This window comes from Bacillus sp. FSL K6-1033, from assembly GCF_038630765.1.
Classification (GTDB): Bacteria; Bacillota; Bacilli; order Bacillales; family Bacillaceae; genus Bacillus; species Bacillus altitudinis.
Genome location: NZ_CP152041.1, coordinates 1,342,663 through 1,458,005 on the forward strand (window position 1 = coordinate 1,342,663; position 115,343 = coordinate 1,458,005).

General features: G+C 40.6%; 123 protein-coding genes (2 of these 123 only partly in view). 99 read left to right on the top strand and 24 right to left on the bottom strand.

Annotated elements, in window-relative coordinates; genetic code table 11:
* From MHH31_RS06790 to MHH31_RS06855, 14 genes are all read left to right on the top strand, one after another.
* Positions 1-161, top strand: the 3' end of a protein-coding gene (locus tag MHH31_RS06790) for an EAL-associated domain-containing protein (RefSeq protein ID WP_268373881.1). 1,060 nt of this gene lie to the left of the window's left edge; the window shows 161 of its 1,221 coding nt (coding positions 1,061-1,221); its start codon lies off the left edge, out of view; the stop codon is at positions 159-161.
* A 262-nt stretch (positions 162-423) separates the two neighbouring features.
* Positions 424-1,320, top strand: a complete 897-nt coding sequence (locus tag MHH31_RS06795) for a manganese catalase family protein (RefSeq protein WP_019743902.1) — start codon at positions 424-426, stop codon at positions 1,318-1,320.
* Positions 1,321-1,504: 184 nt separating this feature from the next.
* Positions 1,505-1,747 (top strand): DUF1797 family protein, encoded by a 243-nt coding sequence (locus tag MHH31_RS06800; protein WP_003212254.1) that lies wholly within the window; start codon positions 1,505-1,507, stop codon positions 1,745-1,747.
* Between the two features lie 139 nt (positions 1,748-1,886).
* Positions 1,887-2,402 (top strand): ribonuclease H-like YkuK family protein, encoded by a 516-nt coding sequence (locus MHH31_RS06805; RefSeq protein ID WP_024719568.1) that lies wholly within the window; start codon positions 1,887-1,889, stop codon positions 2,400-2,402.
* A gap of 149 nt (positions 2,403-2,551) precedes the next feature.
* A complete protein-coding gene (abbA, locus tag MHH31_RS06810; protein ID WP_008347999.1) occupies positions 2,552-2,743 on the top strand; it encodes an antirepressor AbbA in 192 nt (63 codons plus the stop codon).
* A gap of 146 nt (positions 2,744-2,889) precedes the next feature.
* Complete coding sequence (gene cbpB / locus MHH31_RS06815; RefSeq protein ID WP_007498671.1) at positions 2,890-3,333, top strand: cyclic-di-AMP-binding protein CbpB; 444 nt, start codon at positions 2,890-2,892, stop codon at positions 3,331-3,333.
* 96 nt (positions 3,334-3,429) lie between these two features.
* Positions 3,430-4,311 (top strand): LysR family transcriptional regulator, encoded by an 882-nt coding sequence (locus MHH31_RS06820; RefSeq protein WP_039168691.1) that lies wholly within the window; start codon positions 3,430-3,432, stop codon positions 4,309-4,311.
* A gap of 95 nt (positions 4,312-4,406) precedes the next feature.
* Positions 4,407-4,814: a DUF4275 family protein gene (locus tag MHH31_RS06825; RefSeq protein ID WP_342495403.1), complete on the top strand. Its 408-nt coding sequence runs from the start codon at positions 4,407-4,409 to the stop codon at positions 4,812-4,814.
* 190 nt (positions 4,815-5,004) lie between these two features.
* The gene (locus MHH31_RS06830; protein ID WP_072367699.1) at positions 5,005-5,481 is read left to right on the top strand and encodes a flavodoxin; all 477 of its coding nucleotides are present in this window, start codon (positions 5,005-5,007) and stop codon (positions 5,479-5,481) included.
* Positions 5,471-6,364, top strand: coding sequence for a hypothetical protein (locus MHH31_RS06835; protein WP_045034210.1), 894 nt, complete (start codon positions 5,471-5,473; stop codon positions 6,362-6,364). Before MHH31_RS06830 ends, MHH31_RS06835 begins: the two co-directional genes overlap by 11 nt.
* Positions 6,365-6,380: 16 nt before the next feature.
* Positions 6,381-6,839 (top strand): flavodoxin, encoded by a 459-nt coding sequence (locus tag MHH31_RS06840; RefSeq protein ID WP_008347989.1) that lies wholly within the window; start codon positions 6,381-6,383, stop codon positions 6,837-6,839.
* Positions 6,840-6,948: 109 nt separating this feature from the next.
* On the top strand, positions 6,949-7,659 hold the full coding sequence (gene dapD, locus MHH31_RS06845; protein WP_008347987.1) for a 2,3,4,5-tetrahydropyridine-2,6-dicarboxylate N-acetyltransferase: 711 nt from the start codon (positions 6,949-6,951) through the stop codon (positions 7,657-7,659).
* A 34-nt stretch (positions 7,660-7,693) separates the two neighbouring features.
* Positions 7,694-8,872: an N-acetyldiaminopimelate deacetylase gene (locus MHH31_RS06850; RefSeq protein WP_144665315.1), complete on the top strand. Its 1,179-nt coding sequence runs from the start codon at positions 7,694-7,696 to the stop codon at positions 8,870-8,872.
* A gap of 50 nt (positions 8,873-8,922) precedes the next feature.
* Positions 8,923-9,165, top strand: a complete 243-nt coding sequence (locus MHH31_RS06855; RefSeq protein ID WP_024424725.1) for a YkuS family protein — start codon at positions 8,923-8,925, stop codon at positions 9,163-9,165.
* A 22-nt stretch (positions 9,166-9,187) separates the two neighbouring features.
* On the opposite strand, the gene MHH31_RS06860 is transcribed toward MHH31_RS06855, so the two are convergent.
* Entirely contained in the window at positions 9,188-9,997 is an 810-nt protein-coding gene (locus MHH31_RS06860; protein ID WP_058337402.1) for a mechanosensitive ion channel family protein, read from the bottom strand.
* Positions 9,998-10,268: 271 nt separating this feature from the next.
* On the opposite strand from MHH31_RS06860, the gene ahpA reads away from it, so the two are divergent.
* The 3 genes from ahpA (at position 10,269) to MHH31_RS06875 (ending at position 12,609) form a co-directional block, all read left to right on the top strand.
* Entirely contained in the window at positions 10,269-10,811 is a 543-nt protein-coding gene (ahpA, locus tag MHH31_RS06865; RefSeq protein WP_007498654.1) for a biofilm-specific peroxidase AhpA, read from the top strand.
* Between the two features lie 275 nt (positions 10,812-11,086).
* On the top strand, positions 11,087-11,545 hold the full coding sequence (locus tag MHH31_RS06870; protein ID WP_008345174.1) for a TlpA disulfide reductase family protein: 459 nt from the start codon (positions 11,087-11,089) through the stop codon (positions 11,543-11,545).
* A gap of 482 nt (positions 11,546-12,027) precedes the next feature.
* Positions 12,028-12,609 carry a hypothetical protein gene (locus MHH31_RS06875; protein WP_007498648.1) on the top strand — a complete coding sequence of 194 codons (582 nt, stop codon included), beginning with the start codon at positions 12,028-12,030 and terminating at the stop codon, positions 12,607-12,609.
* A gap of 62 nt (positions 12,610-12,671) precedes the next feature.
* On the opposite strand, the gene MHH31_RS06880 is transcribed toward MHH31_RS06875, so the two are convergent.
* Positions 12,672-13,589, bottom strand: a complete 918-nt coding sequence (locus tag MHH31_RS06880) for a sigmaE regulated sporulation protein (protein WP_342495404.1) — start codon at positions 13,587-13,589, stop codon at positions 12,672-12,674.
* Positions 13,590-13,672: 83 nt separating this feature from the next.
* On the opposite strand from MHH31_RS06880, the gene MHH31_RS06885 reads away from it, so the two are divergent.
* From MHH31_RS06885 to moaD, 6 genes are read left to right on the top strand one after another with little or no spacing between them, the layout of a single operon-like run.
* On the top strand, positions 13,673-14,254 hold the full coding sequence (locus MHH31_RS06885) for a molybdenum cofactor guanylyltransferase (protein WP_172793300.1): 582 nt from the start codon (positions 13,673-13,675) through the stop codon (positions 14,252-14,254).
* Between the two features lie 29 nt (positions 14,255-14,283).
* Positions 14,284-15,300, top strand: coding sequence for a thiazole biosynthesis adenylyltransferase ThiF (locus MHH31_RS06890; protein ID WP_138278466.1), 1,017 nt, complete (start codon positions 14,284-14,286; stop codon positions 15,298-15,300).
* A 9-nt stretch (positions 15,301-15,309) separates the two neighbouring features.
* Positions 15,310-16,584: a gephyrin-like molybdotransferase Glp gene (gene glp / locus MHH31_RS06895; protein WP_342495405.1), complete on the top strand. Its 1,275-nt coding sequence runs from the start codon at positions 15,310-15,312 to the stop codon at positions 16,582-16,584.
* The gene (gene mobB, locus MHH31_RS06900; protein WP_024719560.1) at positions 16,566-17,093 is read left to right on the top strand and encodes a molybdopterin-guanine dinucleotide biosynthesis protein B; all 528 of its coding nucleotides are present in this window, start codon (positions 16,566-16,568) and stop codon (positions 17,091-17,093) included. The genes glp and mobB overlap by 19 nt, the downstream gene beginning before the upstream one ends.
* A complete protein-coding gene (locus MHH31_RS06905) occupies positions 17,086-17,577 on the top strand; it encodes a molybdenum cofactor biosynthesis protein MoaE (RefSeq protein WP_008345161.1) in 492 nt (163 codons plus the stop codon). The genes mobB and MHH31_RS06905 overlap by 8 nt, the downstream gene beginning before the upstream one ends.
* Positions 17,570-17,803 (top strand): molybdopterin converting factor subunit 1, encoded by a 234-nt coding sequence (gene moaD / locus MHH31_RS06910; protein WP_008345159.1) that lies wholly within the window; start codon positions 17,570-17,572, stop codon positions 17,801-17,803. Before MHH31_RS06905 ends, moaD begins: the two co-directional genes overlap by 8 nt.
* Before the next feature lie 47 nt (positions 17,804-17,850).
* Here the strand turns inward: moaD and MHH31_RS06915 are convergent, their stop codons facing one another.
* Positions 17,851-18,228, bottom strand: a complete 378-nt coding sequence (locus tag MHH31_RS06915) for a hypothetical protein (protein WP_008345156.1) — start codon at positions 18,226-18,228, stop codon at positions 17,851-17,853.
* 517 nt (positions 18,229-18,745) lie between these two features.
* Here MHH31_RS06915 and MHH31_RS06920 point away from each other — a divergent pair.
* The 8 genes from MHH31_RS06920 (at position 18,746) to lepB (ending at position 27,058) form a co-directional block, all read left to right on the top strand.
* Positions 18,746-19,366 carry a YIP1 family protein gene (locus MHH31_RS06920; protein WP_100324943.1) on the top strand — a complete coding sequence of 207 codons (621 nt, stop codon included), beginning with the start codon at positions 18,746-18,748 and terminating at the stop codon, positions 19,364-19,366.
* Between the two features lie 20 nt (positions 19,367-19,386).
* Positions 19,387-20,493, top strand: coding sequence for an efflux RND transporter periplasmic adaptor subunit (locus tag MHH31_RS06925; protein WP_342495406.1), 1,107 nt, complete (start codon positions 19,387-19,389; stop codon positions 20,491-20,493).
* On the top strand, positions 20,490-21,176 hold the full coding sequence (locus MHH31_RS06930; RefSeq protein ID WP_045034218.1) for an ABC transporter ATP-binding protein: 687 nt from the start codon (positions 20,490-20,492) through the stop codon (positions 21,174-21,176). Before MHH31_RS06925 ends, MHH31_RS06930 begins: the two co-directional genes overlap by 4 nt.
* A complete protein-coding gene (locus MHH31_RS06935) occupies positions 21,177-22,370 on the top strand; it encodes an ABC transporter permease (protein WP_058337396.1) in 1,194 nt (397 codons plus the stop codon).
* A gap of 335 nt (positions 22,371-22,705) precedes the next feature.
* Positions 22,706-23,461, top strand: a complete 756-nt coding sequence (locus MHH31_RS06940) for a DeoR/GlpR family DNA-binding transcription regulator (protein WP_342495407.1) — start codon at positions 22,706-22,708, stop codon at positions 23,459-23,461.
* Entirely contained in the window at positions 23,458-24,369 is a 912-nt protein-coding gene (gene pfkB, locus MHH31_RS06945) for a 1-phosphofructokinase (protein WP_017359406.1), read from the top strand. The genes MHH31_RS06940 and pfkB overlap by 4 nt, the downstream gene beginning before the upstream one ends.
* Positions 24,370-24,382: 13 nt before the next feature.
* Positions 24,383-26,275: a PTS fructose transporter subunit IIABC gene (locus tag MHH31_RS06950; RefSeq protein ID WP_008345139.1), complete on the top strand. Its 1,893-nt coding sequence runs from the start codon at positions 24,383-24,385 to the stop codon at positions 26,273-26,275.
* A 210-nt stretch (positions 26,276-26,485) separates the two neighbouring features.
* Positions 26,486-27,058: a signal peptidase I gene (gene lepB, locus MHH31_RS06955; protein WP_034647709.1), complete on the top strand. Its 573-nt coding sequence runs from the start codon at positions 26,486-26,488 to the stop codon at positions 27,056-27,058.
* 63 nt (positions 27,059-27,121) lie between these two features.
* Here the strand turns inward: lepB and MHH31_RS06960 are convergent, their stop codons facing one another.
* Entirely contained in the window at positions 27,122-27,397 is a 276-nt protein-coding gene (locus tag MHH31_RS06960) for a hypothetical protein (RefSeq protein WP_008345136.1), read from the bottom strand.
* Positions 27,398-27,541: 144 nt separating this feature from the next.
* On the opposite strand from MHH31_RS06960, the gene MHH31_RS06965 reads away from it, so the two are divergent.
* A complete protein-coding gene (locus MHH31_RS06965; protein WP_007498620.1) occupies positions 27,542-29,161 on the top strand; it encodes an ATP-binding cassette domain-containing protein in 1,620 nt (539 codons plus the stop codon).
* 40 nt (positions 29,162-29,201) lie between these two features.
* On the opposite strand, the gene MHH31_RS06970 is transcribed toward MHH31_RS06965, so the two are convergent.
* From MHH31_RS06970 to mreBH, 3 genes are all read right to left on the bottom strand, one after another.
* Positions 29,202-30,434: an aminopeptidase gene (locus MHH31_RS06970; RefSeq protein ID WP_342495408.1), complete on the bottom strand. Its 1,233-nt coding sequence runs from the start codon at positions 30,432-30,434 to the stop codon at positions 29,202-29,204.
* Positions 30,435-30,541: 107 nt separating this feature from the next.
* Positions 30,542-30,673 (bottom strand): protein YkpC, encoded by a 132-nt coding sequence (locus MHH31_RS06975; RefSeq protein ID WP_003210922.1) that lies wholly within the window; start codon positions 30,671-30,673, stop codon positions 30,542-30,544.
* Positions 30,674-30,747: 74 nt separating this feature from the next.
* Complete coding sequence (mreBH, locus tag MHH31_RS06980; protein WP_017359401.1) at positions 30,748-31,755, bottom strand: rod-share determining protein MreBH; 1,008 nt, start codon at positions 31,753-31,755, stop codon at positions 30,748-30,750.
* Between the two features lie 275 nt (positions 31,756-32,030).
* Here mreBH and MHH31_RS06985 point away from each other — a divergent pair, with 275 nt between their 5' ends.
* The 5 genes from MHH31_RS06985 to ade all read left to right on the top strand — a co-directional run bounded on the left by MHH31_RS06985 (position 32,031) and on the right by ade (position 37,313).
* Positions 32,031-32,309, top strand: a complete 279-nt coding sequence (locus tag MHH31_RS06985) for an AbrB/MazE/SpoVT family DNA-binding domain-containing protein (RefSeq protein WP_017359400.1) — start codon at positions 32,031-32,033, stop codon at positions 32,307-32,309.
* Between the two features lie 144 nt (positions 32,310-32,453).
* Positions 32,454-33,743, top strand: a complete 1,290-nt coding sequence (locus MHH31_RS06990; protein WP_024719547.1) for an ATP-binding protein — start codon at positions 32,454-32,456, stop codon at positions 33,741-33,743.
* Between the two features lie 27 nt (positions 33,744-33,770).
* The gene (locus MHH31_RS06995; RefSeq protein ID WP_047946864.1) at positions 33,771-34,613 is read left to right on the top strand and encodes a gamma-glutamylcyclotransferase family protein; all 843 of its coding nucleotides are present in this window, start codon (positions 33,771-33,773) and stop codon (positions 34,611-34,613) included.
* Between the two features lie 37 nt (positions 34,614-34,650).
* Positions 34,651-35,319 carry a TrkA family potassium uptake protein gene (locus MHH31_RS07000; RefSeq protein WP_008345123.1) on the top strand — a complete coding sequence of 223 codons (669 nt, stop codon included), beginning with the start codon at positions 34,651-34,653 and terminating at the stop codon, positions 35,317-35,319.
* A gap of 263 nt (positions 35,320-35,582) precedes the next feature.
* Positions 35,583-37,313: an adenine deaminase gene (gene ade / locus MHH31_RS07005; protein WP_342495409.1), complete on the top strand. Its 1,731-nt coding sequence runs from the start codon at positions 35,583-35,585 to the stop codon at positions 37,311-37,313.
* A gap of 98 nt (positions 37,314-37,411) precedes the next feature.
* Here the strand turns inward: ade and rnjA are convergent, their stop codons facing one another.
* Together rnjA and MHH31_RS07015 are read right to left on the bottom strand one after the other, a co-directional pair.
* On the bottom strand, positions 37,412-39,079 hold the full coding sequence (gene rnjA, locus MHH31_RS07010; RefSeq protein WP_012009818.1) for a ribonuclease J1: 1,668 nt from the start codon (positions 39,077-39,079) through the stop codon (positions 37,412-37,414).
* A 5-nt stretch (positions 39,080-39,084) separates the two neighbouring features.
* Positions 39,085-39,294: a DNA-directed RNA polymerase subunit epsilon gene (locus MHH31_RS07015; RefSeq protein WP_008345114.1), complete on the bottom strand. Its 210-nt coding sequence runs from the start codon at positions 39,292-39,294 to the stop codon at positions 39,085-39,087.
* 394 nt (positions 39,295-39,688) lie between these two features.
* Between MHH31_RS07015 and MHH31_RS07020 the strand changes: the two genes are divergently transcribed.
* Entirely contained in the window at positions 39,689-40,468 is a 780-nt protein-coding gene (locus MHH31_RS07020) for a Cof-type HAD-IIB family hydrolase (protein ID WP_047946859.1), read from the top strand.
* A gap of 38 nt (positions 40,469-40,506) precedes the next feature.
* On the opposite strand, the gene def is transcribed toward MHH31_RS07020, so the two are convergent.
* Entirely contained in the window at positions 40,507-41,064 is a 558-nt protein-coding gene (gene def, locus MHH31_RS07025; protein ID WP_039963315.1) for a peptide deformylase, read from the bottom strand.
* Positions 41,065-41,176: 112 nt separating this feature from the next.
* Entirely contained in the window at positions 41,177-41,356 is a 180-nt protein-coding gene (locus MHH31_RS07030) for a YjcZ family sporulation protein (protein ID WP_026050085.1), read from the bottom strand.
* 235 nt (positions 41,357-41,591) lie between these two features.
* On the opposite strand from MHH31_RS07030, the gene MHH31_RS07035 reads away from it, so the two are divergent.
* From MHH31_RS07035 to lpdA, 5 genes are all read left to right on the top strand, one after another.
* Positions 41,592-42,260: a YkyA family protein gene (locus MHH31_RS07035; protein WP_338704979.1), complete on the top strand. Its 669-nt coding sequence runs from the start codon at positions 41,592-41,594 to the stop codon at positions 42,258-42,260.
* A 567-nt stretch (positions 42,261-42,827) separates the two neighbouring features.
* Positions 42,828-43,943, top strand: a complete 1,116-nt coding sequence (gene pdhA, locus MHH31_RS07040; RefSeq protein WP_007498599.1) for a pyruvate dehydrogenase (acetyl-transferring) E1 component subunit alpha — start codon at positions 42,828-42,830, stop codon at positions 43,941-43,943.
* 3 nt (positions 43,944-43,946) lie between these two features.
* Entirely contained in the window at positions 43,947-44,924 is a 978-nt protein-coding gene (pdhB, locus tag MHH31_RS07045; RefSeq protein ID WP_007498597.1) for a pyruvate dehydrogenase complex E1 component subunit beta, read from the top strand.
* A gap of 108 nt (positions 44,925-45,032) precedes the next feature.
* Entirely contained in the window at positions 45,033-46,376 is a 1,344-nt protein-coding gene (locus tag MHH31_RS07050) for a dihydrolipoamide acetyltransferase family protein (protein ID WP_327878361.1), read from the top strand.
* A 4-nt stretch (positions 46,377-46,380) separates the two neighbouring features.
* A complete protein-coding gene (gene lpdA, locus MHH31_RS07055; protein ID WP_003211097.1) occupies positions 46,381-47,793 on the top strand; it encodes a dihydrolipoyl dehydrogenase in 1,413 nt (470 codons plus the stop codon).
* Between the two features lie 326 nt (positions 47,794-48,119).
* Here lpdA and MHH31_RS07060 read toward each other — a convergent pair whose 3' ends face one another.
* Complete coding sequence (locus tag MHH31_RS07060; protein WP_223255627.1) at positions 48,120-48,500, bottom strand: hypothetical protein; 381 nt, start codon at positions 48,498-48,500, stop codon at positions 48,120-48,122.
* Positions 48,501-48,816: 316 nt separating this feature from the next.
* Here MHH31_RS07060 and MHH31_RS07065 point away from each other — a divergent pair, with 316 nt between their 5' ends.
* The gene (locus MHH31_RS07065) at positions 48,817-48,936 is read left to right on the top strand and encodes a GapA-binding peptide SR1P (RefSeq protein ID WP_003212464.1); all 120 of its coding nucleotides are present in this window, start codon (positions 48,817-48,819) and stop codon (positions 48,934-48,936) included.
* Positions 48,937-48,979: 43 nt separating this feature from the next.
* Here MHH31_RS07065 and MHH31_RS07070 read toward each other — a convergent pair whose 3' ends face one another.
* Positions 48,980-50,452, bottom strand: coding sequence for an aminotransferase class I/II-fold pyridoxal phosphate-dependent enzyme (locus MHH31_RS07070; protein ID WP_138278475.1), 1,473 nt, complete (start codon positions 50,450-50,452; stop codon positions 48,980-48,982).
* Positions 50,453-50,642: 190 nt separating this feature from the next.
* Between MHH31_RS07070 and MHH31_RS07075 the strand changes: the two genes are divergently transcribed.
* Complete coding sequence (locus tag MHH31_RS07075) at positions 50,643-50,912, top strand: UPF0223 family protein (protein ID WP_008345089.1); 270 nt, start codon at positions 50,643-50,645, stop codon at positions 50,910-50,912.
* Between the two features lie 226 nt (positions 50,913-51,138).
* Here MHH31_RS07075 and MHH31_RS07080 read toward each other — a convergent pair whose 3' ends face one another.
* Positions 51,139-51,774, bottom strand: a complete 636-nt coding sequence (locus MHH31_RS07080) for a DUF1054 domain-containing protein (protein WP_045034227.1) — start codon at positions 51,772-51,774, stop codon at positions 51,139-51,141.
* A 286-nt stretch (positions 51,775-52,060) separates the two neighbouring features.
* Here MHH31_RS07080 and MHH31_RS07085 point away from each other — a divergent pair, with 286 nt between their 5' ends.
* The 6 genes from MHH31_RS07085 to MHH31_RS07110 all read left to right on the top strand — a co-directional run bounded on the left by MHH31_RS07085 (position 52,061) and on the right by MHH31_RS07110 (position 56,287).
* Positions 52,061-52,249: a hypothetical protein gene (locus MHH31_RS07085; RefSeq protein ID WP_008345085.1), complete on the top strand. Its 189-nt coding sequence runs from the start codon at positions 52,061-52,063 to the stop codon at positions 52,247-52,249.
* A 133-nt stretch (positions 52,250-52,382) separates the two neighbouring features.
* A complete protein-coding gene (locus MHH31_RS07090) occupies positions 52,383-53,189 on the top strand; it encodes an inositol monophosphatase family protein (protein ID WP_039168628.1) in 807 nt (268 codons plus the stop codon).
* A gap of 183 nt (positions 53,190-53,372) precedes the next feature.
* The gene (locus MHH31_RS07095; protein WP_342495410.1) at positions 53,373-55,226 is read left to right on the top strand and encodes a hypothetical protein; all 1,854 of its coding nucleotides are present in this window, start codon (positions 53,373-53,375) and stop codon (positions 55,224-55,226) included.
* Positions 55,216-55,479 carry a hypothetical protein gene (locus MHH31_RS07100; RefSeq protein WP_047946851.1) on the top strand — a complete coding sequence of 88 codons (264 nt, stop codon included), beginning with the start codon at positions 55,216-55,218 and terminating at the stop codon, positions 55,477-55,479. The genes MHH31_RS07095 and MHH31_RS07100 overlap by 11 nt, the downstream gene beginning before the upstream one ends.
* A complete protein-coding gene (locus MHH31_RS07105) occupies positions 55,479-55,997 on the top strand; it encodes a sigma-70 family RNA polymerase sigma factor (RefSeq protein WP_342495490.1) in 519 nt (172 codons plus the stop codon). The genes MHH31_RS07100 and MHH31_RS07105 overlap by 1 nt, the downstream gene beginning before the upstream one ends.
* Positions 55,994-56,287 carry a zf-HC2 domain-containing protein gene (locus MHH31_RS07110; RefSeq protein ID WP_025207277.1) on the top strand — a complete coding sequence of 98 codons (294 nt, stop codon included), beginning with the start codon at positions 55,994-55,996 and terminating at the stop codon, positions 56,285-56,287. The genes MHH31_RS07105 and MHH31_RS07110 overlap by 4 nt, the downstream gene beginning before the upstream one ends.
* A gap of 43 nt (positions 56,288-56,330) precedes the next feature.
* Here MHH31_RS07110 and MHH31_RS07115 read toward each other — a convergent pair whose 3' ends face one another.
* Positions 56,331-56,966, bottom strand: a complete 636-nt coding sequence (locus MHH31_RS07115) for a hypothetical protein (RefSeq protein ID WP_047946848.1) — start codon at positions 56,964-56,966, stop codon at positions 56,331-56,333.
* 273 nt (positions 56,967-57,239) lie between these two features.
* Positions 57,240-57,419, bottom strand: a complete 180-nt coding sequence (locus MHH31_RS07120; RefSeq protein WP_003211596.1) for a DUF5325 family protein — start codon at positions 57,417-57,419, stop codon at positions 57,240-57,242.
* 113 nt (positions 57,420-57,532) lie between these two features.
* On the opposite strand from MHH31_RS07120, the gene typA reads away from it, so the two are divergent.
* Positions 57,533-59,371, top strand: a complete 1,839-nt coding sequence (typA, locus tag MHH31_RS07125) for a translational GTPase TypA (RefSeq protein WP_012009833.1) — start codon at positions 57,533-57,535, stop codon at positions 59,369-59,371.
* 54 nt (positions 59,372-59,425) lie between these two features.
* Complete coding sequence (locus tag MHH31_RS07130) at positions 59,426-59,749, top strand: YlaH-like family protein (protein ID WP_007499841.1); 324 nt, start codon at positions 59,426-59,428, stop codon at positions 59,747-59,749.
* A 29-nt stretch (positions 59,750-59,778) separates the two neighbouring features.
* Here MHH31_RS07130 and MHH31_RS07135 read toward each other — a convergent pair whose 3' ends face one another.
* The gene (locus MHH31_RS07135; RefSeq protein ID WP_096881360.1) at positions 59,779-60,009 is read right to left on the bottom strand and encodes a YlaI family protein; all 231 of its coding nucleotides are present in this window, start codon (positions 60,007-60,009) and stop codon (positions 59,779-59,781) included.
* 310 nt (positions 60,010-60,319) lie between these two features.
* The gene (locus tag MHH31_RS07140; protein ID WP_342495411.1) at positions 60,320-60,937 is read right to left on the bottom strand and encodes a YhcN/YlaJ family sporulation lipoprotein; all 618 of its coding nucleotides are present in this window, start codon (positions 60,935-60,937) and stop codon (positions 60,320-60,322) included.
* A 140-nt stretch (positions 60,938-61,077) separates the two neighbouring features.
* On the opposite strand from MHH31_RS07140, the gene MHH31_RS07145 reads away from it, so the two are divergent.
* Positions 61,078-62,400 (top strand): PhoH family protein, encoded by a 1,323-nt coding sequence (locus MHH31_RS07145; protein WP_025207279.1) that lies wholly within the window; start codon positions 61,078-61,080, stop codon positions 62,398-62,400.
* Positions 62,401-62,415: 15 nt separating this feature from the next.
* Here the strand turns inward: MHH31_RS07145 and MHH31_RS07150 are convergent, their stop codons facing one another.
* Positions 62,416-62,898, bottom strand: a complete 483-nt coding sequence (locus MHH31_RS07150) for a hypothetical protein (protein ID WP_008345056.1) — start codon at positions 62,896-62,898, stop codon at positions 62,416-62,418.
* Between the two features lie 120 nt (positions 62,899-63,018).
* Here MHH31_RS07150 and glsA point away from each other — a divergent pair, with 120 nt between their 5' ends.
* From glsA to MHH31_RS07175, 5 genes are all read left to right on the top strand, one after another.
* Entirely contained in the window at positions 63,019-63,948 is a 930-nt protein-coding gene (gene glsA, locus MHH31_RS07155; RefSeq protein ID WP_019743436.1) for a glutaminase A, read from the top strand.
* Positions 63,949-64,070: 122 nt separating this feature from the next.
* The gene (locus MHH31_RS07160; RefSeq protein WP_003212509.1) at positions 64,071-64,352 is read left to right on the top strand and encodes a YlaN family protein; all 282 of its coding nucleotides are present in this window, start codon (positions 64,071-64,073) and stop codon (positions 64,350-64,352) included.
* 210 nt (positions 64,353-64,562) lie between these two features.
* Entirely contained in the window at positions 64,563-65,774 is a 1,212-nt protein-coding gene (gene ftsW / locus MHH31_RS07165; RefSeq protein WP_326241511.1) for a putative lipid II flippase FtsW, read from the top strand.
* A gap of 79 nt (positions 65,775-65,853) precedes the next feature.
* The gene (pyc, locus tag MHH31_RS07170) at positions 65,854-69,300 is read left to right on the top strand and encodes a pyruvate carboxylase (RefSeq protein ID WP_041092203.1); all 3,447 of its coding nucleotides are present in this window, start codon (positions 65,854-65,856) and stop codon (positions 69,298-69,300) included.
* Between the two features lie 300 nt (positions 69,301-69,600).
* Positions 69,601-71,034 carry a deoxyribodipyrimidine photo-lyase gene (locus tag MHH31_RS07175; protein ID WP_342495412.1) on the top strand — a complete coding sequence of 478 codons (1,434 nt, stop codon included), beginning with the start codon at positions 69,601-69,603 and terminating at the stop codon, positions 71,032-71,034.
* A 39-nt stretch (positions 71,035-71,073) separates the two neighbouring features.
* On the opposite strand, the gene MHH31_RS07180 is transcribed toward MHH31_RS07175, so the two are convergent.
* Positions 71,074-71,997, bottom strand: a complete 924-nt coding sequence (locus MHH31_RS07180; RefSeq protein ID WP_342495413.1) for a heme A synthase — start codon at positions 71,995-71,997, stop codon at positions 71,074-71,076.
* Between the two features lie 389 nt (positions 71,998-72,386).
* On the opposite strand from MHH31_RS07180, the gene cyoE reads away from it, so the two are divergent.
* The 6 genes from cyoE (at position 72,387) to ctaG (ending at position 78,571) form a co-directional block, all read left to right on the top strand.
* Positions 72,387-73,304: a heme o synthase gene (gene cyoE, locus MHH31_RS07185; RefSeq protein WP_007499825.1), complete on the top strand. Its 918-nt coding sequence runs from the start codon at positions 72,387-72,389 to the stop codon at positions 73,302-73,304.
* Between the two features lie 278 nt (positions 73,305-73,582).
* Positions 73,583-74,650 carry a cytochrome c oxidase subunit II gene (gene coxB, locus MHH31_RS07190; RefSeq protein ID WP_024720297.1) on the top strand — a complete coding sequence of 356 codons (1,068 nt, stop codon included), beginning with the start codon at positions 73,583-73,585 and terminating at the stop codon, positions 74,648-74,650.
* Between the two features lie 188 nt (positions 74,651-74,838).
* Complete coding sequence (gene ctaD / locus MHH31_RS07195) at positions 74,839-76,710, top strand: cytochrome c oxidase subunit I (protein ID WP_007499823.1); 1,872 nt, start codon at positions 74,839-74,841, stop codon at positions 76,708-76,710.
* On the top strand, positions 76,707-77,330 hold the full coding sequence (gene ctaE, locus MHH31_RS07200; RefSeq protein ID WP_096881364.1) for a cytochrome c oxidase subunit III: 624 nt from the start codon (positions 76,707-76,709) through the stop codon (positions 77,328-77,330). Before ctaD ends, ctaE begins: the two co-directional genes overlap by 4 nt.
* Before the next feature lie 2 nt (positions 77,331-77,332).
* Positions 77,333-77,662 carry a cytochrome c oxidase subunit IVB gene (gene ctaF / locus MHH31_RS07205; RefSeq protein ID WP_003211520.1) on the top strand — a complete coding sequence of 110 codons (330 nt, stop codon included), beginning with the start codon at positions 77,333-77,335 and terminating at the stop codon, positions 77,660-77,662.
* A 30-nt stretch (positions 77,663-77,692) separates the two neighbouring features.
* Positions 77,693-78,571 carry a cytochrome c oxidase assembly factor CtaG gene (gene ctaG, locus MHH31_RS07210; RefSeq protein WP_017367183.1) on the top strand — a complete coding sequence of 293 codons (879 nt, stop codon included), beginning with the start codon at positions 77,693-77,695 and terminating at the stop codon, positions 78,569-78,571.
* Positions 78,572-78,601: 30 nt separating this feature from the next.
* Here the strand turns inward: ctaG and MHH31_RS07215 are convergent, their stop codons facing one another.
* Positions 78,602-78,967, bottom strand: a complete 366-nt coding sequence (locus MHH31_RS07215; RefSeq protein WP_008345035.1) for a YugN family protein — start codon at positions 78,965-78,967, stop codon at positions 78,602-78,604.
* 161 nt (positions 78,968-79,128) lie between these two features.
* On the opposite strand from MHH31_RS07215, the gene MHH31_RS07220 reads away from it, so the two are divergent.
* The 9 genes from MHH31_RS07220 (at position 79,129) to coaD (ending at position 84,190) form a co-directional block, all read left to right on the top strand.
* Complete coding sequence (locus tag MHH31_RS07220) at positions 79,129-79,551, top strand: CBS domain-containing protein (RefSeq protein WP_045034299.1); 423 nt, start codon at positions 79,129-79,131, stop codon at positions 79,549-79,551.
* Between the two features lie 122 nt (positions 79,552-79,673).
* The gene (locus MHH31_RS07225) at positions 79,674-80,717 is read left to right on the top strand and encodes a CAP domain-containing protein (RefSeq protein WP_058337381.1); all 1,044 of its coding nucleotides are present in this window, start codon (positions 79,674-79,676) and stop codon (positions 80,715-80,717) included.
* A gap of 109 nt (positions 80,718-80,826) precedes the next feature.
* Positions 80,827-81,240, top strand: coding sequence for a YlbD family protein (locus MHH31_RS07230; RefSeq protein WP_024720298.1), 414 nt, complete (start codon positions 80,827-80,829; stop codon positions 81,238-81,240).
* Between the two features lie 19 nt (positions 81,241-81,259).
* Positions 81,260-81,508 (top strand): YlbE-like family protein, encoded by a 249-nt coding sequence (locus tag MHH31_RS07235; protein WP_017359376.1) that lies wholly within the window; start codon positions 81,260-81,262, stop codon positions 81,506-81,508.
* Positions 81,509-81,581: 73 nt separating this feature from the next.
* The gene (locus tag MHH31_RS07240; protein ID WP_007499810.1) at positions 81,582-81,989 is read left to right on the top strand and encodes a hypothetical protein; all 408 of its coding nucleotides are present in this window, start codon (positions 81,582-81,584) and stop codon (positions 81,987-81,989) included.
* A 57-nt stretch (positions 81,990-82,046) separates the two neighbouring features.
* Positions 82,047-82,496, top strand: coding sequence for a YlbF family regulator (locus MHH31_RS07245; RefSeq protein ID WP_017359375.1), 450 nt, complete (start codon positions 82,047-82,049; stop codon positions 82,494-82,496).
* Between the two features lie 65 nt (positions 82,497-82,561).
* Positions 82,562-82,834 (top strand): YlbG family protein, encoded by a 273-nt coding sequence (locus tag MHH31_RS07250; RefSeq protein WP_008345023.1) that lies wholly within the window; start codon positions 82,562-82,564, stop codon positions 82,832-82,834.
* Between the two features lie 312 nt (positions 82,835-83,146).
* Positions 83,147-83,704, top strand: a complete 558-nt coding sequence (gene rsmD / locus MHH31_RS07255) for a 16S rRNA (guanine(966)-N(2))-methyltransferase RsmD (protein ID WP_007499805.1) — start codon at positions 83,147-83,149, stop codon at positions 83,702-83,704.
* Between the two features lie 3 nt (positions 83,705-83,707).
* A complete protein-coding gene (gene coaD, locus MHH31_RS07260) occupies positions 83,708-84,190 on the top strand; it encodes a pantetheine-phosphate adenylyltransferase (protein WP_007499803.1) in 483 nt (160 codons plus the stop codon).
* A gap of 13 nt (positions 84,191-84,203) precedes the next feature.
* On the opposite strand, the gene ylbJ is transcribed toward coaD, so the two are convergent.
* Complete coding sequence (ylbJ, locus tag MHH31_RS07265; RefSeq protein WP_342495414.1) at positions 84,204-85,412, bottom strand: sporulation integral membrane protein YlbJ; 1,209 nt, start codon at positions 85,410-85,412, stop codon at positions 84,204-84,206.
* A 156-nt stretch (positions 85,413-85,568) separates the two neighbouring features.
* Between ylbJ and MHH31_RS07270 the strand changes: the two genes are divergently transcribed.
* Both MHH31_RS07270 and MHH31_RS07275 read left to right on the top strand, forming a co-directional pair.
* A complete protein-coding gene (locus tag MHH31_RS07270; protein WP_007499796.1) occupies positions 85,569-86,348 on the top strand; it encodes a patatin-like phospholipase family protein in 780 nt (259 codons plus the stop codon).
* A gap of 4 nt (positions 86,349-86,352) precedes the next feature.
* Positions 86,353-87,381, top strand: coding sequence for a SepM family pheromone-processing serine protease (locus MHH31_RS07275; RefSeq protein ID WP_017359372.1), 1,029 nt, complete (start codon positions 86,353-86,355; stop codon positions 87,379-87,381).
* A 34-nt stretch (positions 87,382-87,415) separates the two neighbouring features.
* Here MHH31_RS07275 and MHH31_RS07280 read toward each other — a convergent pair whose 3' ends face one another.
* Positions 87,416-88,843: a nucleotidyltransferase gene (locus MHH31_RS07280; protein ID WP_034647877.1), complete on the bottom strand. Its 1,428-nt coding sequence runs from the start codon at positions 88,841-88,843 to the stop codon at positions 87,416-87,418.
* A gap of 26 nt (positions 88,844-88,869) precedes the next feature.
* Here MHH31_RS07280 and MHH31_RS07285 point away from each other — a divergent pair, with 26 nt between their 5' ends.
* From MHH31_RS07285 to gerR, 3 genes are all read left to right on the top strand, one after another.
* Positions 88,870-89,388, top strand: a complete 519-nt coding sequence (locus tag MHH31_RS07285) for a DUF177 domain-containing protein (protein WP_024720301.1) — start codon at positions 88,870-88,872, stop codon at positions 89,386-89,388.
* 21 nt (positions 89,389-89,409) lie between these two features.
* A complete protein-coding gene (gene rpmF / locus MHH31_RS07290; RefSeq protein WP_008354700.1) occupies positions 89,410-89,583 on the top strand; it encodes a 50S ribosomal protein L32 in 174 nt (57 codons plus the stop codon).
* Positions 89,584-89,721: 138 nt separating this feature from the next.
* The gene (gene gerR, locus MHH31_RS07295) at positions 89,722-90,261 is read left to right on the top strand and encodes a sporulation-specific transcriptional regulator GerR (RefSeq protein ID WP_017359370.1); all 540 of its coding nucleotides are present in this window, start codon (positions 89,722-89,724) and stop codon (positions 90,259-90,261) included.
* 53 nt (positions 90,262-90,314) lie between these two features.
* Here the strand turns inward: gerR and MHH31_RS07300 are convergent, their stop codons facing one another.
* Positions 90,315-90,794 (bottom strand): N-acetyltransferase, encoded by a 480-nt coding sequence (locus MHH31_RS07300; protein WP_007499784.1) that lies wholly within the window; start codon positions 90,792-90,794, stop codon positions 90,315-90,317.
* Between the two features lie 210 nt (positions 90,795-91,004).
* Here MHH31_RS07300 and MHH31_RS07305 point away from each other — a divergent pair, with 210 nt between their 5' ends.
* The 20 genes from MHH31_RS07305 to MHH31_RS07400 all read left to right on the top strand — a co-directional run.
* A complete protein-coding gene (locus MHH31_RS07305; protein WP_073413397.1) occupies positions 91,005-91,898 on the top strand; it encodes a 2-dehydropantoate 2-reductase in 894 nt (297 codons plus the stop codon).
* A 65-nt stretch (positions 91,899-91,963) separates the two neighbouring features.
* Complete coding sequence (bshC, locus tag MHH31_RS07310; RefSeq protein ID WP_342495415.1) at positions 91,964-93,583, top strand: bacillithiol biosynthesis cysteine-adding enzyme BshC; 1,620 nt, start codon at positions 91,964-91,966, stop codon at positions 93,581-93,583.
* A gap of 128 nt (positions 93,584-93,711) precedes the next feature.
* Positions 93,712-94,143 carry a division/cell wall cluster transcriptional repressor MraZ gene (gene mraZ / locus MHH31_RS07315; protein ID WP_003211163.1) on the top strand — a complete coding sequence of 144 codons (432 nt, stop codon included), beginning with the start codon at positions 93,712-93,714 and terminating at the stop codon, positions 94,141-94,143.
* A gap of 66 nt (positions 94,144-94,209) precedes the next feature.
* The gene (rsmH, locus tag MHH31_RS07320) at positions 94,210-95,142 is read left to right on the top strand and encodes a 16S rRNA (cytosine(1402)-N(4))-methyltransferase RsmH (protein ID WP_007499781.1); all 933 of its coding nucleotides are present in this window, start codon (positions 94,210-94,212) and stop codon (positions 95,140-95,142) included.
* Positions 95,143-95,178: 36 nt separating this feature from the next.
* Entirely contained in the window at positions 95,179-95,526 is a 348-nt protein-coding gene (gene ftsL / locus MHH31_RS07325; protein ID WP_058337375.1) for a cell division protein FtsL, read from the top strand.
* A 7-nt stretch (positions 95,527-95,533) separates the two neighbouring features.
* Positions 95,534-97,684, top strand: coding sequence for a penicillin-binding protein (locus MHH31_RS07330; RefSeq protein ID WP_045034300.1), 2,151 nt, complete (start codon positions 95,534-95,536; stop codon positions 97,682-97,684).
* Between the two features lie 125 nt (positions 97,685-97,809).
* Positions 97,810-99,729, top strand: a complete 1,920-nt coding sequence (locus tag MHH31_RS07335; RefSeq protein ID WP_342495416.1) for a stage V sporulation protein D — start codon at positions 97,810-97,812, stop codon at positions 99,727-99,729.
* 211 nt (positions 99,730-99,940) lie between these two features.
* Positions 99,941-101,416, top strand: coding sequence for a UDP-N-acetylmuramoyl-L-alanyl-D-glutamate--2,6-diaminopimelate ligase (locus MHH31_RS07340; RefSeq protein WP_039166804.1), 1,476 nt, complete (start codon positions 99,941-99,943; stop codon positions 101,414-101,416).
* A 136-nt stretch (positions 101,417-101,552) separates the two neighbouring features.
* On the top strand, positions 101,553-102,527 hold the full coding sequence (gene mraY / locus MHH31_RS07345; protein WP_007499771.1) for a phospho-N-acetylmuramoyl-pentapeptide-transferase: 975 nt from the start codon (positions 101,553-101,555) through the stop codon (positions 102,525-102,527).
* The gene (gene murD, locus MHH31_RS07350; protein WP_058337373.1) at positions 102,528-103,883 is read left to right on the top strand and encodes a UDP-N-acetylmuramoyl-L-alanine--D-glutamate ligase; all 1,356 of its coding nucleotides are present in this window, start codon (positions 102,528-102,530) and stop codon (positions 103,881-103,883) included.
* Between the two features lie 59 nt (positions 103,884-103,942).
* On the top strand, positions 103,943-105,043 hold the full coding sequence (gene spoVE, locus MHH31_RS07355) for a stage V sporulation protein E (protein WP_039166797.1): 1,101 nt from the start codon (positions 103,943-103,945) through the stop codon (positions 105,041-105,043).
* A gap of 198 nt (positions 105,044-105,241) precedes the next feature.
* Entirely contained in the window at positions 105,242-106,336 is a 1,095-nt protein-coding gene (murG, locus tag MHH31_RS07360; RefSeq protein WP_056704707.1) for an undecaprenyldiphospho-muramoylpentapeptide beta-N-acetylglucosaminyltransferase, read from the top strand.
* 30 nt (positions 106,337-106,366) lie between these two features.
* Positions 106,367-107,278: a UDP-N-acetylmuramate dehydrogenase gene (gene murB, locus MHH31_RS07365; protein WP_007499764.1), complete on the top strand. Its 912-nt coding sequence runs from the start codon at positions 106,367-106,369 to the stop codon at positions 107,276-107,278.
* A gap of 136 nt (positions 107,279-107,414) precedes the next feature.
* Positions 107,415-108,194 carry a cell division protein FtsQ/DivIB gene (locus MHH31_RS07370; protein ID WP_135008931.1) on the top strand — a complete coding sequence of 260 codons (780 nt, stop codon included), beginning with the start codon at positions 107,415-107,417 and terminating at the stop codon, positions 108,192-108,194.
* Positions 108,191-108,880, top strand: a complete 690-nt coding sequence (locus tag MHH31_RS07375) for a DUF881 domain-containing protein (protein WP_342495417.1) — start codon at positions 108,191-108,193, stop codon at positions 108,878-108,880. The genes MHH31_RS07370 and MHH31_RS07375 overlap by 4 nt, the downstream gene beginning before the upstream one ends.
* A 20-nt stretch (positions 108,881-108,900) precedes the next feature.
* The gene (locus MHH31_RS07380; RefSeq protein WP_007499758.1) at positions 108,901-109,626 is read left to right on the top strand and encodes a DUF881 domain-containing protein; all 726 of its coding nucleotides are present in this window, start codon (positions 108,901-108,903) and stop codon (positions 109,624-109,626) included.
* Positions 109,626-109,994 (top strand): small basic family protein, encoded by a 369-nt coding sequence (locus MHH31_RS07385; protein WP_003210988.1) that lies wholly within the window; start codon positions 109,626-109,628, stop codon positions 109,992-109,994. Before MHH31_RS07380 ends, MHH31_RS07385 begins: the two co-directional genes overlap by 1 nt.
* Before the next feature lie 159 nt (positions 109,995-110,153).
* A complete protein-coding gene (ftsA, locus tag MHH31_RS07390; protein ID WP_007499754.1) occupies positions 110,154-111,476 on the top strand; it encodes a cell division protein FtsA in 1,323 nt (440 codons plus the stop codon).
* Between the two features lie 33 nt (positions 111,477-111,509).
* Positions 111,510-112,655, top strand: a complete 1,146-nt coding sequence (gene ftsZ / locus MHH31_RS07395; protein ID WP_007499752.1) for a cell division protein FtsZ — start codon at positions 111,510-111,512, stop codon at positions 112,653-112,655.
* A 306-nt stretch (positions 112,656-112,961) separates the two neighbouring features.
* On the top strand, positions 112,962-115,343 hold the 5' portion of the coding sequence (locus MHH31_RS07400) for a S8 family serine peptidase (protein WP_342495491.1). Its footprint extends 1,932 nt past the window's final position; 2,382 of the gene's 4,314 nt are visible here — the first part of the coding sequence; it begins with the start codon at positions 112,962-112,964; its stop codon lies off the right edge, out of view.

Sequence of the window (115,343 nt, forward strand, 5' to 3'; positions counted from 1 at the left end):
TTCAAATGAGAATTAGCGGAAAAGGATTTTTTAGCGATATCTACAGTGATTTAGAAACTGGAGAACGAATACGTACGTTTTCTTATCCGCTAGAGGGAGACGTGTATTTGTTTGTAGATCTTCCGTATGCTTATCTATATGAGCAGGAAGGATTAATTTAAAAGCAGCCGTCATGGCTGTTTTTTTTATTAGAAAAAAGATAGAAAAAATGGTTGACAATGAAACTGATAATCATTATCATTTAGTTATAGAGAGAAGCTACTCTCTGTTCCCCAACCCCTCTATCAGATCAAGATCCAAAAAACTTGGCGCTACCCCCGCCAAGTTTTTTTTTGTGCGCCAATCATTCCCTTCATGCATAGGACATCCCAATTCATCCATACACCTTAAATGATGATAGTTAGACAGTAGGAGGGAAAAGTCATGATCAAACGTGACAAGCGGCTGCTGATTGATTTACCAATGCCAGATCACCCAGATGCAAATGGTGCAGCGGCTGTGCAAGAATTACTCGGCGGAAAATTTGGTGAAATGTCCACATTAAACAACTACATGTTTCAATCGTTTAACTTTAGAGGGAAACGAAAGCTCAAACCATTTTATGATCTTGTATCAAGTATTACAGCTGAAGAATTCGGTCATGTAGAGCTTGTGACAACTGCAGTCAATCTCATGATTACGGGAACCACCCATGGGGGCGATCCAGATACGACCCCGATGAAAGCGGCTGTTGATAAACGAAATACGCAGCATTTTATCCAAACGGCACAAACAGGCTATCCGTTTGACTCCATGGCAAAGCCGTGGACGGGTGAGAATGTGTTCTCAAGTGGTAATCTGATTCTGGATCTTCTTCATAACTTCTTCCTAGAGTGCGGAGCTCGCACGCATAAAATGCGTGTATATGAAATGACGGATCACCCTACGGCAAGAGAAATGATCGGTTATTTACTTGTCAGAGGCGGCGTTCATGTTGTGGCGTATGCAAAAGCCCTTGAGGTAGCGACAGGGGTAGATGTTGGGAAGATGCTGCCAATTCCAAATCTCGACAATAAATACTTTGACTCTGCAAGAAAGTTTGAAGATCAGAATATTCATACAAAACTGTATACATTTAGTGATACGGATTATAAGGATATCAATCAAATTTGGAAAGGAAACCATCCGATTGATGGAAAGCCGCTGACAGTTATTGAGGGCACGCCAAAAGGTGCACCCGTGCCAGATTATAGAGATTTGCCGGAAGAGTTTGCTCCAGGTATTTCGAAAGAAGATTTTGACGAAATTGCAAAACGCCTGATGAGATCGGCCGGTTTATAAAAAACAAGATGCATGAGAAAAGAAAAAAGACTCAAAATAAAAAAACAGATTCTTTTTCTTTTTTTGAATTCAAGAGGAAAAATATCATCTGAGAACACTTTATGGTATGATGCTTTGTAGGACTTGTGTATAATCAATACGGGTTCATCTTGAGTTGTTTTTTTGAAAGGAGTCTTTTTTTAGAATGTCACAATTAATGGGTATCATTACAAGGCTGCAAAGTCTTCAAGAGACAGCAGAAGCTGCAAACGAGCCGGCACAGCGTTATTTCGAAGTGAACGGTGAGAAAATCTGTAGTGTTAAGTATTTCGAAAAGAATCAAACGTTTGAATTGACTGTTTTTCAACAAGGGGATAAGCCAAACACTTTCCCATTTGACAACATTGATATGATTTCGATTGAGATTTTTGAGCTTCTACAATCCTAAGCTGAATCGTATGAAATGTTTTTTCTAAGAATTCCTTCGTTGATTGCGGAAGCATACACTTCATAAGTGATGAACAAATGGAAGATGATCATTCAGTGCAATATTCGGATAAGAGACCATTGAAAAGGAGTTCCTTTCTGTGAGTGATTCTTTTTTCTTTAATCTTTCTGAAGAGCATTTAGCGTTTTCTGATGTTGTCATGAGAATGAAAGACTTTATTCAGAAAGACCCGAGATCTGTTTATGTACTATCAATTGGTACGGACTCTCAGGTCAATCAGAATGTCACAAGATTTATGACTGCAATTCATCTTCACCGGATCGGCAAAGGAGCTTGGGGCTGTCTCACGCAGCAAGTGTTGAATCGGCCTGTACAAAGTCTTAGAGAAAAAATTTCATTAGAGACAGCGTTTAGCCAAAAGGTATGTGCAGACATCCTTGAGGGACCTTTAACAGAACTGATGGATTTGCTTCTTCCGTTTGCTGAGGAAGGGGCAGACCTTCGTTTTGAAGTCCATCTAGATATTGGCAAAAAAGGAAGTACAAAAGAGCTGATCCAGGAAATGACCGGAATGATCACAGCCATGGGAATTGAAGCAAAAATAAAACCCGACTCATACGCAGCATTTTGCTACGCCAATCGATACACAAAATAAATTCCGTCATTTTTCTCCAAACGTTGTCGAAACGTGCGGTTGACGATTCGATTCTAGTTCCTTATTCTAGCTGTATAGAGAGGAAGCAGACATTCAAACGCCTGCTAATCAATATAAAAGCATATATGAAACAGGGGGCCTGATGTTGAATGAGCGTCATCGAAAATCGTTTTAATGAAGAAGAGAAAAAGCTATTATTAAACGTATTACTGAATCAGGAATATGCTGTCGAATTACTAAGCAGTGAGATCAATGATATAGAATGTGGAACAAAAAATGTCGACGACAATACGTATAAGAAATTGATCACATTGTATGACAGAGTAAGGTTTGAGAATTAATATCGATTGAACATTCTATTAGATACTCTACGCTGAGTATCTTTTTTATGCAGAAAAAAATCTTTCGACAAAATTCGTTTTAGTTTATGCTTAATGTTAAAGGGGAATGTATGATTGATGATTGAGAGAAAAGGGGTCGAAGAAACATGATAGAGATAGAACCGGCTCAATTACTTGAGTCAACAGTAGCTGAGCATATGATTGATGCAGATAAAGTGGCACACGTTCAAATTGGAAATAATCTTGAGCACGCCCTATTGGTCCTGACAAAAACAGGATATACAGCCATACCTGTTCTGGATGCTTCTTATCACCTTCATGGGTTAATTGGAACAAATATGATCATGGATAAAATCTTTGGCTTAGAACGAATTGAATTTGAAAAGCTCGACCAATTGAAGGTAGAAGAGGTCATGCTATCAGATATTCCAAGACTGAAAACGACGGATCCTGTTTTAAAAGGCGTTCACGCTGTGACGAATAATGGATTTGTTTGTGTGGAAAATGAAGAGCAAGTATTCGAAGGAATTTTCACTCGGCGTGTTGTATTAAAGCGCTTAAATGAAGTCATTCATTCCGCAAAAAAATGAGCTGTAGCCCAGCTTATTTTTTTTGCCTTCATAAGCTATTATTTATATAATGACTATATAAAATAAGAAAAACTTATCAAGAGAAGGAGGGCGTTCATGCAGCTTCAAGAGTTACATATGCTTGTTGTACTTAGTGAGGAATTGAATATGAGAAAGGCTTCAGAGCGGCTCTTTGTCTCTCAGCCTGCCTTATCTCAAAGGCTGCAAACGATTGAAAAAGAGTGGGGAACCAAAATCTTTTTTCGTTCACAAAAAGGCTTGACAGTCACTTCAGCTGGCGAACAGATTATTCAATTCGCCAAAGAGGTCACGACTGAGCAGGATCGAGTGCGAGAGAGAATTGACGAGCTTGAAGGAGAAATTCACGGTACACTCAAGCTTGCAGTTGCGTCCATTATTGGTCAGCACTGGCTGCCAAAGGTGCTGAAGCGGTATGTCGAGAAATACCCAAATGCCAAAGTATCTCTTGTGACAGGCTGGAGTAGTGAGATGCTTAAAAGTCTGTATGAAGACCATGTCCACATTGGCATCATTCGCGGGAATCCTGATTGGAAGGGCACAAAGGAATACTTAATGACCGATCATTTATATTTAGTCGATTCTGTCATCAAGGACGTGGATGAGTTAATTGAGACAGAACGCCCGTTTATTCAATTTAAAAGTGATAGCACCTATTATCAAGAAATTCAGCACTGGTGGCATCAAAAGTTTAAAGTGTCGCCAAAACAGACGATTCTTGTGGACCAGATTGAGACATGTAAACAAATGGCCTATCACGGTATCGGCTACGCCATTTTGCCTTCGGTCACCTTATATGATCATGAGAAAAGTGTACACAAAACCCCGCTCGTAGACGCAAATGGAGAGCAAATCGGACGTGACACATGGCTGTTAGGATATGAAGCCTCTTTTCAGTTAAAACAAGTTCAAGCATTTGTTGGTGTGGTGAAAGAAATGCTTGAAAGTGAGGCAGTGTAAGTACTTCTGGAAGAGGAGGTGCTTTTTAGGATAAGTGATTTGATTCGGTTTCTAATAGATTTATCTACTGAAAAAGCAGAAAGCTGGAAGAAATGATGAGAAATCAACAAAAAAAGAAGATGGATATACCGAAGTGGGGAACTTATTTACGCGAGAGATGGCGTGGACGTTTTGCAAGTCATCTTTCTTTAGAAGAACAAAAAGAGATTGGGATGGATGGCTTCCTATGGCACTTATGTAGCTGGAGAAAAGTTGAATGCCTTGAAAAAGAGGCAGCGATAAACGCCTTTCATCAGCAATCAAAGCATACATGTACTATTTTTTATCAATTTGCTCAAGAAGCGTATCTGTTTGAAAACGCCGCTGACCTGTCAGTGAAGGAATTGCCATATACAGACGGACACATGGACTATAGCGATCTGTATGTCATGGATTGGGAAGAAAATTGGACATTTGTGATGACGCACGAATCCGATTGCGGTCCATATTTTATTCAGAAATAAAAAAACGAGTGACATAGGGTCACGATCAATTAGAGCCGCCTTCCAATTGGAATGAGCGGTTTTTTGATGTACGTCATGTTTATTTTGAACAGCACCTTTTCATAAAACATTTGACAATGAAAATCATTATCATTTAAAGTGTACATATAATAATTGAAAATGATTATCATTTAGATGAGGTGACCAATAGATGAAAGCACTAATTGCATTTGCGAGTATGTCTGGCAATACGGAAGATATGGCAGCGATCTTAAAACAAACGCTTGAAGGAAAAGGGATAGAGACAGAGATGATGGAATTTGACGACACAAGTGCAGAAGATCTTTCTTCATACGATTATGTCATGATCGGCTCTTACACATGGGGGGACGGTGATCTCCCTTATGAAGCTGAAGATTTTTATGAAGAGGTCTCAGCACTTGAACTTAGTCACATCAAAGCGGCGGTATTTGGATCAGGCGATTACAGTTATCCGAAGTTTTGCGAGGCTGTTCATACCTTTCATGACATGCTGAAATCGACAGGTGCATCCGTATTTCCTGAAACATTGAAAATGGAACTTGCACCAGAAACAGATGAAGATGTGGCGTGCTGTGAGGAGTTTGCAACAAGCTTTTTAACGTGGGCATCATTGTCTGAGAAAAGAGTTGAAAATCATGTTTCATAAAGGTGCGACAGCTGTTGCTGCGTCTAAAAGTGGCGGCTACTTTGTTGCTGTCAAACGAGAAGGTATTTTTCATTACAGTGTGGAGGGCGGATGGCAGCAGCTTTTTAAGCTCAAGCATAAAATCCACGCTATCAGTTATATTGGTCCGTATTTGTTCGGAGTTGGTGAAAATGGAACTGTCATACGATCAGGAGATGAGGGCCACACATGGGCGCTATCATCTTTTCCAACAAATGCAGTTGTTTGGTCTATTACAGGACGCAAAGATGGGTTTGTATGCGCACATGGAAAGCATAGTATTTATGTGTCAACCGATTTCGGAATTTCCTGGGAAATTATGAAGCCGTTTGCTCATGTGAATCAGCCCCCTGTGATTCGTTCATTATGTGTAGCCGGTGATTATCTTTATATTGGAACGCAGATTCATGAGGTGCATGGAGGAATATGGGTGTATGACTTGCAAAGTGAACAGATTTTTCTCCTAAACAGAGAAGAGCACCGAATGACTGCTTCTATGCTGCTTTGCAGGGAACACCTCCTTGTCTGTGCGTTGGGCTCTAAAAAAGGGAAAAGAGGGTCTGTTCAAATTTTAGACTTACATACAAATATGCTGCATGATATTCAATCACAAGCTTTTGCGCGAGAGGAATCATTTTTGGATGTGTCAGAGGATAACGGCATTGTGTACGTGACCACCTCACAGGACGAGCATGGATTTTCTAAGGTGTATCAGCTTGATATAGAGCAAAAAGAGCTCAAGTGGTTTGATACGATCAAAGGGCACGGTTTTCGTGTCGCCAATCAAAAGGAGAATTTTTTCTGTGCGGGTTTATATGAAAGTAAGTTTGTCAGGCCTTATGAGGAACCTGCACTGATTCATTAATAAGGAGGAAGAAAAAGTGACGAAAAAAGTTTTATTGGTGTATGCCACAATGTCAGGAAATACAGAAGCAATGGCTGATTTAATCGAAAAAGGATTAAAGGAAGCTGGGGCTAGCGTGGACCGGCATGAAGCGATGGATATTGATGCTGAACTTCTTCATGATTACTCGCACATTCTGTTAGGTGCATATACTTGGGGAGATGGTGATCTTCCAGATGATTTTATTGATCTATATGAGGAAATGGAAGAGCTTGATTTGACGGGTAAAGCATTTGCTGTATTCGGTTCTGGAGATACATCTTATGAACATTTTTGTGGAGCTGTGGATTTAATTGAAGAAAAAGTGAAGGAGCTGGGCGGTGATATCGTCCTACCATCCATCAAAATTGAGCTGAATCCAGAAGGAAACGAGGAAGAGGAATTGATTTCTTTTGGTAGACAATTTGTTCATCTTCACCAGCAAGAAGCGGGATAAATAGGCCCGCTTGTTTTATTTGCCAAGGCGCAGACAATTCTTTCACTTGTCATTAAAACTCTCCTTTGGTACAGTAATGAAGTATAAATTAAGAGGAGGACATACATACATGAAACAAATGGACGCTAATGAAATTATTTCATTTATTCAAAATAGTACAAAATCAACACCTGTTAAAGTCTACATTAAAGGGGACTTAGAAGGTATTGAATTTGGTGAACATGCAAAAACATTTATCACAGGTAATACTGGTGTTGTCTTCGGTGAGTGGAGCGAAATTCAAGAAGCTCTAGCATCAAACAAAGACAAAATTGAAGATGTTGTCGTGGAAAATGACCGTCGTAACTCTGCGATTCCTATGTTGGATTTGAAAAACATCAAAGCACGTATTGAGCCAGGTGCAATCATTCGTGATCAAGTGGAAATTGGCGATAATGCAGTCATCATGATGGGTGCTTCTATTAATATCGGTTCAGTCATCGGTGAAGGTACGATGATTGATATGAACGTTGTTCTTGGCGGCCGTGCGACAGTAGGTAAGAACTGTCATATCGGTGCGGGATCTGTTCTTGCAGGTGTTATTGAGCCGCCTTCTGCTAAGCCAGTTGTAGTAGAAGATGATGTTGTCATCGGTGCAAACGCTGTTGTTTTAGAAGGTGTGACAATTGGGAAAGGTGCAGTTGTAGCAGCTGGAGCGATCGTTGTGAACGATGTCGAGCCTTACACGGTTGTAGCAGGTACACCTGCAAAGAAAATCAAAGACATTGATGAAAAAACAAAAGGTAAAACTGAAATCAAACAAGAACTGCGTCAGCTTTAATTGACACAATTCTCAGCTGAAGACATAGACGTGGATGATATATCCACGTCTTATTCGTATAGAGGAAAGGAAGCGAGTTCACTTGTTAAATCGTGAGCAATTAATATCCATTCGAAGAGATTTGCACCAAATTCCTGAGCTTGGTTTTAAGGAATTTAAAACACAAGCTTACCTCATCAAGCATCTCGAATCGTACCCAACAGATCGAATCGAGATGGAAACATGGCGGACTGGACTTTTTGTGAAAGTAAAAGGGACAAATCCTACGCGCGTCTTTGCGTATCGTGCAGATATGGACGGATTATCTATCCCTGAAGAAACGGGCTACCCATTTCAATCGGTACATGAGGGCAACATGCATGCATGTGGACATGATCTTCATATGACCATTGCTCTTGGTATCATTGATCATTTCGTGCATCAGCCAATCAAAGAAGATCTGCTATTTATTTTCCAACCGGCAGAAGAAGGGCCAGGCGGAGCTGAACCAATGCTTGCAAGTGATGTTCTAAAAAAGTGGACGCCAGACTTTATTACAGCGCTGCATATTGCACCTGAATATCCAGTCGGCACGATTGCAACAAAGCCGGGCCTATTATTTGCTAATACGAGTGAGCTTGTGATCGATCTTGAAGGAAAAGGCGGGCATGCCGCATACCCTCATTTAGCAAATGATATGGTAGTGGCTGCAAGTGCATTAGTAGGGCAGCTGCAATCGGTGATTTCACGTAATGTGGACCCTCTTGATAGTGCCGTCATTACAGTTGGGACGATTACAGGTGGCACTGCTCAAAATATCATTGCGCAGCACGCAAAGCTGGATGGAACCATTCGCACGCTCTCGCCAGAGTCTATGGAAAAGGTGAGAAAACGAATTGAAGCACTGGCAAAGGGAATTGAAATTGGCTACGAATGCAAGGCGACAGTTCGATACCCTTCATCTTATTACGAAGTGGACAATTCAAAGGATTTGACAGAGGAATTTATGTCATATGTAGCCGAAGAAGGGCTTGCGAATGTCATTGAATGCAGAGAAGCGATGACAGGAGAAGATTTCGGCTACATGCTAAAAAAATACCCTGGGTTCATGTTTTGGTTAGGGGTAGATTCAGAATATGGTCTGCACCACGCCAAGCTGACTCCTGACGAAAATGCGATTGAAACAGCTGTGAACGTCATGACGGCTTATTTTAAAAAGCAAGCAGGTGAATGAATAATCAAATGGTCTCCTGTACACCTTATGAACAGGAGGTGTTCTTGATTATGACAAGAATTGGTGTAGAACAATCTTTATCCGATGTAGAAGAGCTTTTGAAGCAAAAAGGGTATGATGTCGTACGTATTCAAAATGAACAGCAAATGGATCAGTGTGACTGCTATGTGGTTACAGGGTTAGATTCAAATGTTCTTGGCATTTCAGACACAACGACAAAGGCATCTGTCATTACAGCGTCAGGTATGACGGCTGATGAAATTTGTCAAGAAGTAGAACAGCGTGTTCAATAAAACAAACAAAAGAACCAGGATTTTATGATCCTGGTTCTTTTTGCTCTTTTTCTAGATCAAGTGCTTCTTTCATTTTTTTGCGCAGAATTCGTTCGACACGCCACTGCTCCATCGTTTCAGTTTTTGCAATGATACGAAGGACGAGGGATGAGGAGCCAAATGATTCCACTCCAACGACTTGAGGACCTTCGATGATTTGCGGCATGCTCTCACGAACTTCATCACAGGCTGCTTGCAAAGTGGTGATCATCTGATCCACATTTTCATCTGGGGATAATTCGATATCAACGAGTGCCTGCATCGTCCCTCGTGAATGATTGCTTACATTAAGTATACTTCGGTTCGGAATGAAATGAAGAGTGCCGTCAAAGCTTCTAAGCTGTGTTGTTCTCAGTCCAATTTGTTCAACGATTCCATCGAAACCAGCAACCGTTATATACTCGCCGACATCAAATTGTTTTTCCAGCAGTATGAAGAAGCCTGTCACAATATCACTCACTAATCCCTGAGCGCCAAATCCAATGGCAAGTCCTACAACACCTGCCCCAGCCAGCAAGGCGGTTGGGTTATAATGAAATAAGTCGAGGATCATCACAACTAGAATAAAAATCAGCAAGTAGGCGAAAATATTTAAGGTAAGACTTTGCAGCGTCTGAGCTCGTGATAAAGAGACATCATGCTTTTCAGAGAATGCTGAATAGGCACGCTTAATCATCTTGTTTCCAATCGCTCTAATGATAAAATAAATCACAAAAATAGCGATTAGTTTTAACAAAATTATACTGCTGTTCATGATGATGGAAACCCAATCTACTTGTTCAAGTGCTTTCATGATCTTCAAAACCTTTCTATGTATGTGCGAAATGAGAAGCTAATCATTTGTTCCCTTATGCAAGTCATGTTAAACTTTTAATAGTTGGAGCGAGAGATTGTGACAAATCGTTAATTAAATTTATTATTAATTAATATTGACTAAAAATCGCTTAAGTATTATAATTATATTTGTGAAGTTATTAACTAAATGAGAATTTAACCTATTGATTCTCATTTTATATACAGCTAAGAAGTCTGTATAAAGATATTATTTTTGGAGGGATTTACATATGGCAGAGCGTTTTGTAGGAAAACAAGCTCCACGTTTTGAAATGGAAGCAGTACTTGCTAATAAGGAATTTGGTAAAGTGAGTTTAGAGGAAAACATCAAGAATGACAAATGGACAGTTCTTTTCTTCTATCCAATGGATTTCACTTTTGTTTGTCCAACTGAAATTACAGCAATGAGCGATCGTTATGATGAGTTTGAAGATTTAGATGCAGAAATCATCGGTGTATCTACTGATACAATCCATACGCATCTTGCTTGGATCAACACAGATCGTAAAGACAATGGTCTTGGAGAATTAAAATACCCACTAGCTGCTGACACAAACCACACAGTATCTAGAGAATACGGTGTTTTAATTGAAGAAGAAGGAATTGCACTTCGTGGTCTATTCATCATTAACCCAGAAGGCGAACTTCAATATCAAACAGTATTCCACAACAATATCGGTCGTGATGTAGATGAGACACTACGTGTTCTTCAAGCATTACAAACTGGTGGACTTTGCCCAGCGAACTGGAAGCCTGGTCAAAAAACACTTTAATTGATAGTTGAAGAAACAGTCTAACTGATGTTAGACCTTCAGATTGTTGACAAAGGGCTAAAATGTTGTTTATTTTAGTCCTTTGTCTTCTTTTCAGCGTGATAGAAAACCTTTGCAGTCTAGGAAGGACAAGTACGGGCGCGGAGCGAATGTGACATTCGTGAGCACCAGCACGCAGGACTGACAAAGAATGCGAGGGTTTGTCTACACGCTGGGGTCTAACTGATGTTAGACCTTTTTGTTTCGAGACATACAATGGATGGAGGCGCTTCAAAATGAAATTACGTCAACCAATGCCAGAACTAACTGGTGCAAAAGAATGGTTAAATGGAGAAGTAACAAGAGAAGAATTAATCGGTGATAAACCAACATTGATCCACTTCTGGTCAGTTAGCTGTCACCTTTGTAAAGAGGCGATGCCGCAAGTGAACCAATTCCGTGATGAATACAAGGATCAACTAAACGTGATCGCAGTTCATATGCCACGTTCAGAGGATGACCTAGATCTAGAAAAAATCAAAGAGGTTGCAAATGAGCATGAAATCACACAGCCAATCTTTGTAGACAGCGACCATAAATTAACAGAAGCATTTGAGAACGAATATGTACCAGCTTACTATGTATTCGATAAAACAGGTGCTTTACGCCACTTCCAAGCTGGCGGAAGCGGTATGAAAATGCTTGAAAAACGTGTCAATCGTGTTCTTTCTGAGTCTGAAAAGGCTGCAGAATAGGCTTTCCCCCCCATGAATGGGGGTTTTTTCATGGGGAAAAATAGGAGACATATTGCACTGGATGAATATGATTGTAGGTGGAATGCCTAAGAAAAGAGAAAATGAGGGATTGCATTAAAAAAATTTCCTGAAACAAAAAGGTATTATGGCCTATTTACATTTTTATTTTGAAATGAAAATGTAAAGATTTTAACTTTTTACTATTCAGAACGTTTTTGCACAAAAGAAATTTCAGTTTGGTAAATAACTATATAAATCAAGTAGTATAAGCATTTATTCAAAATTTTTACAATATTTTAAAGGTGGTCAAAAGCCTATAGTGGCAATGAAATGGGTGCCGATTTTTCTTCTTTGGCAAAATTTTAGTTGGAAATACCTATCTGATAGCAAACTGTAAAATGATAAAAAAATAGTTGATAAAATTAGTTTTCTAATCTAATATTTACTATAGAATATTTTTTATATGATGAGGGGGAAATCCATTGTTTAATGAGAGGGAAGCGTTACGTTTACGATTGGAACAATTAAACGAAGCAGAAGTAAAGGTCATCCGTGAATATCAAATTGAACGAGATGCGATTTACGCAAAACTAAGAGAATTAGACCGTCAAGGTACAGGTCTCGTCACAGATACAAAAAAAGAAGTGCGTACAGAGAGAAAAACGGATTCATTGCCTGTATTAGCTGAGCTGGCTGCACAAGAAATGAGAAGCTACAATCAGCCTGCGCAAACGCAGTCAAACGTTACATCATCTTTAGGAACAGGTCAGCTAAATGGTGCACCTGTAGGTATTCCTGAAGGATCTACAAGACGCAGAAGAGGCACAGCTAGACCTGGATCAAAGGCAGCTAAGCTTCGTGAAGCTGCAATCAAAACATTAAAGCGTCATAATGCGGCAATTAAAAGCTCTGAGCTTCAAAAAGAGATTGAAAAAGAAAGCGGTCTTGAAATTCCAAATATGACAACGTTTATGCAAAGCTTAATTAAAATGTACCCAGAAGTGAAGAAACCTTATCGCGGACAGTATATTTTAGAAGGCGACATTCAAACAGAAGACGAATAAATAAAAAAGAAACTGCTGGGCGTAAATGCCAGCAGTTTTTTCTTGCGTACGTGATGAACTGATCACTTTTTTTGATCAACTGTATAGACAATCTTTCGTTCTTTGGGCATGTTGTCGCGCTGTTTTTTAAATCCATCGATCTTCACTGTCATGACCTCTCCACTCCGCTGCACCGCATCAACTTTTGCCTGGAGCGTTTCTACTTGTTCGTTTAGTTTCTTCAAAATCGGTCCTATTTCTTCGGTTGTTTGCAAAATAGGCTCTTGTGAGAACGGCTCGGCATTTGTTTGGGCTGACTGGTCGATATCAGCAAAATGAGAAGCGATCCATTCCTCGCTTTCGGCTAACTGTTTTTGGTAGCTCGTGAGCGTTTCATAAAAAATGGCTTCTTTTGCTTTTTCGATTTGCAGTAATTTTTCTTGTGTTTCATAAAAACGCTCTTGTAGATGCCGCACGCCTTCTTGTAATAAAAGAAGCTCTGCGTTTTTATCGCCTAGAGTTTGCTGCAGTTTTTCAATCACAACGGATAAAGTATTTCCTTTTTTCTCCTCTTTTGCAAGCTGTTTATCTTGATCTAGTAATCGCTCCTGTAGTTGCTGAGACATTTCCTTATATTTTACAACCTTCAAATGCAATCGGTGCTTTTCCTCTGTTTCTTTTCGTCTATGATAGGTTTCCTTTTGCAGTATTTCATGAAGAAGGACGATTTTATGTAATAATTCCGATTTGCTATAAGAGAGATCCTGTATTTTAGATGATGCTTCGTCTTGGTCAATGGTCATTTCATCCAATTGCTGTTTTAATTGAGTGAAATCCTTTTTCATCTCATGATATTCTTGAGATAGCTTCTTGTTTTTAGCATACGTATATGTGGACTGTAAATCTGAAATCATCTGTTGATATTTGGCCGTTTCAGCTTTTAAAAATAGATTTTCTTGAGACAGATCATGGAATAGGGGAGAAGCATGGCGCCGGTTCATAGGTAGACCCTCCTTATTCATGTTATCAATAAAGTATGCGAAATGAGTGCGATTAGAACAACCATATCAAAGGGGATGAGATGATGAGAATAGTGAATGTGATACTAGCCGGAGGTGCTTCTAGGCGTTTTGGAGAGCCAAAGGCAAGTCATGTCTATCAGGGGAAACCACTATATGAACATGTGAAAGAGCAACTTTTGAAAGGGGAAACCATCATCATCAGTCACCCGAAGCTTCTGCCTTTTTTCAAAGCAAGAGGGGAACAAGCTGTTTGGTTAGATGATGAACAGGTGCGTGGGTATGGCCCGCTTGCAGGCATATATACCGCTATGCAAAAGCAAGAAGCAGAGTGGTATTTAGTGACGGCATGTGATATGCCATTCATACGAAAAGAGACAGCCGTCGCTTTATCTTCTTATTGCCATGAGCATGTAGATGCTGTGGTCCCGATGGTGCAGGAAAGATTACAGCCGTTATTTGCGCTTTATCACCGCCGCAGTCTTCCGTTTATTTATGCGTGCTTAAAAGAGAATCAATTAGCTATTAAAGACTTATTACAAAAACTTCACGTCCAGGTTGTTCCAGCCGACGAACTGAACGTGGCACCAAATGAATTTCACAATATCAATAAAAGAAGCGATTTACCTGAAAACGGTATGATATGATACATAAAAACGAGGAGGAGAGAACAATATTGAACGAGCGATATTCAAGGCAAATCTTGTTCCCTCCGGTAGGGGAAAAAGGGCAGTCTGCGCTTGCCGAAAGTCATGTCCTTATTGTTGGAGCTGGTGCACTTGGAACAGCGTCTGCTGAAGGGCTTGTCCGTTCAGGAATTGGTACTTTGACGATTGTAGATCGTGATTATGTCGAATTCTCAAATTTACAGCGGCAGCAGCTGTACACTGAACACGATGCAAAGATGCATGTGCCAAAAGCGGCAGCGGCGAAAAAACGTCTCCAAGAGATCAACCATGAAGTGACCATTCACGCTCTTATTGAAGATGCAGGAGTAGAGCTGTTAAGACCTTTATTCCGAAAGGCAGATATCGTCATTGATGCGACTGATAATTTTGAGACAAGAATGGTGATGAATGACTTATCCTTAGAAACAAATACGCCTTGGATTTACGGTGCCTGTGTGAGCAGTCAGGGAATGTATATGACCATTTTGCCGGGCAAAACACCTTGCTTATCCTGTGTGTTTACCTCAATGCCTGTTGGGGGTTTGACATGTGATACAGCTGGTATTATTTCTCCTGCTGTCCAAATGGTGTCGGCTTATCAGCAAACAGAGGCATTAAAATATTTAACAGGGCATGAAGAGCAAATGGAGCGAAAGTTTGTCACGTTTGATTTGTGGCAGTCGTCTTCGTTTAAAATGGATGTATCTCGTACGAAGCAGGAGAGCTGTCCTTCTTGCGGCACAAATAGAACGTATCCATATTTACAGGAACAGCGCAAAAAAACAGCGGTTCTTTGCGGACGTGACACCGTTCAAATCATATCTAAGGATTTAGAAAACCTTTCATTTCAGCATGTAAAAGAGCGTCTGTCCTCTATTTGTGAGGTGGAAGTGAACGATTTTTTAATTCATATACGCTATGAAAGACACCGTATCGTTTGTTTTAAAGGAGGACGTGTATTAATCCATGGGACAAATGATGAAAAAGTAGCCAATTCATTACTAGCAAGACTGCTAGGCATATAGGAGTGAGAAGTGATGGAAAGACGACAGCCAATTCCAGTAGAAGAGGCAGTAAAGAAAGTCCACCAATTTCAAAAACATGGACAAGTCGAATGGGTTCCTTTAAAGAACAGCCTTGGAAGATGGATTGCAGAGGATATTTTAGCAGATCACGATGTTCCTGCCTTTGATCGTTCTCCGTATGATGGTTTTGCACTTCGAGCAGAAGATACAAAGGATGCATCGAGCGAGCATCCGGTTGAATTTGAGGTCATTGATCATATAGGGGCAGGTATTGTTTCTGCAAAAACGATCGGCCCTTTTCAAGCGATTCGCATCATGACAGGAGCGAAGATTCCAAAAGGAGCAAATGTTGTGATCATGCTCGAATTGACGAAAACGTTTGAAAAAGACGGTAAATCAATGATGTCACTTAAAAGACCTCTGAAAAAGGGTGACAATATTTCTCGCCAAGGAGAAGAGACCCTCAAAGGGAACGTCATGATCAAAAAAGGCTCAAAAGTAACCCCAGGCGTGACGGCGATATTGGCAACGTTCGGGTATGCGGTTGTGCCGGTCGTCAAAAAACCGGTCATCGGTATCATCTCAACAGGCACCGAGCTCCTACAAGTAAGTGATGCCATGGTGGACGGTAAAATTAGAAATAGTAACCTGAGTATGGTCTACGCCCAGGTTCTTGAAGCTGGAGGAGAACCGCTTGATTTAGGCGGTGTATCCGATGATTTTGATCAAAGCTATGAAGCAGTAAAAGCAGCCTTAAGCAAAGTTGATATGCTCATCACAACAGGTGGTGTATCGGTAGGTGATTTTGACTTTTTACCTGCTATTTATGAAAAACTTGGTGCAGATGTGTTGTTTAATAAAGTGGCCATGAGACCTGGAAGTGTGACGACCGTTGCTGCGTTGCCAAATGGTCAAGTGCTTTATGGGCTGTCAGGAAATCCGGCTGCCTGTTTTGTTGGCTTTGAACTATTTGTCAAACCGATCATTTATAAATGGTGTTTGAAAGAAAATCCATTTCCCGTTTTTGCTGAGGCGAAGCTGACACATGATTTTCCAAAAGCCAATCCGTTCACACGATTTGTTAGAGCATCACTTGATTTCGCTGGCAGCCAGCTGAGTGTGACGCCAACAGGTCTTGATAAATCTAGTGCGGTGACATCTATTGCTCATGCTGATTGTTTCATTGTATTGCCCGGAGGAACAAGAGGGTTTAGTGCAGGTGACCAGGTCAGCGTTCTGCTATTTCACCACGAAGGCGGTGCTCCATGTTGGATGACAAATTAAACATTCTACAAGTCGTGGGCTATCAAAATAGTGGTAAAACGACGCTGATCGAAAAATTATGTCAGCTGGCGGATGAAGAAGAAATGCAGCTAGGCTGCTTCAAACATCACGGACATGGCGGAAAGCCAGACCGTCTGTTCAAACAAAAAGATACGGATCGATATGTTCAAGCGGGTGCATTTGCCGCAGGTGTGGAGGGAGAAGGTGAATGTCACTTTTTCATACGGCACATGACATTCGCGCAACTACTCAACATGTGTCAGCATCTTCCTTTAGATGCCGTCTTGATCGAAGGATACAAACAGGCGCCTTACCGCAAAATCCTGTGTGTCAAAGACGAACAGGAACTCATTGATCTTTCAACACTTTCTCATATACAAGCAGCCATTTATTTCAATAAAGAAATACAATTCACTGAGAAATACCCGTTTCCTGTGTTTTCAGCATTTGATAAGCGCGGGATCACATTTGCTTTTAATTTATTGAAGGGGGAAGCCTCGTATGAATGAACTTTTTAAGATCACAAAAGAGCCAATTGATGTGAATGAATTGATTCAGCATGTCACAAGACGCAAAGCGGGAGCCATTACGACATTCATAGGCACGGTAAGAGAATGGACAAATGGCAAAAAAACGCTGCGTTTAACATATGAAGCATACATACCAATGGCGGAAAATATGTTGAGTCAAATTGGACAAGAAATTAAAAAACGCTGGCCCGATACAGAAGCTGCTATTGTGCATCGTATTGGCACTCTTGAGATATGTGACATTGCAGTGGCAATAGCTGTTTCATCACCTCATCGGAAAGCTGCATACGAAGCCAATGAATATGCGATTGAACGAATAAAGGAAATCGTTCCTATTTGGAAAAAGGAATACTGGGAAGATGGAGAGGCTTGGATAGGTGATCAGCTTGAAACCGTTTCATACCCGGAAGGAAAACCTAGTACTCTCCAACTTAACGAGAAAGAAGGGAAGCGGCATGATTAGCGTATTATTGTTCGCCGGCCTTGCTGAGAAGGCCGGTAAACAACAAATCATCATTCAAAAAGATCAAACAACGGTTGATGAGATTAAAATAGAATTACAGGAGGTATATGGAGTTGATACTGCACAAAACGTGATGGTTGCAGTCAACGAAATATATACGAGGGGAAATGCTGAAGTGCGTAGCGGGGACACTGTTGCACTCATTCCTCCTGTAAGTGGTGGATAATAGATATTAGAGGACTTGGTTATGGCCGGCGGCTGTAACCAATTTTTTTATGTGTGAAAAGATTGTAGAGGTACTTGGGTATGATCTTCGTAAATAAAACATCCCCGGCGTGCTTTAGAAATGTGAGGATCGAGCTGTTGAATGAGATCATACAATTCGCTGATTCGTCTCACATTGAAATCTGTTTGAGCTTGAAGCTGTTCTTTTAGTTCTTTTGTGCTCACGATGCTTCCCTTTTTTTCTTTAATAATATCTACACACCTTGCTGCGTAGTATATTTTGTCATTAGAAGGTCTGCTCTCTTTCATATCAAGTAATTTGAGCTCATGATAAATCAGTTCTCTTTCCTTTCGAAAGTATTGCCATGCTTCTTGTTCCTTTTCATAAAGTAAAATCAATTGCATTTTCAATTTTTCTCTTAACATTCACTTGACTCCATTTCCACTATCATTTAACCTACCTCTATTTTACATTATATGAAAAAATAACATTTGATCAAGTAAAATCCTTTTATTTTTATTTTTTTAATATGAAAGTATTGATACTAAAGGCTCATCTGTTCTATAAAAGGCGCTAAACATAGTCCTATAAAGCCGGGATTCATTGAAATTACTAGGAATATTTTAACAAAAAATTGTTGTGTCTAACTGAGACCATCTGAATCCAAAGGAAAAGGATATTTATTCCGAAAGACATGTTGTTTACTTCATAAAATGTTTTTCAGTCAGTAAAATCATGATTTTTTCATATGAATATGGTCGGTCCAAGTATCATTTGAAGGATGTCGTTCATGAAAATAGAATAATAGATTCAATCCTATCACTATGAAAATAAGAAAATCAAATGATCTATCACTTATTGGCAATCTTTTGATAAAATAGAAACAACAAGAGTATGAAAAAACGTTTCCATACTTACAGCACATGGAGAGGATGACATTTGATGAAAGAAACAACGCAAAAACCCACAATTATAGGCGTAAGCACAAGACCATCAGAGCATTTAAAAAGAGTGTGGGAGCAGCCATTCGTTTGGTGGCCTTTATCATGTGTGCTTGTATTAACAGTTGTTGTCACTTATTTGTCTCAGCTAGTGAATGAAGGAATGTGGGCAGATTTAATTTTACCAATCCCTTTCGTTTATGTGATCACGCTCATTGGTTTGGTCATTGGGATTGTCATTAATACTGCCGTATACAAGTTCATCGTCTTTTTAGCAAAAGGTGATGCAACGTTTCAGCAGCTATTTTCAGGTGTGCTTTATATCACACCTATTACGATCATTGGTACGATCATTTCTCATTTAGCGATCATCATTTTTCATGTGCCAAAAGATATCACTATTACCTCATTAAACGCATTCATTCGAATGTCTGGTTCATGGCATGCTGTGTTAGGAAATATTGACCTTTTTGTGATCTGGAATCTTGTTTTAACAGGCTTTTTATTGATCAAGGTCGGCCGCATTTCGCCAAGAATATCTTGGATTATTGTGAGTGTCTTTTATGTATTATCTTTAATTTTTCAATATGTAGGAACTACGATCACCATCAACATGCAGTAAGCTGGGGGTAGAATGTTTTTATGAGAAAGAAAATCATCATCGGATCCATTTTGATTATTGTGATTGGTTTATTTATTGGATTTAACATTGCAAAAAACCAATCAAAACCTGTGTCTACGGCAGCATTTAAAACAGTTAAACTCACACCAAAAGAAATAACCTCTAAGGTGATGACGCCTGGAACACTTTCATTCTCGGAGGAGCAATTTATTTATACAGAAGAGGAGAAGGGAAGCCTGAATCATATCGCTGTGAAAGAAGGAGAAAAGGTGAAAGCTGGAACACCGCTCCTTACATATGAAAATAAGGAACTGGAGCTTGAAGAACAGCAGCAAGCACTTGCGGCTGAATCAAGTACACTAAAGCTTCAACAATTACAAAATAGACTCAATACATTAGATGAAAATCAGGGAAAAAAGGCGGGCTTTGATTCGAAAAACGAGCGAGATCAGCTTGAACTCGAACTCAAAGCTGCTGAATTAGAGCAAAAACAAGCGGAGCTTAACCAAGAAAAAGTAAAGGCACAAATAGAAGATTTAACGATACATAGCAAAATTGAAGGAACAGTCATCTCCATCGAGCAAGATGCTGGCGCAGGGAAGCTAGAAGAGAGACAGCCGGTAATCCATATTGGCAATGAGAAAAAAATGATTGTACGAGGCTTAATCAGTGAGTATGATGCTATGAAAGTCAAAAAGAAACAAAAAGTAAAGGTAACGTCTGATGTCATTCGCGGAAAGAGTTGGCAAGGAGTGGTGAAAAAAGTGGGCGCTGTGCCTGCCCAGTCAACAGCAGAAACAGCTGCTAGTGATCAAACCGTACAATATCCAGTCGAAATTGAAATAAAAGGGAAAAAGCCGGATGCAAAACCAGGCTTTAAAATGATCATGGAAATTGAAACGGACAAGCGTCAAGTGCACACAATTCCTGAAACAGCTGTGAAAAAAGAGAAAGATGGTTCATACGTTTATGTTGTTGAAAAGAATGCACTGAAGAAAGTAAAAGTGACATTAGGTGAAACGTCAGGTCAAGATCTTGAAGTGACGAAAGGTTTAACAAAAGAAGATCAAATCATTGCAGAGCCATCAGATGATATGTATGACGGAATGGAAGTGAATGCTGAATGATTCAGCTTTCAAACGTGACAAAAAGCTACGAAGTCGCTGAGGAGACATTTGATGTATTAAGTGAAGTGGACCTCGTCATTGGTAAAGGCGAGTATATGTCCATTATGGGCCCGTCCGGCTCTGGAAAATCAACGTTAATGAATATCATTGGCTGTCTGGACCACCCGACCTCCGGACAGTACCATTTTCAAGGTATGGAGCTGTCGGCAGCAAAGGATCAAGAACTGGCAGTGATTCGAAATCGATCCATTGGTTTTGTTTTTCAACAATTTTATTTACTGCCTAGATTAAATGCGAGGCGAAATGTTGAACTTCCGATGATTTACGCTGGTATCAGTCAAAAGGAAAGAAAAGAACGTGCGGAAATGGCACTTGAAAAGGTTGGTTTGGCAGATCGAATGAAGCATATGCCAAACGAGTTGTCAGGGGGTCAAAAGCAAAGAGTAGCCATCGCACGTGCGATTGTCAATGAGCCGGAGCTTATCTTGGCAGATGAACCAACAGGCGCTCTTGATTCAAAAACGAGCGGCTCGATTATGGAACAGTTTACAAAGCTCAATGAGGAAGGAACAACGGTTGTGCTCGTTACTCATGAAGAAGAAATAGCTGCGTATACAAACCGGATAGTCGTTGTGAGAGATGGACGCCTCGCTCAAGATAGATTGATACAAGGAGACGAATGAATGAAACTCTTTGAAAATATCAAAATAGCGCTGAATTCTGTCCTTGCTCATAAATTGCGGTCTATTTTAACGATGCTTGGCATTATTATTGGGGTTGGCTCGGTGATTGCAGTCGTTGCCATCGGTCAAGGCGGCGAGCAAATGCTGAAAGAATCAATTTCAGGGCCAAACAATACCATTGATATGACCTATACACCCTCTGATGAGGAGTTAAATGCGAATCCGAATGCGTTATTTGAAGCCACATTTACTGAAGAAGACATTCAAAGTGTTCAAGCATTGAATGGGGTTAAACAGGTTGCCTCCTCCACGGCACAAGGCATGCAATTAAGATTCCAAGATACAACAATAGATGCAACGGTCAATGGGATTAATGAAGGCTACACGAATGTACATTCATTACATATAGCAGAAGGACAGGACTTACGTGAAATCGATTTTAGGAGCGGAAGAAGGGCAGCTGTTATTTCAGAAGGGATACAAAAAGAATTGTTTAATGGAGAGAAGGCAGTAGGCGAGTTGATTTGGATGAATGGACAGCCGGTTGAGGTGATCGGAGTTCTAGCAAAACAGGAAGGGCTGTTTTCATTTGATATGAATGAAATATATGTCCCTTTTGCAATGCTGACAACTGCATTTGGTGTGAAAGAATATGATAAGTTGTCTATTCAAGTCGCACATGTTGATCAAATGAAAGAAGTAGGAAAGAGTGCGGCTGCACGCTTAAATGAAAATCACCATACAGAAAATGCTTACGAAATGATCAATCTGGAAGAGATTGCAGCAGGCATTGGTCAGATTACGTCTGTCATGACAACAATCATTGGCTCAATTGCTGGTATCTCATTACTTGTCGGCGGCATTGGTGTCATGAATATTATGCTCGTATCTGTCACAGAAAGAACAAGAGAAATCGGAATTCGAAAGGCACTTGGGGCAACTAGGGCTCAAATACTCGTTCAGTTTTTAATTGAGTCTGTCGTCCTTACACTGATCGGTGGGTTACTTGGAATCGCGCTTGGCTTAGGAGGTGCTTCACTTGTGTCACTGTTTGCAGGGTGGCCTTCTCTTGTATCGTGGCAAATCGTATGTGGAGGCGTCCTATTTAGTATGCTCATTGGTATTATTTTTGGACTGATTCCTGCCAATAAAGCAGCGAGGCTCGATCCTATTGAATCACTTAGATATGAATAATCCTAAAGTTAACGTTCAAGGTGCTGACAAGAAGGTAGAACGAGATATGTTGCCTGCTGTTCCGCACCTGAAGCCTTTATGCAAAACGCATAAAGGCTTTTTTTCGTTCAATTGAATGAAATGAAAAATGATAGAAATGCTAATATCATGACTTTCTTCTCAATGTCACATATTTTTCAGTTTACAAATGGTACATATAAAGGTAAGATGACCATTGTGAAAGATTTTGATAGTTATTGAATGTATTTGATTGTTTTGTATTGATAATGTTGAAAAAAGCGATTACAATAAAGGTGCGCGCAAAATGAATACGTTTTCAAAAGGGGGTGTTTTCAATGCTAACACCAGAAAGACATCAACTCATTATCGACTATTTAGAAGAAAACGATGTCATCAAAATACAGGACTTAACGATTATGACGGATGCGTCTGAATCTACAATTAGAAGAGATTTATCAGCCCTCGAAGAAAAAGGCTTTCTTAAAAGAGTTCACGGAGGAGCTGCTAAAATATCTAGTATTCGTCTTGAACCAGATGTGTTTGAGAAATCTGCCAAAAACCTTCATGAAAAGTCATTGATTGCAGAGGCAGCTGCATCACTTTTAAAACAAGGCGATTGTATTTACTTAGATGCTGGTACGACAACACAGCAAATGATTGACTTTATCGATCCAGATCAAGATATCGTGGTGGTGACAAATGGTGTCATGCACATTGAAGCACTCATGAGAAAAGGCATTTCTTTTTACTTGATAGGCGGATCAGTGAAACATCGAACAGGAGCCATAGTGGGAGCCGCAGCTTTGACAGCTATGGAAAATTACCGTTTTGACAAAAGCTTTGTTGGGACGAACGGCATTCATCCCGAGGCAGGGTTTACAACACCTGATCCAGAAGAAGCGCTCATTAAAAAAAGAGCTATGAAGCAGGCGAAAAAAACCTACATTTTAACAGATGCCTCAAAGTTTGGCGAAATATCGTTTTCAACCTTTGCTAGTTTACAGGAAGCCACCATTATCACAAACGACGCAAAAGAGGATTCATTCGATAATTACCATGAAAAAACGGTTATAAAGGTAGTGAAAACATGATTTATACAGTTACTTTAAACCCATCAGTTGATTACATCGTACACGTGGAGGATTTTGCGGTCGGCGGTTTAAATCGTTCAACCTATGACAAAAAATATCCAGGTGGTAAAGGAATCAATGTCTCAAGGCTTTTAAAACGGCACGGTGTTGAATCAAAAGCACTTGGATTCATTGGCGGTTTTACAGGGAAATATATTCAAGACTTTTTACAAAACGAACAATTACAAACAGCCTTTCATGAGGTGTCAGAAGATACACGTATCAATGTGAAACTAAAAACAGGCGAAGAAACAGAAATCAACGGGCTCGGTCCAAGTATTACTGAAGCACAGTTCGATTCGTTTTTATCCCAATTCACTTCATTAACAGAAGGCGATGTCGTTGTATTAGCAGGCAGCATTCCTTCTTCACTGCCTCATAACACATATGAGCGCATTGCTGAAGTATGTGCGAAGCAAGGGGTAAGAGTAGTACTTGATATTTCTGGAGAAGCCTTAAAAAAAGCAGCAGATCTGAAACCATTCTTAATGAAACCAAACCATCATGAGTTAGGTGAAATGTTTGAAACCAGTATTTCATCTGCAGAAGAAGCCATTCCTTATGGGAAAAAGCTGTTGGAACAAGGTGCTGAACATGTCATTGTATCTATGGCTGGAGACGGCGCTCTCTTATTCAGTAAGGAAGGGATCTTTCAATCTAATGTTCCAAAAGGCAAGTTGATCAACTCAGTTGGTGCAGGGGATTCAGTCGTTGCAGGATTCTTAGCTGGCGTTTCTAAAGGCCTTTCCATAGAAGAATCATTTAAGCTTGGCGTCACATCAGGAAGTGCTACAGCATTTTCTGAGGAACTTGGAACAAAAGAGCTTGTCGATACATTATTGCCACAAGTAAAAGTCACACGCATTTAAAGGAGGAGTCATCATGAAAATTACAGAACTACTCACGAAGCATACGATTAAGCTTCAATTAGACAGCCAGCAAAAAGAAGCCGTTATTGAAGAACTGGTCACTGTATTAGATACAGCTGGTAAATTAAATGATAAAGAAGGCTACAAAGCAGCTGTTGTTAATCGTGAAAAACAAAGCTCTACGGGAATCGGAGAAGGAATTGCGATTCCTCATGCGAAAACAGCAAGTGTGAAAGAACCTGCCATTGCATTTGGCCGTTCAACAGCTGGTGTAGATTATGAATCATTAGACGGACAGCCAAGTCATCTTGTCTTTATGATTGCAGCAACTGAAGGCGCAAACAACACGCATTTAGAAGCACTTTCTCGTTTATCCACACTTCTCATGCGTGAAGAGATCCGAAAGCAACTTCTTGAAGCGGCTACTGAAGATGAAATCATTGAAATTATCAATACACATGATAAAGACGATGAAGAAGAAGAGGAAGTCAAAGAGGAACCGGCTGCACCGGGAAAACCTGCTAAAATTTTAGCGGTGACAGCTTGTCCAACAGGCATCGCGCATACATTTATGGCCGCAGATGCTTTGAAAGAAAAAGCAAAAGAAATGGGCGTTGACATTAAAGTTGAGACAAATGGCTCTAGTGGAATTAAACATGCCCTGACAGCAAAAGAAATTGAAGAAGCGCCAGCTATTATTGTGGCAGCTGATAAACAAGTGGAAATGGAACGCTTTAAAGGCAAACATGTCATTGAAGTACCTGTGACAGCTGGAATTCGCCGTCCGCAAGAATTGATCGAAAAAGCCATCAATCAAGATGCGCCGATTTATAAAGGTTCAGGCGGCAGTTCTTCAAAAGATGAAAATGAATCGTCAGGTAAGGGAAGAAGTGGATTCTATAAGCACTTAATGAGCGGTGTAAGCAACATGCTTCCGTTTGTTGTTGGGGGCGGTATCCTCGTTGCGATTTCATTCTTCTGGGGAATTAACTCAGCTGACCCTAAAGACCCTTCTTTCAATTCATTTGCAGCTGTATTAAAAGGAATTGGTGGAGATAATGCACTTGCCTTAATCGTTGCTGTATTAGCTGGATTTATCGCAATGAGTATTGCAGATCGTCCAGGTTTCGCACCAGGTATGGTTGGCGGATTCATGGCCTCAGCAGCAGGTGCTGGATTCTTAGGCGGATTGATTGCTGGTTTCCTTGCTGGTTACATCGTGGTGCTGCTCAAAAAAGTATTCACTTTTGTACCACAGTCGCTCGATGGTATTAAACCAGTTCTGCTCTATCCATTGTTCGGTATTTTCTTTACAGGGATTATCATGCATTACATCGTCAACACACCTGTTAAAATGGTCATGGACGGATTAACACACTGGCTTGAATCACTTGGTACTGGAAACCTTGTATTAATGGGGATTATTTTAGCTGGTATGATGGCCATTGATATGGGTGGTCCGATTAACAAAGCGGCCTACACATTTGGTCTTGCGATGATTGCTGCTGGCAACTATGCACCGCATGCTGCGATTATGGCAGGCGGAATGGTGCCGCCTCTAGGAATTGCCCTAGCGACAACGATCTTTAGAAACAAATTCTCTAAACGTGACCGTGAAGCAGGTATTACATGCTACTTCATGGGAGCTGCGTTCATTACGGAAGGGGCGATCCCGTTTGCAGCGGCAGATCCTCTGCGCGTCATTCCTTCAGCTGTGATTGGTGCAGCAGTTGCAGGTGGATTAACAGAATTCTTTAGAGTGACGCTTCCTGCACCGCACGGCGGACTATTCGTTTTCTGGGTAACAAACCATCCAGTTCTTTACATCATCAGCATCTTAATCGGTGCCATTGTTACAGCGCTACTTCTCGGAATTCTAAAAAAACCAGTCCGACAAGAAGCTTAATTTGAAAAGAAGCATCGTGAAGAGCGGTGCTTCTTTTTGTTTAATCATCAGCAAATTAGGAAAAAATATCTAATTGAATGGTTGTCTTGTGAATTTTTAAATGACATGTGATAAAGTAAAGTTATTCAATTCGCGTTTCAAGTCTTTTAGCAGAAAGTCTTAGGAGGAAGCAGTATTTTGAACGAAGAAAACAAACAAAACGAAAATGACATTCAATCTGATGGGAAACAAGCCAAAAAAGAGAAGAAAAGTTCTCTGTTTGAATGGATCAAAGCCATTTTAATTGCACTTGCCCTCGTCCTCATCATCCGTACGTTTATTTTTGAGCCGTATGTGGTGGAAGGAGAGTCAATGGAACCAACCCTTCATGATGGAGAAAAGCTGTTTGTTAACAAAACCATCAACTATCTCGGTGGAGTCAAACGTGGTGACATCGTGATTATTAATGGAAAAGACGGTCAGAAAATTCATTATGTCAAACGATTGATCGGCCTTCCAGGCGACACGATTGAAATGAAGGATGATACGCTTTACATTAATGGTAAAAAAGTAGATGAGCCTTATTTAAAAGAGAACAAGGCGCATGCCAAAGAGTATGAGGTACATTTAACAGGAGATTTTGGTCCAGTGAAAGTACCGAAAAACGATTACTTTGTTATGGGTGACAACAGACTGAATTCTATGGACAGTCGAAATGGACTCGGACTCATTGAAAAGGATCGGATTGTCGGCACATCAGAATTTGTTTTCTTCCCATTTGGCGATATTCGACAAACACAATAAATACACCTTTCTCAATGCGTAAGAAAGGTGCTTGAATGGACGACCCTTCATGTAGGGTCGTTTTTAATTTGGTGTGAGCATTGTGACAATGATGACAATGGCCAAAACAGAAGCGAAAACGGACCCAGTAATCGCCAAAACAGAACGGAATAATCCAATTTTCACATTGTCTTTTCCGCGCTTTTGTAAAAACCGTTTTGAAAAGATATGGACCAGTGTGTAAATGAGGACAAGTCCAATATAAAGGCCAAAGTCTCTTGCATTAAAGCCAGTCGCCGATAAATAAATGCCCATAAAGAAAATCAATAAACAGTATTCCATGAGTGTGAGTAATCTCAAATCGCCCGAACTCCTTCAACAAAAACATTCCCACTTATTATACCATATTCGACAAAAAGCCTTTGTTCTTAGCGAGAGACGTTTCTATCAATCGTTATTCATGTTATACTTCATATTGATGAATGAGTGATGGAGGATTAATAAATGATTGCAGTGAATAATGTTAGTTTGCGATTTGCTGATCGTAAATTATTTGAAGAAGTAAATATTAAGTTCACTCCTGGCAACTGCTACGGACTAATTGGTGCCAATGGAGCTGGTAAATCAACGTTCTTAAAGATTCTTTCTGGAGAAATTGAAGCTCAAACGGGCGATGTTCATATGAGTCCTGGTGAACGTTTAGCGATTTTAAAACAGAACCACTTTGAATACGAAGAGTTTGAAGTGTTAAAAGTCGTCATCATGGGTCACAAACGTCTATATGATGTGATGCAGGAAAAAGATGCGATTTATATGAAACCTGATTTCTCAGATGAAGACGGGATTCGTGCAGCAGAGCTTGAAGGTGAATTTGCTGAGTTAAACGGATGGGAAGCGGAAAGTGAAGCTGCGATCCTATTAAAAGGTCTTGGCATTCCAGAGAGCTTGCAATCGAAGAAAATGTCTGAGCTTGGCGGATCTGAAAAGGTTAAAGTATTGTTAGCACAAGCTCTATTCGGTAAACCTGACGTTCTCCTTCTCGATGAGCCAACGAACCACTTGGACTTACAAGCGATCCAGTGGCTGGAAGAGTTCCTCATTAACTTTGAGAATACCGTCATCGTCGTATCGCATGATCGTCACTTCTTAAACAAAGTATGTACGCATATTGCAGACCTTGACTTTGGAAAAATTCAAGTGTATGTCGGAAACTATGATTTCTGGTATGAATCAAGCCAGCTGGCATTAAAACTCAGCCAGGATGCCAACAAGAAAAAAGAAGAACAAATTAAGCAGCTTCAAGAATTCGTTGCTCGGTTCAGTGCGAACGCATCTAAATCGAAGCAAGCGACATCAAGAAAGAAATTGCTTGATAAGATTTCGCTAGATGACATTAAACCATCTTCTCGTAAATATCCTTATGTTCATTTTGCGCCAGAGCGTGAAATCGGAAATGATGTCCTTCAAGTAGAAGGTCTATCAAAAACGATTGACGGTGTAAAAGTACTGGATAACGTCAGCTTTATTATGAATCGTGAGGATAAAATTGCGTTCTTAAGCCGTAATGAGCTTGCTGTCTCTACTTTATTTAAAATCCTTGCTGGTGAAATGGAGCCAGACAGCGGGACGTTTAAATGGGGCGTGACAACATCTCAAGCCTTTTTCCCTAAAGACAACAGCGAATATTTTGAAGGAAGCGATTTAGATCTTGTTGATTGGCTTCGTCAATATTCTCCTAATGATCAAAGTGAAAGCTTCCTGCGTGGTTTCTTAGGCCGTATGCTTTTCTCAGGGGAAGAAGTGAAGAAAAAAGCAAGCGTCTTATCAGGTGGAGAAAAGGTTCGTTGTATGTTATCAAAAATGATGCTGTCTGGAGCGAATATTTTGCTGTTAGACGAGCCGACGAACCATTTAGACCTAGAGTCCATCACAGCGCTGAATAACGGTCTAATGAGCTTTAAAGGGGCTATGCTCTTCTCATCTCATGACCATCAGTTTGTTGAAACAGTTGCAAACCGGATTATCGAAGTGACGCCAAACGGCATCGTTGATAAACAAACAACTTATGATGAGTTCTTATCAGATCAAGAGATTCAAAAAAGACTACAAGAACTGTATGCATAAACATAAAGAAAAGACATCCACATGAGGATGTCTTTTTTCTTTAAAAAGCCCAATTTCCATTTCGGAAAATCGGTTCACGTTTACCATCTTTTGTGATTCCATCAATATTCATTTCCTTTGAACCAATCATGAAATCGACGTGTGTAATACTGCTGTTCACACCAGCTGCTTCTAGTTCCTCACGTTTCATCTCTTTACCGCCTTCGATATTAAATGCATAACCGCTGCCGATGGCAAGGTGATTGGATGCATTTTCATCGTAAAGTGTATTGTAATAGAGGATATTTGAGTTAGAAATTGGTGAATCATCTGGTACAAGGGCAACCTCACCTAGATAATGTGAGCCTTCATCTGTTTCAACGAGAGAGGTTAAAATGTCTTCGCCCTCTTTTGCTTTCACATCTACAATACGCCCATTTTCAAAGGTTAACGTAAATTCATCGATAATGTTTCCTGCATAACTAAGTGGCTTAGTGCTAGAGACAGTTCCGTTTACACCATCTTTTTTAGGTACGGTAAAGACCTCTTCTGTTGGCATATTGGCCATGAATGATACGCCGCGTTCACTTACGCTGCCAGCACCTACCCAAATATGCTGCTCTGGAAGTTCAATCGTTAAATCTGTACCTGGTGCTTCATAGTGCAGCTTGTGGTAGTGACGTTCATTTAATACTTTTACTTTTTCATTTAGTGATTCATCATGCTTTTTCCACGCTTCAACAGGATCTGGCTGATCAGCGCGGGCGACTTTAAAGATTTGTTCCCATAATAATGCAACAGCTTCTTCATCTGCATGCTCAGGGAAAATCTTTTTCGCCCAATCTTTTGATGCAGCCCCGACGACTGTCCATGCAACTTTGTCAGATTGAACGTATTGACGATATGTATGAAGTGCTGAACCTGCAGCTTTTTGCTGTGAAGCAATTTTTTTCGAGTCAATGCCACTTAGAAGATCAGGGCTTTCTGACAAGATCGTAATAAAAGCACCGCCACGTTTTGCGATGGTTTCCATCATCTGTGCTTCCCATTCTGGAAATTGCTCAAACACATCTTGTGGGGCATGTTCATATTTTAAACGGGTCAGAACACCATCACTCCAGCGGATATGTACGTTTTTCGCTCCGCGCTCATATGCGTGTTTTGCCACAAGGCGGACAAGGTCTACAGATTCAGTGAACGCAGATACGACCACTTCTTGACCACTTTGAACATTTACACCTACTTCAACGATGGTTTTTGCATATTGATCTAGTTGTTTTTCGAATGAACTCATAAAAAAACCCTCCTTTAGTCATGTTCATCATATCAGATTTAAGACCGAAAAGGAAAATGGGGAGCCGTCCCGAAGCAAAATAAAAAAGCCGCTTTCGTGCGGCTTTTTTAGCGGTTCAGTTGTTTCACAGGCTGTGCATTAGAAGGGGGCATATGTGAAAACGACAGGCTCATTCCTCCTAAAATAATACCGGTTAAAATGACTGTGACAACGACCCGTTTACCTAAATCAAGCAACATGTTCTTCCTCCTTCACGTTTATCCATTCATCACGATATGATCGAAATGATGAAAAAAGAAGTAGAACATGAAGATTATTTTAATGTTTTTTGCAATTTGTCGATTACTTCTAATGAACGACCCGTTCCAATTGCGACAGATTCAAGAGGATTTGCTGCGATATGAACTGGGACGACAATTTCTTGAGAGAGCCATTCTTGAATGCCGTTTAATAGTGCACCACCGCCAGTTAGAATGACGCCACGATCTACGATATCACCACTCAGTTCTGGTGGGCTGTCTTCTAATGTAGCCCGAATCGCCTCTAAAATATGAAGAAGTGATTCTCGCATAGCACCTTGAATTTCTGTTGATTCAAGTGTAATTGTTTTTGGAAGACCTGTGACAAGGTCGCGTCCACGAACTTCTAATGACTCAGGTTCGTGTTCAATGAGTCCATAACCAATTTCCATTTTTACCTGCTCAGCTGTCCGTTCACCGATCAGTAAATTGTATTTCTTTCTCACAAAAGTAATGATATCTTCATCCAGTTGATCTCCGCCAATTCGGATCGAGTGGCAAGAGACAACTCCGCCAAATGAAATGATCGCTACCTCTGTCGTTCCTCCGCCAATATCTACAACGACGTTGGCAACAGGCTCGTCCACCGGGAGATCAGCACCGATTGCAGCTGCGACGGGTTCTTCAATTAAATGCACATGCTTTGCCCCGCAATTTTTGACAGCATCGCTGATCGCGCGGCGTTCGACAGCTGTTGAACCTGATGGTGTACAAACAACCACAGTCGGCTTTCTAAAGGTAAACCCAATATTTTTTCCTGCTTTTTTCATAATTTGTTTGAGTAAATCGGTTGTCATATCATAATCAGCGATGACACCATCTTTCATCGGACGGATCGCTACAATTTTTCCAGGTGTTTTCCCAATCATCTCTTTTGCTTCTGACCCCACCGCAAGGACAGTTTTTGTTTCCGTATCTACTGCCACAACGGATGGTTCATTGAGAATAATTCCTTTATTTTTACTGTAAACCAATATGTTAGCTGTTCCTAAATCAATTCCAATTTCGGCATTTTGAAACATGTTTTCACCCAATCTCTATTTTTGCTGTTTTAAACAATTTTACATTTAAAAGTTCAGAGGGTTGAGGTCATTTGTGGGGGTTTGTGATCACCTTGAAATGAATCTGTAAAATTCAAGTCTCATTTTGACAATCACAATAAATTTTCCCTTTGATTTTTCGATTTTGAAAAAATTTTTATGCAGGAGAAACCTTTTAAGAATCTCTTACGTCTACGATATATCAATTGGTGAAAAACAGATTGATCTTGAGCTAATGAAAGAAAGAGGGAACGAAATTGAAATCTATCGGAGTTGTAAGAAAAGTAGATGAACTAGGGCGTATTGTGATGCCAATCGAATTGAGAAGAGCACTTGATATCGCTATTAAAGACAGTATGGAATTTTTTATAGATGGAGATAAAATCGTCTTGAAAAAATATCAGCCAGAGGGCGTCTGCCTGATGACTGGTGAGATTACTTCTGAGAACCACGAGTATGGAAATGGTCAAATTACATTAAGCGCTGAAGGCGCAGAACTACTGCTAAAAGAGCTTCAAGAAGCCCTTCAGCAGTAAATAAAAATAGCCTGTTCTCTCCCATTGTGCTGAGAGCAGGCTATTTTTTCTAAAAAAGTTCCTTAAAAATGCCGCATCTCCCTCAAAAAATAAGTGGAAAATGGTACAATTGACAAAGAATCTCAGGGCGGCAGGTGGAATTATTTGAACAAAACATATCAAGTACGGATCCTGTTATCCGTTCTTGCATTTATATTAATTTTGAGCTGGGATTTCTTTTATTATCTTAGCGGCTATCACATTAATTGGCCGCTCGATCTAGCCTTTACAGTCGTTGTTTTGGCCGGTATTTGGAGCATCTCAGGCTATGTGGACCGGTTGAATTTGCTTGTATCAGATTTAAATAAACGAGAAAAAGAAGCACACGAACTGACAGAGCGGCTGAATCGAATAACAGATAACTTGCAAGAAATCGTCTTTGAAACCAATGAAAAAGGTGAAATCATTTTTTTAAATCAAGCCTGGAAACAAATGACGGGTTACGACATAGAGGAGTGTCTAGGTACGATGTACAATCAGTACTTTGATCAAGAAGAGCATGTCGTTCAGCATTTGTTGTCTGTGATCAAAGAGCATAAGGATGAGGGGCGGGTGGAGCTGCAGCTTCTCCATAAAGAAGGAAAAAAGGTATGGGGAGATGTGCATTATAAGCTTTATTTCGATGAACAGCACCAGTTTACTGGAGGTATTGGAACGGTTGCAGATATCACGAAACAAAAGCAGGCAAAGCTTGAACTTGAAAGATCAAATCAGCAATTGCAAATGCAGGCACAAAAGCTGGCTGTTGCAGGACAAATAGCCGCTGGTATTGCCCATGAAGTCAGAAATCCGCTCACCTCAGTCAATGGATTTTTGCAGCTGATGAAAACGCAATATCCTGAAAGAACCGATTATTTTGATATCATCTTTTCTGAAATTAAACGCATTGATTTTGTTTTAAGTGAGCTGCTTGTCTTAGCAAAACCTCAATCGGTTCAATTTCAAGAAGTACAGCTCCATGATTTGCTAGAGCAGGTGATTACCTTATTAAAGACCAATGCCGTTCTTTCAAATATTGATCTCAAACAGCCATTTAAAAAGCAGGATGCTGGCACGATATTAGCAGACGCCAATCAAATGAAGCAGCTGTTCATTAACTTAATCAAAAATGCGATCGAGGCGATGCCTGAAGGCGGCAGTATATACATATCAACAGAAAAAGTGATGAATGAATGGAAAATCACGATTCAAGATGAAGGAAAAGGAATGTCCGAAGAGGACATTCTGAAAATATATGATCCTTTCTTTTCGACTAAAAAAGAAGGTACAGGACTTGGTTTAACGATCTGTGCGACAATCTTAAAAGATCACCATGGAAGAATGGATGTAAAGAGCGAGCTCAGCAAAGGAACGGCTTTTGATATTTACTTACCTGTGTATCAAAAAAGCAGATAGTAGCAAGGTGAGAGGATGTGATGTGTGATGACGAAGGAGACAAAGACGTTATTTGTGTATGGGACACTTTTAAAGCACGAAAAGTATCACGAGACATTGATGAAAGAAAGCAGTCCATTAGCAGCATCTGCTTGGATAAAAGGGAGACTGTACGATACAGGTGAGGGTTACCCTGTGTGTGTTGTCTCGGAACAAAACACAGTATATGGAGAATTGTATGAGGTCAGTGATGAAACGCTGCATAAGATAGATGAGCTAGAGGAAGGGTATGACCAGCAGGAAATAGAGGTTATGACAGACCAGGGGCCAAGGTCAGCCGTTGCTTATACAATATGTAAGCAGAAGGCATCGAGCCTGAAGGAGATTGAAAGCGGCTGCTGGAAGTCATATCAACTATGGGAGCGCAAACCGTCTTCCTTCTATTATTTTGCCTATGGGTCCTGTATGGATGATGCAAGGTTTAAGCTTGCGAAAGTGGAACATTATTTCAAACAAATCATCGGCGGCGGCACACTTGATCGTTTTACCACAAGGTTTACATTGGTGCGCCCTGATGGATCAAGAGCAGATATGGTAGAAGACGGCGGAGAAACAGAGGGTGTTCTATATGAAGTACCTTTTGATGCCATTCGTTATTTGTACAAACGAGAAGGTGTAAATGAAGGGACTTATCGCCCAGCATTTGTCGATGTCACAGTAGGTGATCAAGTGTATGAGGACTGCTTAACGTTTCTCGTTTTAAAAAAGAGCGAAGAAATTGCGCCTCCTGGTCATTATCGCAGTGAAATCGAAAAAGGAGCAGACCTTTACTTAAGTGAAGCGTTCCGTAAAAAAATACGGTCGCATATGGATTCATTAATGAAACCGTAGTAAAATGCATGGTAAGTGATATAAAAGGAGTCTGAACATGAAAAAGGAATATGCAGTCATTGGTCTTGGACGCTTCGGCGGAAGTATCTGCAAGGCGCTAAGCGAAGAAGGACTTGAAGTCATGGCCATGGATATGAATGAAGATCGTGTGAACGAATATGCTAAAATTGCATCACATGCCGTGATTGGTGATTCGACGGACGAATCTGTCCTAAAAAACCTAGGCATCCGCAATTTTGATCATGTGATCGTGGCGATAGGTGAAAACATTCAGGCGAGTATTTTAACAACGATTATGCTGAAAGAACTTGGTGTCAAAATGGTCACAGTGAAAGCTCAAAATGACTACCATGAAAAGGTTTTGAATAAAATTGGTGCGGACCGTATTGTCCATCCTGAACGAGACATGGGCAGGCGGATTGCACATAAAATTATTTCTAACAACGTGCTTGATTATTTAGAGCTGTCAGATGAGTACAGCCTCATTGAAATCGTCGCCAACAGCAGACTTGCTGGGCACTCTTTGTTAGATCTCGACATTCGTGCAAGGTACGGGATCAATATCGTGGCAATTAAACGCGGGAAAGAAGTGATCGTTTCACCGCTCGCAGATGAAATGATTCAAAAAGAAGATATCCTCATTGTCATTGGGGCAGTGGCAGATATCGGGCGCTTTGAAAAAAGAGAAATGCAGAACGACTATTAAACACTCCGAGAAGGGGTGTTTTTTTGCTTTAGAAGTGTACATATGGGGCGGACATTGTGGGAGAGAACAAAATGGAAAAGAGCCGTTTACTTTCTAAAAGAACAGCAAAATAGAACATGGTTATTTTTCAGCCAATTATCACTATTCAGAAATAAAAATCAATCTTTTGATATGGTTGATTTTCTCTAAATGTCATTGACTGGGCAAACAGATTCGTTTACGATAAGAAACATTATATTGTTTACTCGGAGGAGGCAGTGTCGTTGGATAAGGAGCTTTTCAGACATCAAATTGAGGTAGCTGCAAAGAGAAAAAAAGCAGCCCTAGTGATTAAACATGCGAAGGTTATGGACGTGTTTAACCAGGAATGGATAGACGCTGATGTCGCTGTTGAAAATGGAAAAATAGTAGGAATTGGGGAGTATGAGGGAGAACAGGAGCTGGATGCAACAGGTCAAATGCTTGTTCCTGGTTTCATTGACGGCCACGTTCATATCGAATCCTCGATGGTGACTCCTGCTGAATTTTCCAAAGCTGTCGTTCCTCACGGTGTGACAACTGTTGTAACAGACCCGCATGAAATTGCCAATGTATCCGGTGTTGCAGGTATCCGTTTTATGCTCGAAGAAGCGAGAAAAGCTGCTCTAAATATATATTTCATGCTGCCATCCTGTGTACCGGCAGTCAGCTTTGAACGATCAGGTGCTGCACTAAAAGCAAAAGATTTAAAGCCTCTTTATCAGGAGAAAGAAGTGCTTGGTCTTGCCGAAGTGATGGATTATGTCGCGGTGGAACAAGCGGAAGAAGATATGCTTCAAAAACTGCTTGATGCTCAACATGAACATAAACTCATTGATGGCCATCTAGCAGGATTAACGAACCGATTAATTAATGTGTACCGAACAGCTAATGTCCAAACGGATCATGAGGTGACAACAGCTCAAGAGGCCCTTGAACGTGTCAAAAGAGGCATGTATGTCATGCTGAGAGAAGGCTCTGTTGCTAAAAACGTGAAAAACGTATTACCTGCTGTCAATGAGAAGAATGCGAGACGCTTTTTCTTTTGTACGGATGATAAACATTTAGATGATTTAATGGCTCAAGGAAGTATTGATGAACAAGTACGGATGTCGATACAAGAAGGATTGGACCCCTTTTTAGCATATCAAATGGGAAGTTTAAACGCAGCGGAGTGCTTCGGTCTCAAAACAAAGGGAGCGATTGCACCAGGCTTTGACGCGGACTTTATGCTCATTTCTGACTTACATGAGGTAGGAATTACAAGCGTCTTTATCGCAGGAGAATTGGTCTCTGAACATGGAGAATATTTGCCAAGTGTCGACAAGATCACGCCAAGTTCTTCGCTCATGCAATCGGTACATGCAGTGGACGTTCAAGAGAAAGATCTAACGCTGCCTATAACAGATCATCAAAAGATGAATGTCATTCGCATTATACCGAATCAGCTTGAAACGCAATTAGAACAAATATCTCCTTCTGGAAGCGATGGACAATTTACGAGTGATATTGATCGAGATGTATTAAAAATAGTACTTGTCGAACGCCACAAAGGTCTATCTGAAATTGGGATAGGGGTTGTCAGCGGATTCGGCTTAAAAGAGGGGGCAATTGCAACAACAGTTGCCCATGACTCGCATAACTTAATTGCCGTTGGAACAAATGATGCTGATATGATCAAAGCCATTGAGACGTTAAAAGAAGCAGGGGGCGGTTTGACCGTTGTAAAAGACGGAAAAGTTCTTCATACGCTTCCATTACCGATTTCCGGTTTATTATCAGATCAACCTGCACATACGGTCAATGAAAGCCTTCATGCACTCCATGATGCTTTAAAGGAAACAGGCTTTGTCTTAGACTTTAATCCGTTTTTGACATTATCCTTCTTGGCACTGCCAGTCATTCCTGATGTGAAAATGACAACACAAGGATTGTTTGATGTGAGAAGTTTTCAGCATCTCCCGATTCAATCGTAAAACAATGACTGAACCCGCACGTATCTTACAGATATGCGGGTTTTTTAATGCGCATAAAAAAGAGACACAGCCAATTGGCTGTGTCTCCTTGTACGTCATTACACTTCCATAATAATCGGTAAGATCATTGGGCGGCGTCTTGTTTTTTCATAAAGGAAAGGAGCAAGAGTGTCAGTAATCTCGTTCTTAATTTCTGACCATTGAGTCGTCTTACGTTCCATTACTTTTTCAAGATGCTTTGAAATGAGATCTTGCGCGTCATTAATGAGGTCTCCAGATTCTCTCATGTAGACAAAACCTCTTGAGATTAAATCAGGACCTGCAGAAATTTTAAATTCTTTCATATCCATGCTGACAACAACAATGACAAGACCTTCTTCTGAAAGAATGCGGCGGTCTCTTAAGACGATATTCCCGATATCGCCAATTCCGCTTCCGTCGATATATACGTTACCTGAAGGAATTTTGCCAGCGACACTTGCTTCGTCACCTTTTAGTGCAAGAACTTCACCATTATCCATGATAAAGCAGTTTTCCTCAGGAATTCCGCAATCATTCGCCAGTTTAATATGCGTTTTTTGCATGCGGTATTCACCGTGAATCGGCATGAAGAATTTAGGTTTAATTAAACGGAGCATCAGCTTTTGTTCTTCCTGCCCGCCGTGTCCAGAGGTATGAATATTATTGAGTGAGCCATGAATGACTTCAGCACCAGCACGATAAAGCTGGTTAATGGTACGGCTTACGCTAATATTGTTACCTGGGATCGGTGAAGACGAGAAGACAACAGTGTCTCCAGGGTTAATTGAAATCTGGCGGTGCGTACCGTTGGCAATACGAGAAAGAGCGGCCATCGGTTCGCCCTGACTACCAGTACAAAGAATGGTTACTTTGTTTGCTGGTAGACGGTTGATTTCATTGTGTTCAATGAACGTGTTTTTTGGACATTTAATGTAGCCAAGATCTTGTCCAATATCAATAGCAGACTCCATACTTCGTCCAAACACCGCAACTTTTCGACCGTTGGCAACAGCGGACTCGATCACTTGCTGAAGTCTGTGAATGTTTGAAGCAAACGTAGCAAAGATGATACGGCCGTCGACTTTTCTAAAAATGTCATCAATGCTTTCACCTACGCGTCTTTCAGACATCGTAAATTCTGGAATTTCACTGTTTGTACTATCGGATAAAAGACATAGAACGCCTTCTTTCCCGATTTCAGCCATTTTTGTTAAGTTGGCAGGCTCGCCAACAGGCGTAAAGTCAAACTTGAAATCACCTGTATGTACGATGTTACCAGGAGGTGTCTTCACGACAATTCCATAAGAATCTGGAATACTGTGTGTTGTTCTAAAGAAAGACACAGCTGTTTTTCTAAATTTAATGGTATCTTCTTCTTCAAAAATGTGAAGTTTTGTCTGTCTCAAGAGACCGTGCTCTTCCAATTTATTACGAAGTAGGCCGATTGCGAGTTTGCCGCCGTAAACTGGAATATTTACTTGCTTGAGAAGGTAAGGGATACCGCCGATGTGGTCTTCATGTCCGTGAGTAATAAAAAGACCTTTGATTTTATCTTCGTTTTTAACTAAATACGTATAGTCAGGGATGACGTAATCAATTCCAAGAAGTTCATCTTCAGGGAACTTAATACCAGCATCAATCAAAATGATTTCATCTTGAAATTGAACGCCATACGTGTTTTTACCGATCTCGCCTAATCCGCCGAGCGCAAAAACTGCCGCCTGATCGTTTTTTACAAATTTCATTCCTCTCATAGCTCCAATACTTTAAAATTTTCACTTTCTCGTTCATAGTCTAAAAAAGCACCGTCTACAGGCTGAATGAATTCAATATTGTAGTTATGTTTTTTCAACTTATCGCGTACGTCTCTTTCAGAAACCGCTTCAACGTATAGTGAATCTGTGTGTTCTCTCACAGGTACCTCAGTCGTACTTGCCTGAAAAAATACCTTATATATCATCCAAATCTCTCCTTAAATACCGTATGTTACACTCGCTTATTCTATTATATTAAAAAAACGCGCATAAGAAAAGTCTCAGAGAAAAAAGGACCTTCAGCAAATGTGCGGAAGATCCTTTTAAGCAATCGATTTTTTACGAAGCATGTCCTTCCATTGTCTTCGAATTTTCTTGCGCAGACGACGAAGCATCGCGGATCGCCTCCTTTCGGTATGAGTCTCATTCAGCCATTTGTTCCGTTCTCTCTATATACTTGTATTATATGATGTTTCCACTTAATGTTACATGGTTATATGTGGGAAATGGGCGTTTTAAGAGGAAGTGGTTTCGTCAGTGAAGATCTTTCTGTATGATGAAGGGGAGAGGGTATACATAACAAGAGACAGGAGACGAGATATGAATAAAAAAGTCATCTTCTTTGATATCGACGGTACTTTATATGACCATGATAAAAAAATACCTGAATCAACGAAGCGAGCTGTTCGTTTATTAAAAGAAAAAGGGCATCATCTCTTCATTGCATCTGGCCGTTCGCCTTTTCTCATCCAGCCTATTTTAGAAGAAATAGGGCTTGACTCATTTATTGCTTATAACGGTCAGTATGTCATGTACGAAGGAGAAGTCATTTACGACAATCCGCTTAAGCAAGAGCTGATGGATAAAATTTATGAAACAGCGGATCAACATGATCATCCGCTTGTTTTCATGGGAGAGAAGACGATGAAGGCATCTGTGCCGAACCATCCATTTATCCATGAAGGGATTGGCACTTTAAAAACAGAGCATCCCGAGCACGATTTGTCATTCTTTAAAGAAAACGTCATTTATCAAATGCTGCTATTTTGTAAAGCAGAAGAGGAACATCTATATGAAGCGTTCCGTGAAGAAATTGATCTCGTCAGGTGGCATGAGCTGTCTACTGATGTCCTGCCAAAAGGTGGATCGAAGGCTGAAGGAATTAAACGAGTCATTGAAAGACTTCCTTACGATCAAAAGGACACAATTGCCTTCGGTGACGGGCTGAACGATCGAGAAATGATTTCTTTTGTTGGAACAGGCGTTGCGATGGGGAATGCAGTCAATGAATTAAAAACATTAGCTGACTTTGTCACCAAACCTGTAGATGAGGATGGCATATTCCACGCTGTGACTGAATTAGGCCTTATTGATGAATAAAAAACAAGACCCGCTGATGGACGGGTCTTGTTTTTATATTATGATCTGCCGATCGCAACCGCGTTTTCTGGCTCGGCGAATGGATGATCTTTTTGAATATGATCATAAAACATAATGCCATTTAAGTGGTCAATTTCATGCTGAAAAACGATGGCCGGAAACCCTTTTAGGCGAATATCAATGTCTTCACCTTCAAGCGTTGTACCTTTCACCCTGATTTTTTCATAGCGCGGGACGAATCCAGGGATGGCTTCATCAACAGATAAACAGCCTTCTCCAGTAGCTAAATAAGCTCTTTTGACTGAATGGCTAACAATGCGAGGATTGAATAATGCATAGCTGTAAAGTTCTCCGCCCTCGTCTTCACAGTGAACAGCGATCATTCGTTTACTGATATTGATTTGCGGAGCTGCTAGGCCAACACCGGGTCTAAGTTCATATTTTTCAGCAATGTCTGCATCCTGACTGTTTTTGACAAATTCAATCATGTCAGCTAATTGCTGTTTTTCTTCTTCTGTTGGCGGGAGTTCGACCGCTTCAGCTGTTTGTCTTAAGACGGGATGCCCGTCTCGTACGATATCATCCATGGTAATCACAAAACTTCACTCCTATTTCCTTTGTATGTAAAGTATATAAAATGATACACAACATATGCAATGAAATAAAGAAGACCGGTCGTATGAGACCGGTCAGAGGCTTATTCAGCCATTAGCAGCAGCCACCGCCGCCTAAGAATGCTGCGCCAACAATGATCAATAGAATGAATAGGACGACGATTAAAGCGAATGTACGTCCACCACCGTAACCGCAACCGTATCCACCACCATAACTTGGATAGCAACAACCGCCGCCGTATCCATAACCGTAACCGCCGTATCCACCATACATACTTCCATGACTATAATTAGACATACTTTTGACCTCCTTTGGAAATACACTCGGCCTCTCATAAGTGAAGGCGAAGCGTGTAATATAAACTATGTATGAATGCACTATTTGTATAGTCATGAGCCTAGAGCATGAAAAAAATCTTCTTTCCCCTCAAAAAACCATCCTCTTTCCTTGTCACAACCGCTCTGAAAAATTATAGTGGTATGTGGAGATGTAAAGGGGGACCTTGTAATTGAAACAGATGAAAAGAAGAATAAAAGCAGGTGCAACTTTAGCGGGGATATGTACCCTCTTGCTTGCGGGCTGCGGAGGTCAAAATCCGCTTTATGAGATGCAAGATGCCATGACAAAAATGAGCGAAAAAGAAGCATCCTTTGAAAAAGAACAAGGCGCACTGCAAAGCTATGAAAAAAAAGAGCAGCAGTTGTATAAAAAAATGATTCAAACAACAAAAGACCACACAAAAACAGTCTCAAACTTGTCTGATCAAGCATTAGCATCGGCAGAAAAGCGTGAAGAACATTTAAAAACAGAAAAAGACAGCATGGATCAATCGAAAAAAGAATTTCAAACTGTAAAGGAATTCGCTGGACAGATAAAAGATGCGGAAGTAAAAGACAAAGCAGAACAAACAGTCAAATCAATTGAAAAAAGATATGCATCGTATGATCAGCTTTACCGTGAGTATCAAAAGGCGCTGAAACAAGACAAGCACTTGTATGAATCCTTAAAAAGAAAAGACTTAGGATACGCCGAACTGAAATCCAAACTGAAAACAGTCAATCGTTCCTATAGTAAAGTTAGAAAAGAAAGCAAGAAGTTCAATCAATATACAGATCAATTGAACGAATATAAACAAGCTTTATACAAAACAGCTCAGAAAGAATCACAAAACAGTTAAAAACAGTACTTGCATATTTGCTAGCTCTGTTTATCGCTGCTACTCACTAAGTGCCTGCGTGTCGTTACTCGTTTTTCCAAGATGTCAAACTGAAAAGAAGAGAAAGGGTTAAAATGAAGTTCATTTTAGCCCTTTGTCCATCACGATCAAAAGAGCTGAAAATAGCTCTTTTTTTATTTTTCGACAAAAACAAACATGTGCTATTGTAGTACAGTGATCCACTCTATACTAGTACAGTTTGTGCTGTTGATTAAACAGATTGATACAGGTCACCATAAAAAGTAAAGCGAATACATTTATTTAAATAAAGCCGTTAAATCAATTGACGGACTATTTTTCTTGTTGTAAACTATTCCTTGTTAACAGAAGTTGTATTAGTTTTTTGTGAACTATCGTTAATACAGTTAGAAAAACTCAAAAGCAAGCGATCATCCAATGTTTCGACAATGATCTTTGTGGCTATTATATACAGGAGTCATATGAGCATTTTGGGTTATCCTATATCTGTATGTATAAATGGATTCACGACAAATTGACTGTTAAAAGAAAGGAAGAGGTGACTTTAGAATGGCTGCAAAAACAAAAAAAGCAATTGTTGATAGCAAAAAGCAATTCGATGCCATCAAAAAGCAGTTTGAAACGTTCCAAATTTTAAACGAAAAAGGCGAAGTCGTAAACGAAGCGGCAATGCCAGATCTTTCAGATGACCAATTAAAAGAATTAATGCGCCGTATGGTGTTTACACGTGTATTAGATCAACGTTCAATTTCATTGAACCGTCAAGGACGTCTTGGCTTCTATGCGCCAACAGCTGGACAAGAAGCTTCTCAGCTTGCAACTCACTTTGCACTTGAGAAAGAAGATTTCATTCTTCCAGGATATCGTGATGTACCACAATTAATCTGGCATGGTCTTCCACTAACAAAAGCATTCTTGTTCTCTCGTGGACACTTTGTTGGAAACCAAATGCCTGAAGATGTGAATGCACTTTCTCCGCAAATCATTATCGGTGCACAAATCATTCAAGCTGCTGGTGTAGCTCTTGGTTTGAAAAAGCGCGGTAAAAATGCTGTTGCAATCACTTACACTGGTGATGGTGGAGCTTCACAAGGTGATTTCTACGAAGGTATTAACTTTGCAGGGGCTTACAAAGCGCCAGCGATTTTTGTTGTCCAAAACAACAGATATGCGATCTCTACACCTGTTGAAAAGCAATCTGCTGCACAAACGATTGCACAAAAAGCAGCTGCAGCTGGTATCGTAGGCGTACAAGTTGACGGTATGGATGCATTAGCTGTATATGCAGCGACTGCTGAAGCTCGTGAGCGTGCTGTAAATGGTGAAGGTCCAACATTAATTGAAACTCTTACATTCCGTTACGGCCCACATACAATGGCTGGTGACGATCCAACAAGATATCGTACAAAAGAAGATGAAAATGAGTGGGAGCAAAAAGATCCATTGGTACGCTACCGCAAATTCTTGGAAAACAAAGGCCTTTGGTCTGAAGAAGAAGAGAATAAAGTCATCGAAGATGCAAAAGAACAAATCAAACAAGCAATCAAAGAAGCTGACGAACAGCCTAAGCAGAAAGTCACTGATTTGATTGAAAACATGTACGATGTGAAACCATTTAACTTGGTTGAACAGCTTGAAATCTACAAACAGAAGGAGTCGAAGTAAGCCATGGCGCAAATGACATTGATTCAAGCGATCACTGATGCGTTACGCACAGAACTGAAAAATGACGAAAACGTTCTTGTTTTCGGAGAAGACGTTGGTAAAAACGGCGGCGTATTCCGTGCGACTGAAGGATTGCAAAAAGAGTTTGGTGAGGATCGTGTATTCGATACTCCACTTGCTGAATCTGGTATTGGCGGTCTTGCAATTGGCCTTGGACTACAAGAATTCCGCCCAGTAATGGAAATTCAATTCTTCGGATTCGTTTACGAAGTATTAGATTCTGTTTCTGGACAAATGGCTCGTATGCGTTACCGTTCTGGTGGACGCTGGCATTCTCCAGTGACAATCCGTTCTCCATTTGGCGGAGGAGTTCACACACCTGAGCTTCACGCTGACAGCTTAGAAGGTCTTATTGCACAACAGCCTGGTATCAAGGTTGTTATTCCTTCAACACCTTACGATGCAAAAGGACTTTTAATTTCTGCAATCCGTGACAACGATCCGGTTGTATTCCTTGAGCATATGAAACTTTATCGTTCTTTCCGTCAGGAAGTTCCTGAAGAAGAGTACACAATTGAAATCGGTAAAGCTGACGTGAAACGTGAAGGTTCTGACCTTTCAATCATCACTTACGGTGCAATGGTTCACGAATCACTTAAAGCTGCTGAAGAACTTGAAAAAGAAGGCGTTTCTGCTGAGGTCGTTGACCTTCGTACAGTGAGCCCGCTTGATATTGAAACAATCATCGCTTCTGTTGAAAAAACAGGCCGTGCGATCGTTGTTCAAGAAGCACAAAAACAAGCTGGTATTGCAGCAAACGTAGTAGCTGAAATCAATGATAGAGCAATTCTTAGCCTAGAAGCACCAGTACTTCGTGTAGCTGCACCTGATACTGTATTTGCTTTCTCTCAAGCTGAGAGCGTATGGCTTCCAAACCATAAAGACGTGCTTGAAACAGCTAAGAAAGTTCTTGAATTTTAATTAAATGACAGAGGGGAAAAGAATTTATTTCTCTTCCCCTTTATCAATTACATGACCGTGTAATGTTGACAGAACAAGGGTTTAACATAATCTAGGAGGCGAAAAACAGTGGCATTTGAATTTAAACTTCCGGACATCGGAGAAGGTATCCACGAAGGTGAGATCGTTAAGTGGTTTGTAAAACCAAACGACGAAATCAATGAAGATGACGTTTTAGCAGAGGTACAAAATGATAAAGCAGTTGTAGAAATTCCTTCACCTGTTAAAGGAAAAGTATTAGAATTAAAAGTTGAAGAGGGAACAGTTGCAACTGTAGGACAAACAATCATTACGTTTGATGCACCTGGTTACGAAAATCTTCAATTTAAAGGCAGCGAAGAAGAAGGCGAAGCGAAAACTGAAGCTCAAGTACAAGGTACTGCTGAAGCTGGTAACGAGCCTGAAAAGAAAGAAGTTGCTCAAGAAGAAGCGGCAGCAGCAACTGGTGCTGGTGCACAAGAGCAAGTAGATGCTGATCCTAACAAACGCGTTATTGCTATGCCATCTGTACGTAAATATGCGCGTGAAAAAGGCGTTGAAATTTACAAAGTTGCAGGTACTGGTAAAAATGGCCGCGTGCTAAAAGAAGATATCGACAGCTTCCTTAATGGCGGTTCTGCAGCAACTCAAGCAGCAGCACCTCAAGCAGCTGAAAGTGCGAAAGAAGAAGCGGCTCCAAAAGCGGCAGCAGCTCCAGTTTTAGAAGGAGAATTCCCAGAAACTCGCGAGAAAATGAGCGGAATCCGCAAAGCGATCGCGAAAGCAATGGTGAACTCTAAGCACACAGCTCCTCACGTAACATTAATGGATGAAGTTGATGTAACAAACCTTGTTGCACATCGTAAACAATTCAAACAAGTTGCAGCTGATCAAGGAATCAAGTTAACTTACTTGCCTTACGTTGTAAAAGCTCTAACTTCTGCTTTGAAAAAGTACCCAGTACTTAACACTTCTATCGATGATAAAACAGATGAAGTTGTTCAAAAGCATTACTACAACATCGGAATTGCAGCTGATACTGAAAAAGGCTTGCTTGTTCCAGTTGTGAAAAATGCAGATCGCAAAGCGATTTTCGAAGTATCTAACGAAATCAACGAGCTTGCAACAAAAGCACGTGATGGTAAATTGGCTCCAGCTGAAATGAAGGGTGCATCTTGCACAATCACAAACATCGGTTCTGCTGGTGGACAATGGTTTACTCCAGTCATCAACCACCCAGAAGTAGCGATCCTTGGTATTGGCCGTATCGCTGAAAAAGCGGTTGTTCGTGATGGCGAAATCGTTGCAGCTCCAGTCTTAGCTCTTTCCCTAAGCTTTGACCACCGTATGATTGATGGAGCTACTGCGCAAAATGCCCTTAACCACATCAAGCGTTTATTGAATGATCCACAATTAATTTTAATGGAGGCGTAAATTCATGGTAGTAGGAGATTTCCCAATCGAAACAGATACTCTTGTCATCGGTGCAGGTCCTGGTGGATATGTAGCTGCTATTCGTGCTGCACAGCTAGGACAAAAAGTAACAATCGTTGAAAAAGGAACACTTGGCGGCGTATGTCTAAACGTCGGCTGTATCCCTTCAAAAGCATTGATCAATGCTGGACATCGTTTCGAGAATGCAAAGCATTCTGAAGACATGGGTATCAAAGCTGAAAACGTAACAGTTGATTTCACAAAAGTTCAAGAGTGGAAAGCTTCTGTTGTAAACAAATTAACAGGTGGAGTTCAAGGTCTTCTAAAAGGAAATAAAGTAGACATCGTCAAAGGTGAAGCTTATTTCGTAGATAGCAACTCTGTACGTGTCATGGATGAAAATTCAGCGCAGACTTATACATTTAAAAATGCAATTCTTGCAACTGGATCTCGTCCAATCGAATTGCCTACATTTAAATACACAGACCGCGTGATTAACTCAACTGGTGCTTTAGCGCTTAAAGAAGTACCTAAAAAGTTAGTTGTCATCGGTGGTGGATACATCGGTACTGAGCTTGGTACTGCTTATGCGAACTTTGGAACAGAAGTTGTCATCCTTGAAGGTGGAGACGAAATCCTTCCAGGTTTTGAAAAGCAAATGAGCTCATTAGTGAAACGTAACCTGAAGAAAAAAGGAAACGTTGAAATTCACACAAACGCTCTTGCAAAAGGCGTTGAAGAAAAATCTGACGGTGTCACTGTTACTTTCGAAGTAAAAGGTGAAGAAAAAACTGTCGATGCTGACTACGTACTTGTGACTGTTGGTCGTCGTCCAAACACAGATGAGCTTGGTCTTGAGCAAGTTGGTGTTGAATTGACAGACCGCGGAGTTGTCAAAACTGACAAACAATGCCGTACAAGCGTTTCAAACATCTATGCAATTGGTGACATCGTTGATGGACCACCACTTGCACACAAAGCTTCTTACGAAGGTAAAATTGCTGCTGAAGCAATCGCTGGAGAGCCAGCTGAAATTGATTACCTTGGTATTCCTGCTGTTGTATTCTCTGAGCCAGAACTTGCAACTGTTGGATACACTGAAGCAGAAGCAAAAGAAGAAGGAATCGACATCGTTGCAGCGAAATTCCCATTCGCAGCGAACGGACGTGCACTTTCTCTTGATGCAACTGATGGCTTCATGAAAATGATCACTCGTAAAGAGGATGGTCTAGTTATCGGTGCACAAATCGCAGGTGTTGGTGCTTCTGATATGATTTCAGAGCTTAGCCTTGCAATTGAAGCTGGTGTGACAGCTGAAGATATCGCAATGACAATTCACGCTCACCCAACTTTAGGTGAAATCACAATGGAAACGGCTGAAGTAGCAATCGGAAGCCCAATCCATATCGTAAAATAATGAACGTTGAAACCCTCTCCACATGGAGAGGGTTTCAGATTGTTGACAAAGGGCTAAAATGAACTTGATTTTAGCCCTTTGTCTTCTTTTCAGCGTGATAGAAAACCTTTGAAATCTAGGAAGGACGAGTACTGGAGCGGAGCGAATTTGACATTCGTGAGCACCAGCACGCAGGACTGACAAAGAATGCGAGGGTTTGTCTACACGCTGAAGCCCTCACCACACGGAGAGGGTTTTTTTATGTATGTGAAACCTCGCTGAAAAAGAAAAACCCTCATGAGCTGAGGGCTTTTTTCATATGGATATATAAGTGCAAAGTCGAATCGTTAATTTGTATTCACTCGATCTAATGCTTGGCATATAGGTGATAAGATATCCTCTTTACTTCGGACATTACCTTCCACCTTCACAATGACCTTTTCATTATTGACAAGTAAAATAGCCGGCAGTTCGTCTACTTCATTTTTCCAGCCTTTACGATCTTCTTTGACAATCATCTTGGACATTTCCTTCGGATATTCATTTTTTAAATCGAGCACTGCGTCATAATAAGGACTTTCTTTATCAAGATTCTCTGCATCAGTAAAAAAGAGAATTCTTGGCTTTTGAATATGACTGACCTGGTCTGTCTGATTCGGTATGATATACGCAAATGAGCATGAACTAAGTACAAAGAGCATAGGGAATATAATGAGAAGGGTCCTCATAAAATTCAATCTATTCACCTCAAAATCCTTTGGGGTTGTACCAACATTTTTAGGAGCCAGTTCCCTGTTAGTCACTCTAGTGTATCACGTCCTTTTTGACAATTTTCGATTGTTACTCAATTGTTACAGAATTGATATGAAGCAAAATACATTTGAAACGTTTCCTCAATATGATGAGAAAAAAGCATATTTTTATAAAAAATGATTAAATGTGTCATACAATTAACCGTTGACAACTTAAATGTGACATCATATTATAGAGATATGAAATAGATTAAACGCTTTCAAACTTTGAGTAAAGAAAAGGGGAATGTACGTGGGTACAATTATTTGTCAAGATTGCAATGAAACCATTGATCAATTTGAAAATGAAAAAGTGACAACACTTTATGGAACATGTGGTCACTGTCATTGCTGTGATGAAGCCTCTGAATAAATAAAAAAGCATGCAGCTCCAATTGGGGCTGCATGTTTCTTTTTTATAAAATGGCTTTTTGTTCTTTAATGACACGAATCATATTTAGTGTGGAATCTTCAGGTCCTTGAACAGGAAGACCGATTTCGATATTTTTAAAGATATAGGAGATATTTTCTTCTGTGATGATTTCTCCTGGTATAAAAATAGGAATACCAGGCGGATAAACCATGACAAATTCTGCAATGATTCGGCCAGCCGCTTCTTTAAATGGAATGACTTCCGTTGTTGCGTAAAAAGCGTCACGCGGCGTCATCGCAAGCGAAGGGATCTCAGGCAGTAACACTTCTGTTACGGCTTGTTTTCCGCCTTGACGTGCAGAGGTGGCCGCAATTTCCTTCATAGCCGTTACAAGCGTATCAATCGTCTCATCACAATCGCCAGGCGTCACGATACATAAAATATTGTATAGGTCAGAGAGCTCTACTTCAATTCGGTAGCTTTCTCTTAGCCATTTCTCCACATCATGGCCATTGAGTCCAAGGTCTTTAATGGAGATGATTAATTTTGTTGGGTCATAATCGTAAGTAGAAGGTGAACCGAGAATTTCTTGACCAATACAAGTAATGCCTTCAATTTCGTTTAAACGAGTTCTTGCTGATTCAGCTAATCGAATGGCTTCATCTGCAAGTGCCTTTCCTTCAGTCGCTAATCGCTTTCTAGCGACATCCAGGGAGGCTAAGAGCAAATAAGAAGTAGACGTAGTTGTCAGCATGCTTAAAATAGATTGTACTCGATCCTTTGAAACAAGTCCTTCTTTTATATTTAAAATCGAGCTTTGGGTGAGAGAGCCGCCAAGTTTATGCACACTTGTTGCTGCCATATCAGCTCCCGCCTGCATCGCAGACAATGGAAGCTCATCGTGAAAATGAATATGCACACCATGTGCCTCATCTACAAGAACAGGTACGTCATATGAATGAGCAATCTCTACAATGGTTTTTAAATCAGCTGAAATACCAAAATACGTTGGGTTAATCACAAGCAGCCCTTTCGCATCTGGATGTTTAGTCAGCGCTTTTTTAGCTGACTCTGGCGTGATGCCATGAGAGATGCCAAGCTCTTTGTCAATTTCCGGGTGAATAAAAACAGGTACTGCACCAGAAAATACAATAGCAGACATAATCGACTTATGGACATTACGTGGAACAATAATTTTGTCTCCAGGGCCACAGACGGTCATCACCATTGTCATGATCGCGCCGCTTGTTCCTTGTATAGAGAAAAACGTATGGTCGGCACCAAATGCTTCTGCTGCAAGCTCCTGTGCTTCTTTGATCATTCCTCGAGGCGAATGTAAATCATCAAGAGGTTCTATATTAATAAGGTCAATGCTTAATGCATTGTCTCCAATGAATGCTCTAAATTCAGGATCCATTCCGGCTCCTTTTTTATGGCCTGGAATGTGAAATTGGACTGGATTGGTTGAAGCGTGTTTTTTTAGTCCAGTGTATAAGGGTGTATCATGTTGTGACAATTGCTTTCCCACCTTCATCGAAATACCTGCTATTATTATCCCAATAACAGCAGATTTCATTGCATAAAACAAAAGAATTATATTATGAACTGATCGGAATGTAAAGCATAAAATCAATCGGATTCTGATCAAACAGATGCTATAATAAAAGTTCAAATAAGAAATGTGGATTAAAGTGAGGGACAAGTAAATGGAATATCAATATCCAATGGACGTCGACTGGACAACTGAAGAAAAGATGGCGGTCATTTCATTTTTTCAAGCCGTTGAAAAAGCCTATGAAACAGGAATTGCGAAACAAGCGTTACTAGAGGCTTATAAACGATTTAAAGAAGTTGTACCATCAAAAGCAGAAGAAAAGACGCATTGTGCGGCGTTTGAAAAGGGAAGTGGGTATTCCCCTTATCGCACAGTAAAAAGTGCAAGAGAGGCTGAAGAAACAGCTATGATACGGATGTGAAAAACGAGCCAATATAGGCTCGTTTCAGCGTGTAGACAAACCCTCGCATTCGTTGTCAGTCCTGCGCGCTGGTGCTCACGAATGACAAATTCGCTCCGCTCCAGTGCTCATCCTTCCTAGACTGCAAAGGTTTTCTATCACGCTGAAAAGAAGACAAAGGGCTAAAATAAAGTTCATTTTAGCCCTTTGTCAACAATCTGAAACGAGCCAACATAGGCTCGTTTTTTTATACAGATTCTTTTTGTGTAAAGCGGTATAGATAAGTTACTGTGCGGAAGGCATCTTCAATTTTTGATAAGAATTCTTCATTATTCATTTGAATAACTTCTTCTCTAGGAAGCTGGATGCCGCAAAGGAGTTCGGCCTTTTTGACTGTTTGAACACGTTCAAATAGTGTTCTCAGCTGTTCAGCATCAAGTTCGCTGTGGCGGAGGACGTCCGGTTTCATATGATCCTTAGACCAAACAAAGTCTTGCGGTATTTTCTTTTGGATCGTGTCCAGCTCTTTTTCGAATAGTTGCCCATATTCACCTTTCACTGGAGATTCATAAATGAGCGCAAACCATACAAATACATGAGTTTTCCAAAGCCCAATTTGAAAATGAGGGAGCTTTTTATACCCACGCTTACTGTTAGCGAAAGCCACCCAAGTGTCATTTGGCGGGTTGACTGATCTTCTTGCATGTTTTGCCACGTGGACAAACATTTCGTCACCTGTAATAGAAGAAAGAAGCGGTGCAAAATGTTCACCAAGTGCTTCAAGCTTTGGACGGACTCTCTCTTTTAATACGGTCATACGTTCATCTAAACCGTCTACTGTGAATGTTTCAAAATCTTCATCTCTAAAACGCATTTCACTCATGTTATGCCTCCTGTATCTTTTCGCTGATCATATTTTATCATAGCTTGGGTCAAGCTCAAAAAAAGATGCACTTTAAAGAGAAAGATAGCAGGGATCTTGATTCGGCGTTTAAAAACTTCGATTTTGTGGTACATAACAAATAGGTAAAAACACAATTTTCAGAATGTCGTTGCGGTTATGCGATCGCTTCATACGATATAAGCAAGAACCATTTCTCTTATCGATTGTATTGTTATCAATGAAAACTGACAAGGAATGAATCATTCTCTGGAAGGGGCGTTGACCAGTGAAGCAAATCGTGAAGCATGGGTATAGACAAGAGAAGAAGAATCGCATCGCTGTGTGGAGATTAGAGGTTGATTATGAGCTTTCTACGCTTCATGAAGCCATCGAGCAAAAAGATGATATCCAGGTAGAACGCAGCAAACGAAAGCTTGAGCGCCTAAGAAAAGAATGGGAGCAGCTTCAAGGGTAAAACAAGGTGAGGTAAAAACGAACCAATTCATCGGTTCGTTTTTGTATGAAGCTGCTTTTTTCTTGCTTTTACGTACATAATATCAGTATGCTAATACAAATAGGTACTACATAGAAAAGAGGTTTACAGTCCGATGACAAACTGGGTGGAAATTGACCGACTTGCAAAGCTTTGGGTAAAAGAAGCGGGTAGCCGCATTAAAGCATCCATGCAGGAAGGTCTATCAATTGAAACAAAATCAAATCCAAATGATCTTGTCACAAACATCGATAAAGAAACAGAACGTTTCTTCATTGAAAAGATACAGTCGACATTTTCAGATCATCATATTTTAGGAGAAGAGGGCCAAGGGGAAGAAGTGACCTCTCTAGACGGGATAGTATGGATCATTGATCCAATTGATGGCACCATGAACTTTATCCATCAAAAACGAAATTTTGCCATTTCAATTGGGATATTTGAACATGGTGTGGGGAAAATCGGCCTTATTTATGACGTCATCCATGACGAGCTCTATCATGCAGTCAAAGGAGAAGGGGCGTATATGAACGATACCTTACTCCCGCCTTTAAAAGATGTTGCCATTGAAAAAGCCATTGTCGGCATTAACCCAACATGGGCGATTGAAAGCCCCCATTTTGACGCTAAGCCGTTTGCCCGTCTCGTACGCGATGTGAGAGGAACACGAACGATTGGGTCAGCTGCACTTGAACTAGCTTATATTGCAAGCGGAAGAAGCGATGCATATGTCACGTTAAGGTTAGCGCCTTGGGATTATGCGGCTGGATGTGTGTTACTTGATGAAGTAGGCGCTGTTTACTCGAATATTCACGGCGAACGCTTGACGTTTCTAGAGAAAAATAGCATTGTTGCTGGAAATCGATCCGTCTGTGAAAAAATCTTGCATGATTACATAAAGGGAAGCGGAAATAAAAAATAAACAACATCACTTCATGAGAATGAAGTGATTTTTTGTATTTGATGAAACTTTTTGACAAGTCAAATGTCTATACGAGCGAGGCCTTAATTTGAAGTAAAGGATTGTGTAGCGATGTTTGATTTGTTTAGTGATTTATCCCTCCATTTTGAAAGGTTTTTTATTTTAAATGAGTACAGTATCCACATGATTCAATGGTGTGTGCTTGGACTATTTGTCCTTTTTATTACACTTCCCATATGGAAAGAAAAGAAGAGTAGTTATGTATTTTATGCTGGAATCGTATTAAGAGTAGTTCTGCTAGGGAGTATGACACTTGAGATGATCCACCAAGTGCTAGCTAGACAGTATACGATCGAAACATTTGAAGTGCTGACAGATTTCATGCAATTTCTCATCTATGGATATGTCTTGCTTGCATCACTTTTCTATGTGATTTCTCTTCCTTATTTAAAAAATAGGGGCATGTTTTTTGCATTTGATTTATCTGTGTTACTTCTGCCTTTATGTCAAACGGTATTTATTGTGTTAGTTGAAAGCAAAAAGTTCTTTCTCAGCGGTGATACGGAGCTGGTATGGAGAAATTTGATGACCATTGTGCTTATGATTGGCTTTGCCGCTTTGGTACTTTACCTATTCTTTCGTTTGTTTTGGCATCAGAAGTGGAAAGAATTGCTGTTTTTCTATGGCCTGATTTTCGCTGCGCTGCTGTATATTTTTTATCCTTCTATCTCGAAGCATGAGCTGCAATCTTCGTTTAAATCCATTGTGATTTTAGTAGCGGCCGCAGGAAGCTTTATGACATTACATTTGTTATGTGCGTTACTACAAAACAAGGTGAAGTTGAGACAGTGGGGTGCTTGGGGAATTGTCGTCTTTTTTATGCTAATGCTGAACCCGATCCTAAATCTCCCACATATCATGTTTCAATTTACTAAAACGGAACTGACAGATACTTTCTCAGAAGAATATCGCCCTTTATCTGAAGCAAGTGCAAAAGCATTCGCTTCAAAGTTTGTACCAGCGGACATTTCATTATATTCAACGACTATTAAGCAGCCGATCTCTGATAACTACGTGTTTGCAGCCGATCAGTATGAAGTGAATGTTTCTGCGTTTACAGGTGAATTAAACAGCTATTTTTATCATGGTCGCGCAAAGGGTCAGCATTTGACCGATAAAGAATATAGGGAAAAAACCATTGAATTTTTTGAAAGAAGCGGCCGATCCGTTGATCTAGACCGCATTCATGTAGTGGTTGAAAAAGAAGACGGGGAGACAAGCGTTCTTCTTTTGCCAAAAATGTCTCAGAATAAAGATGAGAGCTTAGCGTTTGCCACCTGGAAAAAAGAGACGCTTGGACAAGCGCAATATGGGAACGCCATCTTTCAATTGAAGGATGTAGATGGGATCAATTTAACAAACAAAGAAATGAAAACGAAAATAAATCGTATTTATAAAAAGTTAAATTTACAGCCCCCAGCTTACCAGATCACAGACGTTGATGCTTTTTATTTTGAATGGCAGCATGAAGTGGCGGTAAAGACAGCCGATCAATCTGAATTTCTGTTTAATGGTTCAACGAAAGAATTGCTGAAAATACAGCTATCAAAAGCGATTCTTCAACAGAAAAAAGGAAATATCAGTGACGAAGATTTGTTGGAATTGATAGGGGAACAGTCAAAAGACGTGAAGATAGAAACAGGAACTCGTGAACACAAACAATATACTTTTCACGGATCATCAAATTTACTTCATGTGACGAGAGATGCCGATGGAATTGAGTTGAATTGGCAATCAGACTCTTCTTTACCGCATACGGTATCGAATCAAGAACGTGATGAAGTCTATCAGCAAGTTCTCAAAAAGTATGAACCTTATGCCATCTATAAAAAACAAATCAAGCCGGTGAGAATGATCGACAAAGACGGGAAAATGAGCATTTCGTGGTTTGTGATCATTCAAACCTTCGGATCGAATGAGCGGAAAATATATGAAGTAAATGGACGAACAAAAGAGGTGCAACGTTTTGACAGATAAAGAAAAACAAGCCATCTTTCAAGACTTATATGAATTGTATCAGGAAGGGGAGCTTGGAGAAGAGGCTTCTAACTGGATGAAGACGCATGAAAAGCAGTTTCAGCATTCTGTTAAGGGAAACGAGTTTGCTCCTGTCCACACTGAGGATCAGAGCGATTATCTCGAATTAAAACGCATGAAGTGGTTTATTTCTTCGTTATACTTCTTTTTTATCGTTTTATCAATTTGGATGACTGTGTGGTTTTATTTTTGATGTCTAGACCGACCAATCAAATTGAAAAAATATATGAAGAATATTTTCAGGAAATCACCAAATATTTATATCGCAGAACGGGAAATGTCAAAACAGCCAAGGATCTTGCGCAGGATGTATTTATCAAGGCACTGCATGGATTATCCTCTTTTAAAGGACATTCAAGCATTAAAACATGGCTTTACACCATTGCTTATCATACATTTGTCAACGACTATCGCCGAAAAGTAAAACGAACTTTTACGGATATAGAAAAAGCTGACTTTTTAGAGCAGCAGATATTCATGACACCTGAAGATCATTTAGAAACTCAAGCTGATATTCAAAGGCTGTGGAGCCATATCAATCAATTGAAGGATTCTTACCGAGAAGTCCTCATTTTAAGAGATATTCAGGAATTATCGTATGAAGAAGTAGCGGAAATTTTGAATTGGACTTTATCTAAAGTAAAGACAACCCTTCATCGAGCAAGATTAGAGCTGAAACGAAAGCTACATTGTGAGGAGTTCAACAAATGAACTGTTATTTGATTGAAGAACTATTACCACTTTATATAGAAGGGGACACGAGTGAAGAAACAAATCAATTAGTGAATGAGCACTTACGTTCATGCAAAAAATGCCTTCATCTATATGAAGAAATGAAAGAACCAGTGTCTATTGCAAAGTCAACAGATTTCATACCGTTCATAGATGAAAAAGAAGAAAAAAGAAAGTTTGAAAAGCGCTACTATGGAAAACTGTTATTACGGGCAAGTATCGTATTTAGTATCGTCTATCTCATCATGCTCTTGATTTATTGGATATAAGAAAGAACCCCCATCTGGATGAACCGGATGGGGGTTTTTGAGCTTAGTTCAATTTTTCTTTTGCAATTTGAACTGCATCATAGAACGTTTTTAATTGCTCTTGAGGAATTTTCTTAAGCAATTGGTTGACAACAAGTAATTCAGTAGAGCTGAATCCAAGACCTTTAGCGATTTTAGAATCAATTACAACGTTTCCTTTTTTGTCTAGAACAAGTGCATCACCAGCAAGATCAGCAATTTTGATCACTGATTTGAAAAGCTTTTCGAATTTAGTTGCTTCTTCTTTAGTAAGACCAAGTTCAACAGCTTTTTCTGCATCAAAAACTAATTTTCCTTTTTCGTTTTTAGTGATGCTTTCACTGAAAACGATTGTAAGAACAGCTGCGCGATCTAAGAATTTCTCAGCAGTCGCCGCTTCTTCTTCAGTCAAACCGAGCTCAACAGCTTTTTTCACATCAAATGTGTAGCTGTTGTCTTCCTCAACAAATGAGTTGATGAGAATGCTGATAACACGCTCGTTTTTCTCCAATAAATCTTTAATAATTTGTTGCTGCTCAAAAGGAATCCCTTTGAAAGTTGCAGCGCTTGCTTGCCCAGGAGCTACTGTTGTGAAAGTAAAAATGATAGCTAAAGCGAAAAATACAACAGAGCTGAGCGATTTGCTCAAAAACTTCTTCATGCTTCTTTTCTCTCCCTTTTCTGTTAAATTTTGTTGCAAGAACAGCATACCATGAGAAACTTTGTGGAAGAATAGGAAAAATGTAACTTTGTGTTTGATTTTGGAGAACTATAAAAGTTCTTGTCGAAAAATGGAGGAGTTCAGATTGCTTAGATTTGCCAACACTATATGAAATTTTTAGTTGAATCATTAGTGTTACATAGGTGGTTGGTCTTGTTTTTACCCAAAATAAAAGCCTTCTACATGTAAAATGTAAAAGGCTTTTCATAAATTTTATGATTGTACGTTTAATTTTCGTTTTAATGTAAATCCTGTACCCATGAAAATCATGGCGAACACAATACTTAGACAAATACCCAGCACGTTTTTTTCTGCAAGAGTTACCCCAATAAACGCCATACTGACAACCGCAAGTAATGCACATAATAATAGAAGCCATTTGATTTGTTTCATTTGTCTCCATCCCTTTTTTTAGAGTTAATATAAGTTTACAGAAAAACGATCGGCATTTAAAGGGGATTGTGATATAATATGAAAGTTATCTAATTATTTTAGGAGATGAAAATGTGAAACTTCGAAAAGACCTTCGCAACATCGCAATTATTGCCCACGTTGACCATGGTAAAACGACGCTTGTTGACCAATTGCTCCATCAAGCTGGTACTTTCCGTGCGAATGAAAATATCGCTGAGAGAGCCATGGATTCAAATGATTTAGAGCGAGAGCGCGGTATTACGATCTTAGCTAAAAATACTGCGATCCATTATAAAGATACACGCATTAATATTTTAGATACACCAGGACACGCCGATTTCGGTGGTGAAGTTGAGCGTATCATGAAAATGGTAGATGGTGTACTTCTCGTTGTGGATGCATATGAAGGTTGTATGCCTCAAACACGATTCGTGCTAAAAAAAGCACTTGAGCAAAACTTAACACCAATTGTTGTTGTCAATAAAATTGACCGTGACTTTGCTCGTCCAGCTGAAGTAGTCGATGAAGTCATTGACTTGTTCATTGAATTGGATGCAACAGAAGAACAACTTGAATTCCCAGTTGTATATGCATCAGCAATCAATGGTACAGCAAGTAACGATGCTAGTAAGCAAGATGAAAACATGGAATCGTTGTTTGAAGCGATTGTCAACCATATCCCATGCCCAGTCGACAACCATGAAGAGCCGCTTCAATTCCAAGTGGCGCTACTTGATTACAATGATTATGTTGGAAGAATTGGAATTGGCCGTGTATTTAGAGGAACGATGCAAGTAGGACAGCAAGTTGCTCTAATGAAAGTGGATGGCAGTGTAAAACAATTCCGCGTGACAAAGATTTTTGGTTTCCAAGGGTTAAAACGAGTGGAAATCAATGAAGCGAAAGCTGGAGATCTTGTCGCAGTATCTGGTATGGAAGACATCAACGTAGGTGAAACAGTCTGCCCGGTAGAACACCAAGAGGCTTTGCCGATCCTGCGTATTGATGAGCCGACACTTCAAATGACATTTGTTGTGAATAACAGCCCATTTGCAGGCCGTGAAGGAAAGTACGTGACATCACGTAAAATTGAAGAGCGTTTAGAACAGCAGCTTCAAACAGACGTAAGTCTTCGTGTAGATCCAACGGATTCACCTGATGCTTGGGTCGTATCAGGACGCGGTGAGCTTCACTTATCCATTCTGATTGAGAATATGAGACGTGAAGGATTTGAACTGCAAGTATCGAAGCCAGAAGTTATTGTAAAAGAAGTTGACGGTGTTCGATGTGAGCCTGTTGAGCGCGTTCAAATTGATGTACCAGAAGAGCACACTGGCTCTATCATGGAATCAATGGGCGCAAGAAAAGGTGAAATGATTGACATGATCAATAATGGTAATGGTCAAGTTCGCCTGATCTTTACAGTGCCATCACGTGGTTTAATCGGATATACAACTGAATTTCTTTCATTAACTCGTGGTTTTGGTATTTTGAACCATACGTTTGACAGCTACCAGCCGATGCAGTCTGGTCAAGTTGGCGGACGCCGTCAAGGTGTACTTGTTTCAATGGAAACAGGTAAAGCAACTGCTTACGGAATCCAAGGCGTTGAAGAGCGCGGTGTGATTTTCGTTGAGCCGGGTGTTGAAGTATACCAAGGAATGATTGTTGGTGAGCATAACCGTGAAAACGATCTTGTTGTCAACGTGAGCCGTATGAAACAACAAACAAACGTACGTTCAGCGACAAAAGATCAAACGGTTAGTATGAAAAAACCACGTATTATGTCACTTGAGGAATCTCTTGAGTACTTAAATGAAGACGAATACTGTGAGGTTACACCGGAATCGATCCGTTTAAGAAAGAAAATTTTAGATAAAAACGAACGTGAGAAAGCAGCGAAGAAGAAAAAGCTAGCAGGATTATCTTAATTCCATGAAGAATTAAAAAGATAGAACCCTGAAAGATAAGGGGAGGGAATCTTTTTGAATGATCAGGAAGTAAGTGAGAATCTATCCTTTTTCGCGATGCTGTTTCGTGTCGATGAAAATCCGCAGACAGGGATGTGGCTCCTATATGGCACCATCCTTGTTTTAGCGATTATTGTTTTTAAACTCGGATTTGCTAGACGTTTACCGATTTTAAAAGCACTTGTCATTTATTTGTTTTTGATTTTTGGTTGCACGTTTCTCACATTTCTAGGTATCTTCTTGCCAGTCGCAGAAGGCCTGGTTGTGGCAGCTGTCATTTTGATTATTTATAAAATACGGCTGCATCGTGCGAAAAAAGAAGGAACAGTAAGTACGTAAAAAAGACCTGAACTTGTGTCAGGTCTTTTTTATGTCTTCTGTTCTTTTTTTCCTTTTTTCTTCTTTTTCTCTTTCGTCGCAGGATCTTGATAAAGAGAGAATCTGCCAGTTTTGATGCGTGCCTCTGTCTTTACTTTAATTCTTTGTTGGCAGTCATCGCACATATATGTATGAATCGGTCGATTTCTTAACCGTTTAGCAACAAGTGTATCATCATTAATGGTTTCAAGCTTTTCACATAATGAGCACTTCACTCTCATCATTTTCACCTCACTTTGGTCATGCCTTCATTATAGCATGTTTTTTGAGCCACTTAAAATCAGCATAAAAAAGGCTTATATCACAAGAGATATAAGCCGCAGCGTGTAGACAAACCCTCGCATTCGGTGTCAGTCCTGCGCTTCGGTGCTCACGAATGTCAAATTCGCTCCGCACCGATACTCGTCCTTCCTAGACTGCAAAGGTGTTTTCTATCACGCTGAAAAGAAGACAAAGAGCCAAAATAAAGTTCATTTTAGCCCTTTGTCAACAATCTGATGCTTATATCACAATAGATATAAGCCGTTCTCATTATTTCTTCTGATTCATATGATGGTTTGATTGATCATTTTGGTTTTTTTCTAATTGCTTTTGATCTTGTTGTTTGAGCTGATGATTCGGATCATTTGTCGGATCTATTTCGTTACGGTAGATTTCATTTCGAGGCATTTCTGGCATAACACGGCCCACAATAGCTGCTAGTTCGTCCATAATTCCACTTACTGGCCTGCCAGCTTGTATTTCTTTGCCCATTTCCTTTAAACGGCTCACTGTATCAGGGTCAGCGACGACAACAGCATTCGCACCTTCTGGGTCATTTTTCAGTGCTTTGGCGACTGAATATTTAATGGTTTCAACTTTGCTTCTATCTAAATCATCTTTTACATCAATGCCGACGACAGCATACTTGCCGATGACGATCGCTGTTGCGTCATTTACATCTGCTACATGCTCAGTCACGTTCACTAGGTGCTTTGCCACATCTGTTGATGGGCGGGCTTTGTCAGTGTTTTTCTTGGATGAGTCTGATACTCTTACTAAATGCTTGTTTCCGTCTTGATGTTCTTGTGCCAAAGGCTTCTCTTGATGCTGGCAAGCGCCTAATAAAAGAATGGTTTGAACCATGAATAACGTCAAAAATAGTCGCATGTGTATTCCCTCCTTCACAAACTGCATGATTTATTTTATTGTTGAATTAACCTTCTAACTTTATTCATGAAAACATATATTTTAACAATCGTTTTTGGAAAGACAAGGATGAATGAAACCCCGATCAGGAGGCGAAGGACCTGAGTAAAATTTATGTATTAGACACAAATGTGTTATTACAGGATCCGAATTCAATCTTTTCATTTGAAGACAACGAGGTCGTGATTCCGGCCGTAGTGTTAGAAGAAGTAGACTCGAAAAAAAGATATATGGACGAGGTTGGGCAAAATGCACGACGTGTCTCACGTTTAATCGACGGGTTGAGATCGAAAGGGAAACTGCATGAAAAAATTACGCTGGAGTCAAAAGGAACGCTGCGTATTGAGCTGAATCATCGCTCTTTCCATGAGCTTCAAGAAATTTTCATCGAAAAAACAAACGATAACCGGATTTTGGCTGTTGCGAAGAATTTGAGCTTAGAGGAAGAAACAAAACCGGATGGCCGGCCTGTCATTTTGGTCAGCAAAGATGTCCTAGTGCGAGTAAAGGCGGATGCCATTGGTCTGCAAGCAGAGGATTTCTTAAGCGATCGAGTGCTACAAAATGAAGATATTGATAACGGCTATCACGAGCTCTATATTCCGACTGAGCAGCTGAATACATTTTATAAGCAAAATCAGTTACCGATAAAAGACGTTACCCAAACGCCATTAAACCCTCATCAATTTGTTATTATGAAGGGGAATGAGGGTGGTTCTGCTTTGGGGATGCTTGATCAAAAAGCAGAGCATGTGAAACGGCTTATTTATGACCAAGAACATATTTGGGGAATTCGCCCAAAAAATGTCCAGCAAACGATGGCGCTTGAGTTACTTTTACGCCGCGATATTCCGCTTGTGACACTTATCGGAAAAGCGGGAACAGGAAAGACACTGCTTGCACTTGCTGCTGGATTAATGCAGACAGAGGACCTCGGCATGTTTAAAAAGCTCATCGTGGCCCGCTCCATTGTTCCTGTCGGTAAGGACTTAGGGTATTTGCCAGGCGAAAAAGAAGAGAAGCTCAGACCGTGGATGCAGCCGATCTATGACAACCTAGAATTTTTATTTAACACAAAAAAACCTGGTGAACTCGATGCGATACTAGCGGGCATCGGTTCAATTCAAGTGGAAGCTTTAACGTATATTCGCGGGAGAAGTATCCCTGATCAATTTATCATTATCGATGAGGCGCAAAATTTAACAAAACACGAAGTAAAAACATTATTAACGCGGGTTGGTGAGGGAAGTAAAATTGTGCTGATGGGAGACCCAGAGCAGATTGATCACCCTTATTTAGACAGCTTAAATAATGGGCTCACATATGTCATTGAGCGTTTCAAAGGGCAGCAAATATCTGGACATGTCAAGCTTGTCAAAGGAGAAAGGTCTGGACTTGCACAGCTTGCAGCTGATTTATTATAGTCCAGACCCGTCATCTTATGTAATGATTAACTCTTTGACGCCTTTAATCGGCTGAGTGATGTTGGACTGATCCTCGAAATAAACGTGGATTGGTCCTTCTTCTGTTATAGGCTTTCCATTTTGGCTGAAATGGGCAATGCTATCCATCGCCTTAGAGAGCGGAACAGCAATTGTTTCTGTTTCTGTGACAAATTCACACGTCTCCGCTTGTTCGAGCGGTTCTGCATTTTTTATCATGTCGCCAAGTTTCATCCCGAAGCTGCCTGTGACAAGCCTTTCTTTTTCGTACTTTTTCTCTGTTTTTAATGTGGGTGGAAGTGTTTGACCTTCTCTTATGACCCGCTCTTGATCGAGTTCCTGATCTAGCTGCTGCTCTTCGTTTGCTGCACTTTTCTCAAAAAATGAATCCATTAAAAATTTACGGTCATCAAAAATCCATACACTCGGATCAATGGTGATCTTGTATTGTACGTTCCCCTTGATTTGAATAATGCTCATGTTCAAGACAACCCCTTTCCAACATAAATTATAGAAGTTTTCGCCCGCTTTGTCACTTTCATAAACATGCACTTCCTTGTACACACTACGATTAGACGAAAAATAGGGAGGATTTTGGGCATGGCATGTCGTGACAATGAAGAGCTTCAGCGATTTGTAGAAGAGGCAAAAAAGGTGGCCAAAAATGGAAAGGTAGCATCCTATATTCCGGCACTCGGTAAAGCGGATCAATCGGATTTATCTGTCGCTGTTTATCATGTGAGTAATACGTGCCACTCAGCGGGAGATGTTGATAAACGATTCACCCTGCAAAGTATTTCAAAAGTATTAGCCCTGGCGCTCGTGCTCTCAGAAGAAGGACCGAAAAAAGTGTTTCAATATGTTGGACAAGAACCGACTGGCGACCCGTTTAATTCGATGATTAAACTAGAGACAGCAAGCCCCAATAAGCCGCTTAACCCAATGATTAATGCAGGGGCGCTTGCCGTTACAAGTTTAATAAGAGGGGCAACGCCGCAAGATCAGCTGAACCGGCTGCTTGGTTTTATTAGAGAGCTTGCCAATGACACCACCATTACATATTGCAAAGAAACCGCTGCATCCGAATTTGAAACATCAATGATTAACCGCGCAATGTGCTATTATATGAAGCAATATCATATCATTAAAGGGAATGTAGAAGAGGTGATGGATGTCTATACGAAGCAGTGCGCCGTCATGATGAATAGCCTGGATTTGGCGAAGATCGCGTGTGTTTTTTCATTAGATGGCAGGCATCCAGAGACAGGAAAGCAAATCCTTTCGAAAGATGTTGCTAGAATTTGTAAAACGTTTATGGTCACATGCGGTATGTACAATGCGAGCGGGGAATTTGCGATCAATATCGGAATCCCTGCTAAAAGTGGTGTTTCAGGCGGAATTATGGGGGCGGCGCCATACGACTTTGGGATAGGTATATTCGGGCCTGCTTTGGATGAAAAAGGGAATAGTATTGCGGGTATTAAGCTGCTTGAGCTCATGAGTGAAAAATATGAGATGAGTATCTTTTAATGACGAATGGCTTCTTTTTATTTTTACAGAGCGAACTGTACAAATCTGCTTGCAATTTTGGGCGTTTCGCTTTATGATAAATAGAAGAATTAGGTACTCGCCTGGGGAACGGAGGGATACTTTTGGCGTCAGAAATTTTAGTCGATCATCGGCAAAAAGCACTGGCTTTATTAAAATTGGATGCAGATAAAATTTTAAAATTGATCCAAGTGCAAATGGACAACTTAACGATGCCGCAATGTCCTCTTTATGAAGAGGTTTTAGATACTCAAATGTTCGGATTATCGAGAGAAATTGATTTCGCTGTCCGGCTTGGATTAGTTGATCAACATGAAGGCAAAAAACTACTCGATAAACTTGAGAGAGAACTATCCGCACTTCATGATGCGTTCACAAAAAAATAATGATTGAAAACTCAAACTTCCACAACATAAGTTTGAGTTTTTTTGTCCGCCTTTTTATTTTGATTGATGCCAAACGGACTTGATTGTCTCATGAAAGACGAACAATATAAAGAGGTAAAACGGGATCAAACGGAGAAAATGTAGTAGAATAAGAACAGCTAAGAGAAGAGAATTTCAAGCAGTAGAAATAGACGTTAGGAAGAGGATTATATGTTAAAGAGAATGCTAAAATCGTATGACTACTCATTATTGTTCGCCATTATATTAATTAGCGCATTCGGCTTGGTGATGGTGTATAGCTCAAGTATGATTACATCTGTGATCAGATATGATGCTGCGCCAGATAATTTTTTCAAGAAACAGCTTTTATTTATGATTGTCGGGGCGGTCATCTTGATTTTTACAGCCCTCATTCCGTATCAGCTGCTCTTAAATAAAAGATTCCAAATTGTGATGCTTTTGCTATCTGTGTTTTCTCTCATTTATGTGTACTTTGGCGGTCACATTGCAGGGAATGCTAGAAGTTGGATCAAATTTGGACCTTTTAGTCTTCAGCCAGCGGAATTCGTGAAGATCGTTGTCATCATTTATCTTGCTGCTGTCTATGCAAAGAAGCAGCATTATATTGACCATATTTTAAGAGGGGTTACACCTCCAATTGTGGTTGTCTCCATCCTATGCGGATTTATTATTTTGCAGCCAGACTATGGGACAGCTTTTATCATTGGTATGATTGCCCTTGCGATGATTTTATGCTCAGGGTTTAGCGGTAAAACGCTGGCCAAGCTGCTCGCTTTATTTAGTGCGGTGATGGTTGTTGTGACACCGTTTATTATTCTTTTTTGGGATAAAATTTTTACGCAGAATCGTCTTGGACGTTTTGAGAGTTTCCAAGACCCATTTAAAGACGCAGGCGCTTCTGGGCATCAATTGATTAATTCATATTATGCGATTGGATCAGGCGGCTTTTTTGGGCTTGGTCTTGGAGAGAGTGTACAAAAGTATGGATACCTTCCAGAACCGCATACAGATTTTATCATGGCAATTATCTCGGAAGAGCTTGGTTTTTTCGGTGTATTTTTTGTCCTTGCTCTCCTTGGCTTTATTGTTGTGAAAGGTTTTTACATTGCGAGAAAGTGTGAAGATCCGTTTGGAAGTTTGCTTGCAATAGGAATTTCTTCAATGATTGCCATCCAAACGTGTATTAATTTGGGCGGTGTTTCAGGTCTCATTCCGATCACTGGGGTCACACTTCCGTTTATCAGCTACGGGGGATCCTCTATCATTTTACTGAGTGGATGTATGGGAATATTGCTGAATATCAGCATGTTCACTGAATATAAAGAGCGTTATAAAAAGAAAAAATCAATCAGCAAACCATCGCTTCAAAAAAATGGATTGCAGAAAACTTTGAATCTTTAGAAAACAAAAGTGTACAGTTTTCATTTCTTCCTTTATTATAGAGTACATATAAAATTTTAAGGGATATGGAGGAGTGAGAATGTCACAGAGAACAATTCAAAAGGTTCTAGTTGCAAACAGAGGGGAAATCGCTATCAGAGTCTTTAGGGCCTGTACGGAGCTCAACTTACGTACAGTGGCCATTTACTCCAAAGAAGACTCGGGCTCTTATCATCGCTATAAAGCCGATGAAGCATATCTAGTTGGAGAAGGGAAAAAGCCGATTGATGCCTACCTTGATATCGAGGGGATCATCGAAATTGCAAAACGAAATGACGTGGATGCGATTCATCCAGGATACGGATTTTTATCTGAAAACATTCATTTTGCAAGACGATGCGAAGAGGAAGGCATCCAATTCATCGGCCCAACTTCTCAACATTTAGATATGTTTGGAGATAAAGTAAAAGCGAGAGATGAAGCGAAAAAAGCTGGGATTCCAGTCATTCCAGGAAGTGACGGGCCAGTTGATTCGGTCAAAGAAGTCGAAAAATTCGGTGAAGAATACGGCTACCCGTTTATTATTAAAGCTTCACTTGGAGGCGGCGGCCGAGGTATGCGGATTGTCAGATCAAAAGAGGAGCTGAACGAAGCCTATGACCGTGCAAAGTCAGAGGCGAAAGCGGCTTTTGGAAATGACGAAGTATATGTTGAAAAGTTGATTGAAAATCCGAAACATATTGAAGTGCAGGTGATTGGAGACAATCACGGCAATATCATTCATTTATACGAGCGTGACTGCTCTGTTCAAAGGCGTCATCAAAAAGTCATTGAGGTTGCGCCAAGTGTGTCTCTTTCTAATCAATTACGTGAAGACATCTGTGAAGCGGCTGTTCAGCTGGCCCAGAATGTATCGTATATCAATGCAGGGACTGTAGAATTCCTAGTGGCAAATGGGGAGTTTTATTTTATTGAAGTCAATCCTAGGGTCCAGGTGGAACACACGATCACAGAAATGATCACAGGTGTCGATATCGTCCAAACCCAAATTCTTGTCGCAAAAGGACATGACCTCCACAGCAAAGAAGTCGGGATACCAAAACAAGAAGATATCTTTACACATGGATTTGCCATTCAATCAAGGGTCACAACAGAAGATCCTTTGAATGATTTTATGCCAGATACAGGAAAAATCATGGCTTACCGTTCAGGCGGTGGTTTTGGTGTACGTCTTGATACAGGGAACAGCTTCCAAGGTGCGGTGATTACACCTTATTACGATTCACTGTTGGTCAAGCTGTCAACTTGGGCACTTACATTTGATCAAGCTGCGGCTAAAATGGTCCGAAATTTACAAGAATTCAGGATTCGTGGCATTAAAACAAATATCCCGTTTCTTGAAAACGTCGCAAAGCACGAGAAGTTTCTAAGAGGGGAATATGATACATCGTTTATTGATTCAACACCTGAGCTATTTAACTTCCCTAAGCAAAAAGACCGCGGAACGAAAATGCTTACTTATATTGGTAACGTTACCATTAATGGGTTCCCTGGTATTTCGGAAAATAAGAAGCCTCATTTTGATCAACCAAATGTGCCGAAACTTGCTGTCCATGAAACGATACCTTCTGGAACAAAACAATTGTTAGACAAGCATGGACCTGAGGGGCTCGCCAATTGGGTGAAAGAGCAAAGCGGTGTACTCTTAACAGATACAACCTTTAGAGACGCGCATCAATCGCTGCTTGCAACACGCTTTAGAACACACGACTTAAAGAAAGTTGCGCAGCCAACAGCAGGTTTATGGCCAGAGTTATTCAGTATGGAAATGTGGGGCGGCGCTACATTTGATGTGGCATATCGTTTCTTGAAAGAAGATCCTTGGGAAAGATTGAAAGAGCTTCGCCAAGAAGTGCCAAACACTTTGTTCCAAATGCTATTAAGATCATCAAACGCTGTTGGATATACAAACTATGCGGATAATGTGATTAAAGCATTTGTAAAGGAATCGGCAGAGGCAGGCATTGACGTTTTCCGTATTTTCGACAGTCTAAACTGGGTCAAAGGCATGACGCTTGCCATTGATTCTGTTCGTGAATCCGGCAAAGTGGCAGAGGCAGCGATTTGTTATACAGGTGATATTCTTGATCCATCACGTCCGAAATATGATTTGAAATATTATGTCTCTCTTGCGAAGGAGCTTGAATCCGCAGGCGCTCATATTTTAGGCATTAAAGATATGGCGGGATTATTAAAACCGCAAGCGGCTTATGAGCTTGTATCGGCTCTAAAAGACGAGCTCACGATTCCAATCCATCTTCATACACACGATACGAGTGGAAATGGACTCTTCACCTATGCAAGAGCGATTGATGCAGGTGTTGATATTGTTGATGTTGCAGTCAGCTCTATGGCGGGGCTCACATCACAACCAAGTGCGAGCTCATTATATTATGCTTTAGACGGACATGAAAGAAAGCCAGAAATGAATGTTCAAGCGGTTGAACGTCTTTCACAATATTGGGATTCCGTCAGAAAATATTATCATGAGTTTGAAAGCGGAATGAATTCACCGCATACAGAAATTTATGAGCATGAAATGCCTGGTGGCCAGTATAGTAACCTGCAACAGCAGGCGAAAGGGGTCGGCCTTGGCGAACGCTGGAATGAAGTAAAAGAAATGTACAGACGTGTAAATGACATGTTTGGTGACATTGTGAAAGTGACACCGTCTTCTAAAGTGGTCGGAGATATGGCACTTTATATGGTGCAAAACGATCTGACAGAAGAGGATGTTTATGAAAAAGGAGCAACACTGGATTTCCCAGATTCGGTTGTTGAATTGTTTAAAGGCTATTTAGGGCAGCCTCATGGCGGATTCCCAGAAAAGCTGCAAAAGCTGATTTTAAAAGGGGAGGAGCCGCTTACTGTCAGACCGGGTGAGAAACTGAAGCCTGTGGACTTTGAAGAGATCAAAAAGCAGTTCAAAGAATCACATGATTTGACGTTGACAGAACAAGATGCCATTGCATATGCTTTATACCCGAAAGTCTTTTCTGAATTTGTTCAAACAGCAGAAAGCTATGGAGATATCTCTGTTCTTGACACACCAACCTTCTTCTACGGGATGAGACTTGGTGAAGAAATTGAGGTAGAAATTGAAAAAGGGAAAACCCTCATTGTCAAACTCGTGTCAATTGGAGAACCGAATCCAGATGCTACAAGAGTGCTTTACTTTGAGCTGAATGGACAGCCGCGTGAAGTGGTCATTAAGGATGAAAGCATCAAATCCTCCGTTCAAGAAAAAATGAAGGCAGATCGCTCAAATCCAAATCACATTGCGGCATCGATGCCAGGCACTGTGATCAAAGTACTTGTTGAAAAAGGACAGAAAATTTCTCAAGGTGAGCATTTGATGATCAATGAAGCGATGAAAATGGAAACGACGGTACAAGCACCGTTCTCAGCAGTCGTGGATGAAATTCATGTCACGAATGGAGAAGGGATTCAAACTGGAGATCTGTTGATTGTCTTAAAGCCTGAATAATGAGTGAGACACATCCACTGCGATGTGTCTCAGCGTATAGACAAACCCTTGCATTCTTTGTCAGTCCTGCGTGCTGGTGCTCACGAATGTCACATTCGCTCCGCTCCAGTACTCGTTCTTCCTAGACTTCAAGGGCTTTCTATCACGCTGAAAAGAAGACAAAGGGCTAAAATAAAGAGCATTTTAGCCCTTTGTAAACAATCCAAGACACATCTACTGCGATGTGTCTTTTTGTTGAGCGCATTAAAATGTGCAGCCGCCCGCTAGAGTGATTACACTATAGAATGAGGTGAAGAAAGAGTGGAAATTGTCGTGATTTGGTTTCGCCGAGATATGCGATTGGATGATCATATCGCCTTATCAAAAGCGATCACATATGCAAAAAAACATCAGTACCGATTATTTGCTTTTTATCATCTAGATCCATTTTTTACAGAAATGGAACTGGATTTGAACAACGAACATTTCTTTCAAAACTTGGCCAATTTCGTCAAGGAAGCGAGAGAATCTCACATGTATGTTCATCTCATTCATGATGATATTTTGTCCGCTTTTCAAAAGCTCATGAATGCTTATGACATCAATGCGGTCTTTTTTAATGAGGACGAAGTAGGAAATGGTCGAATTCGTGATGAGCAAGTGACCTGTTTCTTAGAAGAAAAGGGCATTCATGTGTCAAAGTGGCAAGATACGCATCTGCATGGGGCGAGAGATATTTTAAAAGCGGATGGGACTCATTATCAAGTGTTTACTCCATACTATCAAGCGTGGCGGAAGCAGGAGAAGCAGTCTGTGATAAAAGTTGACAAATCATTTCTGAGCAGCAAGCATACGATTTGTGATGAGTCACTTTCTGAAAAGGGAGATGAGAAACTAAGGGACATCATCAAGAAATGTACAAGGAAATTCGATCAGATTGGATCAGACAAAGCGATGAGCACGCTAGGCGGCTTTATTCAAGAAAGATTGACGCATTATCACGAGAAACGAGATATTCCGTCTGTTTTTGGGACGAGCAAGCTGTCTCGGTTTTTAAAAACCGGGACCATTTCTATTCGCACGATCTTTCATGCAGTCAATGAGGAAGAACTTTTTGAAGATAAGGGCAAGGAAACATTTATGAAAGAGCTAGCGTGGCGTGATTTTTATCATATGATCTTTGCGCATTATCCAGAGATGAAAGAAAAAGAAATCAACGCCTCCTTTCAACATATAAAATGGAATGATGATCAGACACTTTTTGAAGCTTGGTGTAAAGGACAAACAGGCTTCCCACTCGTTGACGCTGGGATGAGACAGTTAAATGAAGAAGGCTGGATGCATAACCGTTTGAGAATGGTGACGGCTTCATTTCTGACAAAAGATTATCTCATCGATTGGAGAATGGGCGAGGCGTATTTTGCGAGAAAACTTGCCGACTATGATGAGGCTTCGAATATTGGAGGATTTCAGTGGACAGCCTCTGTCGGAACGGATGCTGTTCCTTACTTCCGTATTTTTAACCCAACGACCCAGTCGAAACGATTTGATCCAAGCGGAGAATATATTAGAAGGTATGTACCAGAACTAAAGCATGTGAATGAAAAATGGATTCATGAACCGAGTAAAATGCCGATAGATGAGCAAATGAAATCGGGATGTGTGTTGGGGGATACATATCCTCTGCCTACAGTCGATCATCAAGAAAGACGAAAAAAGGCCATTTCGCTATTTGAAGAAGCGAAACAAACATAAAAGAAATCCCCCTTTTCGGATGAAAGGGGGATTGTATGTTTATCTGAAAGGCTCTCTATTTTCATATTTAAACCGGGCAATGAGTAAGCAGAAGTAGCATAGTACCCCAAACAAACAAGAAATAAAGAATGAATGAGCAAGCGCATAACCGAGTGCGAGCTGAGAATAAACAGACATGACACCAGAGATCGCTTGAAGTGTAATCAGAATGGCTGAAATGATCCATCCATAATACAGCTGCTTTTGTTCTTTATAATGTTTAAGGGCATGGAACATCGCAACAAATATCCAAACGAATAAAAGAAGGGCTGCTGCTCGGTGAGACATTTGAACCCATTGATTAAAATACGCTGGAAGTGCGCCGTCTTTTGAACAAAATGGGAAGACAGAGCATGCAAGACTTGATTTTGTATGTCTCACATAGGCGCCCGTATACACCACAATATACGTATATGTGATCAACCCATAAATATGGAACTGCATTCTTTTGCCGATATGAAGCGGCTTCACAAGCTTTGTTTCAGATCTGGTGGCTTCAAACACAAGCAGTGCCAGCAGTAAAACGGAAGCAAAAGAAATCAGTGAAATACCGAAGTGCAGTGCCATGACAAGTGCGTTAGAACCAAACACAACGGCGAGTGCCCCTAACAGCGCTTGAAGCAGTAAGAATATAATGGACATGATGACCAAAAATTTGGTTTCACGGAATACTGGACTGATTCTTTTCCAGCATAAGACCGCCAGTGCCAATACAAGAATGGTGGAAACTCCTGTTGACATGCGGTGGCTCCATTCGATAATGGAAGCAGGGTTCATTTCTGGAAAGAAACGACCGTGGCAAAGGGGCCATTGTCTGCCGCAGCCAAGACCGGAGCCAGTTTTCGTCACAAGCGCACCGCCAATCAGAACGATCAGCATCACAAATGTTGTGACAACGCTCAATAACCTTAAAGCAAATTTCATCAAATGATTTCACCTTCTCTAAATAACTTCTGATCTAAATGAAAACCTCACATGCTCTCAAGTTTAAGCCAAATGCGTGTTCTGTTGCAATTCATAATGACCAAAGTTCACAAAAAAATGATATGTTAGTTCACAAAGTTTACAGATTTAGAGTGCTTGATCTTTCTTTGACAGTCTGATAGAAATAGAGGAGAGAATATTTCATTTTGCACCGCCTTCTGAAACGCACATCCTAATAAATTCACGAAAAGTTCACAAATAACTTCAAGTTTGTCGTTTATTATTTAATAGGATGTTTTTTTACAGCTCTTTATCTTGTATGATAGAGTTGTAACGATTTTACGTTTTATTCGTTCGTTTGAAGGTTTGGGCAAGGGAGGTTATACACATTGGCAAATTCCAAAACAGCCGCGGAAGCAGCTATTCATGGACAAATAGAAGAAACAACCGCTTTAAAAGATTTTCTTGCTCTTATTAAAATGGGCATCGTCAATTCCAATTTCATTACAACATTTACTGGAATGTGGCTTGCTTTTTATTTTACAGATATGAGTTTTCTTGGGAATCTTGATATTGTGCTGTTAACAATGATTGGTTCTTCTCTTATTATTGCCGGTTCATGCGCCATTAATAATGCGTTTGACCGTGATATTGATATACTAATGGAAAGAACAAAAACAAGACCGACGGTGACAGGTAAAGTTCAGCCAGGTCAAGCGTATGCATTTGGTATTCTGCTTGTTGTACTTGGACTGATTATGCTTCTGATGACAACTGTTACATCAGCAGTGATTGGATTTATCGGTGTCTTTACTTATGCAGTTCTATACACGATGTGGTCTAAACGTCATTACACCATTAATACAGTCATTGGGAGTGTATCTGGTGCGGTTCCGCCATTAATTGGCTGGACAGCTGTTACAGGCACCATCGACACAACGGCTTGGGTCCTGTTTATGATTATGTTCATCTGGCAAATTCCGCATTTCTTATCACTTGCGATTAAGAAAACGGAAGATTACCGCAAAGCAGGTATTCCAATGCTGCCAGTTGTTTACGGCTTTGAAGTCACAAAACGCCAAATCATCATTTGGACAGCATGTCTTCTTCCGCTTCCATTTTTCTTAGGTGGATTAGGATGGCCGATTGTCGCACTTGGCACATTGCTGAACATTGGATGGCTCGTCATTGGTCTTATGGGCTTTAAAATGAAAGATATCATGAAGTGGTCAACACTCATGTTCGTTTATTCATTAAACTACTTAACGATCTTTTTCGTTGCGATGATTATTATTACACTATTCTAGAGTGAAATACACTTTGATCACATCAAAACAATGGCTATATCTTATAACACAACATTTTCTTACAACTATGAAAGCCGCCTGATATTCAGTTCTATTTAGGCGGCTTTCTGTTTATACATAGATGGTATTTTGAGTAAAAACATCATTTTTTTATGAAAAGAGGAAATGTAAGTGCTTTTATAAGAGGCGGGGGTTATGGATGGGTGAAAGGTGATTTTATAAATAAGAGGTAAAAGCGAAAGGCAAAGGAGATCAAGCAAAAGGGGTTGGGACAAATTATGATAAGAAAATGGCGTGTTTATTCACTGTTTCTCTTACTGACGCTCGTTTTGGCGGGCTGCGGTGAACCATACTTATCAACACTCAAGCCAGTTGGGGAAGTAGCAGATAAACAGTTTTTCCTAACGGTACTGAGTACACTTATTATGGTTCTTGTCGTTATTGTTGTATCGATCATTTTCTTTTACGTCATCATTAAATTCAAACGTTCTAAAGTGGGAGAAGATACGATTCCTAAACAGGTAGAAGGGAACCGTAACCTCGAAATTACGTGGACAGCGATTCCGATACTTCTACTCATTATTCTCGTTGTACCTGTTGTGGCGTACACGCTTGAGCTAGGGGATACAAGCGCCATGGATAAGAAAAAACGAGATCCTGAAAAGACACTTGTAGTGAATGTAAGAGCCAGCTTATATTGGTGGGAATTTGAATACCCTGATTATGGGATTGTGACAAGTCAGGAATTGATTGTTCCAACTGATCAAAAGGTTTATTTTAAGCTGAAAGCATCTGATGTGAAACACTCATTCTGGATTCCATCAGCTGGGGGTAAAATTGATACAAATACAGACAACGAGAACAAGTTTTATTTAACGTTTGACTCAAAACGAACGAAAGATGCTGGAGAATATTTCTATGGGAAATGTGCAGAGCTTTGTGGTCCATCACATGCTTTAATGGACTTTAAAGTTAAAACGCTTTCTCAAGATGAGTTTTTAGGCTGGACGAAAAAGATGGCAGATTATAAGAAGCCTGCGTCTACGTCAGATCTAGCCCTTGAGGGTGAAAAACTCTTTAAAGAGAAAAACTGTTTAAGCTGTCATGCGGTAGAGCCTGGAGATGAACGACCAGAGGCGGCAAGGACTGCACCAAACCTTGCAACCTTCGGAGAGCGGACAAAAGTAGCTGGAATTAAAGACATGAACAAAGAAAATGTCAAAGCATGGCTGAAAGATCCAGAGAGCTTTAAACCAGGTAATAAGATGACAGGGACGTACCCTAAACTAAATGACTCAGAAGCAGATGCACTCTACGAGTATTTAAAAGGTCTTAAAATACAGTAAATGCCTTGAGCAGCTTGAAGTTGCGCACATTCAAAAGGGTATACGATCTATGTGAAGTTTTTGTTAAGAGCTCCCGAATAAGTCTCTACATCCAAGAATAAGTCATCTGTCAGATATAGTCTGTTTTTAGAACGTGAAGATAGACATTGATATGAAAAGGGGCAAATGGGAGATAAGAGGGGGATTTCATGGTGAGTACAATAGCTAAAAAGCGGGGGTTTGGCGCTGTCTTATGGGATTACTTAACGACGGTTGACCACAAAAAAATTGCCATACTATATTTAGTGGCAGGGGGATTTTTCTTTTTAATTGGTGGCCTGGAAGCGATGATTATCCGTATTCAGCTAGCCATCCCTGAAAATGATTTTGTGAGTGCAGGGTTTTACAATGAAGTGATGACGATGCATGGAACAACGATGATTTTCCTTGCAGCAATGCCGCTTTTATTTGCATTAATGAATGCGGTTGTACCCATTCAAATTGGTGCACGTGACGTAGCGTTTCCATTTGTGAATTCACTTGGTTTTTGGCTGTTCTTTTTCGGAGGTATTTTCTTAAACCTTGGATGGTTTATGGGCGGAGCACCTGATGCAGGCTGGACTGCCTATGCGTCGCTCACGCTGAATTCAGAAGGGCACGGCATGGATTTCTATATTTTAGGGTTGCAGATAGCGGGTATTGGTACGCTAATTGCCGGAATCAACTTTCTTGCAACGATTATTAATATGAGAGCGCCAGGTATGACGTATATGAGAATGCCGCTCTTTACCTGGACGACGTTTGTGGCATCTGCACTAATTTTATTCGCATTCCCGCCGCTGACAGCAGGGCTTGCGATGCTGATGCTTGATCGAATGTTTGATACGAGCTTTTTTAATCCAGAGCTCGGCGGAAATACAATCATCTGGGAGCATTTGTTCTGGATTTTTGGACACCCAGAAGTGTATATCTTGATTTTGCCGGCATTTGGGATTTTCTCTGAGATCATTCCGGTGTTTGCAAGAAAAAGATTGTTTGGTTATTCGTCCATGGTGTTTGCGACTGTATTAATTGGTTTCCTTGGATTCATGGTGTGGGCGCATCACATGTTCACAACAGGACTTGGTCCAATTGCCAATGCGATCTTTGCCGTAGCCACAATGGCGATTGCGGTGCCAACTGGAATTAAAGTTTTTAACTGGTTGCTCACCATATGGGGCGGTAATGTGAAGTTCACAACGCCGATGCTATATTCAGTTGCGTTCATTCCGTCATTCTTACTTGGCGGTGTAACCGGCGTCATGCTTGCAGCAGCAGCAGCGGATTATCAGTTCCATGACACGTACTTCGTTGTGGCGCATTTCCACTATGTCATTATCGGTGGTGTGGTCTTCGGTATTTTAGCAGGTGTGCATTATTGGTGGCCGAAGATGTTTGGGAAAATACTGAATGAGAAGCTTGGGAAAATTGGCTTTGTGCTGTTTTTCGTCGGTTTCCATTTAACGTTCTTTATCCAGCATTTTCTCGGTCTTTGGGGCATGCCGCGCCGAGTCTTTACATTCTTGCCAGGTCAGGGTCTAGACCTTGGGAACTTGGTGAGTACGATTGGGGCACTGTTCATGTTTGTAGCAGTTGTCATCATGCTGATTAATATCATCTGGACGACAGCAAAAGGGGAGCGTGTATCGGGCGATCCTTGGGGAGATGGAAGAACGCTTGAATGGGCAGTATCTTCACCTCCGCCAGAATATAACTTTAAGCAGCTGCCTCTTGTACGGGGACTTGATCCATTATGGATTGAGAAAATGGATGGTAAAAAAGGAATGACAGCATCTGAACCGCTCGATGATATTCACATGCCGAATAATTCCATCTTGCCTATCATTATCTCATTCGGTCTATTTGTGTCAGCGTTTGGTTTTATGTATCGTCAAGAACACAGCTGGGGTCTACCGGTGATCTTCATTGGTCTTGGCATCACGTTTGCGACCATGCTCGTTCGCTCTCTTAAAGATGATCATGGATACCATATTCACAAAGAAGATTTGACGGATGACGATGACAAAGGGGTGAAAGCATAATGGAACCACAAAAAATGACAGCGGAAACCTTTCCGGCTTCTCCTGAGAAAGCCACGTTAGAAGGAAAGAATAAGTTCGTCGGGTTCTGGTTGTTTCTTGGGGGAGAAACGGTCCTGTTTGCATCTTTGTTTGCCACTTATTTGGCGCTGAAAAATTCAAATGCAGGCGGCGCAACAACAACTGAAATGTTTGACCTCACACTTGTGTTTATTGCCACAATGCTTCTGTTAACGAGCAGTTTAACGAGTGTGTATGCTATGTATCATATGAAAAACTTTGCCTTTAAAAAAATGCAGCTTTGGCTTGGTATAACCGTTCTTTTAGGTGCTGGATTTTTAGGGGTAGAAATTTATGAGTTTTATCATTATGTGCATGCGTATGAATTTACCATTACGAGCTCTGCACTTGGCTCTTCCTTCTATACGCTTGTTGGAACACACGGGGCTCACGTCGCATTTGGACTTTGCTGGATCACCGCTCTGATGATTCGGAATATGAGACGCGGACTCGATTTATACAATGCACCAAAATATTATGTGGCAAGCCTTTATTGGCACTTCATTGATGTTGTGTGGGTCTTCATCTTTACCGTTGTATATTTAATGGGAATGGTGGGATAAGAATGGGAAATAAAAACACAAATCAGTCCAAAGTCGATCTTGTCTATCGGAAAAAGAAAAATGCCGAAGAAATGAAGCATCAGCTCATTTCTTTCGGCTTGATGATTGGTTTAACGTTTGTTGCCTTTTTAACAATCGCCTCTGAAGACGTCGGAAATTGGTTCGCTGTCCCTTTTATTTTACTGCTTGCAGTGATTCAGGTCGCTTTTCAGCTTTATTATTTTATGCACATGAACCAAAAAGGGCATGAAACACCCGCGTTGTTTCTTTACTCAGGTGTGTTTGTCGCGTTTATTACCGTTTTAGCCTTTTTGACCATTATTTGGTGGTAAGCTCGCTTTGCCCTTGAAGGAGGCGCAGCAATGGAAAACTTAGAGATATTTGGATTTCGTGCATTATGGAGTCCTTACTATTTGACATGTATTGTAGCAGCAGCCGCTTTTTATCTGCTTCTCGTGACGAAGGGTAAGCACCGTGCGACGGTGAAAGAGAAAACGCTGTTTCTCACGGGGCTTGTGTTGCTTTATGCAGTGAAGGGGAGCCCGATTGATTTAATGGGGCATATTATGTTCAGTGCGCATATGGCGCAAATGGCAGTGCTCTATTTGGTCATCCCGCCCCTTCTTATCACAGGTTTACCTGCGGCGATTTGGGAGCGGATCATTCAAACACGGGGTATTCAGCCGATTTTCCGCTTGTTTTCTAAGCCGTTGATTGCCTTACTCGGTTTTAACGGGTTGTTTTCGCTGTATCATATTCCGCTTGTGTTCGATTTTGTCAAAACAGATCCGTTTTATCACGCATTGATGACGGTTGTCATTTTTATCGCTGCCTTTTTCATGTGGTGGCCGCTTGTCCATAAAGTGCAAAGTCAGCCGCAGATTACAGGCATTTTAAAGCTTGGATATATTATGGCAGATGGGATTTTAATGACACCTGCCTGCGCACTCATTATGTTTAGTGAAGCGCCTATCTATGCCACTTATTCAGATGCCGGCGCATGGATACAAGCACTGCACCTATGCGTACCGAGTGATATGCTTGCTGGTCTTGCGCTTACGGGACCTGACATGTTTCATACATTGCCGCTGCTAGAAGATCAGCAGCTAGGTGCTATTTTGATGAAAATCATTCAGGAGATTGTATACGGATCGATTCTTGCTGTTGTCTTCTTTGACTGGGCGAGAAAAGAAAGAGCGAAAGATGCCGTACCAGATGCGCTCATTCCGAAATATGAATAAATGAAAAGCACAGCCGCAGGGGCTGTGCTTTTATGCTTCAGCAGTTATCGCTTCTAGTTTTTCTTTCAATTGGTTCAGTGTTTTTTTGCTGGATTGAATAAGAGATTTAGGGAAATCTTCGCCTTCTCCATATTCAACACCATGCGGATAATAGTGTTTTCCAAGTAAAGGTGTCAGCAGCTGGATGTGGGCTTTTTTGGAGCCGACATCTCCCTCAGTGGCGTAGCCAGAGATCCGTAAGTAAAACGTCCCCTCTACCATGTTATACTTCCTGTCGTACGTCACACGCTCATAATCCCATTGATCGGCTCGTACAAATCCTTCACTTTCCATAATGAAATCCAATTTATTTAAGTCAGCTGATACCTTTTCAATCCCCGTACCTTCAAACTTCACCCAAAACCCCTCCTTATAAAAATTCCCTTTACTGACAATCATAGTATGAAAGCGTTAAACTTTCAACTGTGAAAGGTATGTTCTTTTATAAGCTGGTTACAGTAATAAAGAAAATAACGGATGGAGGAATCAACGTGAAAACGAAAAAAATCAAAGATATCATGACGAAAAAAGTAGTGACGTTGCAAAAGGACGACAATGCATATGAAGCGGCAGTCAAAATGAAAGATGCTGACATTGGTGCCATTCCAGTAGTCGACGGAGATCAGCTTGTTGGTATTGTCACAGACCGCGACCTTGTACTTAGAGGTATTGCTGAGAAAAAGCCGAACTCACAAGAGGTTGGTGCCCTCATGACGAAGGAAGTTTTGACAGCTGAAGAAGATGCAACCCTAGAAGAAATTGTCCGGTTGATGTCAGAACATCAGCTCCGCCGTATCCCAGTTGTCAAAAACGGGGCACTCACAGGAATCGTAGCCCTTGGGGATTTATCAGTTGAAGATTTATCAAACGATCGTGCAGGTGATGCTCTGACGGAAATCTCTCAACAAGACCAGGATCATGGCCAAGGATTTCTTCATTAGGAGGGGCATATTTTAAATTCGTGTTAAATAGGCTGTATTGTCGTTGATAAATGGAGCAAGTTTTGTTTAAATGACAGTAGAAGGTACTTTTTGTACCTTGCCAATTTAACGGAGGTGTTTATTTGAAAACTGTACTGAAAACACTCTTCATCCTCCTGATTATATCTGGAACGTATGTTCTGTTTATTCAATATGGATCTTCACCAGAAAAAGAAAACAGCAATGAGCCGAAGGTGTCTAATGAAGAAACATCTAGCGATAAGCCGATCAACATTCCGAAAAAAGGTCTCATGTCCTTTATGGGGAAGTCTTCAAACGAAGTGCTTAAACAGCTAGGGGAACCAGATCGCATTGATCCTTCCGCATATGATTATGACTGGTGGATATACAATCAATCGAAGAAGCACTATATTCAAGTAGGGGTAAAGGACAGTAAAGTGGTGACCTTGTTTGCGACAGGGGATGGGCTGAATGTTGAGCCGTTTAAAATCGGTCAAGCCACAAGTGAAGTGTTTAAAAAAACACAAATCGCTCCTTACATTCATGTAGAGGACGAGGGAAATTCATATCGCTTTGAATTCTCAGAAGATGATATGAATACCAGGCCGACGGTGAAAGTGGGAGATGATGTGTATGTCCAGCTCTACATGGATAAGTTTGAAAGCACTCTTTCGAGCATTCGAGCCTTTAACGCAGATACATTTGTCAAACAAAAGCCGTATGAAGTCGTTTATCGAGGTCAATTAATTGAACCTGAGGCGATATCAGGCGAAAAGTGGAAGGATATTGAAGCGTCGAGTCAAAAACAAATTTTTGATATGACCAATATTATCCGCCATAAGTACAAACTGCCGACCTTAAAGTGGGACGATGAAACCTCTGAAGTGGCATTCATGCATAGTGAGGACATGAAGGATAATCATTATTTCTCCCATGAATCTAAAAAATACGGCACGCTGAAAGACCGGTTAGAAAGAGGCGAGGTCGCATTTCAGCTTGCGGGGGAAAACATTGCGTATAATTATGTTGATGGCCCTGCAGCTGTAGAAGGCTGGCTGAATAGCGAAGGTCACCGGAAGGCATTGTTAAATCAAGATTACACGCACCTTGGCGTTGGTGTGAAAGAAAAGTATTATACACAAAACTTCATTAAGAAAACGTCTTAATCCTCTAAACAGCTGCGCACAGATGGCGGCTGTTTTTTTATGAAAAGGGCTCACCAAAATAGACCCAGATGTATATAGTATAGTAGGCATTTGTATGGGGGGTGAGGATATGACAAATAAGCAAAAGCAAACATCCATTGATGAATTTAAACAGTTCGTCAGACGCCATCCGAAATTAATTCAAGAAGTGCAGACGCAAGAAAAAAGCTGGCAAAGTTTATACGAGAATTGGGTCATGTTTGGTGAGGAAGATGACATGTGGTCTCCTTACCGACAAACACAAACGGAAGAAGCAAAAGAAGAAAAAGCCGCTAAGCAAAGTGAACCGGGAAAAGCAGATTTTATGTCTAAAATGGTTTCTGCAGTGAAAAAAATGGACGCTGATCAAATGAATGAACAAATTAATAAAATGAGCCAGTCTATTTCCTCTTTACAAAGCTTACTCGGTCAATTTTCATCAAATGGCTCAAAGAAGGGTTCATCTGGAGGCAGCCAGCACCCATTCTCCTTCAGGAAAGATTAATTGAAAGGGGATGCTTTTGGTGCGGAGAGAAGTACAAGAGTTTGTCATGGCCGAAGAGGATCGAATCAAATTCATCAGGCAGCGCCCACTCTGGTATAGACAGTTAACGCGGCATCCTGAAAATGTCACTTCGTTTGAATTAGATAAAATGAACTTTTACGAAAAAACCATTCCTCATCGTGTGAGCCAGTTGAGCAATAGTGTCCAAATGGCTGAAATGATGATCCAGATGTTCCAAGCAATGCGCAATCAAAATGGAGCCGGGTGAGGCTTTTTTTGAGTTGATTAAGATGTCTATTTCATGAGCATCCTATGAAAGTAGACGAAAGGAGAATCAGAACATGAAATGGATGCTGTCAATATGCGCATTGCTTTTTCTTCTCACCGGATGTCAAAGTCAACATGATCAAGAGCAAGTAACTAGGCAAGAACCAGCAGTACCAGTCATGCAACAGACGCAAAGTGAAATGAAGCAGCAAGGCTTTTTAAAATACAAAGTGCAGGGATCTGTTGTGTATATAGAAAGTACACTTCAAGATTTTCACCTTGAACCTTCACCCCTAAAAAAGGATAAGAAGGCTGGGTATTTTACTGTGTATGTAGACGGGAAACGGGCAGGCAATGAGTATACTGCGGCGTTTGTGGTCAAGCACCTTTCAAAAGGAAAGCATAAAATGACCGTTGTGCTAAATTCTCGTCACCCTGAATATAAGCAGAAAAGAGAGACGTGGGATGTATTTGTCACGTAAAAGCATTTTCTGATCCATAGGTTTCGTGGTAAACTATGAATTGGAGGTGCAACATTTATGTATGCGACAATCGAATTCGTGGAGCTCCAAGAGGAAGCAAATCAATTGGCTGCCATGATTCTTCAGTCGGAGGAGGCTGAACATTACCGCAACTGCTTTAAGCGTCTCCAGCAAGACGAAGAAGCCCAACAAATTATTGCCCATTTTACAAAAGTAAAAGAGCAATATGAAGATGTGCAGCGGTTCGGCAAATACCATCCGGACTATAGAACGATCTCAAAAGAAATGCGTGAGGTCAAAAGAAAGCTAGATCTTCACGATACAGTGGTTGATTTCAAAAAAGCAGAAACAGCGATTCAATCCATCTTAGATGAGATTAGTATTGAAATCGGTCAAGCTGTATCAGCATATATTAAAGTTCCAACAGGGAACCCATATTTTGATGGTCTATCATCATGCGGCGGTGGCTGTGGATCAGGAGGCAGCTGTGGCTGTAAAGTATCTTGACGAGACTTGAACGTCTCGTCTTTTACATAATGAACGGAAAGAATTGAAAAGCGGCAGGTGAAAAGATGGATACCAAACGTCAAGGGATGGTCGTTTGGCTGCATTCGTTAAAGCAGTCAAAAGCGCTAAGGAAATTTGGGAATGTTCACTATATTTCAAGGAAAATGAAATATGCAGTGATTTATTGTGATATGAATGATCTTGAGCGCCATATGGCAAAGCTCAGTTCATTGCCATTTGTAAAACGTGTTGAGCCTTCCTATAAACCTTTTATTAAATTAGAGTACGAATCGAAATTGGACAAAGCAAAAGAGTATGATTATAAGGTGGGCTTTTAAAGACACAAAAAAATCCCCGCGGCATCACCCGCGGGGTCCTTCTATTCTTAATGATTCATTAAGGAGAAGGCAAAGGGAGAGGAGAAACCGGAGGAAGAACTTATGGGGAAACGTAAGTCTTCTCCGCGGTTGGCAACAGCACCACATCAGATGCTGTTAACAGTAGTATGACCCTCTCTTTTGTGATCTATACATAGAAAATGAATGGAATTCAGTGCATTGTCCCATGTGGAGTGGATATGGTAAGATAATGTTGAATTTTTTGTCATCAAACAATATTCAATAGATGCAAGCAGAAAAAGTGGTGGAAAAATGAGAGTGATTTCTGGAACAAAAAAAGGCCGCACGCTGAAAGCCGTACCCGGCCAATCAACAAGACCAACAACAGATAAAGTAAAAGAATCCATTTTTAATATGATTGGACCGTATTTTGATGGGGGATGGGCCCTTGATTTATTTGCTGGAAGTGGTGGTTTAGGAATTGAAGCGCTTTCTAGAGGATTCGATCATTGTATATTTGTGGATCGAGATATGAAGGCGATTCAGACGATTAAAGGCAACTTGAATCAATTGTCGCTGATGGATCAAAGTGAAGTGTTTCGAAATGATGCAAACCGTGCACTCGCCGCTGTAGTGAAGCGAGAAGAATCTTTTCAAGCCATCTTCCTTGATCCGCCGTATAAAGATCAAAAGTTGAAAGCACTTCTTGATACGATTGATGAGCATTCCTTATTAGCAGATGATGGCGTCATTGTGTGTGAGCATGATAAAGATGTGACACTGCCAGAGGAAGCAGGACAGCTGCATATCTCAAGGCAGGAAATGTACGGAATGACTGGCATTACGATCTATAGAAAGCGGGGAAATTAAAGCATGGGGAATATAGCCGTTTGTCCGGGTAGCTTCGATCCAGTCACATTGGGCCATTTGGATATTATCAAAAGAGGGGCAAAGATTTTTGATGAAGTATATGTGTGCGTCCTCAATAACTCGTCAAAAAAGCCGTTGTTTACTGTTGAAGAGCGATGTGAACTCATTCGTCAAGCAACAAAGGAGCTACCAAATATCAAAGTGGAATCCTTTCATGGACTGCTCGTTGATTATGCGAAACAAAAAGAGGCGAAAGTCATTTTACGCGGACTTAGAGCGGTGACGGACTTTGAATACGAGATGCAAGGGACATCAATGAACAAAGTGTTGAATGATGACATTGAAACGTTCTTTATGATGACGAATAATCAATACTCCTTCTTAAGTTCAAGCATTGTTAAAGAAGTAGCGAAATATCATGGATCAGTCAAAGAGCTTGTACCGCAAGAGGTCGAAGCTGCGCTGAAAGAGAAATTTAATGGATGAGTGCATTGTGCACTCATCCATTTTTTAATTTCTGATAATAGAGCGCAATATACACGATCAGACTGAACAAGGTGATGAGAGGACCAGCAGATACAAGCTGATTCCATAACACGTTGCTAAACATCACGACTTGCTCGCTTGTTTCAAATGCCCCTGCTGGAAGCGCCATGTCTGCTTTAGAGACATAAAGGGGTTTGAATAACAAAAAAGCAAAGACGGCTGCGTAAATACCGTGAAGCAAACGGGCGAAGAAAAACGGTTTAAAGCGTATATCGGTTGCTGCCAAAATGCCAGCTACCTGAGCTTGAACGGAGAATCCGCTAAATCCCAAAATAAAGCTGACCACAATTGTTTTAGCGAGCAGGGAAACCTCTTGTGACCCTGTGAGCTGACTTCCTAATGTGATTTCAAATAGACCCGCAATCATGGCTAGATCTAATTCCGGCGGAAGGTGCATCGTTTTCAGTATAGAGCCGATCCCGATAGAGAGAAGATCTGTTACATGAACGACAGCGAGCATTTGACTAAAGACAGAAAATAAAATGATAAAGCCGCCAATCATAAAGAGCGTTTGAACAGATGACATGACAGCGTCACTTAATATTTGGCCAAGTGGTCTTTTCTCTGCAAGTCTTGCCGTATGAAGAGCGCTGAATGCTTCTCGAATTGGAGGCAATAAAAATCCTTTTCGGCTTCTGAGGTGCGCATCATGACGTGCTTTATATCCGCGCATCGTCACCCCAACCGCGAGATTTCCTAAATAATGTGCACAGGCTAACACAATGCCTAAAGCTGGGTGATGAAAAAATCCTACAGCCACTGCTCCAAAAATGAACAAAGGGTTTGAAGAATTGGTAAACGACACAAGGCGTTCTGCTTCAATTCTTGTCAGCTGTCCTTCCTGCCGAAGTCTTGTCGTCAATTTAGCGCCAGAAGGAAAACCAGAGGCCATTCCCATCGCCAGCACAAATCCGCCGACACCAGGCACCCGAAAGATAGGCCGCATAAATGGCTCTAATAATACGCCGACAAATCTGACAATCCCGAAACTGATTAATAGCTCGGACAAAATAAAAAAAGGTAGTAGCGATGGAAAAACCACTTCCCACCACATTGCAAGTCCATTTTTCGATGCTTGCAAAGAGGCTTGTGGATGTGTAATCACAGTGGCTGTTAAAAAGATAAAAAAAGCAGCGATGAACAGAGTGTTCCATTTTTTCATGGAGATGTCGCCCCTTGCCGTTATAATCTATTGGCGAGCTCGTGATTAAAGAAAAAGAGATGCTAGCCGAGCCTGTCTTCTATTACTATACGATGAGAAGGGGCATGTTTAGACCTATAGATTCGTATATATGCATAGAAAGAGGAGGGTGGATTCATGAAACGACCGATTATCGGGCTTGCGCTGGGCTCCGGGGGTGCCAGAGGGATGGCGCATATCGGGGTTTTATCTAGTCTTGAGAAACAAGGAATTCAGGTGGATATGATCGCAGGAAGCAGTATTGGTGCTCTTGTGGGGAGCTTTTATGCAGCAGGACAAGACGTAGAAAAAATGAAAAAACTTGCACTTGTCTTCAGAAGAAAGTATTATGCTGACTATACACTGCCAAAAATCGGTCTGTTAAAAGGAAATCGAATTTTGCAGCTGATTCACACGTTTACATATGGGAAGAATATTGAAGAAATGCGCGTGCCTCTTGCGATTGTCGCCTGTGACCTTCAGACAGGGGAGAAGGTTGTGTTCAAAGAAGGGTCTGTCTCACAAGCAGTCAGGGCAAGCATTAGCATTCCGGGTGTGTTTGTTCCGCATGAAATAGGCGGCAGGCAATTGGTGGATGGAGCGGTAGTGGACCGCATTCCTGTCTCTGTTCTCAAAGAAATGGGGGCAGATCTCATTATCGCCTCTGATGTATCAAGGGTGAAAAAAACAGAAAAGGCAACGAGATTATCGGATGTCATTATGCAAAGTTTGGACATCCTTCAAAATGAATTGGTTCGTCACCAAACCATTCATGCAGATCTCATGATTCGGCCGAAGCTCGAGACCTTTAGCTCTAGTGCGTTTACACAGGTTCAAGAAATGATTGAAGCAGGTGAACTCGCCGCCGACCAACTAAAAGAAAAACTGAAAGATGTCATTGATAAATGGGAGTGTTAATCGAATGAAAAAATTAAATATTCGCTGGCTCAGCTTTTTTGCTGTTGTTCTAGTCTTATTTGGCTTAACTTTTGTGAAACTGCCCTATTACGTCACAAAGCCAGGTGATGCAACAGAAATTGCGCCACACATTCAAGTAGACGGAGGATATGGCGAGAAGGGCAGCTTTTCTCTTATGACCATTAAAGTAGGTCCAGCCAATCCATATACGTATTTGCTTGCAAAAATGAACAAGTATGACGAAATCGTTCCAGAAGAAAATATTAAAGCGGACGGAGAGTCTGATGAGGATTATATGAAACGGCAGCTGCAGCTCATGAAAAGTTCTCAAGAAAATGCAATGATTGCCGCTTATACAAAAGCGGGAAAAAAAGTAGATTATACGTTTAATGGGGTATATGCGAGCTATGTGATGAAAGGAATGCCTGCATATGGGAAGATTGAAGTGGGCGATAAGATCAAAAGCGTCGACGGCCATACATATGAGTCAGCAGATAAAATGGTTTCGTATATCAGCAGTAAAAAAGCAGGCACGACTGTCCGTTTTGTACTTGAACGTAATGGCAAAGAAATTACGCAGAACGTGACGTTAAAACCATTTAAAGAAGAGCCAAAACGAGTGGGAATTGGCGTATCACTATTTACAGACCGTCATGTGAAAGTGTCTCCTTCTGTGAAAGTGGATATTGAAAACATCGGCGGTCCATCGGCTGGTTTAATGATGTCACTTGAAATTTACAATCAGCTGACAAAAGAAGATGAAACACATGGCTATGCGATCGCAGGAACTGGAACGATTGATGCAGATGGTACAGTCGGACCGATTGGCGGAATTGATCAAAAGGTTGTTGCAGCAGACAAAGCAGGGAAAGACATCTTCTTTGCACCGAATGATAAAGGTGACCCAAACTCTGACTACAAAAATGCAGTCAAAACAGCAAAAGATATTAAAAGTGATATGAAAATCGTTCCTGTGGATACCATGCAGGACGCACTAAACTATTTAAACAAATTAAAAGAGAAAGCATCATAAAAAAGAGCAGCCTGACTTGCAGGCTGCTTTTTTTCTATCGAGATGAAAAGAGTCCGCTCTCTTCATCATATCGAATCGGTGATGTTTTAAACTCTGCTTTTGTTAACTCTGTTTGCATGGGTTCAGAGATGGGAAGGCTGAACACCCTTGAAGCGCGAATATCAAGATCAAGGGCGGGATGTGAAAAGGAAGACAGTTTACTCACAAGTGGTACATCCAACTCTTTTTTTACAAGAGACAAGTACTGTTGTCCTTTCCTTGTCATTCCAAGTAAACGAATATAGGGCGCTTTTTTCTCTTCAAGCAGCTCGTGCATCGTCTTTTTCTTCATGTTCATTAATAGATGCGTATTCATCCGCTGTAACCTTGTCCACGTATATCGTTTTGTTTTGACAAGTGATAGATACTCATCGTAGGAAGACGCATGTGTTATGGCTTTTTGCATGCGGTGTTCAATGCCTTCTTCAATTTCATAGATGCCCTCTAATTCACTCGTATCCATTGTATGAAAAACATGTTTCAGAAAGCGAAAATAGGCTTCTTGCGTATGTAAAAGACCATATGAAGAATGATAGTCGTGTAATTGCTTTAAAGTAGCGTCTGGTAGGTAGGGCGTGACTTCTTGAAATGAGCTCTGTTCTTTTAATGCTTTTCGGATACTTGTGGCGCTTGCGATTTTTTGGTTGTCAGGCAGTTCTTCATCATGATAATCAGATGCAATTCTTTGAGACGTAAAAGGCTGCATGTGAGGAGCTCTCTCTAAGATGGCTTTAACATAATGAAAGCCTAAAATGTTATTTGGTTTGGACAAATCCAGTAAGTGTTCAGAATGAATGGCCTCTTGAAACGCACCTGCTGCTGCTGCTGGATAACTAAGGCCTTCTTTCACCTTTTCTTTTGTTAAAAGATCAATCTCTGCCTTTTTTTCATGCCAAGCGTGTGCTGTGCGCTCAAATGCGTTGATCTCTCCATCCTCACTGCCGAAAAAAAGAGAATGGCATTTTAATGCATCGAGGATGGACACAGCGCCATTGGCGAAGGTTTCTGCCTTTTGTACGGCATATATGTATGGAAGCTCACACACAATGTCTACGCCGTTTTGCAGTGCCATTTTTGTACGTGCCCATTTTGAGACGATGGCAGGCTCCCCGCGCTGGAGGAAAGAACCGCTCATAACGGCAATGGCAACATCTGAGGAGGTTTGTTTTTTCGCCTGATTCACATGATAGGCATGCCCATAATGAAATGGATTGTACTCGACAACGACTCCCACTGCTTTCAATAGATGTTCCGCCTTTCTTGCTATGGTTAAATGGTCTGTGCTACAGTAGCATAAGGGAAAAATGAAGACCATTTTTTTCAGTGTAGGCATTCCGAGAACTGATGTCAAACAGCCCTTTGACATCATGAAGGACTGTAAAGAAAAAATATTGACAAATAGCATGATGAAAGCTATAATCATGTTTGTTGCTCTTAGAGGTGATACAATTGAAATGGACAGTTTATCAGTTACATCAAAAAGCTAAAAACAGCTTCGATTTTCATGAGACGGTTGACTTAAATGAACTTACTAGCCTTCATTCAGATATACGTCGTATTTCACCAGTAGAGGTGAAAGGGACTGGAGTGATCGAATCAAAGCAAGTCGCATTTGATTTAACCATCACAGGTGAAATGACATTGCCTTGTTCAAGAACGCTTGTTGATGTAAATTATCCATTTGCGATTTCAACAAAAGAACTATTTGTACTTCATAAGACAGACGACATAGAAGATGAAGACGTTTCTATTGTAGAAGACGATATCATCGACTTAACGCCTATAGTCAAGGAAGAAATTCTTCTTGAAGTGCCCATGCAAATCTTTTGCGACCAAGCTGGCGTAAAAGGTGCTGCACCACAGGAAGGGAATGACTGGGCGGTCATTTCGGAAGATGCACATCAAAACCGAATTGATCCTCGTCTGGAAGGCTTGAAGAAGCTCTTAGAAGAAAATAATGAATCTTAACTCTTTAAGGAGGTGGGAATAATGGCTGTACCTTTTAGAAGAACTTCTAAAATGAAAAAAAGATTGCGTCGTACGCATTTCAAACTACAAGTACCTGGTATGGTAGCTTGCCCAGAATGCGGTGAAATGAAAATTTCTCATCGTGTCTGCAAATCTTGCGGAACATACAAAGGCAAAGACGTAAAAAGCAACTAATGCTTGATAAAAAAACGTGAGGGAATCTTCCCTTGCGTTTTTTTATTGATCTATTTTTTAGGTTTCTCTCCTGCAAATAGTCTATCTACTCTAGTAAGCGCATATGATGTGGTATTCAGATTCAGGGGGGATGATGAGTTGACGATTACACGGCAGGACGCATGGACACAAGATGAAGATTTACTTTTAGCAGAAGTTGTCTTAAGGCATATCCGAGATGGAGGTACCCAGCTTTCAGCATTTGAAGAGGTTGGAAAAGCATTGTCAAGAACAGCAGCAGCATGTGGATTCAGGTGGAATTCTTACGTCAGAAAGCAGTACCAGGCAGGCATTGAGCTTGCCAAAAAACAGCGAAAAGAACTGCGTAAAAAAATTGGTATCCATTCTTCGGGTTTACCGCAGCATGCGTTCACCATAGAAGAGAAGGCATCTTCTGATCAGACTGAACTGACGCTTCGAGAAGTAATTCGGTTTCTAGAGCAGCTTGAGAAAGAACCATCTGGTCCAGCTTATTTACGGGAGGAGCTTAAAGATGCACAGCATCAATTAAAATCACTCACCGAAGAAAATGAACAGCTGAAACGTCAATTAAAAATGACAGAAGAAGATTACCGGGCACTTATTGGTATTGTTGAAAGAGTCAAACAGAATATCAGCTTAAAAGATTACGCAAAATAAGAAAACGCCCCTCATAGATGGAAAGAGGGGCGTTTTCTTAATGATTAAAATGATTAAGCGGACTCACCTGTGTTCTTTTGAATATGTGCAGGCTCCCAAATGAGTGGGTTTTCTCCTTTATCGCGTTCCATATCATATTTCACCGCTTCAAAGCCCATTTTATCCCAAAAACCGGCAGATTTGACGCGTGGATTCGTTCGAATTGGAAGGCCAAAAGATTTTGCGAAATCAACAAGTGCTTCGCCGTAACCTTTACGCTGATATCCTGGCAACACTTCTAGCTTCCACAGCTCTAGATAATCATGATTATGGTCAAAATACGTCGTCGTCGAGCCATCTACTTGATAGAGGCTCATACGTGCCACAAGCTTATCTCCAAAGTAAATCCCATAAAATGGAGAGTTGCTGTCATTTTCAATCATATTACTTTCTAGGTCTTCAAGCATGGAAAGTTCTTGTATGCCATATTCCTTAAATTGTTTAAATTCCTCTAATGTTTTGTAGTTAATCAGAAGACGTTTTACTTGTGTCATGTGATCTTCCCCCTTACACACATAATGTCGACAGTGATGTCATTGAAGGCGTTTTCATCCCATCCGCCTAAAAAAGTTTTTACACTTATTATTATAGTTTTTTAATTAAAAAAATTCAATCATAGCGCGTTATCTGCTTTTTGCATCGTAGCACGAAACTGGTAAAATAGTTGATAACATGAAGTAAACAGAAAAAGGGAAGTGCGGCAATTGAAAATTGGAATCATTGGCGGTGGTGCGATTGGTCTGCTTTGTGCCAGTTATTTATCAGAGCATCATGACATCACCGTCTTTACAAGAAGAAAACAGCAGGCAGAAGAAATTCGAGCATTAGGCATCGAACGAATGGTAAGAGGGGAAACCATTCAATCAGCTGTTGGGGCCGATACGGGGGTCAAAGGAATATTTGATTTGCTGATTGTGACAGTGAAGTATCATCATCTGCAAGATGTTCTAGGGGAATTATCGGGACTGCCTCGTCATCGGATCTTATTTTTGCAGAACGGAATGGCCCACCTCGTCGATTTAAAGAACTGGAAAACGGCACATCAGTTATATATTGGTGTAGTAGAGCATGGCGCAATGAAGGTGTCTGATCGCGCAGTAAACCATACAGGAATTGGTGTCATCAAGTGGGGAGCATTTCTGCATGAGGAAAAAGAACCTATGGGTAGTGAACTATCAACATGCGATTTTCAAATGGTTTATACAGATGAATGGAAGAAAGTACTGGAGGAAAAGCTGCTCGTCAATGTGTGTATTAATCCGTTGACGGCTTTATTACATGTGAATAATGGGGAATTGGTATCGAACCCGTCATATGAACATATGATGACATGTGCATTTGAAGAAGCGGTTTCCATTCTAGGGTTGCTTGAGAAAGATCGTCTATGGGCTCATGTGAAATCAATTTGCCATCAAACGGCTGCCAATCAATCGTCAATGCTACAAGATATCGTCAAAGGCCGCCAAACTGAAAGAAAAGCAATCATTGGTTACCTTTTAAAAAAAGCTCAAGGTCAAGGGATGACGCCGCCATTCCTCACTTTCTTGAATAGAAGCTTGGAAGTATTGGAAAAAAAGCAAACAAAATCTTTTGAGTGAGCTCATTTACATGCTATACTTTTTTCGGGAAACTAACTATTTATTGAAGAAAGGAAGTTCTAAACATGCAATTGACTGAACTTTCCATCCGAAGTCAGAATTTATTCATACGTGATTATATAGAAGAAAAAAAAGAGATGACTGCTTTTTTTGATTATGATATACATTCTGAGCACACATGGAAAAAGAGATACGACGATCTCATGGAAAGGAGCTTCCCGCGCGAGGCTTTAGCGGATTATATGAGCGCATACCATGCAAAATTTGATTCGGCTGCGATGCGTGAGAATATTGAGAAGATCCGTGATGAACGGAGCGTCATGGTGGTTGGAGGACAGCAGGCAGGCCTACTGACAGGTCCGCTTTATACCATACATAAAATCATTTCCATTATTCAGTTTGCCAAAGAAAAAGAATCAGAGCTTGGCATTCCTGTTATTCCGGTCTTTTGGGTAGCGGGTGAAGATCACGACGTAGACGAAATTAACTTTGTGTACACGTCTGGCGAAAAAGGCCCAGTCAAACAAAAGCTTCCATTACATCATGTGAAAAAAACAGCTGCGAAAAGAACACCTCTCCACCAAGAGAAAACAGAGAGATGGCTTCGTGATGTATTTTCAACCTATGAGGAATCTGCTTACACAAATGACTTGTTTGATCAGCTTCTTCGATGTTTGCGCAAATCAGAAACGTTTACTGATTTCTTTGAGTGGATTGTTTGCGATCTATTTGAAGAAGATGGACTGCTGTTATTGAATTCAGGAGACTTCGGCGTGAAGCCACTTGAACGTACGTTATTCAAGCAAATTGTGGAGTCGAGTGATGCGATCGTGGCTCACTTAAATAACACGCAAGCTGCCATGGAACAAGCGGGGTATCAGCCGATTATTGAAGCTGGTGACCATCAAGCCAACTTGTTTTACGAATATGATGATGAGCGTTTCCTCATTGAACAAGAGAATGGCCAATTTTCTATATCTGAAGTGGGGCTTACTTGGACAAAAGATGAGCTTTTGCAGGAAGTCGAGGAGCACCCAGAGCGGTTTAGCAATAATGTGGTGACCCGTCCATTGATGCAAGAAACCCTTCTTCCAACGCTTGCTTTTATGGCTGGACACGGTGAAGTGAATTATTGGGGTGAGCTGAAAGGCATCTTCGAGTACTTCGATGTCAAAATGGCACCCGTTCTTCCAAGACTGCACGTCACCATTCTTGAAAGGCATATTGATAAGAAGCTGCCGATAAGAGAATTGTCAGTTGAAGAAGTGCTGACAAAAGGCGTGAAAGAAAAGAAGGATGCGCACTTTCAGCAAAGTCTTCCAGACAGCTTCGTTCAATCGGTTCAACATGCCAAACGTGAATTAGCGAATGTTCACGAGGCCATGAGACAAGAAGCGCTAGAGATCGAACCAGGCTTTGAACAGCTATTAGATAAAAATGCCAAATTTATAGAAGACCAGCTTCAATTTGTTTATCAAAAGGTTGCAAAGCGTGTGGAAGAGAAGGAAGGATACATCCTTCGAGATTTTGAACGGATTGAAAATAGTTTAAAACCACTCGAAGCACCACAAGAAAGAATTTGGAATATCATGTACTTTTTAAACAAATATGGTCCAGAATTCTTCAAAACGTTCAAAAATCTGCCATTTTCATTTCAAAACAAGCAACAAATTGTCAAACTTTGAAATAAAGTTTTAATGAACCCTGACTAGTTCAGGGTTTTTTTTTATGTAGAAACAGTGTAAAATAAGTTTTGTGGAGAGAAGTGGTGGATAGTGGAGAGTATAGGTGAGAAAGTGGGGCTCTGATGATCATGTTCATGGGTGAATACCAACATACGATTGATACAAAAGGGCGCATGATCATCCCTGCTAAATTTAGAGACGGTCTCGGAGAACAGTTTGTGCTGACGAGAGGGCTTGATCAATGTTTATTTGGCTACCCTATGAGTGAGTGGAAACTAATTGAAGAGAAACTCAAAGCACTGCCGCTAACGAAAAAAGATGCACGTGCGTTTACCCGGTTCTTCTTCTCCGGCGCAGTTGAATGTGATCTGGACAAGCAGGGGCGCATTAACATCGCATCCAACCTACTCCAATATGCAAAACTCGAAAAAGAATGTGTGGTCATCGGCGTTTCAAATCGAATTGAGTTGTGGAGTAAGTCGATCTGGGAACAATATACAGAAGAGCAAGAAGATTCTTTTGCTGAAATTGCTGAAAACATGATTGGATTTGATATATAATAATCCCTTGTGCAGCAAGCTTTCTACACATTCATTTCTATTTGAAAAAGGTGGGACCATATCATCATGTTTCAACATGAGACAGTATTATTAAAAGAAACAGTTGACGGTTTAAACGTCAAAGAAGACGGTACATATGTGGACTGCACGCTAGGCGGCGCAGGTCATAGCTCATATTTACTATCTCAATTATCAGAAAAAGGTACATTGATTGGGTTTGACCAAGACGATGCTGCACTGGATCATGCACGAGAGAAGCTCGCACATGTTAAAGCGAACATTCTTTTCATAAAAAGCAACTTCCGATATTTAAAAGAACGTCTGAATGAACAAGGAATTACAAGCGTAGACGGTGTGATTTTTGATCTTGGGGTTTCATCACCTCAGCTTGACACACCAGAGAGAGGCTTTAGTTATCACCATGATGCACCTCTTGACATGCGAATGGATCAAACCGCTGCTTTGTCGGCAAAACAAGTGGTGAATGAATGGCCATTTGAAGATCTAGTTCGGATTTTCTACAAATATGGGGAAGAAAAGTTCAGCAAGCAAATCGCACGCAAAATTGAAGAAGCCAGAAAAAAAGCGCCAATTGAAACAACAGGAGAGCTTGTCGACATTATTAAAGAAGGAATTCCCGCACCTGCAAGACGAAAAGGCGGACATCCAGCGAAAAGAGTATTTCAAGCGATCCGAATTGCCGTAAATGATGAATTGAAAGTATTTGAAGAAGCACTAGAACAAGCAATAGAGTTACTCAATCCGAAGGGGAGAATTTCTGTCATTACATTCCATTCACTTGAAGATCGGATATGTAAAAGTACATTTAAAGAAATGTCTTCTCTTCCAGAACTTCCGCACGGACTGCCAGTAATTCCAGAAGGACTTGAACCAAAACTGAAGCTGATCACGAGAAAACCAATCGTTGCATCAGAACAAGAGCTGGAATATAACAACCGTGCCCGTTCAGCGAAGCTCCGAATTGCAGAAAAAAAGTAAACGACACCATAGATGATGATAAAAAGGAGGTTTCTTATGAGTAATTTGGCTTACCAAAGAGAAGTAAAGCAACATCAAACCGAGCAACAAGGTCAATCGGTTGTGATTAGAAGAAGAGGTTCTATTACACTTGGTGAAAAAATCTTACTTGTCATGTTTGTCATGGCTCTCATGTGCAGCTCGATCCTCATCATTTCTAAAGCCTTTGCTGTTTATCACGCAAATATCGAAGTGCAGAAGCTAGAACAGCAAGTGACTTTAGAATCGAAAAAGATCACTGAACTGCAAAAGCAAAAAGATTTACTAAGTGAACCAGAGAGAATCATTGAAGCCGCTAAAAAAGCAGGCTTAAGCATGTCGAAAGATGTTAAGAAGGTCGATTAACATGGCGATGCCTAAAAAGAATAAAATGATGAACAGAGGCGCGGCAATTGCGAGTATTTGCTTCGCCCTGTTTTTCTTTATCATCCTTGCACGTTTTATTTATATTCAGATTACGGGAACCGTCGATGGACAAGTGTTAGCTGCAAAAGCCAATGAACAATATCAATCGAAAAAAACACTTGAAGCCAAAAGAGGCTCCATTTTAGACAGAAACGGAAATGTGATTGCGGAAGATACATCTGTGTATAAACTGATTGCGATCATGAGCAAGAAAATGACGGTCGATCCAAAGCATCCGATGCATGTCGTTGACAAAGAAAAGACAGCAAAAGAGCTGTCAAAAGTCATTGATATGAGTGAGAGTGAAATTTTAAAGCGTCTGAATACAAAAGATGCGTTCCAAGTCGAGTTTGGTAAAGCCGGAAAGGATATTAGTTTTTCAACTAAGGAAAAAATTGAAAAGCTAAAACTTCCTGGGATCGCCTTTGAAAAAGATACAAAGAGGTATTATCCAAACGGCATGTTTGCTTCGAACTTAATCGGTTATGCTAGATTAGATGAAGCCACCAAGGACATGTCAGGCGCAATGGGTCTAGAAAAGGCTCTGAATAAATATTTAAAAGAAAAAGATGGCTATGTAACGTATAACAGCGACAGAAGCGGATGGGCACTTCCGAATAGTAAAGAAGACATCGTTGCCCCGAAAGACGGGAAAAACGTCACACTGACCATCGACCAAAAAATTCAAGCATTTCTTGAAGAAAGTATGACGCAGGTCGCTAAAAAATATAAGCCGAAGAAAATCATTGCGACAGTCGTTGATCCGAAAACTGGAAGAGTTCTTGCAATGGGACAGCGGCCAAGCTTTAATTTAAATGAACTCGACATTACGAATTATAACAACGATGTCATTTCTTACGCATTTGAACCAGGTTCAACGATGAAAATTTTTACACTCGCTGCTGCTATCCAAGAAGGAGTGTACCAAGGCAGTGACAAGTATCAGTCTGGTACTTATAAAGTAGGCGGCGGTCTTGTAAGAGACCATAACAACGGAAATGGCTGGGGAAAAATTGATTTTCATGAAGGTGTTCTACGTTCTTCAAACGTAGCTTTTGCGAAATTGGCAAAAGAAAAATTAGGTTTCACACGCTATGAACAATACTTGCAAAAATTCCATTTCTATGACAAAACAGGCATAGACTTGCCGAACGAAGCGTCTAGTAAAATCAATTTCAGATACGAATATGACAAAGCATCGACTGCTTATGGTCAGGCGTCCGCGATTACCCCAATTCAGCAAATTGAAGCGGCGACAGCCATTGCAAACGGTGGAACGATGATGAAGCCATATGTAATCGATCATATTACAGACCCGAACACAAACAAAACAATTTTACAGCACGAACCAACAGTAGCAGGAAAACCAATTTCTTCTGATACAGCGAAGCAAGTCCGTGACATTTTAGGTGAGGTCGTTTCCTCAAAAATTGGCACAGGACAGCCATACCAAATCAAAGGTTTTGATGTCGCTGGGAAAACGGGTACAGGACAAATTGGCGGTGCTGGCGGCTACCTTCAAGGGAGAAACGATTACGTCTTTTCATTTATGGGAATGGCACCAAAAGATGATCCGAAGCTGCTCGTTTATGTGGCTGTCCAACAGCCTCAGCTATCTGAAACACAAACGGGCTCAGCCCCTGTTTCAGAAATCTTTAACCCTGTGATGAAAAATAGTTTGCTCTATTTAAATATCGCACCAACAAAAACAGACGATAAAAAATCTGGCAAACAGAAAATAAAACAAGAAACAATGCCGTCATTCCTAGATTTAGAAGTGAAACAGGCAGAAACAGAAGCAAAAAACAAAAAGTTATCACCTGTTGTTATTGGTGACGGTTTATCCATTAAACGCCAATGGCCGAGTGCGGGCTCTGAATTCTCTGAAAGCCAGAAAGTCTTTTTGAAAACAGCAGGGAAAACCATTAAAATGCCTGATATGACAGGCTGGTCCAGAAGGGAAGTTCTTCAATATGCGTCTATTTCAGGTGTGCATATTGAAACAAATGGACAGGGATATGCTGTCAAACAAAGCGTGAAAAGTGGAGCGGAGATTTCAGATAAAGTCGTCACAGTGACCTTCAAAAGTCCAAATTAACTTGAAAACCTAGCAAATCATTTGCTAGGTTTTTTTCTTTTGCTTGAGCGATGGACGAGATCGTTCTATAAAAAGACGAGCCTGCATATGATGAAAACAAGCCATATGTAAGGAGTGAACCGGGCGTGCGAGTGTCAAGTGTAACAGTGAGAAAACGATTGCTTTTCGTGCTGCTGTTTGGGGTGATCATTTTTTTCATCATAGATACTAGATTAGGATATGTGCAGTTTATTATGGGCGAGAAGCTGACAAGTTTAGCGAAAGATTCATGGAACCGTAACCTCCCATTTGAACCAGAACGAGGAGATATTTTGGATCGAAATGGGGTGGAGCTTGCGACGAACAAAAGTGCTCCCTCTATTTTAGTCGTGCCGCGGCAGGTGAAAGACCCAGCAGAAACAAGCAAAAAATTAGCTGCAGTACTGAATATGTCTGAGGAGAAAGCGTACAAGCATGTCACCAAGAAAACGTCTATAGAACGAATTTCCCCAGAGGGGAGAAAAGTATCTCATGAAAAAGCAAAAGAAGTCAGAGAACTTGATTTAGATGGAGTCTATGTAGCAGAAGACAGCATCAGACATTACCCGTTTGGAAGTTTCTTATCTCATGTATTGGGTTTTGCTGGAATTGATAATCAAGGCTTACTTGGACTAGAAGCGTACTATGATGATGACTTAAAAGGTGAAAAAGGCTCTGTGAAATTTTATTCTGATGCAAAAGGGCAGAAAATGCCAGATGAAGCAGATGATTATACACCGCCTAAAGATGGCCTTGATATGAAATTAACAGTTGATTCAAAAGTGCAAACCATCATCGAACGAGAACTAGACAATGCTCAGGCAAAATATAACCCAGATGGCATGATTGCCATTGCCATGAATCCGAAAAATGGTGAGGTGCTGGGAATGTCGAGCAGACCTGACTTTGATCCGGCTGACTATCAATCAGTTGATTCAAAAGTATTTAATCGAAACTTACCGGTGTGGAGCACATATGAGCCAGGATCGACGTTTAAAATCATTACACTGGCAGCTGCCCTGGAAGAAAATAAAGTGAATTTAAAACGTGATCATTTTTTTGACAGCGGATCTGTGACAGTGGATGGCGCAAGGCTCAGATGCTGGAAAAAGGGAGGACATGGATCACAGTCGTTTCTAGAAGTGGTACAAAACTCTTGTAACCCAGGATTCGTCGAGCTAGGCGACCGTCTTGGAAAAGATAAATTATTTTCTTATATTAAAAATTTCGGCTTTGGTCAAAAGACAGGCATCGACCTTCAAGGAGAAGGTAGAGGAATTTTGTTCCCGCTTGATCGTGTTGGTCCTGTAGAACAGGCAACAACAGCCTTTGGTCAAGGTGTATCTGTTACGCCGATTCAACAAGTAGCTGCAGTGGCAGCCGCAGTAAATGGAGGAACGCTTTACACGCCGTATATTGCAAAAGAATGGATCGATCCAATTACAAAAGAGGTGGTGAAAAAGCAATCACCAATTGCCAAGAAGAAAGTCATTTCAGCGGAGACGTCTAAAGAAATCAGGTATGCCCTTGAAAGTGTAGTCGCTCAAGGAACTGGCCGGAATGCATTCGTTGAAGGATATCGGGTGGGCGGAAAAACAGGAACAGCACAGAAAGTAAAAGACGGAAAGTACATGGAAAATAACCACATTGTGTCATTTATCGGGTTTGCACCTGCGGATGATCCAAGCATTGTTGTATATGTAGCAGTAGATAACCCAAAAGGCACGATTCAATTTGGTGGGACAGTAGCAGCACCTATTGTGGGCCATATTATGCGAGACAGTCTGCCTGAAATGGGCGTGAAAAAAAGAAAAGGACAAATTGAAAAGAAGTACCAATGGCTGGACACAAAAACCATTGAGGTACCGAATCTTGTAGGAGGATCTGTTTCTGACCTTGAATCACTCCTGATTAATTTAAAGATTGATGCTTCAGGAACTGGCAGTAAAGTGGTGAAGCAATCGCCTGCTGCCGGCACAAAGGTCAAAGAAGGTTCCACGATCCGATTATACTTAAATGATGAATAATAAAGAATGAACAGAGGGTAGCCGCACTCATTCGGCTGCCTCTTTTTGTTGAAAGTGAAGGGTCGCTTTAAAAAAAGAGCATAAAGTGTGTTTTTTCCAAGAGAAACTTAAGGAATACGCTGGATGTATCCTTTTTTTTACGATAAAATATAGACTGTGTGTTTTTTTCACAAGACATGCACGTGAACGAATTTGAGAGGTTTGATATGAAATGAAATTACAAGAACTCCTTACATACTTTAAAAGTGAAAACAGTGAACTGATAAACGAAAATCCGGAGATTACTTCCATTGAAATGGATTCAAGAGAAGTGAAAAAAGGGAGTCTTTTTGTCTGTATAAAAGGCTATACAGTAGATGGACATGATTACGCTGAAAAAGCTGTGAAAAGCGGGGCTGCAGCGATTGTAGCAGAACACCCACTTCACATAACAGATGTACCAGTCATTATTGTAAAACACTCTCAAAGAGCACTTGCAAGAATGGCAGATGCTTTTTACGAACAGCCAACTCATAAACTCAATCTAATTGGTATTACAGGAACGAACGGGAAAACGTCCACAACACACATGATTGAGCAAATCATGAGAAAAGCCGATAAAAAAACAGGTTTAATCGGTACGATGTATATGAAGGTAAACGATGAAATTCTCGAAGTGAAAAACACAACACCTGAGAGTGTCACCCTTCAGAAGACCTTTAAGCAGATGCTTGATCAAGACGTAGATACGGCCATTATGGAAGTATCATCACATGCTTTGCATCTTGGGCGTGTTCATGGATGTGATTATGATATTGCCGTCTTTACAAATCTTACCCAAGATCATCTGGACTACCACAACACAATGGAAGAATATAAACATGCAAAAAGCTTGCTCTTTTCCCAGCTCGGAAGTGCCTTTCAGCACGATAAGCCGAAGCATGCCATTTTAAATGCAGATGATGAAGCGTCTAGTTATTTTGAAAAAGTCACAGCTGCTGAAATTATGACGTATGGCTTAGAGCAAGAATCAGATGTAATGGCAAAGAACATTCAAATTAAACCAAAGGGAACACAATTTGATTTGATCACCCCAATCGGCACAAAAAATGTGACGGTTGCCCTTATTGGGAAATTCAATGTGTATAACATTCTAGCAGCTGTATCAGTAGGAATTGTATCAGGCTTAACGTTTGAAACGATCGTTAGTGCCATTGAAGAACTTGAGGGAGTCAAAGGAAGATTCGAACTTGTGAATTTTGATCAAGACTTCCCAGTCATCGTTGATTATGCGCACACACCTGACAGTTTAGAAAATGTACTGACTACGTGTAGAGAATTAACAGAAGGTAGAATTTTCTGTGTAGTTGGCTGCGGGGGCGACCGTGATAAAACCAAGCGCCCTCAGATGGCCCAAATCGCTGTGAAATATGCAGATGAGCCTGTTTTCACATCAGATAATCCAAGAAGTGAAGATCCATCAGCCATTTTGAAAGACATGGAAAATGGCGTGCCAAACGCCTATTATCACAGCTTTGTGAACCGGAAACAGGCCATCTTTTTTGCCATTGCTAATGCAAAAAAGGGCGATACAGTCTTAATAGCTGGAAAAGGCCATGAGACGTACCAAATCATTGGTGATCAAGTCTATGACTTTGATGATGCCAAGGTGGCAGCGGACGCTATTTTAGATCTAAACAAATCTTAAAAATGATGAAAAGAGTGTAATGAAATGAAGCATTTTGTACAAAAACAACATACGAAAGACACGAATGAATATCATAATAATGAATGCTATTTTCTAATGGAAAACGGCTTTGGAAATTCGGAAGGAGTAAAGAACAATGCTTGAACAGGTGATATTGTTTACAATCATAATGGGATTTTTAATCAGTGTTCTTTTATCCCCGATTTTTATTCCGTTTTTAAGAAGACTTAAATTTGGTCAAAGTATTAGAGAAGAAGGACCTCAGTCTCACCAAAAGAAATCTGGTACCCCAACAATGGGCGGAATTATGATTATCTTTTCTATTACAATTACAACGATCGTAATGATTAACAAATTCTCTGAGATTAGTCCAGAAATGTTTTTATTGTTATTTGTCACCCTTGGCTACGGATTATTAGGATTTTTAGATGATTATATTAAAGTAGCGATGAAGCGAAATCTTGGCTTAACATCGAAACAAAAACTGATCGGGCAAATTGTGATTGCTGTGATTTTCTATGCAGTCTTCCATTATTATGAGTTTGCAACGACTATTCGCATTCCAGGAACAGATGTCAGCTTTGACTTAGGATGGGCATACTTTATCCTCGTCGTTTTCATGCTTGTCGGTGGTTCTAATGCGGTAAACCTTACGGATGGACTTGATGGTTTATTATCTGGAACAGCTGCTATTGCATTCGGAGCTTTTGCTATATTGGCTTGGAATCAATCTCAGTATGATGTGGCGATCTTTTCGGTAGCAGTAGCAGGCGCTGTCCTTGGGTTCCTTGTCTTTAATGCGCATCCTGCAAAAGTATTTATGGGTGATACGGGATCGCTTGCTTTAGGCGGTGCCATAGTGGCCATTGCCATTTTAACGAAACTTGAGATTTTACTCGTCATTATTGGAGGAGTATTTGTTGTTGAAACGTTATCCGTTATCCTTCAAGTCATCTCCTTCAAAACAACTGGAAAAAGAATCTTTAAGATGAGCCCGCTTCACCACCACTATGAGTTAGTTGGCTGGTCTGAGTGGAGAGTAGTTGTCACCTTCTGGACAGCTGGTTTATTGCTTGCTGTTTTAGGAATTTACATCGAGGTGTGGTTATAATTGAATAGGATGCAAATGTTAAAAGACGAACATGTACTAGTACTAGGCCTTGCAAAAAGCGGATATGCGGCAGCCTCAATTCTTCACGAGCACGGAATAAACGTGACGGTCAATGACCAAAAAGCTTTTGAAGAAAACGAGCCTGCTCAGTTACTTTCTGAAAAGGGGATTGATGTCATTTGTGGCAGTCATCCTCTTCGTATGTTCGACGATAAAGAAATTACGATTTTAATTAAGAACCCAGGAATTCCTTATGAGAATGTGATGGTTCAAGAGGCGCTTCGCCGAAAAATTCCAGTTTGGACTGAAATAGAATTGGCGTATCATTTGACCTCATCTCCTTTTATTGGGATTACCGGATCAAATGGAAAAACGACCACGACCACTTTGATTTATGAAATGTTGAAAAAAGACAGCCAAAAAACATTGGTAGCAGGTAATATCGGAACGGTCGCAAGTGAAGTTGCCGCGCGTGCAGCGGGCGATGAATGGATCGTAACTGAGCTCTCTTCATTTCAGTTAATGGGAACCGTTGAATTCAGACCTAAAATCAGCTTAATATTAAATATTTTTGACGCACATTTAGACTATCATCACACGCGTGAAGAATACGAAAAAGCAAAACAGAAAGTGTATGCACATCAACAAGAAGATGACATAGCTGTGGTTAACCTAGATGATCCATCTGTTGTCAAACTAGCAGAAGATTCGAAAGCGCAAAAAGTGTTTTTCTCAGTTAAAGAGCCGGTAGCACATGGAGCGTTTATTAAAGATGGTGCCATCTACTATATGAATGAACATGTCATTGACCTCAAGGATGTTGTTCTTCCTGGTGAGCATAACCAAGAAAATATTCTAGCAGCTATTTGTGTTGTAAAAAATGCAGGCTGCTCAAACGAAGCGATTGCGCAAGTTCTTACTACATTTAGTGGAGTGAAGCATCGTTTGCAATTTGTGGAGACGATTCAAAATAGAAAATTTTATAATGACAGTAAAGCGACCAATATACTGGCAACAAGTAAAGCTTTGTCTGCCTTCAAGCAGCCGACCATTTTACTAGCAGGTGGACTGGATCGTGGCAATGAATTTGATGAATTAAAACCTTTTATGAAGAATGTAAAAGGAATAATTACATTTGGTGAGACTGCGCCTAAGTTTGTGAAGCTTGGTGAAGAGCTGGGAATACATCACGTAAAACATGTCGATAATGTTGAACAAGCAGTACCTGCGGCGTTTAGCATATCTGAAGAAGAAGACGTGATTTTATTGTCTCCAGCTTGTGCAAGTTGGGATCAGCATAAAACATTTGAAGAGCGAGGAGACATGTTTGTAAACGCCGTGCATATGCTTAAATAAGGGCTTGTCTCTCATATGACTGACAGCCCAAATGAAATTATGCTTGGGGTGTCGGTCTCTTGACGAATAAGAAAACTTCTCCGGATTTTTTGCTTGTTGTCATTACGTTACTTTTATTGACGATTGGTTTAATTATGGTGTACAGCGCAAGTGCTGTGTGGGCATCGTATAAATTTGATGATTCGTTTTATTTTGCAAAAAGACAGCTTTTGTTTGCCGGAATCGGAGTTATCGCAATGTTTTTCATTATGCGGGTCGATTATTGGACGTGGCGGACTTGGTCAAAGATACTGATTGCAGTGTGTTTTCTCCTACTCGTGCTTGTCTTGATTCCTGGTATCGGTATGGAGAGAAATGGTTCAAGAAGCTGGATTGGTGTCGGTGCGTTTAGTATTCAGCCATCTGAATTTATGAAGCTTGCGATGATTGCGTTTCTTGCAAAATTCTTATCTGAAAAGCAAAAGAATATCACATCCTTTCGTAAAGGTTTCGCCCCAGCACTAGGCATTGTGTTTTCTGCATTTGCCATCATTATGCTGCAGCCGGACCTAGGTACAGGAACGGTTATGGTTGGAACCTGTATTATTATGATATTTGTTTCAGGTGCGAGAATCGCTCACTTTATCTTTCTCGGTCTTTTAGGGCTTAGCGGATTTGCCGCACTTGTCTTATCAGCACCCTATCGAATAAAACGAATTACATCTTATTTAAATCCTTGGGAGGATCCACTTGGCAGCGGGTTTCAAATTATTCAATCCTTATATGCTGTCGGTCCAGGCGGTCTGTTTGGAATGGGGCTAGGTCAGAGTAGACAAAAATTCTTCTATTTGCCTGAGCCTCAAACAGACTTTATCTTTGCTATTTTGTCTGAAGAACTTGGATTTATAGGTGGATCACTCATTTTGCTGCTCTTTAGTGTTCTATTGTGGAGAGGCATTAGAATAGCCCTCGGTGCACCAGATTTATATGGAAGTTTCTTGGCAGTGGGCATCATCTCAATGGTTGCCATTCAAGTAATGATTAATATCGCAGTTGTCACTGGTCTCATCCCTGTGACGGGCATCACACTCCCATTCATAAGTTATGGCGGTTCATCACTGACATTAATGCTGATGGCAATTGGCGTACTTTTGAATGTAAGCAGGTATGCTAGATATTAATGTGCCGATAGTTCATAAAACCATATAGACTTTTATTTTGCAAAAGTATGAAAAAATGATTTGAAGAGTGAAAATGGCAGTTTCTGTTTCGAAAACATGATGATTAACTCTTCTTTACAGGTTTTGACGGAGCCCTGTTGTTTAAAACAGGGTTTATACTTTGTTCAGAGCAGAAAAAAATTGAGGGGAAATGGTATAATGCGTATAGTTATTAGTGGAGGCGGAACAGGCGGGCATATTTATCCTGCTCTAGCTTTTATTAAAGAAGTGAAAAGACTGCATCCTGATGTGGAATTTTTATATATTGGCACTGAGAATGGGCTTGAAAAGAAAATTGTAGAAAGAGAAAATATCCCTTTTAAATCAATTGAAATTTCAGGTTTTAAAAGAAAGCTTTCCTTTGATAATGTAAAAACAGTGATGAGGTTTCTAAAGGGCGTCCAAAAAAGTAAATCTTATTTAAAAGAATTTAAGCCGGATGCTGTTATTGGAACAGGTGGTTATGTGTGTGGTCCTGTTGTTTATGCTGCGTCTAAGCTAAAAATCCCGACGATCATTCACGAACAAAATAGCCTGCCAGGCATCACAAATAAGTTTCTGGCACGGTATGTGAATAAAGTAGCCATCTGTTTTGAAGAAGCAAAGGAACACTTTCCTTCAGAAAAGGTTGTTTTTACGGGAAACCCAAGAGCCTCTGAAGTCGTCTCTATTAAAGAGGGAAAATCTCTTAAAGAGTTCGGGCTGGATGAGAAGAAAAAAACGGTTCTCATTTTTGGCGGGAGCAGAGGTGCAGCTCCAATCAATCAAGCAGTGATTGACATGCAAGATGAATTAAAGGCAAAGAACTATCAGCTTTTATATATTACAGGTGAGGTTCATTATGAAAAAGTGCTGAACGAATTAAAAGAAAAAGGTGAAGCACCGAATATGATCACAAAGCCTTTCTTGCATCAAATGCCGGAGTATTTAAAATCAATTGATGTCATTGTTGCAAGAGCGGGAGCCACAACGATTGCTGAAGTGACGGCACTTGGAATTCCGACCATCTTCATTCCAAGTCCATACGTGACCGCAAATCATCAAGAAATTAACGCAAGATCACTTGAAAAACATGATGCTGCGATCGTTTTAAGAGAATCAGAGCTTTCTGGAGATCGCTTGCTTCATGCAATTGATGAAATTGCTGGTAATGACGAGAAACTACATCAAATGAGCCGTTTAACAAAAGAACTTGGAGTACCAGATGCGGCCACACGTTTATATAATGTGTTAAAAGAAATTACGACTTCATGATGAATGATATGAGGTAAGGCGGAGGGTAATATGGAGAACTTGAAGAATGAATTATTAGAAGCGCAAGTTGGTAAAGTACTTGAAAATGAACCGCTTGCAAATCATACGACAATGAAAATAGGCGGACCGGCCGATCTATTAGTCATCCCTAAAGATGTCGATGCTGTCAAAACAATTATGGATCAGGTGAAAAAACATGATACTCAATGGACGGTCATTGGGAGAGGATCCAATTTACTTGTCCTTGATAAAGGAATTCGCGGGGTCGTTTTAAAGCTGGGCGCTGGGCTTGATCACTTAACTGTCAATGATGAAGAAATTACAGTTGGTGGAGGCTATTCAGTTGTAAGACTCGCGACGTCTCTTAGTAAGCAGGGGCTGTCAGGATTGGAATTCGCAGCTGGTATTCCAGGATCTATTGGTGGTGCTGTTTATATGAACGCAGGGGCACATGGATCTGATATCAGCAAGATTCTTGTGAAAGCGAGAGTCTTATTTGAAGATGGAACGATCGAGTGGTTAACTAATGAGCAAATGAACTTTAGCTATCGAACTTCTGTGCTTCAAAAGGAACGACCTGGAATTGTTCTCGAAGCAGTGTTCAAGCTTAAACAGGACGAACGTGAGAAAATCACAAAGAAAATGCAGCAAAATAAAGATTATCGCAAGGAAACACAACCGTATAATAAACCATGCGCCGGCAGTATTTTCCGAAATCCATTACCTGAATATGCAGGACAGCTTGTAGAAAAGGCGAATTTAAAAGGATATCAGATTGGCGGCGCTAGAATTTCTGATATGCACGGAAACTTTATTGTCAATGCTGGTGGGGCGAAGGCTCAAGATGTGCTCGACTTAATTCAATACATTCAAAAGAAAATCAAAGATGACTACAATGTAGAGATGCATACAGAAGTAGAAATTATTGGTGAAGCAAATTAAAGGCTACTACTTATGAATGATGGTATCACAGGAAAACAAACGGCATTTTTTCATGCCGTTTGTTTTCTAATCAATATGAGATAAAGAATGATCCAAAGGTGCGGACAAGCAGCTTTGAATGAGGTGAAGAGTATATATGCGGCCTGATCATGAAAATGAAAAGATCGTCAATATAGAAGAGCGAATCCCTAAAATTAAAGAACAAAGGAAGCAGAAAGCGAATCGGAGATTAATCTCTTTTATTTTGCTGTTTTTTATCATGGTTTTAATTATTGTCTATTTGCAAACACCAATCAGTAAAATTTCTTCTTTAACCATTACCGGTAATGAACATGTACCAACAAAACAGCTCGTTAAACTTTCGCAAATTAAAGAAGGCGAGACAGAGTTTTGGAATTTAAATAAAGATATAACAGCAGACCATATAAAGCAAAATAAATTGATTAAAAGTGTCAGTATCAAAAAACATTTCCCTAATAAGGTCAGTATTGCTGTCAAAGAGTATGCAAATATTGCGTATCTGCAAAAGGGACATTTTTATTATGAACTTCTTGAAAACGGGACGGCTTTGCCAGATGAAGTAACACCAAGTCACGCAGGACCTATTTTTGTCGATTGGGACAATAAAGAGAAATTGAAGCAAACAGTGAGAGCTCTGAATCAACTGCCGGCTTCTATTCAGGAACTAATCTCAGAAGTATATTACGTACCGACTAGCTCCAATCAGTGGCTCGTTAAATTTTATATGAATGATGGAAACACCGTTATTGCATCAATTAAAACATTCGCAGATAAAATGACGACGTACCCTGCCATTGTCAAAGAGCTTTCCTCCTCTGAGAAAGGTACGATTCATATGGAAGTAGCCACATATTTTGAAGCTTTTAAATCTAAGAAAAAGGAAGATGAACGTTGAGAGGCAAAACCGTCATATTCTCAATTGTAATGCTTGTTCTTGGATTTCTGATTTCTTTTTCATACCAATATACGAAGCAGCATCGAGTAGATGTCAATCGAACAGAACAATGGAAAAAAGAATATTCTTTGAAAAGTCAGCTAACAAAGCAAGAAAAGGCGAATCAAAAACTTGAAAAAGAACTTTATCGTCTTCAATCAAAGGTCCAAGAAACAGAGTTTGGTTTGAAAAATGAAAAAGAGAAGTATTTTAATGTTTTGGAAGATGTTGAGAAATACAGAATGTTTACAGGAGAAATAGGTGTAAAAGGGAAAGGGGTAAAAGTATCTCTTGAAGATGCATCTTATATCCCGAGTGGACAAAATGTCAATAATTACATTGTGCATGAGAGCCACATTTTCCATGTGATAAACGAACTATTTATATCAGGGGCATCTGCTGTAGCTATAAACGGACAAAGAATCACACACCAATCATACATACATTGTAACGGTCCAGTCGTCACGGTTGATGGTGTTCAACATCCAGCACCTTTTGTCATTTCTGCTATTGGAGATCCAGCTGTTTTAATTCCTGCATTAAACATTGCAGGCGGGGTGGTTGATCAGCTGACAAGTGATCATATTTCCATGACGATTGAAAAGAAGGATATTCGTATGAATCCTCTTCTAAGAAACAAAGATTAAATGTGAAAAGGTGAGTGGTGTTGAGGAAAAAGAAGCCATTACTTAGTTTGACAGTCCTGATGGTCATATTTGGCATCATGGTCTCCATCCAGTTTAACTCTCTACAAAAGCCTAAAGTTCGCGATACTCGAGACGTTTGGGAATTAAGAGAGGATTTATCTGCATCTAAAAGTAAAGAACTGGATTTATTGAAAGAAATTGATAAATATGATGAAATGCTAAAAAAGTATGGCAACCAAGAAGATCAATCAAAAGAAGCACAATTAACAAAAACGTTGAAGGATTTGAAAGAAAAGGCTGGTTTTACAGAGGTAACGGGTGAAGGAGTTGAAATAGAAATTACTCAGCTTTTTTCTAAGGAACTTACCGGAGAAGAAGTCAAAAATATACCACCTGATCTTCTAAAAAAATTAATCAACGAAGCCAATATGTTTGGGGCAAAACATATTTCCATTAATGAACACCGGGTGATTAACACCAGTGTTATTCGAGATATTAATGGTACGACGAAAATGGATGGTTACAGCATAGATGGTGATACAGTCACGATTAAGATGGTCAGCGAGCAGGCCGATAAATTATACAGCCGTTTAAATGTATCGGATATTGGTGATTTGTTTGCTCAGGAAAATTTCAGTTTGAGTATTAGACCGCCGAAGAAAAAAATTCATTTAAAAGCATTTGACGGTACAATTCAATTAAATGAATTGAAGCCTCTTGACGATGTAAAGGAGGGAAAATCTTAATGTGGCTTCCTGTACTTGGTTTAATCATAGGAGTTGCGATCGGTTTCTTAACGAATTTTACGATACCGAATGAGTATTCTAACTATCTTTCCCTCGCCGTACTTGCTGCGCTTGATACATTGATTGGTGGAATCAGAGCACATCTGCAAGGGGCATACGATGAACTAGTGTTTGTATCAGGTTTCTTCTTTAATATTATACTCGCAATAAGTTTAGCTTTTCTGGGCGTCCATCTTGGTGTAGACTTGTATTTAGTCGGAATGTTTGCATTCGGTGTTAGATTGTTTCAAAATATCGCCGTTATTCGAAGAATTCTACTAACAAAATGGACAATTTCTAGAGAAAAAAAGAAAAAAAGTGAGTCATAAAAAAGGATATACATATGATGTAACGAATATTTTCAGTAATCCTAATAAAAAATGTTGATTTTTTAAGTTTTGTTACACACTTGTAAAAACACATTCATTGTATTGTTGTTCAGCAAATAATAGAATAGAAAGTATTGATATGTGAGGAGGTGCCATAGAATGAACAACAATGAAATTTACGTCAGCCTTGACATCGGTACATCCAATATAAAAGTCATCGTCGGAGAAATGGCGGATGATTCGCTTAACATTATAGGTGTTGGAAATGTCCCTTCAGAGGGGTTAAAAAAAGGATCGATTGTTGATATAGATGAAACAGTTCATTCTATTAGACAAGCATTTGAACAGGCTGAGAGAATGGTAGGTTTTCCTTTACAAAAGGCGATAGTCGGAATTAACGGAAACCACATTCATATTCAGAATACGAGCGGCGTTGTCGCAGTGTCTAGTGAAAATAAAGAAATACATGCTGAAGATGTGAGACGTGTCTTGGATGCTGCACAGGTAGTATCTATTCCGCAAGAACATCTCGTAGTAGACGTAATTCCGAGACAATTTATCGTCGACGGAAGAGATGAGATCACAGATCCGAAAAAAATGCTAGGTGTACGGCTAGAAGTGGATGGATCGTTAATCACTGGTTCTAAAACGATTCTACATAACTGGCTCCGATGTGTAGAGCGGGCTGGTATTGAAATTATGGATATTTGCTTGCAGCCACTCGCATCGGGTTCAGCAGCGTTATCGAAAGATGAAAAAAATCTAGGGGTAGCTCTTGTCGATATTGGCGGCGGCTCTACTACGATATCCGTATTTGAAAACGGGCATCTCTATTCTACTCACAGTATCCCATTGGGCGGAGAGAACATTACAAAAGATTTGTCTATAGGACTTAGAACTTCCACTGAAGAAGCTGAACGAATCAAAAAGCAATTTGGGCATGCATTCTATGATGAGGCATCGTCTGAGGAGACATTTGAAGTTTCCGTCATCGGTACGGACCAAAAACAGACGTATACACAACTTGAAGCAGCCAATATCATTGAAGCACGATTGGAAGAGATTCTGCTTTTTGTGGCAGAGGAATTACGCAATATGGGTGTCCATGATTTGCCTGGCGGATTCGTTCTAACAGGTGGACAGGCAGCTATACCAGGTATCCTTTCTCTGGCACAAACGGTCTTACAAAACAATGTAAGAATCGCAAGTCCTAATTATATTGGGGTCAGGGAACCTCAATATATGACAGGAGTGGGCCTGATCCATTTTGCTTATCGCAATGCAAAGATTCAGGGCAGACAGGTTGGATTCCAAATGCCGGATGAAGCATTTCATGAAGTAGGCGCGTCCATGGAGCCGGTTTCTTCTACACCACAAGTAAAAGAAGCTCAGCCAAGACCGAAAGTGAAACAAAAAGCGCAACAAGAGACAAATAAAAAACCGGGCAAAATGAAAAAACTATTTAATATGTTCTGGGAATAGAACTAGATTTTCGACGGATTAGGAGGATTCAGCATGTTGGAGTTTGAAACAAATATAGACGGCCTAGCATCAATTAAAGTAATCGGTGTAGGTGGCGGCGGAAATAACGCTGTCAACCGAATGATTGAAAATGACGTACAGGGTGTCGATTTTATTGCAGTGAATACAGATGCACAGGCGTTAAACTTATCAAAAGCAGAAACAAAAATGCAAATCGGTGCTAAGCTGACAAGAGGGCTTGGAGCAGGTGCGAATCCTGAAGTCGGTAAAAAAGCTGCTGAAGAAAGCAAAGAACAAATTGAAGAAGTCCTAAAAGGCGCTGACATGGTCTTTGTGACAGCCGGTATGGGCGGTGGAACTGGTACGGGTGCTGCACCTGTCATTGCGAAAATCGCAAAAGATTCTGGAGCCTTGACAGTTGGAGTTGTGACTCGTCCTTTCACATTTGAAGGAAGAAAGCGTCAGCTTCAAGCAGTTGAAGGGATTGCTTCTATGAAAGAAGCAGTTGATACGTTAATCGTGATTCCAAACGATCGCCTGCTTGAAATTGTCGATAAAAACACGCCAATGCTTGAAGCATTCCGTGCAGCAGATAACGTGTTAAGACAAGGTGTTCAAGGGATCTCAGATCTCATTGCAACACCAGGTTTAATTAACCTTGACTTTGCTGACGTGAAAACGATCATGTCTAACAAAGGTTCAGCTCTTATGGGAATTGGTGTCGCAACAGGCGAAAACCGTGCTGCTGAAGCAGCGAAAAAAGCCATTTCTTCACCACTTCTTGAAACAGCGATTGATGGAGCACAAGGTGTTATCATGAATATTACTGGTGGTACGAACCTTAGTCTTTATGAGGTACAAGAAGCAGCGGATATTGTTGCATCAGCCTCTGATGAAGATGTCAACATGATCTTTGGATCTGTCATTAATGATAACTTGAAGGATGAAATTGTGGTCACAGTCATCGCAACCGGTTTTATTGAGCAAGAGCCGGAAGTGACAAAACCTCAAAGAAATCCATTAGGACAAGGATTAAAGCAAAATCAATCCATTCCACAAAAGCGTGAAGTAAAACGTGAGGAACATCAGCAAACATCATCACAACCAAGACAAAATACACAGTCAAGTGATGATACATTGGATATCCCAACGTTCTTACGTAACCGCAACAAACGATAAGCAGGCACGATTCATCCCCTTCCTTTGGAAGGGGTTTTTTTATGTCTGCACGGTGAGAAGATCCTGCGTCTGATTGATATAAAAGTCTTGTTTCTGCGTGTTATTCGGAACTATTGTATGTGTTTTGGCTTGAGTCTTTTAAGTCAAAAGAATCATTTTTAATTCCCTTTACAAAAAACGACAAAATGTTGAACTTTATTTGACTACATTAATGAGAACACCATGAAACTTGTCATGATCAAAAAGAAGGGGGAGGGGCAGGATACACACTGTTTGACCATTTGAGGAGGAGGGATTTTATTGAAAGTGAAGTTTCATAAAACCGCCGTCTATCGTTTCATGAGTCTTTTGGTGATTGGTACTTTAACGATGACAAGCTTTGGGATGGTTCAAGCAAAATCGACTTCTACCTCATATCAGGAGGAAGCCGTTTCCTCTAAGACAACAAAACCCAAGATTTCTTCGAGATTAAAGAAGCAGTTTCAAAAGGAAGATAAGGTGACCTTCTTAGTCAAAATGAAGGAACAAACGAATGTACAAAAAGTAGCAAAAGAAGCTGTATCAAAAGCAAAAAAACAAAAATTAACCGCGGCTAAAACGCAGTACACAAAAAGATCAGCCGTTGTATCTGAGCTGAGAGCAACATCTGATGAAACGCAGCAAGCGCTCCTAGCGTATTTACAAAAGGAAAAAAAGAATAAGCAAGTGAAAGATATTCATTCCTACTATATTGTGAATGGTCTAGCTGTGACGGCAACAAAAGAAGTGATGGAAAAGGTTGCTTCTTTTCCAGAAGTAGCTCAAGTGCTGCCGAATGAAACACGTCAACTTCATCGTCCTGTTGATTTGAAGCATGCTAAGCCAAACAAACAAATCAAAGCAGTAGATGGAGTCGAATGGAATATTGCTCAGGTGCATGCACCAGAAGCGTGGGATTTAGGCTATGACGGGACTGGAACCGTTGTGGCAAGTATTGATACAGGTGTCGAATGGGATCATCCTGCGCTAAAAGAAAAATACCGCGGGTTTGACCCTGCTCGTCCGAACGAACCATCTCATGAACTGAATTGGTATGATGCCACGACAGGCTCTGAAGTCCCTTATGATGACTTGGAGCATGGGACCCATGTGACAGGCACAATGGTTGGTTCTGAGCCAGATGGAAAAAATCAAATTGGGGTCGCACCGGGAGCAGAATGGATTGCAGTGAAAGCTTTTTCAGAAGATGGCGGTACAGATGCTGATCTGTTAGATGCCGGTGAATGGATTTTAGCACCGAAAGATCAAAACGGAAATCCTCATCCAGAAAAGGCACCTGATGTTGTGAATAATTCGTGGGGCGGTGGGCCAGGTCTTGATGATTGGTATAAAGATGTAGTGAATGCTTGGAGAGCAGCAGACATCTTTCCAGAATTTTCAGCCGGTAATACCGATTTATTCAATCCAGGCGGCGCGGGTTCGATTGCAAATCCCGCTAACTATCAAGAAGCCTTTGCTACAGGCGCAACAGACCAGGACAACAAGTTAGGGTCTTTCTCCCTTCAGGGTCCTTCTCCATATGGCGTAATGAAACCAGATATTGCTGCTCCGGGAGTAAACATTCGTTCTTCGATCCCGGGAAAAGGATATGAGGATGGGTGGAATGGTACATCGATGGCAGGTCCGCATGTCTCAGCTGTTGTTCTTCTTCTTCGCCAAGTGCAATCAGACCTTTCTGTTGATGAAATTCAGCAAATTCTCATTGAGACAGCGAAACCACTGACAGATCAGCAATTTCCTGAATCCCCTAACAACGGCTATGGGGCAGGGTTAGTGGATGCAAGAGAGGCGATTACGGCTTTAACCAATGGCATCGGTACGATTGAAGGTCAGGTGACAAAAGAGGGAGAAGATACAGAACCACCTGTTTTTTCACATAAAGGTCCGAATGAAATTTTTGCTGCAACGCCAACCCCATTGACCATCACTGCAGAAGATGGGATAGCAGTGGCAAATGTTTCTTTGACTTACCGAGTAGATCAAGGTGAATGGGAGACGTTGCAAGCCAACCGCACGGATGGAAATCATTTGAAAGGAACCTATACGGTGCAGCTCCCTGAACTTGAGGGGGAAAACGTGACGTACCGATGGATTGTGAAAGATTTTGGAGAAAATGAAGCGGCATCAGATTCTTATACACTTCCAATTAAAACATCCATCACCACTGGCTACTCACAAGATTTTGAAGCATGGCCAAGTGGATGGTTCAGTGGTGGAACAAAAGATCCGTGGCAGTGGGGAAAACCGTCCACAGGTCCAAAACAAGCATTTAGCGGGGAACATGTCTATGCCACCAATTTAGACAGTCCTTATGAAAATAAAACGGACGCCAATTTGTCTATGCCGCTCATTGCTGTACCAGATTCAGGTTCTTCCTACCTGCAATATCAATACTGGCATGATCTCGAAGCCAATTATGATTATGTGCATGTCTATGTACAGCCAGAGGGGGAAGACGCCGTTCAAGTGACAGCTTATACGGGGAAAACAAATGCGTGGACAGCAGGCGAGGTTGATTTATCTGCTTATAAAGGTCAAAAAGTGAGAGTCCTGTTTCAGATAAGAACAGATGGCAGTGTCACAAAAGATGGCTTTTATTTAGATGATGTGAAAATCACAGATGAGGCTTTGTCTCAACAAGCTAAGAAC

Coding starts and splice junctions, on each gene's coding strand:
- MHH31_RS06795 (WP_019743902.1), top strand. CDS start 424: ATGATCAAACGTGACAAGCGGCTGCTGATTGATTTACCAATGCCAGAT.
- MHH31_RS06800 (WP_003212254.1), top strand. CDS start 1,505: ATGTCACAATTAATGGGTATCATTACAAGGCTGCAAAGTCTTCAAGAG.
- abbA (WP_008347999.1), top strand. CDS start 2,552: ATGAGCGTCATCGAAAATCGTTTTAATGAAGAAGAGAAAAAGCTATTA.
- cbpB (WP_007498671.1), top strand. CDS start 2,890: ATGATAGAGATAGAACCGGCTCAATTACTTGAGTCAACAGTAGCTGAG.
- MHH31_RS06820 (WP_039168691.1), top strand. CDS start 3,430: ATGCAGCTTCAAGAGTTACATATGCTTGTTGTACTTAGTGAGGAATTG.
- MHH31_RS06825 (WP_342495403.1), top strand. CDS start 4,407: ATGAGAAATCAACAAAAAAAGAAGATGGATATACCGAAGTGGGGAACT.
- MHH31_RS06830 (WP_072367699.1), top strand. CDS start 5,005: ATGAAAGCACTAATTGCATTTGCGAGTATGTCTGGCAATACGGAAGAT.
- MHH31_RS06835 (WP_045034210.1), top strand. CDS start 5,471: ATGTTTCATAAAGGTGCGACAGCTGTTGCTGCGTCTAAAAGTGGCGGC.
- dapD (WP_008347987.1), top strand. CDS start 6,949: ATGAAACAAATGGACGCTAATGAAATTATTTCATTTATTCAAAATAGT.
- MHH31_RS06850 (WP_144665315.1), top strand. CDS start 7,694: ATGATATATCCACGTCTTATTCGTATAGAGGAAAGGAAGCGAGTTCAC.
- MHH31_RS06855 (WP_024424725.1), top strand. CDS start 8,923: ATGACAAGAATTGGTGTAGAACAATCTTTATCCGATGTAGAAGAGCTT.
- MHH31_RS06860 (WP_058337402.1), bottom strand. CDS start 9,997: ATGAAAGCACTTGAACAAGTAGATTGGGTTTCCATCATCATGAACAGC.
- ahpA (WP_007498654.1), top strand. CDS start 10,269: ATGGCAGAGCGTTTTGTAGGAAAACAAGCTCCACGTTTTGAAATGGAA.
- MHH31_RS06870 (WP_008345174.1), top strand. CDS start 11,087: ATGAAATTACGTCAACCAATGCCAGAACTAACTGGTGCAAAAGAATGG.
- MHH31_RS06880 (WP_342495404.1), bottom strand. CDS start 13,589: ATGAACCGGCGCCATGCTTCTCCCCTATTCCATGATCTGTCTCAAGAA.
- MHH31_RS06885 (WP_172793300.1), top strand. CDS start 13,673: ATGAGAATAGTGAATGTGATACTAGCCGGAGGTGCTTCTAGGCGTTTT.
- mobB (WP_024719560.1), top strand. CDS start 16,566: ATGTTGGATGACAAATTAAACATTCTACAAGTCGTGGGCTATCAAAAT.
- MHH31_RS06905 (WP_008345161.1), top strand. CDS start 17,086: ATGAATGAACTTTTTAAGATCACAAAAGAGCCAATTGATGTGAATGAA.
- moaD (WP_008345159.1), top strand. CDS start 17,570: ATGATTAGCGTATTATTGTTCGCCGGCCTTGCTGAGAAGGCCGGTAAA.
- MHH31_RS06915 (WP_008345156.1), bottom strand. CDS start 18,228: ATGTTAAGAGAAAAATTGAAAATGCAATTGATTTTACTTTATGAAAAG.
- MHH31_RS06920 (WP_100324943.1), top strand. CDS start 18,746: ATGAAAGAAACAACGCAAAAACCCACAATTATAGGCGTAAGCACAAGA.
- MHH31_RS06925 (WP_342495406.1), top strand. CDS start 19,387: ATGAGAAAGAAAATCATCATCGGATCCATTTTGATTATTGTGATTGGT.
- MHH31_RS06930 (WP_045034218.1), top strand. CDS start 20,490: ATGATTCAGCTTTCAAACGTGACAAAAAGCTACGAAGTCGCTGAGGAG.
- MHH31_RS06935 (WP_058337396.1), top strand. CDS start 21,177: ATGAAACTCTTTGAAAATATCAAAATAGCGCTGAATTCTGTCCTTGCT.
- MHH31_RS06940 (WP_342495407.1), top strand. CDS start 22,706: ATGCTAACACCAGAAAGACATCAACTCATTATCGACTATTTAGAAGAA.
- pfkB (WP_017359406.1), top strand. CDS start 23,458: ATGATTTATACAGTTACTTTAAACCCATCAGTTGATTACATCGTACAC.
- MHH31_RS06950 (WP_008345139.1), top strand. CDS start 24,383: ATGAAAATTACAGAACTACTCACGAAGCATACGATTAAGCTTCAATTA.
- MHH31_RS06965 (WP_007498620.1), top strand. CDS start 27,542: ATGATTGCAGTGAATAATGTTAGTTTGCGATTTGCTGATCGTAAATTA.
- MHH31_RS06970 (WP_342495408.1), bottom strand. CDS start 30,434: ATGAGTTCATTCGAAAAACAACTAGATCAATATGCAAAAACCATCGTT.
- MHH31_RS06975 (WP_003210922.1), bottom strand. CDS start 30,673: ATGTTGCTTGATTTAGGTAAACGGGTCGTTGTCACAGTCATTTTAACC.
- mreBH (WP_017359401.1), bottom strand. CDS start 31,755: ATGTTTCAAAATGCCGAAATTGGAATTGATTTAGGAACAGCTAACATA.
- MHH31_RS06995 (WP_047946864.1), top strand. CDS start 33,771: ATGACGAAGGAGACAAAGACGTTATTTGTGTATGGGACACTTTTAAAG.
- MHH31_RS07000 (WP_008345123.1), top strand. CDS start 34,651: ATGAAAAAGGAATATGCAGTCATTGGTCTTGGACGCTTCGGCGGAAGT.
- rnjA (WP_012009818.1), bottom strand. CDS start 39,079: ATGAAATTTGTAAAAAACGATCAGGCGGCAGTTTTTGCGCTCGGCGGA.
- MHH31_RS07015 (WP_008345114.1), bottom strand. CDS start 39,294: ATGATATATAAGGTATTTTTTCAGGCAAGTACGACTGAGGTACCTGTG.
- MHH31_RS07020 (WP_047946859.1), top strand. CDS start 39,689: ATGAATAAAAAAGTCATCTTCTTTGATATCGACGGTACTTTATATGAC.
- MHH31_RS07030 (WP_026050085.1), bottom strand. CDS start 41,356: ATGTATGGTGGATACGGCGGTTACGGTTATGGATACGGCGGCGGTTGT.
- pdhA (WP_007498599.1), top strand. CDS start 42,828: ATGGCTGCAAAAACAAAAAAAGCAATTGTTGATAGCAAAAAGCAATTC.
- pdhB (WP_007498597.1), top strand. CDS start 43,947: ATGGCGCAAATGACATTGATTCAAGCGATCACTGATGCGTTACGCACA.
- lpdA (WP_003211097.1), top strand. CDS start 46,381: ATGGTAGTAGGAGATTTCCCAATCGAAACAGATACTCTTGTCATCGGT.
- MHH31_RS07060 (WP_223255627.1), bottom strand. CDS start 48,500: ATGAGGACCCTTCTCATTATATTCCCTATGCTCTTTGTACTTAGTTCA.
- MHH31_RS07075 (WP_008345089.1), top strand. CDS start 50,643: ATGGAATATCAATATCCAATGGACGTCGACTGGACAACTGAAGAAAAG.
- MHH31_RS07080 (WP_045034227.1), bottom strand. CDS start 51,774: ATGAGTGAAATGCGTTTTAGAGATGAAGATTTTGAAACATTCACAGTA.
- MHH31_RS07090 (WP_039168628.1), top strand. CDS start 52,383: ATGACAAACTGGGTGGAAATTGACCGACTTGCAAAGCTTTGGGTAAAA.
- MHH31_RS07095 (WP_342495410.1), top strand. CDS start 53,373: ATGATTCAATGGTGTGTGCTTGGACTATTTGTCCTTTTTATTACACTT.
- MHH31_RS07105 (WP_342495490.1), top strand. CDS start 55,479: ATGTCTAGACCGACCAATCAAATTGAAAAAATATATGAAGAATATTTT.
- MHH31_RS07110 (WP_025207277.1), top strand. CDS start 55,994: ATGAACTGTTATTTGATTGAAGAACTATTACCACTTTATATAGAAGGG.
- MHH31_RS07115 (WP_047946848.1), bottom strand. CDS start 56,966: ATGAAGAAGTTTTTGAGCAAATCGCTCAGCTCTGTTGTATTTTTCGCT.
- MHH31_RS07120 (WP_003211596.1), bottom strand. CDS start 57,419: ATGAAACAAATCAAATGGCTTCTATTATTATGTGCATTACTTGCGGTT.
- MHH31_RS07135 (WP_096881360.1), bottom strand. CDS start 60,009: ATGAGAGTGAAGTGCTCATTATGTGAAAAGCTTGAAACCATTAATGAT.
- MHH31_RS07140 (WP_342495411.1), bottom strand. CDS start 60,937: ATGCGACTATTTTTGACGTTATTCATGGTTCAAACCATTCTTTTATTA.
- MHH31_RS07150 (WP_008345056.1), bottom strand. CDS start 62,898: ATGAGCATTATTCAAATCAAGGGGAACGTACAATACAAGATCACCATT.
- glsA (WP_019743436.1), top strand. CDS start 63,019: ATGGCATGTCGTGACAATGAAGAGCTTCAGCGATTTGTAGAAGAGGCA.
- ftsW (WP_326241511.1), top strand. CDS start 64,563: ATGTTAAAGAGAATGCTAAAATCGTATGACTACTCATTATTGTTCGCC.
- pyc (WP_041092203.1), top strand. CDS start 65,854: ATGTCACAGAGAACAATTCAAAAGGTTCTAGTTGCAAACAGAGGGGAA.
- MHH31_RS07180 (WP_342495413.1), bottom strand. CDS start 71,997: ATGAAATTTGCTTTAAGGTTATTGAGCGTTGTCACAACATTTGTGATG.
- coxB (WP_024720297.1), top strand. CDS start 73,583: ATGATAAGAAAATGGCGTGTTTATTCACTGTTTCTCTTACTGACGCTC.
- ctaD (WP_007499823.1), top strand. CDS start 74,839: ATGGTGAGTACAATAGCTAAAAAGCGGGGGTTTGGCGCTGTCTTATGG.
- ctaF (WP_003211520.1), top strand. CDS start 77,333: ATGGGAAATAAAAACACAAATCAGTCCAAAGTCGATCTTGTCTATCGG.
- ctaG (WP_017367183.1), top strand. CDS start 77,693: ATGGAAAACTTAGAGATATTTGGATTTCGTGCATTATGGAGTCCTTAC.
- MHH31_RS07220 (WP_045034299.1), top strand. CDS start 79,129: ATGACGAAAAAAGTAGTGACGTTGCAAAAGGACGACAATGCATATGAA.
- MHH31_RS07230 (WP_024720298.1), top strand. CDS start 80,827: ATGACAAATAAGCAAAAGCAAACATCCATTGATGAATTTAAACAGTTC.
- MHH31_RS07240 (WP_007499810.1), top strand. CDS start 81,582: ATGAAATGGATGCTGTCAATATGCGCATTGCTTTTTCTTCTCACCGGA.
- MHH31_RS07245 (WP_017359375.1), top strand. CDS start 82,047: ATGTATGCGACAATCGAATTCGTGGAGCTCCAAGAGGAAGCAAATCAA.
- MHH31_RS07250 (WP_008345023.1), top strand. CDS start 82,562: ATGGATACCAAACGTCAAGGGATGGTCGTTTGGCTGCATTCGTTAAAG.
- rsmD (WP_007499805.1), top strand. CDS start 83,147: ATGAGAGTGATTTCTGGAACAAAAAAAGGCCGCACGCTGAAAGCCGTA.
- coaD (WP_007499803.1), top strand. CDS start 83,708: ATGGGGAATATAGCCGTTTGTCCGGGTAGCTTCGATCCAGTCACATTG.
- ylbJ (WP_342495414.1), bottom strand. CDS start 85,412: ATGAAAAAATGGAACACTCTGTTCATCGCTGCTTTTTTTATCTTTTTA.
- MHH31_RS07270 (WP_007499796.1), top strand. CDS start 85,569: ATGAAACGACCGATTATCGGGCTTGCGCTGGGCTCCGGGGGTGCCAGA.
- MHH31_RS07275 (WP_017359372.1), top strand. CDS start 86,353: ATGAAAAAATTAAATATTCGCTGGCTCAGCTTTTTTGCTGTTGTTCTA.
- MHH31_RS07280 (WP_034647877.1), bottom strand. CDS start 88,843: ATGATTATAGCTTTCATCATGCTATTTGTCAATATTTTTTCTTTACAG.
- rpmF (WP_008354700.1), top strand. CDS start 89,410: ATGGCTGTACCTTTTAGAAGAACTTCTAAAATGAAAAAAAGATTGCGT.
- MHH31_RS07300 (WP_007499784.1), bottom strand. CDS start 90,794: ATGACACAAGTAAAACGTCTTCTGATTAACTACAAAACATTAGAGGAA.
- bshC (WP_342495415.1), top strand. CDS start 91,964: ATGCAATTGACTGAACTTTCCATCCGAAGTCAGAATTTATTCATACGT.
- mraZ (WP_003211163.1), top strand. CDS start 93,712: ATGTTCATGGGTGAATACCAACATACGATTGATACAAAAGGGCGCATG.
- rsmH (WP_007499781.1), top strand. CDS start 94,210: ATGTTTCAACATGAGACAGTATTATTAAAAGAAACAGTTGACGGTTTA.
- ftsL (WP_058337375.1), top strand. CDS start 95,179: ATGAGTAATTTGGCTTACCAAAGAGAAGTAAAGCAACATCAAACCGAG.
- MHH31_RS07330 (WP_045034300.1), top strand. CDS start 95,534: ATGCCTAAAAAGAATAAAATGATGAACAGAGGCGCGGCAATTGCGAGT.
- MHH31_RS07340 (WP_039166804.1), top strand. CDS start 99,941: ATGAAATTACAAGAACTCCTTACATACTTTAAAAGTGAAAACAGTGAA.
- mraY (WP_007499771.1), top strand. CDS start 101,553: ATGCTTGAACAGGTGATATTGTTTACAATCATAATGGGATTTTTAATC.
- murG (WP_056704707.1), top strand. CDS start 105,242: ATGCGTATAGTTATTAGTGGAGGCGGAACAGGCGGGCATATTTATCCT.
- murB (WP_007499764.1), top strand. CDS start 106,367: ATGGAGAACTTGAAGAATGAATTATTAGAAGCGCAAGTTGGTAAAGTA.
- MHH31_RS07370 (WP_135008931.1), top strand. CDS start 107,415: ATGCGGCCTGATCATGAAAATGAAAAGATCGTCAATATAGAAGAGCGA.
- MHH31_RS07385 (WP_003210988.1), top strand. CDS start 109,626: ATGTGGCTTCCTGTACTTGGTTTAATCATAGGAGTTGCGATCGGTTTC.
- ftsA (WP_007499754.1), top strand. CDS start 110,154: ATGAACAACAATGAAATTTACGTCAGCCTTGACATCGGTACATCCAAT.
- ftsZ (WP_007499752.1), top strand. CDS start 111,510: ATGTTGGAGTTTGAAACAAATATAGACGGCCTAGCATCAATTAAAGTA.